The organism is Pseudonocardia tropica (assembly GCF_040105315.1).
Taxonomy (GTDB): domain Bacteria; phylum Actinomycetota; class Actinomycetes; order Mycobacteriales; family Pseudonocardiaceae; genus Pseudonocardia; species Pseudonocardia alni.
The window spans coordinates 172422-260810 of sequence record NZ_JBEDNP010000010.1; the positions used below are offsets into that span (position 1 = coordinate 172422).

The 88389-nt window shown below is 73.1% G+C and carries 70 protein-coding genes, 2 tRNA genes and 4 pseudogenes (1 of these 76 cut by a window edge); 34 read left to right on the forward strand and 42 right to left on the reverse strand.

The features are described 5' to 3' along the window. Nucleotides 1–295 carry the 5' portion of a DUF1707 SHOCT-like domain-containing protein gene (locus WHI96_RS18085; protein ID WP_345644169.1) on the reverse strand. The gene continues 266 nt to the left of window position 1, outside the view, so the window shows 295 of its 561 coding nt (coding positions 1–295); the start codon lies at nt 293–295; its stop codon lies off the left edge, out of view. Between the two features lie 118 nt (nt 296–413). After that, nucleotides 414–490 (reverse strand) — tRNA-Pro (locus WHI96_RS18090). 144 nt (nt 491–634) lie between these two features. On the opposite strand from WHI96_RS18090, the gene WHI96_RS18095 reads away from it, so the two are divergent. From WHI96_RS18095 to WHI96_RS18120, 7 genes and pseudogenes are all read left to right on the forward strand, one after another. Further along, a complete protein-coding gene (locus WHI96_RS18095) occupies nt 635–5911 on the forward strand; it encodes a glutamate synthase-related protein (RefSeq protein WP_345644167.1) in 5277 nt (1758 codons plus the stop codon). Next, nucleotides 5908–7641, forward strand: coding sequence for a diflavin oxidoreductase (locus WHI96_RS18100; protein WP_345644164.1), 1734 nt, complete (start codon nt 5908–5910; stop codon nt 7639–7641). The genes WHI96_RS18095 and WHI96_RS18100 overlap by 4 nt, the downstream gene beginning before the upstream one ends. 15 nt (nt 7642–7656) lie before the next feature. After that, a complete protein-coding gene (locus WHI96_RS18105; protein ID WP_345644161.1) occupies nt 7657–8535 on the forward strand; it encodes a ChuX/HutX family heme-like substrate-binding protein in 879 nt (292 codons plus the stop codon). A gap of 196 nt (nt 8536–8731) precedes the next feature. Next, nucleotides 8732–9103 (forward strand): annotated as a pseudogene (locus WHI96_RS27895) (CHRD domain-containing protein); the annotation flags it as partial. 123 nt (nt 9104–9226) lie between these two features. Continuing rightward, nucleotides 9227–9310, forward strand: a pseudogene (locus WHI96_RS28030) (CHRD domain-containing protein); the annotation flags it as partial. Beyond that, a complete protein-coding gene (locus tag WHI96_RS18115; RefSeq protein ID WP_345644155.1) occupies nt 9297–9899 on the forward strand; it encodes a sortase domain-containing protein in 603 nt (200 codons plus the stop codon). The pseudogene WHI96_RS28030 and the gene WHI96_RS18115, both read left to right, overlap by 14 nt. Nucleotides 9900–9966: 67 nt before the next feature. Then, the gene (locus WHI96_RS18120; protein WP_345644152.1) at nt 9967–11133 is read left to right on the forward strand and encodes an FtsW/RodA/SpoVE family cell cycle protein; all 1167 of its coding nucleotides are present in this window, start codon (nt 9967–9969) and stop codon (nt 11131–11133) included. Here the strand turns inward: WHI96_RS18120 and WHI96_RS18125 are convergent. After that, nucleotides 11126–11794 carry an anti-sigma factor family protein gene (locus WHI96_RS18125; protein ID WP_345644149.1) on the reverse strand — a complete coding sequence of 223 codons (669 nt, stop codon included), beginning with the start codon at nt 11792–11794 and terminating at the stop codon, nt 11126–11128. The two genes, WHI96_RS18120 and WHI96_RS18125, sit on opposite strands and share 8 nt — an antisense overlap. Then, the gene (locus WHI96_RS18130) at nt 11791–12360 is read right to left on the reverse strand and encodes a sigma-70 family RNA polymerase sigma factor (RefSeq protein WP_345644146.1); all 570 of its coding nucleotides are present in this window, start codon (nt 12358–12360) and stop codon (nt 11791–11793) included. The genes WHI96_RS18125 and WHI96_RS18130 overlap by 4 nt, the downstream gene beginning before the upstream one ends. A gap of 119 nt (nt 12361–12479) precedes the next feature. Here WHI96_RS18130 and WHI96_RS18135 point away from each other — a divergent pair. After that, a tRNA-Gly gene (locus WHI96_RS18135) sits at nt 12480–12550 on the forward strand. 84 nt (nt 12551–12634) lie between these two features. On the opposite strand, the gene WHI96_RS18140 is transcribed toward WHI96_RS18135, so the two are convergent. Beyond that, entirely contained in the window at nt 12635–13186 is a 552-nt protein-coding gene (locus WHI96_RS18140; protein ID WP_345644143.1) for a TetR/AcrR family transcriptional regulator, read from the reverse strand. Between the two features lie 132 nt (nt 13187–13318). Here WHI96_RS18140 and WHI96_RS18145 point away from each other — a divergent pair, with 132 nt between their 5' ends. Continuing rightward, nucleotides 13319–14899, forward strand: a complete 1581-nt coding sequence (locus tag WHI96_RS18145; protein WP_345644140.1) for a carboxylesterase/lipase family protein — start codon at nt 13319–13321, stop codon at nt 14897–14899. Between the two features lie 120 nt (nt 14900–15019). Here WHI96_RS18145 and WHI96_RS18150 read toward each other — a convergent pair whose 3' ends face one another. Continuing rightward, nucleotides 15020–15970, reverse strand: a complete 951-nt coding sequence (locus tag WHI96_RS18150) for a tyrosine-type recombinase/integrase (protein WP_345644137.1) — start codon at nt 15968–15970, stop codon at nt 15020–15022. 594 nt (nt 15971–16564) lie between these two features. Between WHI96_RS18150 and urtA the strand changes: the two genes are divergently transcribed. The 8 genes from urtA to atzF all read left to right on the forward strand — a co-directional run bounded on the left by urtA (nt 16565) and on the right by atzF (nt 27448). Beyond that, nucleotides 16565–17776, forward strand: coding sequence for an urea ABC transporter substrate-binding protein (gene urtA / locus WHI96_RS18155; RefSeq protein ID WP_345644134.1), 1212 nt, complete (start codon nt 16565–16567; stop codon nt 17774–17776). Between the two features lie 80 nt (nt 17777–17856). Then, on the forward strand, nt 17857–18741 hold the full coding sequence (urtB, locus tag WHI96_RS18160; RefSeq protein ID WP_345644131.1) for an urea ABC transporter permease subunit UrtB: 885 nt from the start codon (nt 17857–17859) through the stop codon (nt 18739–18741). Beyond that, a complete protein-coding gene (gene urtC, locus WHI96_RS18165; RefSeq protein ID WP_345644126.1) occupies nt 18738–19865 on the forward strand; it encodes an urea ABC transporter permease subunit UrtC in 1128 nt (375 codons plus the stop codon). The genes urtB and urtC overlap by 4 nt, the downstream gene beginning before the upstream one ends. Then, nucleotides 19862–20653, forward strand: a complete 792-nt coding sequence (urtD, locus tag WHI96_RS18170; protein ID WP_345644121.1) for an urea ABC transporter ATP-binding protein UrtD — start codon at nt 19862–19864, stop codon at nt 20651–20653. Before urtC ends, urtD begins: the two co-directional genes overlap by 4 nt. After that, nucleotides 20650–21354 carry an urea ABC transporter ATP-binding subunit UrtE gene (gene urtE, locus WHI96_RS18175; protein ID WP_345644118.1) on the forward strand — a complete coding sequence of 235 codons (705 nt, stop codon included), beginning with the start codon at nt 20650–20652 and terminating at the stop codon, nt 21352–21354. Before urtD ends, urtE begins: the two co-directional genes overlap by 4 nt. Nucleotides 21355–21372: 18 nt before the next feature. Beyond that, on the forward strand, nt 21373–22119 hold the full coding sequence (locus tag WHI96_RS18180) for a GntR family transcriptional regulator (protein WP_345644115.1): 747 nt from the start codon (nt 21373–21375) through the stop codon (nt 22117–22119). Nucleotides 22120–22127: 8 nt separating this feature from the next. Continuing rightward, nucleotides 22128–25721, forward strand: coding sequence for an urea carboxylase (uca, locus tag WHI96_RS18185; protein ID WP_345644112.1), 3594 nt, complete (start codon nt 22128–22130; stop codon nt 25719–25721). After that, nucleotides 25718–27448, forward strand: a complete 1731-nt coding sequence (gene atzF / locus WHI96_RS18190; protein ID WP_345644109.1) for an allophanate hydrolase — start codon at nt 25718–25720, stop codon at nt 27446–27448. The genes uca and atzF overlap by 4 nt, the downstream gene beginning before the upstream one ends. A gap of 53 nt (nt 27449–27501) precedes the next feature. Here atzF and WHI96_RS18195 read toward each other — a convergent pair whose 3' ends face one another. Beyond that, the gene (locus WHI96_RS18195; RefSeq protein WP_349302414.1) at nt 27502–27798 is read right to left on the reverse strand and encodes a peptide deformylase; all 297 of its coding nucleotides are present in this window, start codon (nt 27796–27798) and stop codon (nt 27502–27504) included. On the opposite strand from WHI96_RS18195, the gene WHI96_RS18200 reads away from it, so the two are divergent. Continuing rightward, on the forward strand, nt 27784–28275 hold the full coding sequence (locus tag WHI96_RS18200; protein ID WP_349302415.1) for an alpha/beta hydrolase: 492 nt from the start codon (nt 27784–27786) through the stop codon (nt 28273–28275). The two genes, WHI96_RS18195 and WHI96_RS18200, sit on opposite strands and share 15 nt — an antisense overlap. A gap of 361 nt (nt 28276–28636) precedes the next feature. Here the strand turns inward: WHI96_RS18200 and WHI96_RS18205 are convergent, their stop codons facing one another. From WHI96_RS18205 to WHI96_RS18245, 9 genes are all read right to left on the reverse strand, one after another. Then, nucleotides 28637–30172, reverse strand: a complete 1536-nt coding sequence (locus tag WHI96_RS18205; protein WP_345644100.1) for a CoA-acylating methylmalonate-semialdehyde dehydrogenase — start codon at nt 30170–30172, stop codon at nt 28637–28639. 47 nt (nt 30173–30219) lie between these two features. After that, a complete protein-coding gene (gene iolD / locus WHI96_RS18210) occupies nt 30220–32124 on the reverse strand; it encodes a 3D-(3,5/4)-trihydroxycyclohexane-1,2-dione acylhydrolase (decyclizing) (RefSeq protein ID WP_345644097.1) in 1905 nt (634 codons plus the stop codon). 2 nt (nt 32125–32126) lie between these two features. Continuing rightward, complete coding sequence (gene iolB, locus WHI96_RS18215; protein ID WP_345644094.1) at nt 32127–32984, reverse strand: 5-deoxy-glucuronate isomerase; 858 nt, start codon at nt 32982–32984, stop codon at nt 32127–32129. Nucleotides 32985–33022: 38 nt separating this feature from the next. Beyond that, nucleotides 33023–33937 (reverse strand): class I fructose-bisphosphate aldolase, encoded by a 915-nt coding sequence (locus tag WHI96_RS18220; protein WP_345644584.1) that lies wholly within the window; start codon nt 33935–33937, stop codon nt 33023–33025. A gap of 5 nt (nt 33938–33942) precedes the next feature. Next, nucleotides 33943–34902 (reverse strand): 5-dehydro-2-deoxygluconokinase, encoded by a 960-nt coding sequence (iolC, locus tag WHI96_RS18225; RefSeq protein ID WP_345644090.1) that lies wholly within the window; start codon nt 34900–34902, stop codon nt 33943–33945. Nucleotides 34903–34994: 92 nt separating this feature from the next. Beyond that, nucleotides 34995–35870, reverse strand: coding sequence for a sugar phosphate isomerase/epimerase family protein (locus WHI96_RS18230; RefSeq protein WP_345644087.1), 876 nt, complete (start codon nt 35868–35870; stop codon nt 34995–34997). Further along, entirely contained in the window at nt 35867–36868 is a 1002-nt protein-coding gene (locus WHI96_RS18235) for a Gfo/Idh/MocA family protein (RefSeq protein ID WP_345644084.1), read from the reverse strand. Before WHI96_RS18235 ends, WHI96_RS18230 begins: the two co-directional genes overlap by 4 nt. A gap of 118 nt (nt 36869–36986) precedes the next feature. Continuing rightward, complete coding sequence (locus tag WHI96_RS18240) at nt 36987–38393, reverse strand: MFS transporter (RefSeq protein WP_345644081.1); 1407 nt, start codon at nt 38391–38393, stop codon at nt 36987–36989. Next, a complete protein-coding gene (locus WHI96_RS18245; protein WP_345644079.1) occupies nt 38390–40759 on the reverse strand; it encodes an FAD-dependent oxidoreductase in 2370 nt (789 codons plus the stop codon). Before WHI96_RS18245 ends, WHI96_RS18240 begins: the two co-directional genes overlap by 4 nt. Before the next feature lie 150 nt (nt 40760–40909). On the opposite strand from WHI96_RS18245, the gene WHI96_RS18250 reads away from it, so the two are divergent. Further along, a complete protein-coding gene (locus WHI96_RS18250) occupies nt 40910–41947 on the forward strand; it encodes a LacI family DNA-binding transcriptional regulator (RefSeq protein ID WP_345644077.1) in 1038 nt (345 codons plus the stop codon). Between the two features lie 303 nt (nt 41948–42250). Here WHI96_RS18250 and WHI96_RS27900 read toward each other — a convergent pair. Together WHI96_RS27900 and WHI96_RS18255 are read right to left on the reverse strand one after the other, a co-directional pair. Beyond that, nucleotides 42251–42457: pseudogene (locus WHI96_RS27900) on the reverse strand (transposase); the annotation flags it as partial. A gap of 29 nt (nt 42458–42486) precedes the next feature. Then, nucleotides 42487–43494, reverse strand: a complete 1008-nt coding sequence (locus WHI96_RS18255) for a GlxA family transcriptional regulator (protein ID WP_345644074.1) — start codon at nt 43492–43494, stop codon at nt 42487–42489. Nucleotides 43495–43540: 46 nt separating this feature from the next. Here WHI96_RS18255 and WHI96_RS18260 point away from each other — a divergent pair, with 46 nt between their 5' ends. Further along, entirely contained in the window at nt 43541–43936 is a 396-nt protein-coding gene (locus WHI96_RS18260) for a cupin domain-containing protein (RefSeq protein ID WP_345644071.1), read from the forward strand. On the opposite strand, the gene WHI96_RS18265 is transcribed toward WHI96_RS18260, so the two are convergent. Then, nucleotides 43920–44102: an IclR family transcriptional regulator domain-containing protein gene (locus WHI96_RS18265; protein WP_345644068.1), complete on the reverse strand. Its 183-nt coding sequence runs from the start codon at nt 44100–44102 to the stop codon at nt 43920–43922. The two genes, WHI96_RS18260 and WHI96_RS18265, sit on opposite strands and share 17 nt — an antisense overlap. Nucleotides 44103–44234: 132 nt before the next feature. On the opposite strand from WHI96_RS18265, the gene WHI96_RS18270 reads away from it, so the two are divergent. Then, on the forward strand, nt 44235–44714 hold the full coding sequence (locus WHI96_RS18270) for a hypothetical protein (protein ID WP_345644065.1): 480 nt from the start codon (nt 44235–44237) through the stop codon (nt 44712–44714). A gap of 1044 nt (nt 44715–45758) precedes the next feature. Here the strand turns inward: WHI96_RS18270 and WHI96_RS18275 are convergent. Further along, nucleotides 45759–46115: an STAS domain-containing protein gene (locus WHI96_RS18275; RefSeq protein ID WP_345644063.1), complete on the reverse strand. Its 357-nt coding sequence runs from the start codon at nt 46113–46115 to the stop codon at nt 45759–45761. Nucleotides 46116–46612: 497 nt separating this feature from the next. Between WHI96_RS18275 and WHI96_RS18280 the strand changes: the two are divergent. After that, nucleotides 46613–46909: pseudogene (locus WHI96_RS18280) on the forward strand (IS3 family transposase); the annotation flags it as partial. Nucleotides 46910–47010: 101 nt separating this feature from the next. Here WHI96_RS18280 and WHI96_RS18285 read toward each other — a convergent pair. The 5 genes from WHI96_RS18285 to WHI96_RS18305 all read right to left on the reverse strand — a co-directional run bounded on the left by WHI96_RS18285 (nt 47011) and on the right by WHI96_RS18305 (nt 52670). Further along, nucleotides 47011–48846, reverse strand: a complete 1836-nt coding sequence (locus WHI96_RS18285) for a choline/carnitine O-acyltransferase (protein ID WP_345644060.1) — start codon at nt 48844–48846, stop codon at nt 47011–47013. A 48-nt stretch (nt 48847–48894) separates the two neighbouring features. Next, nucleotides 48895–49731 carry a HalD/BesD family halogenase gene (locus WHI96_RS18290; RefSeq protein ID WP_345644057.1) on the reverse strand — a complete coding sequence of 279 codons (837 nt, stop codon included), beginning with the start codon at nt 49729–49731 and terminating at the stop codon, nt 48895–48897. Nucleotides 49732–49948: 217 nt separating this feature from the next. Then, nucleotides 49949–50080, reverse strand: coding sequence for a hypothetical protein (locus WHI96_RS18295; protein ID WP_345644609.1), 132 nt, complete (start codon nt 50078–50080; stop codon nt 49949–49951). Then, entirely contained in the window at nt 50077–51273 is a 1197-nt protein-coding gene (locus WHI96_RS18300) for a PucR family transcriptional regulator (protein WP_345644054.1), read from the reverse strand. Before WHI96_RS18300 ends, WHI96_RS18295 begins: the two co-directional genes overlap by 4 nt. A 110-nt stretch (nt 51274–51383) precedes the next feature. Next, nucleotides 51384–52670, reverse strand: coding sequence for an acyl-CoA dehydrogenase family protein (locus tag WHI96_RS18305; RefSeq protein ID WP_345644051.1), 1287 nt, complete (start codon nt 52668–52670; stop codon nt 51384–51386). Between the two features lie 204 nt (nt 52671–52874). Here WHI96_RS18305 and WHI96_RS18310 point away from each other — a divergent pair, with 204 nt between their 5' ends. Further along, nucleotides 52875–54506, forward strand: coding sequence for a long-chain-fatty-acid--CoA ligase (locus tag WHI96_RS18310; RefSeq protein WP_345644048.1), 1632 nt, complete (start codon nt 52875–52877; stop codon nt 54504–54506). 15 nt (nt 54507–54521) lie between these two features. Next, entirely contained in the window at nt 54522–55346 is an 825-nt protein-coding gene (locus WHI96_RS18315) for a helix-turn-helix transcriptional regulator (protein WP_345644046.1), read from the forward strand. A gap of 67 nt (nt 55347–55413) precedes the next feature. On the opposite strand, the gene WHI96_RS18320 is transcribed toward WHI96_RS18315, so the two are convergent. Then, entirely contained in the window at nt 55414–56790 is a 1377-nt protein-coding gene (locus WHI96_RS18320) for an MFS transporter (protein WP_345644043.1), read from the reverse strand. 277 nt (nt 56791–57067) lie between these two features. Beyond that, entirely contained in the window at nt 57068–58384 is a 1317-nt protein-coding gene (locus WHI96_RS18325; protein WP_345644040.1) for a lipase family protein, read from the reverse strand. A gap of 376 nt (nt 58385–58760) precedes the next feature. Here WHI96_RS18325 and WHI96_RS18330 point away from each other — a divergent pair, with 376 nt between their 5' ends. Continuing rightward, the gene (locus WHI96_RS18330; RefSeq protein ID WP_345644037.1) at nt 58761–59588 is read left to right on the forward strand and encodes a helix-turn-helix transcriptional regulator; all 828 of its coding nucleotides are present in this window, start codon (nt 58761–58763) and stop codon (nt 59586–59588) included. 262 nt (nt 59589–59850) lie between these two features. On the opposite strand, the gene WHI96_RS18335 is transcribed toward WHI96_RS18330, so the two are convergent. Continuing rightward, nucleotides 59851–60603, reverse strand: a complete 753-nt coding sequence (locus WHI96_RS18335) for an ABC transporter permease (RefSeq protein ID WP_425571582.1) — start codon at nt 60601–60603, stop codon at nt 59851–59853. Nucleotides 60604–61116: 513 nt separating this feature from the next. Between WHI96_RS18335 and WHI96_RS18340 the strand changes: the two genes are divergently transcribed. Continuing rightward, nucleotides 61117–61626: a hypothetical protein gene (locus WHI96_RS18340; protein WP_345644034.1), complete on the forward strand. Its 510-nt coding sequence runs from the start codon at nt 61117–61119 to the stop codon at nt 61624–61626. 65 nt (nt 61627–61691) lie between these two features. Here WHI96_RS18340 and WHI96_RS18345 read toward each other — a convergent pair whose 3' ends face one another. Both WHI96_RS18345 and WHI96_RS18350 read right to left on the reverse strand, forming a co-directional pair. Next, entirely contained in the window at nt 61692–64055 is a 2364-nt protein-coding gene (locus tag WHI96_RS18345) for an FdhF/YdeP family oxidoreductase (protein ID WP_345644031.1), read from the reverse strand. A 774-nt stretch (nt 64056–64829) separates the two neighbouring features. Then, nucleotides 64830–66257, reverse strand: coding sequence for a short-chain fatty acyl-CoA regulator family protein (locus WHI96_RS18350; protein ID WP_345644029.1), 1428 nt, complete (start codon nt 66255–66257; stop codon nt 64830–64832). Between the two features lie 210 nt (nt 66258–66467). Between WHI96_RS18350 and aceA the strand changes: the two genes are divergently transcribed. The 3 genes from aceA to WHI96_RS18365 are packed head-to-tail and all read left to right on the forward strand — an operon-like array spanning nt 66468 to nt 69736. Continuing rightward, nucleotides 66468–67772 carry an isocitrate lyase gene (aceA, locus tag WHI96_RS18355; protein WP_345644578.1) on the forward strand — a complete coding sequence of 435 codons (1305 nt, stop codon included), beginning with the start codon at nt 66468–66470 and terminating at the stop codon, nt 67770–67772. Nucleotides 67773–67784: 12 nt separating this feature from the next. Continuing rightward, a complete protein-coding gene (locus WHI96_RS18360; protein ID WP_345644026.1) occupies nt 67785–68606 on the forward strand; it encodes an isocitrate lyase/phosphoenolpyruvate mutase family protein in 822 nt (273 codons plus the stop codon). Beyond that, nucleotides 68603–69736: a bifunctional 2-methylcitrate synthase/citrate synthase gene (locus WHI96_RS18365; RefSeq protein ID WP_345644024.1), complete on the forward strand. Its 1134-nt coding sequence runs from the start codon at nt 68603–68605 to the stop codon at nt 69734–69736. The genes WHI96_RS18360 and WHI96_RS18365 overlap by 4 nt, the downstream gene beginning before the upstream one ends. Nucleotides 69737–69906: 170 nt before the next feature. Here the strand turns inward: WHI96_RS18365 and eutC are convergent, their stop codons facing one another. The 8 genes from eutC to WHI96_RS18405 form a co-directional block, all read right to left on the reverse strand. After that, nucleotides 69907–70644 carry an ethanolamine ammonia-lyase subunit EutC gene (gene eutC, locus WHI96_RS18370; protein WP_345644022.1) on the reverse strand — a complete coding sequence of 246 codons (738 nt, stop codon included), beginning with the start codon at nt 70642–70644 and terminating at the stop codon, nt 69907–69909. After that, nucleotides 70641–72017 (reverse strand): ethanolamine ammonia-lyase subunit EutB, encoded by a 1377-nt coding sequence (locus WHI96_RS18375; protein ID WP_345644019.1) that lies wholly within the window; start codon nt 72015–72017, stop codon nt 70641–70643. The genes eutC and WHI96_RS18375 overlap by 4 nt, the downstream gene beginning before the upstream one ends. Further along, on the reverse strand, nt 72014–73429 hold the full coding sequence (gene eat, locus WHI96_RS18380) for an ethanolamine permease (RefSeq protein WP_345644575.1): 1416 nt from the start codon (nt 73427–73429) through the stop codon (nt 72014–72016). Before eat ends, WHI96_RS18375 begins: the two co-directional genes overlap by 4 nt. 164 nt (nt 73430–73593) lie before the next feature. After that, on the reverse strand, nt 73594–73800 hold the full coding sequence (locus WHI96_RS18385) for a hypothetical protein (RefSeq protein WP_345644016.1): 207 nt from the start codon (nt 73798–73800) through the stop codon (nt 73594–73596). A 405-nt stretch (nt 73801–74205) separates the two neighbouring features. Next, entirely contained in the window at nt 74206–74406 is a 201-nt protein-coding gene (locus WHI96_RS18390) for a hypothetical protein (RefSeq protein WP_345644013.1), read from the reverse strand. 56 nt (nt 74407–74462) lie between these two features. Continuing rightward, nucleotides 74463–76118 carry an HlyD family efflux transporter periplasmic adaptor subunit gene (locus tag WHI96_RS18395; RefSeq protein ID WP_345644010.1) on the reverse strand — a complete coding sequence of 552 codons (1656 nt, stop codon included), beginning with the start codon at nt 76116–76118 and terminating at the stop codon, nt 74463–74465. A gap of 20 nt (nt 76119–76138) precedes the next feature. Continuing rightward, nucleotides 76139–77359: an ABC transporter permease gene (locus WHI96_RS18400; RefSeq protein ID WP_345644007.1), complete on the reverse strand. Its 1221-nt coding sequence runs from the start codon at nt 77357–77359 to the stop codon at nt 76139–76141. Next, entirely contained in the window at nt 77356–78024 is a 669-nt protein-coding gene (locus tag WHI96_RS18405; protein WP_345644005.1) for an ABC transporter ATP-binding protein, read from the reverse strand. Before WHI96_RS18405 ends, WHI96_RS18400 begins: the two co-directional genes overlap by 4 nt. A gap of 284 nt (nt 78025–78308) precedes the next feature. Here WHI96_RS18405 and WHI96_RS18410 point away from each other — a divergent pair, with 284 nt between their 5' ends. Next, entirely contained in the window at nt 78309–78764 is a 456-nt protein-coding gene (locus tag WHI96_RS18410) for a MarR family winged helix-turn-helix transcriptional regulator (RefSeq protein ID WP_345644002.1), read from the forward strand. Here the strand turns inward: WHI96_RS18410 and WHI96_RS18415 are convergent. Continuing rightward, the gene (locus WHI96_RS18415) at nt 78716–79969 is read right to left on the reverse strand and encodes an FAD-dependent monooxygenase (RefSeq protein WP_345643999.1); all 1254 of its coding nucleotides are present in this window, start codon (nt 79967–79969) and stop codon (nt 78716–78718) included. The two genes, WHI96_RS18410 and WHI96_RS18415, sit on opposite strands and share 49 nt — an antisense overlap. A gap of 30 nt (nt 79970–79999) precedes the next feature. After that, on the reverse strand, nt 80000–80824 hold the full coding sequence (locus tag WHI96_RS18420) for an LLM class flavin-dependent oxidoreductase (protein ID WP_345644572.1): 825 nt from the start codon (nt 80822–80824) through the stop codon (nt 80000–80002). 114 nt (nt 80825–80938) lie between these two features. Here WHI96_RS18420 and WHI96_RS18425 point away from each other — a divergent pair, with 114 nt between their 5' ends. From WHI96_RS18425 to WHI96_RS18440, 4 genes are all read left to right on the forward strand, one after another. Continuing rightward, a complete protein-coding gene (locus WHI96_RS18425) occupies nt 80939–81505 on the forward strand; it encodes a TetR/AcrR family transcriptional regulator (protein WP_345643996.1) in 567 nt (188 codons plus the stop codon). A gap of 78 nt (nt 81506–81583) precedes the next feature. Continuing rightward, nucleotides 81584–82132, forward strand: coding sequence for a 2Fe-2S iron-sulfur cluster-binding protein (locus WHI96_RS18430; protein ID WP_345643993.1), 549 nt, complete (start codon nt 81584–81586; stop codon nt 82130–82132). Next, nucleotides 82129–83145, forward strand: coding sequence for an FAD binding domain-containing protein (locus WHI96_RS18435; protein WP_345643990.1), 1017 nt, complete (start codon nt 82129–82131; stop codon nt 83143–83145). Before WHI96_RS18430 ends, WHI96_RS18435 begins: the two co-directional genes overlap by 4 nt. Then, entirely contained in the window at nt 83142–85256 is a 2115-nt protein-coding gene (locus tag WHI96_RS18440) for a xanthine dehydrogenase family protein molybdopterin-binding subunit (RefSeq protein WP_345643987.1), read from the forward strand. The genes WHI96_RS18435 and WHI96_RS18440 overlap by 4 nt, the downstream gene beginning before the upstream one ends. On the opposite strand, the gene WHI96_RS18445 is transcribed toward WHI96_RS18440, so the two are convergent. Then, nucleotides 85228–85914 (reverse strand): type 1 glutamine amidotransferase, encoded by a 687-nt coding sequence (locus tag WHI96_RS18445; RefSeq protein ID WP_345643984.1) that lies wholly within the window; start codon nt 85912–85914, stop codon nt 85228–85230. The two genes, WHI96_RS18440 and WHI96_RS18445, sit on opposite strands and share 29 nt — an antisense overlap. Nucleotides 85915–86074: 160 nt before the next feature. Beyond that, nucleotides 86075–88267, reverse strand: a complete 2193-nt coding sequence (locus tag WHI96_RS18450) for a heavy metal translocating P-type ATPase (protein ID WP_345644569.1) — start codon at nt 88265–88267, stop codon at nt 86075–86077. Nucleotides 88268–88389 lie beyond the last annotated feature (122 nt).

Genomic DNA, 88389 nt, shown 5'->3' on the forward strand with positions numbered 1-88389 from the left:
GCGGGACGAGCCATTCGCCCGAGCGTCGGAGGTCTCCTGCGGTGTTCGTCAGCTCGAGCACGTCGCGCGCGAGCACCGTGTCGAGCGCACCCGGGAGGTCCACGACCACGCTGTTCAGCTCAGCCCGGGTGATCGCGGTCGACACGGTCGCCAGCCGCTCGGCGAGCTCGGGGCCGTCGAGCCGCCCTTCGAGATGGTGCCGGTCGAGCACGGCGGACACATGATCCCGTTCAGCGTGTGAGACGCGGAGGTCCCGAGCGGAGACCTGGGCATCGGAGCTCTCGTGGGGCGCCATGCGGACGACCGTAGGGATCGGAAGTCACGGACGAATCGGGGTCGTCCCTGAGGTTCACCCCGGTGGGCACCGGAGAACGGCCTCGTCGAGCCGACGGACGGCGCGACGTGCGTTCCGCTGGTCGGGGTGGCGGGATTTGAACCCACGGCCCCTCGCTCCCAAAGCGAGTGCGCTACCAAGCTGCGCCACACCCCGTCGCCCGCAGTCTAGCCCCGTCCCGACCGCACCCCGGCGCCGCCGTCGGCCCCCGGTGTGTCCCGCGCGACAGCGACCGGGCGTTGCTCCCCTCGCTTCCGTCTTCCTAAGGTAAGCCTTCCCTTAGTGAAGGAGGAGCGCCACGTGGCACCGGCCGGACTGCACGACCCCGCCGCCGAGCACGCGAGCTGCGGCGTCGGGCTGATCGTCCGCAAGGACGGAATGCAGACCCACGACGTGCTCACCCTCGCCCATCGTGCCCTCTGCTCGGTGCCGCACCGCGGCGGGATGTCCGCCGAGGGCGTCGGTGACGGCGGCGGTGTCTCGGTGGACCTGTCGGTGCCGTTCTTCTCCCGGCTCGCCGGCCGCGAGCTGACCCCGGGGCGGTTCGCCGTCGCCAACGTCTTCCTCCCCGCCGACCCCGATCGGGCCGCGGCGGCCGCGTCGCTGGTCACGCTCACCCTCACCGCGCACGGCTGCACCGTCCTGGCCGTCCGCGACGTGCCGGTCGACCCGTCGGTGCTGCGCCCCGCGGCCGTCGCACAGCAGCTCCCGGTGCGGCAGTGGATCGTCGAGGTGCCCGACGTCGCGGACCCGGAGCGCCTGGCGCACGGCGCGCTGCTCGACATCGAGTCCGTCGCCTACAGCGACGACGCCGTCGCCGGTCTCCACCCGCTCAGCCTCTCGACCCGCACCCAGGTCCTCAAGGGACGGCTGAACTCGTGGGAGGTCGTGCCGTACTTCGCCGACCTGACCGACCCGGAGCACCGGGTGCGCAGCCTCTACTTCCACACCCGCTTCTCGACCAACACCGACCCGCACCCGTCGATGGCGCAGCCCTTCCGGCTGCTCGCGCACAACGGCGAGCTCAACACCGACCGCAAGAACCGGATCGCCGACGAGGCCCTCGCCCGCGCCCGGGGCCGCCGGATCGTGCGCCCGCCCGGGCAGTCCGACAGCGCGCGGTTCGACCAGACCCTGCACGCGCGCGTGGCGGGCGACGGGCTCGACCTCGTCGCGGCCGTCGTCGCCGCGATGCCCCCGGCCTGGGAGAACGACCGCACGCTGCCCGCGCCGGTGCGCGCGATGCTGGAGTACCGGTCGCTGGTCGAGGAGATCAACGACGGCCCGGCCGCGCTCGTCTTCTCCGACGGCGAGGTCGTCGGCGCCCGCCTCGACCGGCTCGGCCTGCGTCCACTGCGGACCTGCGAGACCGCCGACTACCTGACCGTCTCCTCGGAGGCGGGCCAGTTCCCGTTCCCCGACGACGACGTGCTGCGCCGCGGCCGTGTCGAGGCCGGCGGGATGCTGTGGTGGAGCACCCGCGAGCGTCGCAGCTACGACACCGCGCAGACCCTGGAGCTGCTCGCCGCCCGCGCCGACCACGAGGCCCTCCTGGCCGGGGCCCGCACACCGGCGGCCGAGCTGCCGCCCGCTCCCGCGGGATCCGGGCCCGCCGCGACCGGTGACCTCACCGTCCACCAGCGCTACGTCGCCTACGGCCTGGACGCCGAGGCGTTCCGCGTCCTGCTCGACCCGATGCTCGACACGGGGGCCGAACGCGTGTCCGCCATGGGCTACGGCAACGCCATCAACGCGCTCAGCGACCGCGAGGGCGGGGTCGCGCACTACTTCTCCCAGCGCTTCGCCCAGGTCACCAACCCGCCGCTGGACCCGATCCGCGAGGCCGACGGCATGACCCTGCGCGTCGCGCTCGGCGCCCGACCGGTGCACGACGGCCCGTTCCACCGCATCGTCCTCGACTCGCCCGTCCTCGACGCCGACGGCCTCGCCCGCATCGGCGCCCAGCACGTCGTCCCGGTCGGCGCCTTCGCGCTGCTGCACGAGCCCGGCACGCTGGAGGCCGCGGTCGAGGGACTGTGCGCCGAGGTCGTCGCCTTCGCCCGCGAGGGCGGTGGCATCGCCGTCCTCGACGACCGCGCCGTCGCCCGCGACCGGGCCGCGGTCCCCGCGGTGCTCGCCGTCGCCGCGGTGAACCGTGCGCTGGTCGCGGCCGGTCTGCGCCCCGCGGTGTCGCTGGTCGTCGCCACCGGGCAGGTGTGCTCGGCGCACCACCTCGCCGTCGTCCTCGGGTTCGGGGCCTCGGCCGTGCACCCGCACACCGCCCACCTGCGCGCCGCGCAGCAGCATCCCGGCGACCCCGGCGCGGCGTTCGCCCGCTTCCGCGCCGCCGCGGAGAAGTCCCTGCTCAAGACCATGGCCCGGATCGGGCTGTGCACCATGGAGAGCTACGTCGGCGGCGAGTTCTTCGAGGCCGCCTACCTCGACACCCGCGACCCGGTGCTCGCCCGCTGGCTCCCGGAGGTCGACGCCCCGGTCGGCGGCGCCGGGTTCGCCGACATCGAGCGGTCGGTGCGCGACTGGCACGCCCGCGCGCTGACCGTCACCGGCCCCGAGGACGTGCCGCAGCTCGGGCTGTTCAAGGAACGCTCCGACGGTGCCGGGCACTCCTACGGCGCCGCCGCCGTCACCGCGTTCACCGGCCTGGTCGACGAACGGACCGGCCTCACCGCCGGCCCGGCCGACCGTGAGCTGCGGCTGCTCCCGCTCGCCGCGCTCACCGACTCCCTCGGCCTGCACGACGACGCCTACGTCCACACCGGGCTGGGCGCGCTGACCGCCGCCGAGATCGACGCGTCCGCGCCCACGCCCGGCTACCGCGAGCTCGTCCGGTCCCTCACCGCCGAGCGTGCGCGACGCCCGTCCGCGCTGCGCGACGTGCTGGTGTTCCCGCCGGACCTGCGCGACGGCCGCCCCGCGGGCGTCCTCGACCGGATCGACCCGGCGGGCAACGCGTGCATCGCCGTACGCGGCCTGCGGCGCGACGGCGACCTGCTGCACGTCGACGGCGACGCCGCCCCGCTGGCGTCCTGGCTGGTCGAGCGGTTCGGCGCGTCCGTCGCACGCCTCGACCACGGCACCCTGCGGGTGGTCGCGGCCGGGACGGCGGGGGCCTGGCTGGACCTGCTGGTCACCGCCCCCGACCCGGTCGCTCTCGACGACGTGCAGCCCGCCTCGGAGATCACCCGCACCCTCGCCTCGGGCGCGATGAGCCACGGCGCGCTCGTCGCCGGGGCGCACGAGGCCGTCGCGCACGGCACCAACATGGTCGGCGGGCTGTCCAACTGCGGTGAGGGCGGCGAGTCCCGCAGCCGGTTCGGCACCATCCGCGGCTCCCGGATCAAGCAGTTCGCCTCCGGCCGCTTCGGGGTGTGGGCGGGCTACCTCGCCGACCCGGTGCTCGAACAGGTCGAGATCAAGATCGCGCAGGGCGCCAAGCCCGGCGAGGGCGGTCAGCTGCCCGGCGCCAAGGTGACCGTCGACATCGCCGCCGCCCGCGGCGCGACGCCCGGCGTCGAGCTGGTGTCCCCGCCGCCGCACCACGACACCTACTCCATCGAGGACCTCGCCCAGCTCATCCACGACGCCACCGCCGCGCGGGTGAAGGTGGTGGTCAAGCTGGTGTCCTCGGAGGGGATCGGGACGATCGCCGTCGGCGTCGCGAAGGCCGGGGCGCACGTCATCAACGTCGCGGGCAACACCGGCGGCACCGGCGCCGCGAACGTCACCAGCCTGAAGTTCGCCGGGCGTTCCGCCGAGCTGGGCGTCGCCGAGGTGCACCAGGCGCTGTCCGCGCACGGCCTGCGCGACGCCGTGGAGCTGCGGTGCTCCGGGGCGCACCAGACCGGCGGCGACGTCGTCGTCTCCGCACTGCTCGGCGCCGACGGCTTCGAGTTCGGGACGACCGCGCTGATGATGCTGCGCTGCGTCATGGCGAAGAACTGCAACGTGAAGTGCCCGGCCGGGATCACCACCGACGCCGACGCGTTCGACGGCGACCCCCGTGCGCTGGCCCAGTACCTGCTCGGTGTCGCCCACGAGGTCCGCGAGACCCTCGCCTCGCTCGGGCTGCGCAGCCTGCGCGAGGCCCGCGGCCGCGCCGACCTGCTGCACCTGGCGCGGCACCCGTCGCTGGTCGGGCGTCTGGACCTGCGCCGCCTGCTGCACCGGGTGACGACCCCGCAGGTCGCCGACCCGGTGCGGGTCGGCGCCGACCACGACCACGACGAGCGCTGGTCGGCGACCGTCCGCGCCGCCCTGGCCCGCGGGGAGTCCGGAGTGGACATCGACGGGGGAGCGCTCGGCAACCGGCACCGCTCGGTGGGCGGGCGCCTCGCCGTCGACGTCGAGCGGATGCTGAACCACGAGGACGTCCCGGGACCGGCACTCGTCGACGACCGCGGCCGCCGCTTCCTGCCGCAGCGGTGGCTGCGGATCCGCACCCGCGGCGCGGCGGGGCAGTCGTTCGGTCTGCTCTGCAACGACGGGATGTGGCTCGTCCACACCGGCACCGCCAACGACGGCGTCGGCAAGTCCGCCTGCGGCGGCACCATCGCGATCCGCTCACCGGGCACCGTGCACGACGGCCGGCCCGGCAGCAACGTGCTCGTCGGCAACTTCGCGTTGTTCGGGGCCACCGGCGGCCGGCTGTTCGTCCACGGCGAGGCGGGGGACCGGTTCGCGGTGCGGAACTCCGGGGCGAGCGCCGTCGTCGAGGGGCTCGGCGACTTCGGCTGCGAGTACATGACCGGCGGGGCCGTGCTGAACCTCGGCGCCGCCGGGTCCGGCCTGGGCAACGGCATGTCCGGCGGGTTCCTCTACCAGTACGACCCGGCCGGGACGGTCGGGTTCTCGACCGACTCGGTCGACGTCGCACCGGTCTCGGGGTTCCACGCGACCGCCGTCCGGCTGCTGCTGGAGTGGCACGCCGACGCCACCGGCTCGCCGCTCGCCGTCCGGCTGCTCGAGCACTGGGACCGCGAACGCGCGCACCTGCTCGTCGCGACCCCGCGGGCGCTGCGGCTCTACCAGGACGCCGGGGAGATCCTCGCCGCCCGCACCCGCCGCGAGCTCGTCGACGAGCTCGCCGCCGCCCTCGCCGCGCACCAGCTGCGCCGGCACAAGCTCGCCCAGCGCGACGGCGTCCCCGTCGCGGCCGGGGCGGTACCCGACGGCGACGCCGGGGAGGGGATGTTCGTCCTGCTCAACGGCCTGACCGTGCAGACCGTCGCCGAGGAGGTCGCCGCCCGCCGCGGCGTCGACGCCCGCACGCTGCTGCTCACCGAGGACCACGCCGTCCGCGCCCGGCTGGTCCGCTACGCCCGCGACGCCCTGGCCGGCTACACCGACGACGAGCTCGCCGTGCTGGTCTCGGACAAGCGCGTCGGGGACCTCAAGCGCTCCCTCGCGCAGCGCGACGTGTACGGCACCGACAGCCCCGGCACCTACGGCTGGATCCTCGCCCGGGACGCCGCCAACACCGCGCGCCTGGGCCGCATCCCGGGCGTCGAGGAGCTGTTCGCGGCCCGCGCCGCACCGGACCTGGTGGGCGCCCGGTGACCGCGCCGCCGCCCCCGGCGCAGCTGAGCAGCCTGGCGATCTCGCCGGACGCCCCGTTCACCGCCGAGCAGCGGATCTGGCTGTCCGGCTACCTGGCGGGCGCCCGCAGCGCCGCCGCCGCGGGACCCGTCCGGAAGGAGACCGGGATGACCCCGGTGCACGTGCTCTACGGCACCGAGACCGGCAACGCCGAGTACGTCGCCGACCTGCTCACCGAGCGCCTCACCGAGGCCGGGGTGCCGTGGGAGCTGCACGAGCTCGACGCCGTCGACGCCGACGCCCTCGCCGCCATGAGCAGGGTGGTCGTCGTCTGCTCCACCTACGGCGACGGCGAGATGCCCGACAACGCCGACCTGTTCCGCAAGATGGTCACCGCCGACGACGCGCCGCGCCTGGACGCGACGTCGTTCGCGGTGTGCGCGCTGGGCGACGAGTCCTACGAGGACTTCTGCGCGGCCGGGCGGCTGCTCGACACCCGCCTCGCCGAGCTGGGGGCGACCCGGATCCTGGAGCGCCGCGACTGCGACGTGATGTGGGAGGACGCCTCCGCGCAGTGGTTCCCCGAGATCGTCGCCGTGCTGGCCGCCGCTCCCGCCGCGACCACCGCGCCGGAACCCGCACCCGAGCCGGAGCCGGTCCGCCGCCGCGACCGCCCCGCCCCGGTGCCCGCGGTGCTCGCGCACCGGGTGCGGCTGTCCGGCCCCGCCTCGGACAAGGAGATCCACCACCACGAGTTCGACCTCACCGGCACCGGCCTGACCTACGCCGCGGGCGACTCGCTCACCGTCGTGCCCGCCAACGACCCCGCGCTCGTCGAGGCGTTCCTGCACCACCTCGGCCACGACGGTGACGCCCCCGTCGGCGACCGTCCGCTGCGCGAGCTGCTGACCAGCGTGCACGAGATCGTCACCCCGTCGCGGGACCTGCTCGACGTGCTCGCCGAGCGCGCCGCCGACGCCGGGCTGCGCGCCGCCCTGCGCGAGGACCGGGCGGCCTGCCTGTGGGACCGCGACCTGCTCGGGCTGCTGCACGCCGCGCGGCTGCGGCTCGACCCGGAGGAGCTCGTCGGGCTGCTGCGCCCGCTCCGGCACCGGGCGTACTCGATCTCGTCGAGCCCGCTGCTGTTCCCGGACCGGGTGCACCTGACCGTCGCCGCGGTGCGCTACCGGTGCGCCGACCGCGCGGTCGGCGGGGTCTGCTCCACCCACCTCGCGGACCGGCTCGCGGTGGGGGACTCCGCCGTCGTCTCGCTGCAGCCGAACACCGGGTTCCGGCCGCCCGCCGACGACGTCGACATGATCATGGTCGGGCCGGGGACGGGTGTCGCCCCGTTCCGCGCGTTCCTCCAGGAGCGCGCCGCCCGCGGGGCGCGGGGCCGGAACTGGCTGCTGTTCGGCGACCGCCGCTCCGACCACGACTTCCTCTACCGGTCCGAGCTGCTCGGCTGGGCCGAGGACGGCCTGCTCACCCACCTCGACCTGGCGTTCTCCCGCGACCAGGCGGAGAAGGTCTACGTGCAGGACCGGATGCGCACCCACGGCGCCCGGCTGCACGCGTGGCTGGCCGGGGGCGCCCACCTCTACGTGTGCGGCGATGCGAGCCGGATGGCCCGCGATGTCGACGCCGCGCTGCACGAGATCCTCGCCGCCCACACCGGGGGCGAGGACGGTGCGGCCGGGTTCGTCGCCGATCTCAAGCGCGGGAAGCGGTACCTGCGTGACGTCTACTGACCCGGAGCGTGCCTCGTGACCCTGCCCCACACCGACCTCGACGTCCTGCTCTCCCACCTCGGCGGCGACCGGCTCGACCTCGACGCCGGCACGCTGGCGCGGCACCTCCCGCTGCTCGACGAGGTCGTCGCGACCACCGCGAACGGCAACGCCCTGATCAGCGAGCTCGGCACCTACGCCGAGCCGACCTTCACCGGCGAGGCGTTCGGAGTCCGGCCCGGCGCGGTGACCCTGCGCCTGTCCCGCCCGGCGGTGGCCTCGGTCGTCGCGACCCGGGCCGACGACGGGCACCGCGAGCCCGCCGCCCTGTGGCTGTTCGACGGCGACGGCGCGGCCGTGCACCGCGCGCACCTGCTGTCACCCGACGCCCCGCTGGTCACCGAGGTGCTGCGGCTGGCCCCGCGCGCCGACGACCCGCCCGCCGCGCCGCCGCCCACGGCCCCCGACGAGCTCGACCACCTCGGCCTGCTCGACGCGCTCACCGACGGCGGCGGCCGGGTCCCCGACGGGCTCGTCCCGGCCACCCCGCCGTGCGGCGTCGCCCGGGTCGTCGACCTGCTGTGCGTGCTCTGCGAGCACGGCGTCCCGGCCGGGCTGGCCGTGCCCAACGGTGGCTGCCTGCAGGTCGGGACGGGCCCGGTCGACCACGTCGATACCGGCGACGTCGTCGGCGTGGTGTCCGGCGCGGTGCAGTTCGCGTTCGCGCCCGGCGAGGTCGACACGGTGCGCCCGGTCCGCACGCACGGCCCGCACGGTCCGACGACGACGGTGCTCCTGACCGGTGCGGACGGTCGCTGCCTGGCTCTGGTCGGCCAGTTCGGACTGCCGCCGGTCGAGGTCGTGACGGCCTGGGAGCGCATGGTCCGGGACGTGCTCCTGCACCCGATCGGGTGACCGGTGAACGCGGCGGGCGCGGCCGCCGTAGAGACGGGCAATCAAGGATGAACCCGTCAGAAAGGACACCGGCATGCGCCGCACCCTGCCCCGTCTCGCCGCCGTCACCGCCGCCACCGCACTCGGCTTCGCCGCGACCGCGGGCATCGCGTTCGCCCAGGAGACCGAGGTCCCCGAGCCGTCCACGTTCACCAGCATGTACACCGTGAGCGCGACGCCGGACGCCGTCATCAACAACGACGGGCAGGCCGTCCCCGGCGAGCCCGGCGCGACCGGCGAGTTCAACTTCCGGATCAACTCCGACGACGAGATCATCTGCTACGACATCACCCTGCGCGGCGTGACCGGCGAATACCAGAGCCCGGCCAAGACCGCGACGCACATCCACGAGGCCGCCGTCGGGCAGCCCGGCCCGCCGCGCCTGGCGTTCCCGAACCCCGAGGGTGACGGCGACGTCCGCACCTCGTCGGGCTGCATGCAGGGCCCGTTCACCACCGGGCTCGAGGGCGACAACGGCCAGGACACCGCGACCGGCTTCTCGCTGAAGCAGATCGAGGCGAACCCGACCGGCTTCACCGGTGACACCCACACCGCCGACTTCGCGGCCGGCACGGTGCGCGGCCAGCTCGCCGCCGTCCCGATGGGCGGCGTCGAGACCGGCGCCGGTGGCTCCTCCTCCGACTCGACCGCGCTCTACGCGGTCGGCGCCGCCGGCCTGGCCGCCGCGGCCGGAGCGGGCGTGCTGATGGCCCGCCGGGGCCGTGCGCAGAGCTGACCACACGCGTGACCGGCGCCCGGGAGCCCTGCTGCTCCCGGGCGTCGTCGCGCTGGTGTTCCTGCTCGTGGGGTGTGGGGCACCGCCCGCCCCCGCTCCCGCCGTTCCCGCGCCTGCGGCACCGTCCGCCGGCGCGCCGCCCGCCGCGGTCCCGGCCGGTGCGCCCGTCTCGCTGCGCATCCCGGCGATCGGGGTGGACGAGCCGGAGCTGCTGCGGCTCGGCATCGCCGACGACGGCACCGCCGAGGTCCCGCAGGACTACCACCGTGTCGGCTGGTTCGACCGCGGCACCGCGCCCGCCCCGACCGTCCTGCTCGGGCACGTCGACTCGCGCGACGGGCCCGCGGTGTTCATCGACCTGCGCGACCTCGCCCCCGGCGACGTGATCGAGGTCGGCCGCGACGACGGCTCCGTCGACCGGTACGCCGTCGAGCGGACCGAGCAGACGCCCAAGGACGCGTTCCCGACCTTCGCCGTGTTCGGCGGTGCGTCACCGGACCAGCTGCGCCTGGTCACCTGTGCGGGCGACTTCGACCGGGGGGCGCTCAGCTACCTCGACAACATGGTCGTGCACGCCCGGGCGCTGTGACCGTTGCCCGACGCGCCGAGACGTCCGGTTCCGCCCCGGACGCCCGGTCCGGGACCACACTGATCGGGTGACGGTGCCGCGACAGCGCGACCCGCGCCCGACGGGCGCCGCAGCCGGACGCCCCCGGGCGTCGCGGCTCGCCCGGCTGCGCCGCGTCCCGCCGCTGCACCTGCTGCTCGGCGCGACCGGCGCGCTGCTGGCCGTCGGCGTCGTGATGGTGCTGTCGGCGTCGGCGGGCGGGAAGACCGTCGCCGACGGCATGGTGCTCACCGTCTTCGTCCGGCACCTGATCTTCCTGCTGCTCGGGGTCGGCGCGTTCGCGCTCGGGATGTGGGTGTCACCGGTCCGGCTGCGCCGGTGGACGCCGTGGCTGCTGTTCGCCTGCCTCGCCGCGCTGGTGCTCGTGCTGGTCCCGGGGATCGGCGAGGTCCGCGGCGGCGCCCGCCGGTGGATCTCGGTCGCCGGGTTCACCGTGCAGCCGGGCGAGGCGGCCAAGGTCGTGTTGCTGCTGTGGGGCGCGCACGTGCTCGCGCTGCGGGGCCGCACCGTGCGCCACGGCCGCTACGCCGTCCTCCCGCTGGTCCCGGTCGCGCTGCTGGCCGGGGCGCTGCTCATGCTGCAGCCCGCACTCAGCACGACGGTCGCGCTCGGCGTCATCGTGCTGTCGCTGCTGTTCTTCGCCGGGGCGCCGCTGCTGTTGCTCGGGGGCCTGTCCGGCGGGGCGCTGCTCGGCGTCGCCGTCCTGGGGCTCACCGCCGACTACCGCCGCGACCGGATCAGCACCTTCCTCGGCGCCGGCGACGAGCTCGGCGCCGGCTACCAGTCCCGCCAGGCGCTGCTGTCCCTCGCCGACGGCGGCCTGTTCGGCACCGGCCTCGGCCAGGGCCGCGCCAAGTGGGACTACCTGCCCAACGCCGCGAACGACTTCATCTTCGCCGTCATCGGGGAGGAGCTCGGGCTGGTCGGCGGGCTCGCCGTGCTGGCGCTGTACCTGCTGCTCGCCTGGGTCGGGCTGCGCGTGGCCGCCCGCACCCGGGACCCGTTCCTGCGGCTGGTGACGGCGGCGACCGCGACCTGGGTGGTCGTGCAGGCCGTGATGAACGTCGGCTACGTCGTCGGCCTGCTCCCGGTGACCGGCCAGCAGCTGCCGCTGGTGTCGGCCGGCGGGACGGCGCTGGTCAGCACCCTGTTCCTGCTCGGGCTGGTCGCCAACGCCGCCCGCCGCGTCAGGTAGCCAGGCTGCCGCGCAGCACCGTGGACCCGGCGCCGTCGAGGACCCGGAACTCCTCCGCGTCGGCCCGCAGCACCGAGGAGTTGAGGTTGCAGACCATCGGCGACGCGCCGGTCCCGACGAACTCGCCCGCGCTCACCTCACGCCCGTCCTCGGCCTCGACGACGACGCGGTAGGTCGCACCGGAGCGGAACCCGTCGCCGTCGAGCACGATCTCCACGCCCCAGGTGTGCGGGATCGCGACCGCCGTGGCCTGCACCGCGGGGTCCATCGCCTGGACCGCGACCGGCTCGCGGGGGATCCCGTCGTGGTCGCCGACCAGGTACCCGACGACGCCGCCGACGAGCAGCGCGGCCGCAGCCGCCGCCGCGACCGGAGCCCACCGGTTCCGTGCCCGGGCCGCGGCCGATGCCGGACGCTCGGCCCGCGCCGCCGCCATGATCCGGTCGCCCAGGTCCGGCGGGGGAGCGGGAGTGTGGTCGAGCCGGTCGGGGTCGACCCGGCCCAGCGCGGGCAGCACGCTCGCGACCTCGGCCAGCTCCTCGCGGCACGCCGGGCAGCCCTGCAGATGGGCCTCGAGGGTCGCCCGCTCGTCACCCTCCAGCCGGCCCATCGCGTGGTCACCCAACGACTCCCGCATCGCCCGGTGCTCGTCCGGAGTCACGGTTCCACCCCCATCTCGTCCATCGCCAGTCGCAACGCCTTCAGCCCGTAGAAGACCCGGCTGCGGATCGTCCCCACGGGCACCCCCGCCTCCGCCGCGATCTCGGCGTGCGGACGCCCCCGCAGGTACGCCTCGACGATCGCCTGCCGATGCTCCGGACGGAGCCGCCGCAACGCCTCCTCGACCAGCCAACCGTCGACGAGGGCGTCGTCGGCAGGGCCGATGGAGTCCAGCCCGGTCTCGGGCTCGTCGGTGAGCCTGCGGCGCCAGGGCCGCGCCGCGACCCTACGGATCTCGTCGACGACCACGTTGCGGGCGATGGCGAACAGCCACACCCGCAGACTGGCGACCGACGGGTCGTAGGAGTCGGCACGACGCCAGGCGCGCAGGAAGACCTCCTGCACGGACTCCTGGGCCCCACCCTCGTCGCCCAGCTGACGCAGGGCATAGCGGTAGAGCTCGGCTCCGTGCGCGGTGTACGCGGCGCGCAGCCCCGGCTCGGAGTCGAGCCCGGGTTCGGCGGCGCGCGCGTCGACGGAGCGCAACCTGCGGTGAGGCGCCTTCATCGGTGTCCGGATCCTCCTGAACGTCCCTGTCCCCGATGTGTACGCACCCGGGGGCGGGGATGTTCACGGGGTCGGAGTGGGATACGCTGCGGGGGTCCTGATCGGCGAGATCGGGGCATGCGGGCGTAGCTCAATGGTAGAGCCCCAGTCTTCCAAACTGGCTACGCGGGTTCGATTCCCGTCGCCCGCTCAGGTGGTTCCACCAGCGGAAACGGCGTTTGCTCCCGATCTCGGGAGGGGCGCCGTTTCTGCTTCGGGCGATGAGCGGGATCGGTCACCGGAGCCCGGCGATCCGCTGCAGCCCCGCGATCACCTCGTCGGCTGACGGCGCGTGCTCCGGGTCTGTGAGGTGCTGCAGCAGCACGCCCGAGATCAGGGCCAGCTGGGCGGATCCGACGGACCGGACGTCGGCGCGATCCAGCCCGTCCTCCGGTGCGGCGAGCAGGGCCGCGGCCAGCCCGGACCGGCCCTGCTCCAGGCTCGCGCCCAGCAGCTCCCGGATCGGGTCCGAGCGCTGGGCCAGCACTGCGGCCTCGATGCTCGCCGCGAACAACGCCCGGTGCGCGGTGAAGGACTCGATCATCCGCACCCAGGCGTCGCGGTAGTCGCCGGCGGTGCTCATCGACGCCGCGACCGCCTGCCCCCAGTCCCCCATCAGGTCGTCCATCGCGCGGGTCAGCAGAACCTCGCGGGAGCCGAAGTGGTAGCCGATCGCGGCCATGCTCACGTTCGCCTCGGTGGCGATGTCGCGCACGGTCGACGCCGCGTACCCGCGCTCGAGCAGACAGCGCTTCGCGCCGGCCAGCAGGTCGTCCCGGTTCCCCACGGGAGCGAAGTCTACGGGATCGCCTAGTTTGGGCGATCGCATGATGCGAACGAATTGCGCGTTTGCCCAAATCTCTGGCACCGTCGGACCGGCCGCCCCGCCGTTCCCGGCGCGGGGCCACCGGGAGGACCCATGCGTCACCGTCCGAGCGCGGTACTGGCCGCCGTCGGAACCGCATTCGCCATGCTGGCGGGATGCGCGGCCACCGATCCGGCGGGCACCGGGGCGGGCCCGGTGGCCGGCACCGACGCGGGACCGGTCCGGGGGGCGATCGCCGGTGCCGTGCACACGTTCCGCGCTGTCCCCTACGCAGCCCCGCCGGTCGGTGGGCTCCGCTGGGCACCGGCCCGGCCACCGCAGCCCTGGACCGAACCGCGGGACGCGACCGCACCCGGCCGGTTGTGCGCGCAGGACGGCCTGGAACTCGGCCGCCCCAGCACCGACGAGGACTGCCTCACCCTCGACGTCACCAGCCCGGCGGAGCCCGGCGGCCCGCTGCGGCCGGTCCTGGTGTGGGTGCACGGCGGGAGCAACGTCGACGGCGGTGGCGGTCTCTACGGTGCGGCGCGGCTCGCGGCCGAGGGCGGGCTCGTCGTCGTCACGATCAACTACCGGCTCGGTGCGCTCGGCTTCCTCACTCATCCGGCCCTGCCCGGCGCCGACAACCTCGGCCTGACCGACCAGCAGGCCGCGCTGGGCTGGGTGCGGCGCAACGCGACGGCGTTCGGCGGCGACCCGGGCAACGTCACCCTGACCGGGGAGTCCGGCGGCGGGGCGGCGGTCTGCACCCAACTCGCCTCCCCCGCGGCCGACGGCCTCTTCGACAAGGCGATCGTGAGCAGCGCCGACTGCACCGCCACCTGGTCACCGGAGCGGTCCACCGCGCCCCGGCCGCGGGAGGTCGCGCAGCGGCGCGGGCAGGTCATCGCACAGCGGCTCGGGTGTTCCGACCCGGCCACCGCGGCGGAGTGCCTGCGGAACAGGTCGGTACCCGAGGTGCGCGCCGCCTCCGAACGCGATGGCGCGGGCGTCGGCCCGGTCGTCGAAACTCCCGAACTGCCGCGCGACCCGGCGACTCTCCTCGGCGAGGGTGCGCTCCGCGACGTCCCGGTCATGATCGGCTTCAACCGGGATGAGGAGCGCTTCCGGATCTACGGCGAGGAGCTGGGCCGCGGCCCGACCACGCTCGGCCACCTGCGAGACGAGGTGACCCGCCTCGACGGCCCGGACGCGCCGGCCGTGCTCGCCCAGTACCCCTGCGCCGACGACGGCTGCGCGGCCACCACCCTTGCCGAGCTGCTCACGGCGCGGAACTACGCGCGCGGCGTCACCGACGCCGCGGACCTGCTCTCGTCCGGCGCCCCGGTGTTCGCCTTCGAGTTCGCCGACCAGCGGGCGCCCTGGTTCCGTGAACTTCCACCGGCCCGCTTCCCGCAGGGCGCTTTCCACACCGCGGAGCTGCCCTACCTGTTCGACGTGGACTGGGCCGGACCGCTCGACCCGCAGCAACGGGCCCTGGCCGCGGAGATGGTCGGATACTGGTCGCGGTTCGCCCGCACCGGCGATCCGAACGGCGGCGACGCACCGCTCTGGCAGTCGCACACCGGGCCGGACTCGTTCCAGGTGCTCGCCCCGGGCCCCGGTGGGATCCACCCGGCGGCCGGTCTCGCCGACCGGCACCACCTGGGGTTCTGGGCGGAGCGGTCCCGGTGACAGGTGGCGACTCAGCAATGCGTCGCCCGGGACCGGAGCTCGGCGGCTCCCGCACCGGCAAGTTCGTCCACCCTACCGGGCGTTTGTAGATCGCGAGCAGTAGCACGAGGGGCGTCCCGGTCACCTCGGGACCGCCACCGATTGCGAAATCGACGTCGGTCGCCGTTGGTCGAAGCCCCGCGACGGGCTCCCTGGCCCCGCCGAACGACATCGACGTGCGGGCCTACAGGCGCCGAAGCACAACGCCGACCGGAGGTTCCTGTCAATCCCCATCGGACGGTGTACGTCCTCGCCGTGCACGATCATCTCGACCAGGCGGGTCCTCAGCGGGGACGGTCGAGTCAAGCCGGGGCTACTGGATATCGGCCAGAACGGCAGTATGGTGACATTGATCAAGCATCGCGCAGCCCGCTCGACAGATTCGGGACAGACCCAGCCGTCCTCGGAGGCGCGGTTGTCGCGTTGATCCGCAGCCGGGCGAGGCTGTCTCTCGCGCTGGACCATCGCCCCCATTTCATCGGCGATGCGGCGGTCCCGCTCGGTGCTCGCGTGCTGGTAGATGATCGCGGCCCGCATCGACCCGTGGCCCATGCGGTGCATGAGTTCGCGGGTGGTCGCGCCGGAGTTGGCGGCGAGCTGGTTCCCGGTGTGTCGCAGATCGTGGAAGTGGAACCCGACCGGCAGGCCGGCCTTCACCACGGTCTCCGGCCACCGGGCGGCGCGACCGACGTTGCCGCGCCGCAGCATCGCCCCGCGCTCGCCCCGGAACACCAGCCCTTCTGCGCCGGCCCCGGCGAACTTCTCGATGTGGGTCCGGAGTTCCTCGCCGAGGAAGTCGGCGACGGCGACGTTCCGGACCCCTGCGGCGGACTTCGTCGGTCCTGCTTGTAGCCCTCCCCGGCTCAACTGCGCGAGCTTGCGCCGGACGTACACGGTGCCGGTGTCCAGATCGATGTCGCAGCGACGCAGCCCGACCAGCTCGCCCCAGCGCAGGCCGGTGAACGCGGCCGCCAGAACGAGCGCCCGGAACCGCTCGGGCATCCGCCCCGCGACGTCGAAGACCTGCGCCACGGTTGCGGTCGTGCGTTCGGGGGGACCGGTGCTCGCCCGCCCCCTTGATCCGGCGGTAGGACGGCCGGGTGCGCAGACAGCCGACACAGGGCAACCGTGGTAGCTCCGCGCAGAGGAAGTGCGCGGTCGGGGGAGGGGCCCAGTCCCCTACCGCCAGCATGGCCATGGTCGTGTCGACCGCGAGCTGCTCCGGCTCGTCGACCCGCATCGGCTCGGTCATCGTCCGCATGAGCGCAGAGTGCGTCAGCCACTGACAAGAATTGCCCGATGCCGCGCATCTTCGCAGGCCCACATCTGCGCATCCGGGTTCCGCCGGACGGTGCAAACGCCGGTGATGTTTCGAGCAGATGACGCTTGGCGCTGCACTGCTCCGCGTTTTGAAACGGCCGGGAAACCTGCGAGTCCTCTTCTCGCCACAACGTCTTCCTAGCGTCTCGCACATCGGATTCAAGGTTGTATCCAGCAGCTCAACGGGCCCTATCGGGTCCCGTTCTCGGTGAGACGGCGCCCGGAAATCCGGCCGGCGCGCATGACGGAGGCTCTGTTGTGGGAAGTATGAAGCGGATTCAACGCGCCCTCGCGGGGCTTGCGCTGGTGTCTCTGGGGCTCGGTGTCGCCGGCTGCGGCGCCCGAGTCGACGACGCCGGCGGCGGCGGTCAGGCCGCGGCGTCCTGTGTGGACACCTCCGGTGACTCGGTGAAGATCGGGTTCTTGAACTCGCGGTCGGGCACGATGGCGATCAGTGAGAACACCGTCTACAACAGCCTCGCGATGGCGGCCGACGAGATCAACGCCGCCGGCGGCGTCATGGGCAAGAAGTTGGAGATCGTCGCCGAGGACGGGGCGTCCGAGCCCACGATCTTCGCCGAGAAGGCGACGAAGCTGATCCAGTCCGACTGCGTGGCGGCGGTGTTCGGCGGGTGGACCTCGTCCTCGCGCAAGGCGATGCTGCCGGTCTTCGAGTCCAACGACGCGCTGCTGTTCTACCCGGTCCAGTACGAGGGCCTGGAGTCGTCGAAGAACATCTTCTACACCGGCGCCACCACCAACCAGCAGATCATCCCGGCCCTGGACTACCTGAAGGAGAAGGGCGCCAAGAGCCTGTTCCTGGTCGGTAGCGACTACGTCTTCCCCCAGACCGCCAACAAGATCATCAAGGCGTACGCGGCGGCGAACGGGATCGAGATCAAGGGCGAGGAGTACGCCCCGCTCGGGCACACCGACTTCTCCACCATCACCGCGAAGGTCCGCGACGCCGACGCCGACGCGGTGTTCAACACCCTCAACGGCGACTCCAACGTCGCGTTCTTCAAGGAGTACAAGAACCTCGGTCTGACCGCCGCGACGATGCCGGTGCTCAGCGTGTCGATCGCCGAGGAGGAGGTCGGCGGCATCGGTGTCGACAACATCGTCGGCCAGCCGGTGGCCTGGAACTACTACCAGACCATCGACACCCCGGTGAACAAGAAGTTCGTCGCCGACTTCACGGCGAAGTACGGCCCGGACAAGGTCACCTCCGACCCGATGGAGGCCGCCTACACCTCGCTGTACCTGTGGAAGGCGATGGTCGAGAAGGCGAAGTCCTTCGCGGTGCCCGACGTCCAGGCCGCCGCGGGCGGGGTGTCCTTCGACGCCCCGGAGGGCACGGTCACGGTCAACGGCGAGAACCACCACATCGCCAAGACCGCGCTGATCGGCAAGATCGGTCCCGACGGGCTGATCTACACCGACTGGACCTCCGGCAAGCCGATCGAGCCGGACCCCTACCTCAAGTCCTACCCCTGGGCCTCGGGCCTCGCGGGCTGACCCGTCCCGACCGCTACGCGGGTGGACCGGTGCGCCGTCGTCCGGCGGCGCACCGGACCTTCCCGCGGTTCGGAGAACCCATGGAAATCCTGGTCACCCAGATCTTCAACGGACTGTCCGTCGGCTCGATCCTGCTGCTCGCCGCGCTCGGCCTCGCCCTGACCTTCGGGCAGATGGGCGTGATCAACATGGCGCACGGCGAGTTCATCATGGCCGGCGCCTACACCGCGTTCGTCGTGCAGCAGGCCCTCGGCGCGGCCGGGCTGTCGCTGCTGCTGTCCCTGCCGCTCGCCTTCCTCATCGGCGGACTGCTCGGCGTCGTGCTGGAGGCGACCCTGCTGCGCCGCATGTACCACCGCCCGCTCGACACCCTGCTGGTCACCTGGGGTGTCTCGCTGGTGCTGCAGCAGGCGGCCCGCGACGTGTTCGGCACCGCGGGCGTCGACGTCCCGGCGCCGGGGTGGCTGTCCGGGCCGATCGAGATCCTGGGGTTCGACTTCCCGCGGTCGCGGGTGTTCATCCTGGTGCTGTCGCTGCTCGCCGTCGGCGTCGTGCTCGCGCTGCTCAAGTACACCTCGCTGGGCAGGCGGATCCGGGCGACCGTGCAGAACCGCCAGCTCGCCGAGACCTCCGGGATCTCCACCCGGCGCACCGACATGCTGACGTTCTTCATCGGGTCCGGGCTGGCCGGCGTCGCCGGGGTCGCGCTCACTCTGATGGGTTCGATCTCGCCGAACCTCGGGACGAGCTACATCGTCGACGCGTTCCTCGTCGTCATCGTCGGCGGTCTGGGTCAGCTGCGCGGCGCGATCATCGCCGCGTTCGTCCTCGGCGTCGCCCAGTCCTGGATCGAGTACTCCACCTCGGCGTCGATCGCCAAGGTCCTGGTCCTCGCCCTGGTCGTCGCGTTCCTGCAGTTCCGGCCGCAGGGGATCTTCGCCCTCCGCACGAGGAGCCTGGTATGAGCACCTCGACCGTCACGACACTGCTGCGCGGCCGCTACGCCGTCGGCCTCGGGTTCCTCGCCGCCGCGGTGGTCCTGTTCGCCGTCGCACCCGCAGTCCTGACCGACTTCCGGCTCGGGCTGCTCGCCAAGTACCTCTGCTACGCGATGGTCGCCGTCGGCATCGGCCTGGCCTGGGGACGCGGCGGGATGCTCACCCTCGGCCAGGGCGTGTTCTTCGGCATCGGCGCCTACCTCATGGCGATGCACCTCAAGCTCGCCGACGCCGGCCCCGGCGAGACCCCGGACTTCATGACCCTGATCACCTCCGACGGGCCGCCCTGGTGGTGGGAGCCGTTCCGGTCCCCGGTCGTCACCCTCGTCGCCATCCTGGTATTGCCCGCGCTCGTCGCGACCGTGCTCGGGCTCGCGACGTTCCGCCGCCGGGTCCGGGGCGCCTATTTCGCGATCCTCTCGCAGGCGCTCGCCGCGGCCTTCGCGATCCTGCTCATCGGCAACCCGACGACAACCGGCGGCTCGACCGGGCTCAACAACTTCGTCGGCTTCTTCGGCTTCTCGCTGCGCGACCCCGCCAACCGGCTGATGCTGTACTTCATCGCCGCGGGGGTCCTGCTGGCGATGGTCGCCGGGGTCCGCCAGCTGATGGTCAGCCGCTACGGCGAGCTGCTCGTCGCCTGCCGCGACTCCGAGGAGCGGGTCCGCTTCCTCGGCTACGACCCTGCCACCGTCAAGACCGTCGCCTTCGCCCTCGCGGCGATGACGGCCGGGATCGGCGGCGCGCTGTTCGTGCCGATCGTCGGCATCGTCTCGCCCAACGACGTCGGCGTCGTCCCCTCGATCGGGTTCCTGATCGGGGTCGCGATCGGCGGCCGCACCACGCTGGCCGGGCCGGTGCTCGGCGCCATCGCCGTCGCCTGGGCCGGAACGACGCTGTCCGAGCAGTTCCCGTCGGGCTGGACCTACGCCCAGGGCCTGATGTTCATGCTGGTCATCGCGTTCCTGCCGGGCGGCATCGCCTCACTGGTCGCGGTGCGCCGCCGCCGGGGCGCCCACGCAGGCGATACCGACGGCCCGGCGACCGAGCCGGATCCCCAGCCCGCTGCGACCGGAAGGACGACCCCGTGACCGACCCGAATCCGCGCGACCTGACCATCCGCGAGCTGACCGTCACCTTCGGCGGTTTCGTCGCGGTCGACCACGTCGACCTCACCGTCGACGCCGGCGACCTGCGGTTCCTCATCGGCCCCAACGGTGCGGGCAAGACCACGCTGATCGACGCCGTGTCCGGCCTGGTCGCGGGGACCGGGGCCGTCCGGTTCGGCGGCCAGGAGCTGCTCGGGCGCAAGGTGCACCGGATCGCCCGTGAGGGGGTGGGCCGCACCTTCCAGACCGCGACGGTGTTCGAGGAACTCACCGTGCTGCAGAACCTCGACATCGCCACCGGTGCCGGCCGGTCGGTGTGGACGCTGCTGCGCCGCCGTCGCGAGGTCCCCGCCGCCGTCGCCGAGGCCCTGGAGATCGTTGGCTTGACCGCGCACGCCGACACCCCGGCCGGGGTGCTCGCGCACGGCCAGAAGCAGTGGCTGGAGATCGGGATGCTGCTGGTGCAGGACGCCCGGCTGCTCATGCTCGACGAGCCGGTCGCCGGGATGAGCGCCGAGGAGAAGGACGAGACCGGACGGCTGCTGCAGCGCATCAGCGGGGAGCGGACCGTCGTCGTCGTCGAGCACGACATGGACTTCATGCGGTCCTTCGCCCGGTCGGTCACCGTCCTGCACGGCGGACGGGTGCTGTCCGAGGGCAGCGTCGCTCAGGTCCAGGCCGACCCGAAGGTCCAGGACGTCTACCTGGGTCCCGGGCACCACTCCGCCGAGACCGCGGCCATCGTCCTCGGGAAGGAGGTGGCCCGATGAGCGACTCCGTGCTGACCGTCGAGGCTCTCGACGTGGCCTACGGCCGCACCACCGTGGTCCACGGGGTGGACCTGACCGTGCGCACCGACGGCGTCACCGCCGTCCTGGGACACAACGGCGCGGGCAAGACGACGCTGCTGCGCGCCGCCGCCGGCCTGCTGCCCGCGACCGCCGGGCGGATCCGGCTCGACGGCGAGGACGTCACCGGGTGGGCCCCGAACCGGCGCGTCACCCGCGGGCTGGCCTACGTCCCGCAGGGCCAGCAGTCCTTCGGGCAGATGACCGCGGGGGAGAACCTGCAGGTCGTCGCGGACGGCCGGCGGGACGGCCGGGCTGCGATCGGGGAGGCGCTCGACCTGTTCCCCGCGCTGAAGGGCCTGATCGGGCGGCAGGCGGGGCTGTTGTCGGGCGGCCAGCGCCAGCAACTCGCCATCGCGCGCGCCCTGATCACCCGGCCTCGGCTGCTCGTGCTCGACGAGCCGACCGAGGGGATCCAGCCCTCGGTGGTCACCGAGATCGAGCGGACCATCGTCGAGCTGACCGGCCGCGGCGGGCTCGCGGTCCTGCTGGTCGAGCAGCACGTCGGGTTCGCCCTCGACGTCGCCGACCAGTACTACGTGCTCGCCTCGGGGCGCATCGCGTCGCAGGGGGCGGGAGGTGCCGGGTCGGCCCGCGACGTGCGTACCGCGATGGCCATCTGAGCGGCGGATCATGGGCCTGTGGATGAGAACGAGACCGTCATGACGTCCGTCGCGACACCGGGTGACCAGCCGGCCCCGCTGCGGGAACGGGCCTACACCGAGCTGCGTGACGCCGTCCTGAACGGGGAGATCTCCGCCCGCGAGCGGCTCACCGAACCCAGGCTCGCCAAGCGGTTCGGGATGTCGCGCACCCCGATCCGCGACGCGATGACCCGGCTGGTCGCCGACGGCCTGCTGCAGCGCGAGGACTACGGCTACTCGGTCGTCGTACCCGGGCTCGCGAGGATCCGGGACCTCTACGAGGTCCGGATCGCGGTCGAGCTGCGCGGGATCGCCCGCTGCATCGAGAACCCGGAGGTCGATCACGACGTCGCGACGCTGGAGTCCGAGCTGCGGTACTGGTATGAGCTGCGAGCCGACCCGCCGGAGCCGTCGCCGGAGTTCGTACTCCTCGACGAGCGCTACCACGCCGCGCTACTCACTGCATCGGGCAATCCGGAGCTGGTCACCGTCCTGGTCGACGTCAACCGCAGGATCCGGCGGATCCGCATGTACGACTTCATCGTCCCCGGCCGGATCGAGACCTCCATCGACGAACACGTCGAGATCGTCGAACGCGTCCTCGACGGTCGGTTGGAGACCGCGCAGCGCCTGCTGCACGAGCACATCGGTGCCTCGTTGGAGATCGTGCTCGAGCGGGCCACCCGTGCCCTCGTCGCGATGAACTCCCATCTGCCGGACGCCGCACCACCTGTCATCACCTGAGGAGCATCGTGTTCGACACCCTCCTCGTCGCGAACCGCGGCGAGATCGCCCGGCGCATCATCCGCTCGGCGCGGGCCCTCGGTCTGCGCACCGTGGCCGTGCACTCCGACGCCGACGCGGACGCCTTGCACGTCCTCGATGCCGACGACGCGGTCCGTATCGGTCGCGCGCCGTCGGCGGAGTCCTACCTGCGCGCGGACGTGGTCCTCGAGGCCGCCGTGGCCACCGGCGCGGGCGCGATCCATCCCGGATACGGTTTTCTGTCGGAGAACGCAGACTTCGCCGAGTCCTGCTCCCGGGCCGGCATCGTGTTCGTCGGACCGACCCCGGCGCAGCTGCGCACCTTCGGCGACAAGCGTGCGGCCCGGGAGGCCGCGGCAGCCGCCGGGGTGCCGTTGATGTCGGGATCCGGGCTGCTCTACTCAGCACAGGACGCGGTCGCCGCCGCTGACGGGATCGGCTATCCGGTCATCCTCAAGGCGGTCGGTGGCGGCGGCGGCATCGGCATGCGGATCTGCCACACGGCGGCCGACGTCCCGAACGCCTTCGACACCGTCGCTCGGACGGCGGCCGCCCACTTCGGCTCCACGGGCGTGTTCTGCGAGCGCTACGTCGTCCGGGCCCGCCATGTCGAGGTCCAGCTGTTCGGTGACGGTGCCGGTCGGGTCGTCAGTCTGGGAACCCGCGACTGCAGCCTGCAGCGACGGCACCAGAAGGTGGTCGAAGAGGCCCCGGCCCCGGCGCTGCCCACCGAGGTCGAGGCGCGCATCACCGAGGCCGCCCGCGGCCTGGCGGCCTCGGTGCACTACCGCTCGGCGGGCACGGTCGAGTACGTCTACGACACCGACCGGGGTGAGGCGTCGTTCCTGGAGGTCAACACCCGGCTGCAGGTGGAGCACCCGGTCACCGAGGCCGTCACGGGGGTCGACCTCGTCGCCTGGATGATCCGGCTTGCCCGCGGCGAGACCGACGTCCTGTCCGATGTCCCCGACACCGGACCGCCGATCCGTGGGGTGGCGGTCGAGGCCCGGGTCTACGCCGAGGACCCCGCTCGGGACCACCGGCCCTCGGCCGGTCTGCTCACCCGGGTCGAGTTCCCCGCCGACGTCCGGGTGGACGGCTGGGTCGAGACCGGCACCGTCGTGAGCCACCACTACGACCCCATGCTGGCCAAGCTTGTCGTTCACCGCCCTGACCGCGCCGCCGCCTTCGACGCGCTGGGCGACGCGCTGGCCGCGTCGTCGGTGGACGGCGTCGCGACCAACCTCGACCAGCTGCGCGGCGCGGTCGGCACCGACACCGTCCGCACCGCCCGGCACACCACCTCCACTCTGGCCGGTCTCGCCGTGCCCGGGGCCCGGATCGAGGTCCTGCGCGGTGGGACCATGACCACGGTGCAGGACCTGCCCGGGCGCCTCGGCCGGTGGGAGGTGGGGATTCCGCCGTCGGGGCCGATGGACGACCTGTCCTTCCGGATCGCGAACCGGCTGCTCGGCAACATCGAGGGCGCCGCCGGCCTGGAGGCGACGCTGACCGGACCGTCGCTGCGGTTCACCGCGCCCGCGCGGGTCTGCGTGACCGGGGCGGCGGCGCCGGTGACCCTCGACGGCGAACCGGTGGACATGTGGACGCCGATCGCGGTGGCGGCCGGTGGATTGCTGGACATCGGAGCACCGGCGGACAGCGGCCTGCGCACCTACGTGGCCGTCGCTGGCGGGCTCGACGTGCCGCTGTTCCAGGGCAGCGCCTCGACCTTCGCCCTGGGCGGTTTCGGCGGCTACACCGGCCGAGCCCTGGCCTCCGGGGACGTGCTGACTCCCGGCACGGTGCCCATCGGGCACGCCTCCGCCGCGATCACCCGGCCGGAGCTCACCCACGACTGGGAACTCGCCGTTGTCGAGGGGCCGCAACCGGCGCCGGAGTACTTCACCCGCGACGACATGACGCAGTTCTACGCGACGGCGTGGACGGTGCAGAGCCACGCGAACCGCACCGGGATCCGGCTGTCCGGCCCGAGCCCGCAGTGGGCGCGACCCGACGGCGGAGACGCGGGACTGCACCCGTCGAACCTGCACGACAACGCCTACAGCGTCGGAGCGGTCAACGTCTCCGGGGACACCCCCATCCTGCTCGGCCCGGACGGCCCCAGCCTCGGCGGGTTCGCCTGCCCACTCACCGTGGCGCGCGGCCACCGCTGGAAGCTCGGTCAGATCCGCCCGGGCGACACCGTCCGCTTCGTCCCCGTCCCGGCACCGACCGCCGACCGGCTCCGCGACGACGACGCCCGGGCCCGCCTTACCCTCCCCGCGGGCCTACCTACCGGCACCGACGGCGACGACGGCGTGCCGGTCCGCCGCGCGGCGGCAGGGTCGAACCCGGCGGTGGTCTACCGCCGCGGCGGGGACGACAACGTCCTCGTCGAGTACGGCGGCATGGTGCTCGACCTCGGGCTGCGCATGCGGGTCCACGCGCTCGCGGAGTCGTTGCGGGAGCGCGCCCCAGGCGGCTTGATCGACTTGACCCCCGGGGTGCGCTCCCTGCACGTGCACGTCGACCCGGACGTCCTGCCGGTCAGGACGCTCGTCGGGCTGCTCACCGAGATCGAGGAGTCGCTCCCCGCGACCGACGATCTCGTCGTGCCGAGCCGCACGATCCGGCTACCGATGTCGTTCGACGATCCAGTCGTGACGACGGCGATCGAGCGGTACACCGCCGGCGTCCGTGCGGACGCGCCCTGGTTGCCGTCGAACATCGAGTTCATCCGGCGCATCAACGGTCTCGACAGCGCGGCCGACGTCGAAAAGGTCATGTTCGACGCCGAGTACCTCGTTCTCGGCCTCGGCGACGTCTACCTCGGCGCCCCGCTCGCCGTGCCGGTCGACCCGCGGCACCGCCTGGTCACCACCAAGTACAACCCCGCCCGCACCTGGACCGCCGCCGACACCGTCGGGATCGGCGGCACCTACCTCTGCGTGTACGGGATGGACTCACCCGGCGGCTACCAGCTGGTCGGCCGCACCATCCCCATCTGGTCCGGCTACCGCCAGCGCCCACCGTTCGAGCCGGGCACTCCGTGGCTCCTCCGCTTCTTCGACCGCATCCGCTGGTACTCCGTCAGCCCGGACGAGCTCGCCGAGCAGCGCGCCGCCTTCGCCGCGGGCCGGGCGCGGCCCGAGATCACCGAGGGGGAGTTCTCCCTCGCCGAGCACCGGTCCTTCCTCGCCCGTCACGCCGACTCCATCGCGGAGTTCGAGCGACGCCAGAGCGCCGCGTTCGCGGTCGAGCGCGACGCGTGGCGGGCGTCGGGTGAGCTGGGGCGCACGAACGCACCCGAACCGACCATGACGGCCGCCGCCGAAGTGGACGTTCCGCCCGGGGCGGTGGCGGTCGAGGCACCGATGCCGGCGGGCGTCTGGCGGTGTCATGTCGCCGCCGGCGACATCGTCGCTCAGGGGGACCCGCTGGTCACCCTGGAAGCCATGAAGCTTGAGATGGCCGTCCCGGCACCGGTCGACGGTGTCGTCCACTCGGTGCACGTCGCACCGGGTGCGCAGGTCGGGCCCGGCCGTTGCCTGGTCGTCATCGAGGATAGGACAGAATGAGCATCGACACGCATGTCGTCGAGGGGATCGACCGGGAGCTTGCACCGGCTCAGCGTGTGCGGGAAGCCTACCGGCGCATCGCCGCCGCGGACCGTCCGGAGGTCTGGATCACTCTGCGACCGCAGGCCGACGTCCTCGACGAGGTGAAGGCGCTCGACCGGCGCATCGCTGCCGACGAGCAGCTGCCGCTGGCGGGGCTGCTGGTCGCGGTGAAGGACAACATCGACGTCGCAGGCGTGCCCACCACCGCGGCCTGTCCCGAGTTCGCCTACCGACCCGATGCGGATGCGACGGCCGTGGCTCGGCTGAAGGCCGCCGGCGCCCTGGTGCTCGGCAAGACCAACCTGGATCAGTTCGCCACCGGGCTGGTGGGCACCCGCAGCCCCTACGGCGCGGTCCGGTGCTCCTGGGACCCCGAACGCATCTCCGGCGGGTCGTCCTCCGGGTCGGCCGTCGCCGTCGGACTCGGCCTCGTCGACATCGCCCTCGGCACCGACACCGCCGGGTCGGGCCGGGTCCCCGCCGCATTCCAAGGGATCGTCGGGATGAAGGCGACGCCTGGGCTGGTCTCCTGTCGTGGTGTCGTCCCGGCCTGCGCCGACTACGACTGCGTGACCGTCTTCGCCGCCGACCTCGCTACGGCCCGGCGGACGATGGCCGCGCTGACCGCGGTCGACCCGGCCGATCCGCGGAGTCGGCCGTGGCCGACAGACGTCCGGCTCGCCGCGCCCCGACGACCGGTCGTCGGCGTCCCGCGGGCGGCGGACCTCGTCGCGGTCGGCGACGGGTATCGGCACGCGTTCGACACCGCTGTCCGCGATCTGCGCGCGAATGGCGTCGACACCGTCGAGGTCGACGTCTCCGCGCTGCTCGACGTGGCAACCCTGCTCTACGACGGCGCCCTGGTCGCCGAGCGGTACACCGCCGTCGGCGCCTTCCTCGACACCGGTCCGGCCGGGGCCGACCCGGTCGTGTCCGGCATCATCCGCCGAGCCGCCGACCTCCGGGCCCATGCCTTCGCCGCGGACCTGGAGCGTGTCGGCGACGCCGCACGCGTGGCCGAGTCGATCTTCACCCGGTGCTCGGCGTTGATGCTCCCCACCACGACCGAGCACCCGACGATCGCGGAGGTCGCCGCCGAACCGCTGACGATCAACCAGCGCCTGGGCGCCTTCACCAACTTCGCCAACCTGCTCGGCCTCCCGGCGGTCGCCATACCGGCCGCGTCGGCCGGAGACGGCCCCTTCGGCGTCATGCTCCTCGGACCGAGCATGCACGACCACGTCGTCCTCGATGTGGCCGAACGCATCCTCAGCGTGCCGCCCGGGCCGCTGCTCACCGACGACACCACCACGATCCTCGTCGTCGGCGCCCATCTACGGGGGCAGCCGCTGAACCGGCAGCTCGCCGACCTCGGTGCTCGGTTCCGTGGTGAGACCGTGACCTCGGCCGCCTATCGACTCGTCGCCCTCGACACGGAGCCCCCCAAACCGGGCCTGGTACGGACGGGCGACGGCGCCCCGATCGCCGGGGAGCTGTGGGACCTGTCCTGCGCCGGCCTGGGTGCCTTCCTGTCCGGTCTGCCGGCGCCCATGAGCCTCGGTCGGGTCGAACTGGCCGACGGCAGCTGGGTCGTCGGTTTCGGCTGCGCGGCCGACGCGGGGGACAAGGGCGCCGACATCACCGAGTTCGGTGGGTGGCGCGCCTATCTCGCCGCGAGCCGGTGAGTCGGCGTCCCGGCCCGCCGGCTCCGTCCGGTCCGGGACCGCGGCTCCGCGGTTCAGGTCGGCCAGGTCGCCGGGACATCCGCCGCCACGGTGGCGTGCTGACGTCGTGGCTCACTGCGCTCGCCGGGAGACAGGTGATCCTCCACGACGATGCCGTTCAGGTGGTCGGTCGCGTGCTGCAGACACCGGGCGAGGGTTCCTGTTCCCCGCACGACGACGGTGTGGCCGTTGTGGTCGAGCCCCCGGCAGACGGCGAAGTCGGGTCGTGCGAGCGGTCGATGTGCGCCCGGCAGGAACAGGCAGCCTTCCTCGGCCACGGCCATGGTGGCTTCGGGATGAAGCTCGACCATCGGGTTTGCACACGATCCCGCGATGTCGGCGGTGAGCCGCACTTCCTGGAGGACCCCTCGGCACGTGTGGAGGACGTCCGCGCGGCGGTCGACCACCTGCAGTCGCTGGACTACGTCGACGCCGACCGGGTCGGCGCACTGGGCATCTGCGCCGGTGGAGCGTACGCGGTCACCGCGACGATGACCGACCACCGGATCAAGGCCGTCACGACGGCGTCGGCGCTCAGCATCGGCGACGGCTACCGTCAGGGCTGGTTCGGCGCCGACCCGGTCACCGCCGCGGTGCCGACCCCGGAGACCGCGGCGCAGCAGCGCACCGCCGAGACGCAGGGCGCCGCCGCGGATTTCTCGACAGTGGGTGCTGCAGTGGTCGTCGCAGGCAGAGGCGCCGGAGGAGGTCCGAGAACGTCCGTCGATGGTGCTCTTCAGGGTCGGTTTCGACAACGCCGGACTGCGGGTCGGTGCGCCGGTCGTTGACCCGCGGCGCGGCCACCTCCACCGCCCCCGCGCTGGTGAGCACCTGTCGGGGCTGGTGGCTGCCGTTGCGCACCATCAGCCGGCGGCCGTGCTCGTCGCGTTCGTCGCCGAACGCGGCGATGTAGTCGTCGACCCTCGGCCTGCACGGGCTTCTGTCGGCATCCGCCGCGCGCCCTCGCGGACCCGCTCGTCAATCAACGCCGCACCAGCAGGGCGCGGGCCATCCGTGCCGTCGTCGACGCCGGAAAGTGCGGTGAGCACGGGCGTGCTCGAACCTCGCCACCCGCACGCGTGTCCCGGGCGGCGAGCCACGGGAGCAGCCCGGCGGCACCCGTCGTCGAGGGGTGCCCGTCGGGTCGGGTCAGGTGCTGGTCGGGAATCCGAGGTTGAGTCCGGCGTGGCTGGGGTCGAGCCAGCGGGTGGTGACGACCTTGCCGCGGGTGAAGAAGTGCACGCCCTCGGTGCCGTGGGCGTGGGTGTCGCCGAACAGGGAGTTCTTCCAGCCGCCGAAGCTGTAGTAGGCCATCGGCACGGGCACCGGCACGTTGATGCCGATCATGCCGACCTCGACCTCGTTCTGGAACCGGCGCGCGGCGCCGCCGTCGTTGGTGAACAGCGCCGTGCCGTTGCCGTAGGGGTTGGCGTTGATCAGGTCGACGGCCTGGGAGTAGGTGTCGACACGCAGCACCGACAGAACCGGGCCGAAGATCTCGTCCGTGTAGATGCCGGCCTCGGCCTCGACGTGGTCGAACAGCGTCGGGCCCACGAAGAAGCCCGTGCCGTCGGCGTCGAACTCACCGGTGCGCCCGTCGACGACCAGGGTGGCCCCGGAGGCGACGCCGGCGTCGATGTAGCCGGTCACCCGCTCCTGGGCGGCCCGCGTGACCAGCGGGCCCATGTCGCAGCCACGCCGGCCGTCCCCGGTCCGCAGGCCTTCGGCCCGGTCGGCGATCTTCTGCACGAGGGTGTCGGCGATCTCGCCGACCGCCACCAGCGCCGAGATGGCCATGCACCGCTCGCCGGCGGAGCCGAACCCGGCGTTGACCGCCTGGTCGGCGGCCAGGTCGAGATCGGCGTCGGGCAGCACGACCATGTGGTTCTTCGCCCCGCCCAGGGCCTGCACCCGCTTGCCGTGCGCGGTGCCGGTCTCGTAGACGTGGCGGGCGATCGGGGTGGAGCCGACGAAGCTGATCGACTTGACGTCCGGGCTGGTCAGCAGCGCGTCGACGGCGGTCTTGTCGCCGTTGAGGACGTTGAAGACGCCGTCGGGCAGGCCGGCCTCGCGCCACAGCTCGGCGATCCACAGCGCCGACGAGGGGACCTTCTCCGATGGCTTGAGCACGACGGTGTTGCCGGTGGCGATCGCGATCGGGAAGAACCACATCGGGACCATGGCCGGGAAGTTGAACGGGCTGATGATCCCGACCACCCCGAGCGGCTGGCGGATCGAGTGGACGTCGACCCTGGTCGACGCGTTCTCGGTGGCCGAGCCCTTGACCAGGTGCGCGATCCCGCAGGCGAACTCGACGACCTCCTGGCCGCGGGCGACCTCGCCGGCGGCGTCGGATGCGACCTTGCCGTGCTCGGCGGTGATCAGCTCGGCCAGCTCGGGCGCGCGGGCGTTGAGCAGCTCGCGGAACCGGAACAGGATCTGGGTGCGCCTGGCCAGGCTGGTGTCGCGCCAGCCGGGGAAGGCGGCCTTCGCGGCGGCGATCACCGTGGCGGCCTCGGCCTCGGAGGCCAGCGGCAGCCGGGCGGTCACCGCGCCGGTGGCCGGGTCGGTGACGTCGGAGAACCGGCCGGAGGTTCCCTCCACCTTCGCGCCGGCCGACCAGTGGTGCAGCGTCGGCAGGGTGTCGGCCGGGGCCCCGGCCTGGTCGGTGAGCGTGCTCGTCATGCTTCCTCTTCTCGGGCGGTGGCGGTGTCTCGCTCGGCGGGCCTCGCTCAGCCGGGCCGCAGGAACGGCCGCTGGGTGGCCTTGTGCTCGTCGTAGACCTTGCGGGCGGCGCGGGTGGAGTCGAGCTCGCTGATCTCGCTGACCGGGACGTCCCACCAGGAGCGGGAGTCCGGCGCGGGGACCAGCGGGTCGGTCTCGACGTAGATCACCGTGCTGTCGGTCGCGGCCTTGGCCGTGGCGATCGCGTCGGCGAACTCGGCCGGGTTGGTGGTGCGGAGCACCCGCAGGCCGAAGCTCTCCGCGTTCGCGGCCAGGTCGAGCGGCAGCACGTCGCCGTCGAGCCGGCCGGAGGTGGCCGAGCGGTAGCGGTAGCGGGTGCCGAACCGCTGGGAGCCCAGCTCCTGCGACAGCGCGCCGATGGAGGCGAAGCCGTGGTTCTGCACCAGCACCGTGATGACCTTGATGCCCTCCTGGACTGCCGTGGCGAGCTCGGTGGCCATCATCAGGTAGGAGCCGTCGCCGACCATGACGAACACGTCCCGGTCGGGTGCGGCGAGCCGGACGCCGAGACCGCCGGCGACCTCGTAGCCCATGCAGGAGTAGCCGTACTCGACGTGGTAGCCCTTGGCGTCGCGGGTCTGCCACAGCTTGTGCAGGTCGCCGGGCATCGAGCCGGCCGCGCACACCACGACGTCGCGTGGGTCGGACAGGTCGTTGACCATCCCGATGACCTCGTTCTGGGTCAGCAGGCCGCCGGCCCCGTTCGCCGGGGCGGCGGGGTGGAAGGCGGCGTCGACCGTCGCGACCCACGCGGCGTCGAGCTCGGTGTACTCGGCGCGGTAGCCGTCGGACACCCGGTGGTCCTCGAGCAGCGCGGTCAGCTCGGTCAGGGTCTCGCGGGCGTCGGCGACGACCGAGACCCCCGAGTGCTTGACGGCGTCGATCGGCGCGACGTTGATGGTGACGAACCGGACGTCCGGGTTCTGGAACGCGGTCCGGCTGGCGGTGGTGAAGTCGGAGTACCGGGTGCCGACGCCGATCACGAGGTCGGCGTCGTGCGCGATCGCGTTGGCCGCGGTGGTGCCGGTCGAGCCGATGGCGCCGAGGCACTGCGGGTGGTCGTGGACCAGGGTGCCCTTGCCGGCCTGGCTCTGGCCGACGGGGATGCCGGTGGCCTCGGTGAAGGCGGCCAGTGCGTCGGTGGCGTGGCTGTAGTGCACGCCGCCGCCGGCGACCACCAGTGGGCGCCGCGCCGAGCGGATCAGCTCGGCGGCCCGTGCCACCGCCCAGGACTCGGGCCGCGGCCGCGCCACGTGCCAGGTGCGCTCGGCGAACAGCTCGAGCGGCCAGTCGTGCGCCTGGGCCTGGACGTCCTGCGGGAAGCAGACGGTGACGGCACCGGTGGCGGCCGGGTCGGTGAGCACCCGCATCGCGGACAGCAGGGCCGCGGGCAGCTGCTCGGGCCGCCACACCCGGTCGAAGTACGCCGAGACGGGCCGGAAGGCGTCGTTCACCGTCAGGTCGCCGGCGTAGGGTTGCTCCAGCTCCTGCAGCAGTGGCGACGCCGAGCGGTCGGCGAAGGTGTCGGCCGGCAGCAGCAGCACGGGTAGCCGGTTGATCGTCGCCAGGGCGGCGCCGGTGACCATGTTGGTGGCACCGGGGCCGACGCTGGAGCTGACCGCCCAGGTCTGCAGCCGGTCCTTCGCCCGGGCGTAGGCGACGGCGGTGTGCACCATCGCCTGCTCGTTGCGGCCGAGCACGTAGGGCAGCAGGCCCGGATCGTGCAGCTCGGCCTGCAGCAGTGCCTGTCCGAGGCCGGCCACGTTGCCGTGACCGAAGATGCCGAAGCAGCCCTCGAAGAGCTTCCGGCGCACGCCGTCGCGCTCGCTGTACTGCGCACCGAGGAACTTCACGGTCGCCTGGGCGACGGTGAGGCGGATCGTCCCGCTCATGGTCACTGGCCTCCGTTCCCGGTGAGCCGGGAGTCGATCTCCTGGTCGGTCCACGTGGCCCGGACCCAGGCCTGCTCGGGGTGGTCGGTGATCCTCCAGGCGCGTTCCTCGCCGGGGCCGGCCATCACGTTGAGGTAGTACATGTCGTGGCCGGGGGCGGCGGCGCACGGGCCGTGCCACCCCCACGGGATCAGGACGGTGTCCCGGTCGTGCACCTCGACCATGATGTCGATCTCGTGCCCGGGTGACGACGACGTCCGGTGGAACCCGAGACCGGGCTGCCCGGCCGGGCCGGGGGCGATCTCGAAGTAGTAGATCTCCTCCAGCTCGCACTCGTGCGCGGAGGTCTCGTCGTGCTTGTGGGCGGGGTAGCTCGACCAGTTCCCGCCGGGCGTGACCACCTCGACGCAGATGGCCGACGCGGCCTCGAACACCCCGGCCGCGCCGAAGTTGCGGACCTGGCGGGACGACGGCCCGGCTCCCCGCAGCTCGACCGGGACCTCGGCCCGTGGGCCGTAGCGGAACGGCAGCGCCGACTCGGTACGGGCGCCGCAGAGCGCGAACCGGCCGCCGGACGCCGAGGTGACCGTGACGCTCGAGCGGACGGGCAGGTAGGAGAAGTCGGTCGGGCCCTCGAACACGTGCTCCCGTCCGGTCAGGGTGTGCGTCTCCGAACCCAGGGTGACCTGCGCCGAGCCGGACAGCGGGACGAGGAACATCTCCTCGCCGCCGGTGTCGACGGTCCGCGAGCCGCCGGCGGGCAGGCTCAGGATCCGCAGGCCGGAGTGCTCCCAACCGGCCGTCTTCGGGGTGATCTCCAGCTCGTAGCCGGCGCCCGGGGAGGTCCCCGCGGGGATCACGTACTCACTCTGTGCCGACGGTCCGTTCGCATGCTCACTCACGCTGCGCGCACCTCCTGCGGCCTGACCAGCGAGACGGCGGTGTCGACGGCCGCGGCGACGTCACCGTCCTCCGGGTAGAGCAGTGCCCGGCCCACGATGAGGCCGCGTACCGACGGCAGCTCCAGGGCTGCCTCCCAGGACGCGTAGGTCTCCTCGGGCCGGGTCGTCGGGTCCCCGCCGAGGAGCAGGGTGGGCAGGGTGGTGGCCGCCATCACCCGCTCCATCTCCTCGACGACGGGCAGCTTCATCCAGGTGTAGGCGCTGGAGCCACCGAGCCCCTGGGCGATGTGCACCGACCTGATGACGGCGTCGGGGGAGAGGTCGTTGACCACCCGTCCGTCGACGCGGCGGGACAGGAACGGCTCCACCATCGCGACCAGCCCGGCCCGGTTCGCCTCGCTGACGACCCGAGCGCAGGTCTCGAGGGTGGCCACCGTCGCGGGGTCGGCCGGGTCGATCCGGGTCAGCATCTTGATGGCCTCGAACCCGGCGTCCACGGTGCCGCGGACGTCGTAGCCGGTGAGCCGGTCGTCCATCTCGAACACCGAGCCCTGCAGGCCGCCGCGGTTCATCGACGAGACGACGACCTTGCCCTCCAGCGCGCCGAGCAGCAGCAGGTCCTCCAGCACGTCGGCGGTGCCCAGCACGCCGTCGACCCCGGGCCGCGCGAGCGCGGTGGTCAGCCGGTCGAGGAGCTCGGGGCGGCTGGCCATGGCGTCGGCGCGGCCACGGGCGGACAGGGCACCGCGGGCCGGGTGGTCCGCGGCGACGATCATCAGCCGGCCGTCGGCGGGCACGAAGGGCCGCCGACGCCGCGACGCGAGCAGTGCCGGGATGCGCTCGGGAGCGCGGGCCCGGATGTCGCGGACCTCGTCGTAGGAGGCCGCGAATCCCTGGGTGATCGGTTTCATGGTGGTCACCGGTTCTCGTTCGGGTCGCCACCGGCGAGGAGCGTGTCGATCTCGGCGGCGGTGGGCATGGCGGTGGAGCACTCCAGCCGGGAGGCGACGATCGCGCCCGCGGCGTTCGCCCGGCCGAGCACGGTCTCCAGCGGCCAGCCGGCGAGCAGGCCGTGCGCGAGCGACCCGCCGAAGCCGTCTCCGGCCCCGAGGCCGTTGTAGGGGGTGACGGGGATGGGCGGGGAGACGACACGCTCGGTGCGCGACCTCGCGAGCACGCCCTTCGGGCCCTGCTTCACGATCGCGAGCTCCACCCCGGCGTCGAGCAGCGCGTCGGCGGCGCGCCCCGGGTCGGTCTCGCCGACCGCGACCTCGCACTCCTCGCGGTTGCCGACGGCGACCGTCACCTGGCCGAGCACCTTCTGCACCTGCTCGGTCGCGGCGGCGGGGGAGTCCCAGAACATCGGCCGGTAGTCGAGGTCGAGCACCGTGAGCCCGGAGGGGCGGGCGGCGAGCGCCTCGTGGTGCGCCGAGCGCGACGGCTCCTCGGACAGCCCGGAGACCGACAGCCAGAACAGCCCGGCCCCGGCGATCCCGTCCCGGTCCAGATCGGACGGTGCGACCCGCAGGTCCGGGGCGGAGGGCCTGCGGTAGAAGTACAGCGGGAAGTCGTCCGGCGGGAAGATCTCGCAGAACGTCACCGGCGTGGGGTACTCGGTGTTCGTGACGACGTGCCGGTCGTCCACCCCGAGCCGGTTCAGCTCCCGGCGCACGTACCGGCCGAACGGGTCGTCACCGACGCCCGTGATGATCGCGGCGTGCCGGCCCAGCCGGGCGGCGGCCACCGCGACGTTGGCCGTGGTGCCGCCGAGGAACTTGCCGAACGAGGTGACGTCCTCGAGCCCGACGCCGACCTGCAGCGGATAGAGGTCCACCCCGGCACGGCCGAAGGTCAGGATCTCAGCGGGGGCGTTCATGTCCTTGACAGCCTCTCGTAGGAACCGACAAAGGCGGCGGGGCTGCGCTTCGGCCCCGCTCTCCGGTTGGTGCGACGGCGAACCCCGGGCCGCTACGGGACACGGAGCGCTCGGCGCAGGTTCTCGACGCTGGTGTGCACGTCGGCGGCCGGTCCTGCGCCGGTCGGCGGGCCGTGCAGGATCGTGTCCTGCTCCAGGACGTGCCAGCCGTCGTACCTGCGGGCGGTCAGGTGCGACAGGACGCCGTCGAGGTCGACGTCGCCCTCGCCGAGCGGGCGGTACATGCCCTTCCCGACGGCCTCGGTGTAGGTGAGCCGGCCGTCCTGGACCCGGCGGGCGAGCCCGAGGTCGACGTCCTTGAGGTGGGTGTGCGCCACCCGCTCGGGCGCCTGCCGGGCGAGCGCGGCCGGGTCGGTGCCGCCGATCAGCAGGTGCCCGGTGTCGAGGCACAGCTGGATCCGGGAGCCCTCCAGGACCCGCTGGACCTCCGGGCCGGTCTCCACCATCGTCCCGACGTGGGGGTGCAGCACCGCGGCCACGCCGCGGGCAGCCGCGTGGTCGGTGATCCGGTCCAGGTTGGACAGAAGCAGCGCCCAGCCATCGGTGTCCAGCTCGGGACGCGAGTCGTAACCGGTGCCACCGGAGTCCGCGGACAGCACCAGGGTGCCGGCGCGGGCGGCGTCGTAACCGGCGAGGAGCTCCTCGATGCCGGTCAGCGGGTCGTGCCCGGGGACGTGCAGCAGGGTGGGGGTGAATCCGCCGACCGCCCGGAGGCCGTGCTGCTCCAGCGTCGCGGCCTTGGCCTCCGGCGCGTCGGGCAGGAAGCCGTCCGGGCCGAACTCGGTGGCCGACAGCCCGACCTCGCGCATCTCGGCGAGTACCCGGGCCGGTTCCAGCTGGTGGCCCCAGCCGGGAACCTCGCACACGCCCCAGGAGATGGGTGCTCCGGCGATCTTCTCGTGCGTCATCGGGTGACCTCGTCGATCCGCACCGGACGGTGCTCGTGCAGGGACAGCGTCGCGGCCTCCGCGATCCACCCGGCCGCCATTGCGTCGGCAACCGTGCAGGGCGAGGGCCGCCCGCCGGCGACCACCTCGGTGAAGGCGGACAGCTCGGCCCGGAACGCCGGGGCGAGCCGGTCCATGAAGAACGCGTGCGGGACACCGCCGGGGAAGGACACGCCCGGCTCGACCGAGCGCAGAGGCAGGCCGGCGTCCAGGCCGACCGCGACCGAGTCCCGGTCGCCGTGCAACTCCATCCGGACGTCGTAGCCGCGCGGGTTGTAGCGGGTGTTCGAGACGACGGCGGCGGAGCCGTCGTCGAGGGTCAGGATCGCCTGCGCGGTGGAGGCGTCGCCGGTCTCGGCGAACACCGGATCGCCGTTCGCGCTGCCGGTCGCGTAGACCTCGACGACCTTCCGGCCGGTCACCCAGCGGATCGCGTCGAAGTCGTGCACCGAGCAGTCGCGGAAGATCCCGCCGGAGATCCGCAGGTAGTCCGCGGGTGGCGGCGCCGGGTCCAGGGTGGTGGCCCGGACGGTGTGCACCCGGCCCAGCTCCCCGGCGACGACGGCGTCGCGGGCGGCCGCGTACCCGGCGTCGAAGCGGCGCGGGTAGCCGATCTGCACCCGCTCGTCCCGCCCGGCCACCTTGGCGGCGACGTCGACGGCGTCGTCGATCCGGCCCGCGACCGGCTTCTCGCAGAACACCGGCAGGCCGGCGTCGACGGCGGCCAGCATCAGCTCGGGGTGCGCCGGGGTGGCAGCGGCGATCACGACGCCGTCCACGCCGGAGGCCAGCAGCTCGTCCGGCGACCCGGCGGCGGTGGCACCGACCTCGGCCGCGACGGCGGCGGTGACCTCGGGGCGGGTGTCGGTGACCACCAGCCGGTCCACCGCGTCCAGGCCGGCCAGGGTCCGCGCGTGGAACGCGCCGATCCGGCCCAGCCCGATCAGTCCGATCCTCATGGGTGTCTTCCTCTCGTGGTCGGTCGAACGCCCGGCGCTCCCCGGACCGGCGCCCGGCGACGAGGCCGGAGGGACCGGGGAGCGCGGAGGCGCCGGCCGCGGTCGGCGCGTTGTTCCCCTATGCCGTCGACCTGGTCGGGTGCTCCCTGTCCAGCGCGTCGTCCTCGACGTCCTGACCGGCGGGTTCCCAGCGGATCAGCAGCAGTGTGACCACCGCCGCTGCGGGGGCGAGGGCGAGCAGCAGCATGGTGGGTCCCTCACCGAGGTTGTCGAGCATCACGGGGAAGAGGAACAGCCCGATGATCCCTCCGACCCGGCCTGCGGTCTCGGCCCAGCCGGTACCGAGCCCCCGGTACTCGGTCGGGTAGGACAGCGCGGCGAGGGTCTTGCTCTGCGGCCCGGGACCGAAAGCGTGTCCGAACATCAAGATCCCGACCACGCCGACCGTGACGAGCGGCACCGCCTGCCAGACGGTGCCACCGACCGAACCCAGCACGACGAGTGCGACGGCGACGATCACGAACCCGATGAACGTCAGTTTCCAGAGGCCGAACCGCTCGACGAGCTGGGTCTGGAGGAGGCCGGCGACCAGGGCGAACGTGTGCACGGTGACGGTCGCGAGGACGATCGCGACCAGATCGGTCCCGAAGATGAGCCCGGCGATGACCGGCAGGTAGAAGCCGATGGCGTAGTACTGCATCGCCTGCATCCCGGCCACCATCGAGGCCAGGACGGTTCTGGCCCGGAACTTCCGGTTGAAGATCGTCGAGAGTCGGTAGCCGTCGTCCCGTGCCGGTTTCGCCTCGTCGGCCTCGACGACGGTGGTGACCCGGTAGCTCTTCTCCAGGATCTTCGCCGCAGCGTGCAGCCCCTGGTGCTTGACCGCCCAGAGCGGGCTCTCCTCGGCGTAGACGAGCCGGAGCACGACGACGACCAGGGCCGGGACGGCACCGAGTCCGACGGTCCAGCGCCAGAGGTCGTCGGAGGCGCCGGCGAAGTAGACGGGCAGTGCGACCAGGGCGGCGCCCATGACCGCCACGGTGGAGGCGGGCTGCCAGAAGTTCATCCAGCGCGCCTTGCCACGTGTGTTGACCAGCTCCGCCATGAAGCTGAACGCGACCGGCATGTCGAGACCGATCGCGATGCCGATGACCAGGCGCCAGAGGACGAGCACCTCGTAGCTGGGTGCGAACGCCGCCCCGATCGGGGCCAGGACGAGGAGGACACCGCTGATGATGAAGAGCTTGAACCGTCCGGTGCGGTCGGCGATGTAGCCGCCCAGCAGCGAGCTGACGAGTGCTCCCACCGCGGTGATCGAGGTGACCATGCCGACCTGGACGGCGGTGAGCTGCATCTCGGCCCGCAGCGAGGCGATCCCGATCCCGATGCTGCTGAGGTCGTAGGCGTCGCCGAAGACACTGCCCAGCGCGATCAGCATCAGGATCCGGGTCCGCGCACTCCCGGTCGGGTGCGCCTGCACGAAGTCGATGACGTCGCGCTCGGAACGGATGACGACCGCGCTCATGACGCGCCACCGGGCGTGGCCGCGGGCGGGAAGCTCACCGGTGTGCACGGGGCCGCGGAGTAGCAGCGGATCTCGTAGACCCCGGCCGCGGGATCTCCGTTGGTCGCGCGGACCACCAGGCGCAGCCGGTCGGTGACGACGGCCTCGTCGAGGTCGTGCACCACGCGGGTCGTCAGGTTGTCCGTGACCTCGACGAGTGGACGCCAGGCCCCGTTGGTCCTGGCCTCGATCGTGTAGTCGCGCACGCACTGCGGGTCCCGGAAGAAGGGCGGCTGCGCGTGGTACTCGCGCAGGAGGTGCCCGGCGAAGGTGAGCTGCACCTGCCGGATCTCCTGCGGCCGGTCCCAGCGGAGCTCCAGCGACTGGGGCATCTCCCGGCCGGGGGCCGAGCGCCACAGGTTGGTGTGGCGGTGCGGGCGGGTCACACCGGTGACGAGGTTCTCCGGCCCGTAGACCTGCTGCGGCGGCTCGACCCGGAAGCTGAGTGTCGTCCCCCCGCCGAACCGGCGGTACAGCCCCGGGGCCGCTTCGTAGGTGGCGATGTGACCGGGCTGCACCGACCCGGCGGGATGCCACTCGACATGCGGGTTCGGGGCCGCGGTGACCCGGACGTAGGAGCGGGGTTCGAGCTCGTCGCCGCCGAGCCGCAGGTCCCAGACGACCCAGCCGCCGGCGACGCCCGGGGGGACCTCGATGCTGGTCTTCGCGAGCGGGGTACCCGGGTGGACCCGGTAGTCCCAGATGTCGTCGACGGCGTGCAGCTCGAGTTCGACGGTCTGGGGGTCGTCCGAGTCGTTGCTCAGGTAGAGGGCGACGGAGTCCAGCCGCGGCTCGGCGCCGAGCGCGATCCACTGTGCGCAGCGGCGTTCGAGTCGCCCTGCCACCGGGAACACGGGGTGGTCGGTCCAGTGCCCGAGGCCTCCGAGGCCGTCCGGGTCGCCGGGAGCGGCCGCGTGCAGGGTGTCCGAGCTGCTGGCGCTGATCGTCGCGCGGCGGGCCAGGTCGAGCGGGTCGTCGTTCGCGACGTTCGGCAGGAAGCAGCCGTCCCGGAGCAGGGCCTGCTGGACGTCGCCGACCAGCGTGATCGGGATGTCGGCCGCCGGAGCGTCCTCGGCGACGGCCAGGGCGGCGGCGGTGCCGGCCGCCTGCCCCATGACCGCGCAGGTGCTCATCACCCGGATCGAGCCCATGCCCGCGTGGGTCGCGCTGACGTTGCGTCCGGCGAGCAGCAGGTTCTGGACGGTCCCGTCGAGCATGATCCGTAGAGGGATACCGAACGGCCCCACGTTGGTCTTCGCGCCGTAGTCGGAGGTCGGGTCGAGCTCCTGGGCGTTGAGGGGCTCGCTGGTGTCGGCGAGCAGGCCACCGAGGGTGTGCAGATCGACGTACCAGCCGCCGAAGGCGACCTCGTCGTCGAACACGGTCCGGTCGATGAGGTCGTTCTCGGTGAGCAGGTGCTGCCCGACGATGCGGCGGCTCTCCCGCTTACCCGGAACCTGGCCGACCCAGTCGAGAGCGAGGTTCGCCGCCTGGGACGAGAGCTGCGGGTCCCGGTTCTTGATGTAGTCCCAGATCCCGAGCACGTGCCTCGTCAGCTCGTGCCGGATCGCCTCGTTGTCGTGCAGGGTGTCCCACGGTGGACCGATCTCGATCCACCAGTAACCGCTGCGCAGGGTCTTGGGGACCCGCCCTCCCCGGTGGAAGAAGGAGGGGTCGTCGTAGCGCACCGCCCAGTCGGGTGCGGCGAACGGGACCGGGTGGCCGACGTCGACGGTCTTGAAGTGCAGCGAGCTGCCCATGACCCCGGCGCTCGCCGTGGCCGGGGCGTGCGGCTCGTCGAACTCCGACCTCGCTTCGGTCCCGGTGCGCCAGTCGCTGCCCGCCAGTGCGGCGACCGTCCCGTCACCGGTGCAGTCGATGAACGTCCGGCCGGTGACCTGGATGTCGACCTCGGCGTTCTCCACCCGGACGCGCACACCGCCGATCCTGTCCGGTGCCGCCATGTCGACGCCGTGCACCGACGAGTTCAGGTGCAGCGTCAGGTTCGGGGTCCGCACCGCGATGTCGTACAGCACGAGGTCCCAGACGCTGTTGGTCCAGCCGTTCTCGGTGATCGGTTCATGGTTGCGGGCGCGCTCTTCGCACAGCGCCTCACCGATGATCCCGGTCTCCCGGGCGTACCCGTGGAAGGCCGCGGCGCCGTGCGGTGTCACTCGGATCTCCGAGGACGAGTTGCCGCCCAGGACCGGACGGTTCTGGACCAGGCAGGTCCGGGCGCCGTGTCGGGCGGAAGCGACCGCCGCCGAGAATCCCGCCAACCCTCCGCCGCAGACGACGACGTCGTAGCTCTGCTGCTCTTTCCGCATACTGCTCCTCACTGAGCCGAAGTCTGAAACCGGTTCAACTCGGTGTACCTAAACCGGTTTAAGGCTGCCGCAGCATGCACGCCGACCCAGTCGTCGGTCAAGGGGTGATCGGGTATGGTGCGAGCCCGAACCACTGCAGAACGGAAGACCATGCCGTCAGACGCAGGGCCTCGTGCGCGGCCGACACTCGCCGACGTCGCCGCCCGCGCGGGCGTGTCCAAGGGGCTCGCCTCGCTGGCGGTGCGCGACGCCGCCGGTCCCAGTGCGAAAAGTCGTGAACGCGTGCTCGCCGCCGCTCGGGAGCTCGGATGGCAACCCGACTCGGCAGCGCGTGTGCTTGCTCGTCACCGGTCCCGGCTGATCGGAGTGACCTACGCGATCCGGCGGCCGTTCGACTCCGAAGTCGTCGAGCACATCTACGCCTCGGCCGAGGCAGCACGGTACGACGTCGCCCTCAGCGCGATCACTCCTGGTCGCAGCGCGGACCGTGCTGTCGAGCCGCTACTTGCAGGTCGATGCGAGGCCTTGGTGCTTCTCGGGGTGGGGTCGCTGTCGGAGGAGGACCTGAGAGGGCTCTCCGAGCAGGTCCCCACAGTGGTGATCGGTCAGAGTTCGGGGGGTGCGGTCGTCGACACCGTTCGCACGGCCGGCGCGGCCGGCGCGCAGCTCGCAGTGGAGCACCTGCGTGAGCTGGGACACTCCGCGATCGTTCACGTCGACGGGGGACCCGACGCCAGTGCGGTCGAGCACCGCCGCGGCTACGAGGAGGCGATGGCCGCGCAGGGGCTTCGGAAGCGGATCAGGGTCGTAGCCGGCGGCGCAACCGAGGACGACGGTGTGACAGCAGCGAGCAGGATGCTCGAAGGTGATCTGCCGACCGCTGTCGTCGCGTACAACGACAGCTGCGCCACAGGCATCATCAGCACATTTCAGCGCTTCGGCGTCCACGTTCCCGGGGACGTTTCGGTGATCGGATACGACGACAGTCGAGTGGCCCGGCTTCCGTATTTCGAACTGACGACCGTCGCGCAGGACTCGAGGCAGCTCGCCTCACTGGCCGTCCAGCGGTCCGTAGGCCGACTGGAGGGAGATCTGGGTGCTCCCGAAGAGGTCGTGCTCGCGCCGAAGCTCATTCGTCGGGCGACCACCGCTCGGCTGATCGTCAATGCACCACAGGTGCCGAAATGATGCATCTGTTCAGTGTTCTCAGTAGGGTGGGGTCCTGATGCGACACACCGACGTGGCGGGAATGTCGAGATAGCAGGCAGACCCCGGTCAGCTGCAATACCGTACAGTTGGATGCTGTGTAGTTTCCTCGGTACGCCTCGTGCTGGATGGACGAAGCCGCCGTCGGAGCGCCGGTTGTCGGACCTGGTGCCGGTGGATGTGCCGACTCGGGTGTTCCTGCCGGAGGTGATCGCGGTGGCGGGTCGGACAGAGCAGCGTCATCTGAGAGTGGACCGTTCCTGATCTTCTCGACATCTGGTCGTAGACTGGCGTGGGCCCGACCTCGGTGCGCACCGTCTTCGGCGAGCTCCCGTTGCGGTGGTTGTTGTCGCGCGACGCGGAGCGGTCGCCGGGTTCATAGCCCAGGTGCTCAGTCATCTCGGTGTCCAGTGCGGTCTGCAAGACCGTGCGGGTCACCCCGGCCAACAGGCCGTCCGGGACGACCAGTGAGACCCCCGACCGCCGGCTTCGCACGGGGCGTGGCGGGGCTGCGACAGCGATCACGTCCGGGCAACCGGACCGGCCGGGGCACCTCCGCGTCGGGCCGCCCGGTACGCACTGGGCGTGAGGCCGGTCGCCGTCCGCAGATGGGTGCGCAGGCTCGTCCCGGAACCGAGTCCGGCGAGCGCGGCGACCCGTTCCACCGGAAGGTCGGTGACCTCGAGCAGCCGTCGGGCCCGCGCCACCCGCTGGGCGTGCAGCCAGTCCAACGGCGTCACACCGAGCCCCCGGCGGAAGTGGCGGTGCAGGGTGGCCCGGCTGACGCCGGCACGGCGGGCCAGCTCGTCGACCGTGACCGGTTCGTCGAGATGCCCCAGCGCCCACCGGACGACCGCCGCGAGCGGGCCCTGCGCGCCGGCGACCGGCATCGGAGTCTCGACGAACTGGCGCTGCCCACCGGGGCGGTGCCCGGTGAACACCAGTCGCCGGGCGACCGCCGCCGCCACGTCGGCCCCGTGGTCCCGGCCGACCAGGTGTAGCCCTAGATCCAGCGCGGCGGCGCTGCCCGCCGCGGTGAGGACGTCGCCGTCGTCGACGAACAGCACGTCCGGGTGCAGGTCCACACCGGGGAACTCGGCGCGGAACCGATCGGCCCACTGCCAGTGCAGGGTCGCGCGCCTGCCGTCGAGCACCCCCGCGCGGGCGAGGGTGAACGCGCCGGTACACATTCCGACGAGTCGGGCCCCGCGCTCGTGCGCACGCCGGATCGCCCGCAGGACCTGCGGGTCGCCCGGGGTATCGACGTCGGGCCGGTTCGGGACGACGAGGGTGTCGGCGCGGTCGAGCTCCGCTGGCCCGGCGAGGCCGGTCATCGTGAAGAAGCCCTGCCGGACCGTCACCTCCGGCGCGAAGGTGCAGAAGGATAGTCGGTAGAGCAGCCCGGCCACTTCGGGCCGGTCGATCCCGAGCACCTCGGTCAGGCAGGCGAACTCGAACGGATTGCCGCCCTCGTCGACGAGCACCACCACGCGGTGCAGAGGCTGCGACAAATCTTTCGACACATGCATTCTATCGCACTGTCGGAGGCGCGGCCGCGAGGCGGAGAATTGCCGGGTGAACACCTCCGCGACGAACATTGACGAGGTCCTGGCCACGTTCGACGAGTCCTGGGCGCCCCGGCTGCTCGCCACCGTCGAGGGCCGCTCGGTCAAGCTCGCCCGTCTCGACGGCACCTTCGTGTGGCACACCCACGAGGACACCGACGAGCTGTTCCTGGTCCTCTCCGGGACGATCGAGATCGGCATCCGGGACGACGGGAACACCCACTTCGTGCGGCTCGGCCCGAAGGACGTCTACGTCGTGCCGCGCGGCGTCGAGCACCGGCCGTCCGCGGACGCCGAGGCAGTCGTACTGCTCATCGAGCGGGCGGGCACCCTGTCTACCGGGGACTTCGCCGGCGAGACGCCCGACCACATCACCTCCACCCGGGGCATCAGCGCCGGCCTGTGACCGTCTGCGCGGCGGGCTGGTGGCCGAGCCGGTCCGGCAGTCGGTCCGCACAGCCGCGCAGCACCCCCAGGACGTCCCGCCGCTTGTCGTCGTTCATCCGGGAGCTCGGGACCGACACACTCATCGCGGCGACGACCTCGCCCGTGGCGTCGCGGACCGGCACCACGCGCAGGAGACCTCGGGCAGCCTCGGCCGGGGCGCCGAGCGGGCACCCTGCTCGGTCGTCCTGGCCCGGTCGACCGCACCGGAGCTGGTCGCGGGAACGGTTCCTGCTCGCCACAACGGGGAAGACCCACACATGCCCGAGTCTCCCGTCAGCCAACGCCACGACCCCCGCGACGACGACCGACCGACCCCGGAGCACCTCCGACCGGAGGGTGTGTCGGACGAGGCCGTGGCCGCGGTGGGGAAGCTGGCCGAGGCCGTCGAGACGATCGAGCGGGCCCGCGGCCATCTCTACGCCTTCCACCAGATGACCGGCTACGCCGACGAGATGCTCGACGAGGTCGTCGACGGCCTGCGGGGGATCGGACGGGACGATCTCGCCGACCGGATCACCATCGAGCTGATCGGGCTGAACGTCGTCGCGGGCCGGTGGAGCTTCCAGGTCGTCGAGGAGTACGACGACGGCTACTACCGGACCGTGCTCGACCTGGACCGCGCGGTGCGTGACGAGCTGGTCGCGGGGCGGCGGCACGTGATGGAGGCGGAGATGAAGGAGCGGCGCCGCACGCGCGGACGCGCTGGCCACGCCGCCCGGCCGCACGAGAAGGATTGACCGCCACGTCGAGTAGCCACGTCGAGGCTGAGTGCTGTGGTCGGCTCGTGGGCCGTGATCGGGCGGAGATGAGCCGATGTCGTGGCCAACCGTCGACCAGACCATTCGGGACACGTCTACGGCGTGGGGAACGGGACCATCGTTCGGGGCGGCCAGCGACTCCGGTCGCTGCCATGCCAGGGCTGCGCCGGGTCCGCGTTGTCCGTCGGTGAGGGCGTTCAGGACACGGTCGTGCGGTCGCGCGTCGGTGTCGTCGCGCGAGGTCGGTCGAGGATGATCTGCAACCGCCCGGGCCCCGACGGAACCATCCCTGCCGGGCCCGGTCGGGATCGGGCCGTTCTCGGGTCGGTGTCGGCCCGGCTGCGGCGGCCATGCCGCGACGCCTGGCGGCTGTGGGCGGCGGGGCGGAGCCTCGTCGACGGTGGCAGGTCCGTGATTCGCGGCGTCCCGGTCGACCGGCAGGGTGCACGCCAGGACCCGTCGGTGGTCGGGCCGGTGTCGTCGTCGCGCCATCGCAGGAACCGCTCCACCGCAGCACGGTGCTGTCGTCGTGCCTGCTCGCCGAGGTTCTGGTGGCCAGCCATGCCACGGACGGTGCCACAGCTCCCGCAGCCGACGCGCGATGAGCGAGGACGCGGCTGCGGAGACTCACGGACCCTCAGGACATGTCTCCCGTGGGCCGAGGTCCGCATGACGCGGGAGGGTGTCGACTGGGGCGGTGTTCGGGTTCCGGTCGGTGCGGTGGGACGTCGTCGCGCTCGGTTCTCGGTCCGGTCGGTGGGGTGTTCCCTCATTCCGACAGCACGTCGCCGGTGACGAGCACGACGCGAGGTCGGGGTGGGACGAGCGAGAGGTGATCGACGCATCGGTCGGTGGCGGGTGGGAGGCGTAGCCGCCGATCCGGGATCCTGACCCCGCAGGTCTCACACCGGGCGGCGGTGCCGTCGGCGAGTTGGTCGAGGGCAGCGGTTACCGAGTCACTCGGTGCGCTCGTCGAGCTGCGCCGGTGGGGGGTGGACCCTGGGGGGTCGTCGGGTGCGGTGCTCACGCGGCTGCGGCGGCGAGAGCGGCGGTGAGCGTCGGATGGATGTCCGGGCCCGCACCGACGAGGAGACTGACTGCACGTGCGGCCGGGGCGTCGCCGTCGAGGACGAGTATCACCGCGCCACCCAGTCCTGACGCGGTTGCGTGGGCGGCGAGGACGAGACCGAGCCCGCACGCCCCCATGAAGCTCACGCGGTCGAGATCCAGAACGACACGACCGCCTACACCTGCAGCCACCGCGGCGCCGTCCAGCGCGACGGCCAGCACGTGCCTGCTCGCCAGATCCACATCGCCGATGAGACTGACGACCGAGACGGCCGCGCCGGCATGCGCGAGTTCGGCGCGCAGACCGACCACCCTCTCGACTCCGTCGGTGGGAGGCGCCAGGTCGGCCTGGTCCGGGCGGGGGCGTCCGGTCGGTGACGTCCGTTGCTGCAGGTCCCCGTCGACGGGCTGGGACGGTGATCCGGTCATGACATCGAGTCCTCGGGAACAGGCTGTACCGCGCCGGTGTCGGACCGGAACGCGCTCAGCAGGTGTCGAGGGCCAGCCCGGGTCACGAGGGTGAACCTGTGGGGAAACCGATCGGCTGTCATCCTCACCCTGGGTGAGGATGAGAGCGGGAACAGTATCCGTGACCTTATCGCGTATGCGTCTCCGCGTCGAGGTCTCCCTCGGCGACAGGGCATCCGACCGGTCGACGACCGTGCGGTCGGGGCGGGTCGGGGAACGGCCCGTCGCTGTCCCGGGGCAGCCCCACCCCGGACCGACCGGAAGCGCACCCGTGAGCTCCCTGCCCGCCGCATGACCTCCGCGCTTGCGGTCAACGCGCTGCGGTCAACACCCACCCAGTTCGATCACGCGTCTACCAGCGCGAACCCCGCAGTACTCAGCTCCGAGGTTCGATGGGACGGGTCGGGACCTGCGCCGACAACGCAGCCATGGAGTCCTTCCTCGGCCCGCTGCGGAAGTACCTCCTCAACCGCTGCCGCCGGCAGACACGAGCCGAGCTCCGGCTCGCGATCGTGCCCCGGATCGAGACCACCAACCGCCGACGCCGACGCCGACGCCGACGCCGACGCCGACAGAGCCTCGGTCGCCTGACCCCGATCGAGTACGAGACACTGCTCGACACCGCCCCAGCGGCCTGACCCACCTACCGGAACCGGGTCGAGAAGAGCCTGGGCAGTCCCAGATCCTCCCTGGAGGACCGGGACCACCGCAGGCGACGTGGCCGGCGTCAGGGCCGAGCTCACGACCTGTGAGCGGGGTCGGACGTGTGGGTGGCCTGCTCACCCGGGCCGAGGAGCTGTCGGAGCTCGGCCAGCACCACCTCCAGCTCGCGCGCGAATGCCTCCATCGGGCGGGCGGCGGAGGCCGGCGTGCTGAGGTGGAGGCGGAGCTGGTCGGCGAGCAGCGTGTAGGCCAGGCCGATGCACTGGGTGCTGGTGGAGCCGAAACCGAAGTGGCGGACCCTGGTCGAGGGCATCGAGCTGGTCGAGAGGTAGTCGTTGCGCATGATCTCCCATCCCGGTGTCGAGTACAGCTCGATCGGTTCGGTCGCGTGCAGCTCGACGCCGCTGGTCTCCTGGAGCATCTGCAGGGCCCACAGATGTTGTTCGGGTGCGCGGCCTGACTGGCACTGGCGAGCGCGCCGGCTGTGGGCCTCCGCGGCTGCGAAGAAGGCGGTCCGGCGGGTGTCGTCGGGCATCTCGGGGTCGTCCATCGCCGCGACGAATGCGACGACCTCCGGCGTGACCACGCGCATCGCCTCGGTGCGGCCGTGGTGGAACATGCGGGTGGCGATCGACTCGTAGGTGGCGCCGACGTGGCCCTTGGCTCGTGCATGGGCGAGCTGGAACGCCAGCTGTACGAAGGCGTCGGGGGAGCAGCCCACCGCCTTGGCGTGGTCGGCGCCGAAGCTCTCGATGACCACCGGCAGGGTGGCGGTCTCGGCGAGGTACAGGTCGAACGCGGTACCGGCGGAGGCGACGGCGTCCCGGAGGTCGGAGTCGAGCGTGAACCTCAACGCCGACACCACTGGTGTCCCCTGGCTCCGCGCCTGCGGCTCGGCCGGCGGCTCGCAGAGCGCGTCGATGAAGGTCAGGATGGTCGTTCCGTCGAGCTCGCAGTGCTCGATGTTGAGCCCGGCGGTGCCATCGGCGAGCACGATGAACGAGAGGGCCTTGTCGAACCAGCGGTTGCCGCTGTCGCCACCGAGCAGCGCCCTGCAGATGCCGGTGTCGTCGGTGGGGGTGTCCTGGTCGAGGCACACCACGAACAGGGCGCGTTCGATCTCGTCGAGGGCGGTCTTGTTCGACGGGTCCAGGCTGGTCAGGGCCGTGCGGGTTCTCGCCCAGTCCGGCCGGGCCATGGTCGTGAGCGATCCGATGCCGTTCTGCACGGGCGTCGCGGCATCGGCCGCGGCGAGCACGAAGCGCATTCCCTCGGCGACCTCGTCGACCGTGTGCGGGACGCCGCCCGGGCCGACGACATCCATCCGATACATCCGGCGCCGGCAGAGCACGATCACGTGCCGTGCGTCGCTGGGGCCCGGCCAGTCCGGAGTGAACGGGCCGCGGACCGAGTCGAGCGGGACGCCGGGGATGCGGGTGGTCGAGAACAGCCTCTTGGATTGGATCATGGACTGCGGAATCCGGCGGGTCACGACCGGTGGGAACGTCTCGGCGTCGAGCTGGGCCTTGTGCTCGAGGGCGGCGACGGTGAGTTCGGCGGCGCGGGTGGCCTGGTCGGCGGTGGACGGGTGGAACTGGAAGAAGAAGTTCGCGTTGACCGCGATTCGGTCGCGTCGGCCCAGGTAGCGGTGGGCCCAGAAGAAGTCCAGCCAGCTGTGGACTCCCTCGGCGGACTCGTAGCGCTCGAGGGCGGCCTGCAGTGTGCGGGCGGCGCTGTTCGGCGCGAGCAGCTCGCCTGTGGCGGCCTCGGTGGCGCGCTGCTGGCCGCGATCGAGCAACGGCGCGCACCACTCGAGAAACCGCTGCGCCGACTGCTCGAGTGTCGGAAGCGGTACCCGGGGCAGGGAGTCCTCGTTGCCGTAGGTCCGTTCGGGTAGCCCGGTTTGGGTCATGGGAGTTTCCTGTCGTGGTGGACGGTCGCGGCCGGCATGTCTCGGGGGTCAGATGAGGAGGTCGTCGACCTGCGGCTGGGCGGCGCGATGCTCGGAGAGGACCCGGCCGAAGAGCTGGCGTGTCCGTTCCTCGGTGCCGACGACGCCGGGCCGCGTGGAGAAGGAGAAGATCGCGGTGTGGCGGGCGCGCGTCCCGCCGACCGGAGTGACGCGGTGCAGCGAGTAGCGGCCCCGGAACAGCTGCAGGTCGCCGGGCGTGAGCGCGAGGCCGTGGACCAGCTCGGTGCGGCGCCCAGCCAGGACGTCAGCGACGTCGCCGGTGTTCTCCCGGTCGGTCGCGCGGATGTCGGGGCAGTACTCGAACCGTCCGCCCGTCGAGGGAGCGCGGGTGAGCAGACTGATCGCGATCTCGTTGGTGTCGAAGTGCCAGGGATGCGACCGGCCCGGGGGGATGACATTGAGGCACAACCCGGCCAGCGGGTCGGCGAGCTCGTAGAGGGCGGGCAGACCTGCGCAGGCGGCGAGGAAGGCGTGCACCCGCGGGTCGCGGTAGAGCCGGTGGATCGTCAGGTCTTCGGGTATGCGGTCGCGGGCGACGAAGGCGTTGCCGCGGTCCATGACGACACGGGCCGGGTGCTCGCGGGCGAGGTCGGGGTCGAGGTCGTCGACGTCGGTGTTGTAGACGTTGACGCGGGCGGTCTCGTAGTGCGCGTCGGGCGCGATCCGGTCGCCTTCGGCGCGCAGCCGGTCGAGGTGTTCCGGTCTGATGAAGCCGGCGAGGACCGCGCAGCCGGTCCGGTCGAGGGCGGAGCGGACCGCGGCCGCGGAGGTGCGCCAGTCGGGGGTGTCGGTGCGGTGGATCGGGTAGCGGTCGGTGTCGACCACGGTGGTGACGTCGCATGGATCCTGTGCGTGGGCAGGGTGTGGCCGGTGGTCGCCGGGTTCGGTGATCCGGGGTGACGCCATGTCGGTGGCCTTTCCTGGGCAGGACGCGCCGTGTTCCGGGCGCAGGGGGTCGCCCCCGGGGACAGCTCGGTGCGACGAGGTGCCGGGGTGAGTGGGGTGTGGCGTTGTCCGTCGTGGCGACGCGCCTGCCCCGCGGTCAGGTGTAGCTGTGGAACCCGCGGCCGGACTTGTTGCCGGGCAAGCCGGCTTCGACCATGCGCGCCAGCAGCGGGGGCGGGGCGGTGCCCGCGCCCATCAGGCCGCAACCGACGACGCCGATCTTGTTCATTGCTCTCCTCGTTCGGGGGGTGTCGGCCGGTCCCGGCGATCGCGCTGCATCGCCGCGGCCTGCAGGGCGGCCGCGAACTCCGCGACCTCCCACGGTTTGGCCAGGCCGCGTCCGGACAGTTCCTGGATGCGCCGCATCCGGTAGCGGACGGTGTTGGCGTGACAGAACAGCGCCGCCCCGGCTCGCTCGGCCGACCCGTCGGCGTCGAACCAGGCGCGGGCGGTCGCGAGCAGAAGGTCCCGTTCCTCTGTGGGCTGGTCCATGACGGCGCCGAGGACCTCGCGGACCAGGCGCAGGCTCTCGCCGTGGTGCTGGGCGATCAGGCCGGCCAGCGGGCTGCCGCTGAACGTGGTCACCAGTGCGCCGTCGATGGGGTGCGCGGCCGCGGCGACTCCTGCCAGGTGCAGGGCCCGCGGGGTCTCGCGCAGCGAGCGGAACCGAGGGCTGACACCGGTGCGGGTGCGGGCGACCTGACGGAGCTCGTCGAGGACGTCGTCGGTGTCCACCGAGCCGAGTGCGATGACGCCCATCTGCCGGGCCGGGGCCAGGCGCCAGACCGAGACGATGCCGCGGCGCGCGAGGCGGGTCTCGATGCCCGGGAGACCTTCCTCGCCCGGGACCTTGCACTCCGAGGAGACGACCACCAGATCGCTGTCGGAGGGGAATCCCAGCAGGGTCGAGATCTCCCAGGGCAGGGACTGGGGCGCCGTTTCCCCGGTGAACAGGGCCTCGGCGAGCGCTGATCGGCGGCGGTGCTGCGCGGCGAGCAGGTCGGCGGTCGTCTCCCGGTGGGCCTCGGTGAGGGCGACTGCGAAGTCGTCGGTGAGCCGCCAGATCGTGGTGGCAGCGGTCAGGACGGTGTCGATGGTGTCCGGGTCCGGCGATGCGCGGATCTCGTCGGCGAGCCGGTCCCACAGTCCGGCGAAGCACAGCCGGAAGGCGCGGATGACCTCGGGCAGCGGCGCGCCCTGTTGGGCGCGGCGGCGGGCGGTCTCGCGTGGGGCGCCCAGCTCGTGCGACGTTCGCGGGGACCGCAGCGCGGCGATCATCTGGACGAGGTTGTCGCGCACCGATCGCCGCAGGTCCTCGACGGGCACCAGGCCGTCGCGCTGGTAGATGTTGATCTGGTCGAGGATCTGCCGCACGACCGACTCGACCATCTGCTCCAGGTCGCGTTCGGTGTTGTCCAGCACCTCGGAGAGAACCTGTCGGCGCGTCGGTTCCGGAGTCCTCGCGGGCAGGTCCCCGTTTCCCCCGCTGTCGTTGCGGCCGGCCGCGGCGCCGTCAGGATCGGGTGTACTCATCACACGAAAGCGCTGATGCCGGTGATGGCCCGCCCGACGATCAGTGACTGGACGGAGTCGGTACCTTCGTAGGTGTAGACGGCTTCGATGTCGGCGTGGTGGCGGGCGACGTGGTGGTCGAGCAGGATCCCGTTGCCGCCGAGGATGTCGCGGGCGACCCCGCACACCCGCCGGGCCCCGGACGCGGTGGCCAGCTTGGTGATCGCCGCGTGCTCGACCGCCGCCCTGCCCTGTTGCTGGAGCTGTGACATCCGCACACACATCGCCTGCATGCCGGTGATGTCGGCCAGCATGTGCGCGAGCTTGTCCTGGATCAGCTGGAACCCGGCGATGCGCCGGCCGAACTGCTCGCGATGCAGGGCGTAGGTCGTGGCCGCCTCGTAGGCCGCGACCGCGTGTCCGAGGGCCTCCCAGGCCACGGTCTGGCGGGACTTGGCGAGCACGCGGCTGGTGTCGGCCCAGTTCCGTGACCCGGCCAGCCGGTGATCCGCAGGTATGCGCACCTCGTCGAGCTCGATCTGGGCCTGCCAGACCGCCCGGTTCGCGGCCTTGCCGGTGATCCGGCGGGCGGCGTATCCGGGTTCCGGGTCCCCGGCCCCGTTGGCGTGCTCGATGACGAACGCGCCGACGTCGCCGTCGTCGTCACGGGCCCACACGACCACGATGTCGGCGACGGTGCCGTTGCCGATCCATCGCTTGCGCCCGGTCAGCGTCCAGGAACCGTCGAACTCGCGGTGCGCCCGGGTCTCGAGTTTGACGATGTCCGAGCCGTGGTTGGGCTCTGTGAGCGCGAACGCGCCGATGGACTCCACGGCGGCCATCGACGGCAGCCACCGTTCGCGTTGCTCGTCTGAGCCGAGCAACGCGACGGTGGTCATCGCCAGGCCCGAGTGCACCGCGTTGAAGGTCGCGATGCTGCCGTCGCCACGGGCCAGCTCGGCGGAGATCATGCCCTCGGCGAGCGGGGACAGGCCCGGGCAACCGGGTCCGATCAGCGCGCCGCCGGCGACCCCGAGCTTGCTGTAGCCCTCGATCAGCGGAACCGGGAGTTCAGCGCGTTCCCAGTAGTCGTTGGCGACCGGAGCGACGGTGTGATCGCAGAACTCACGTACCCGATGGAGCAGGTCCCGTTCCCGGGTGTCCAGCAGGTCCTCGACCCAGAAGAAGTCGGTGCCGCGCGATCGCGCGAGTGCGGCGGGCGGAACTGCTGATGCGGAGCCGTCGACCCGGTCGGGAAACGGGTTCTCGGGCAGGCGCTGTGCGGAGTGGTTGCTCGTCTCGGTCACCAGTCGGTACTCCTTCGTATGACTGTGGCGGTCCGGTCCATGGCCGGGTGAACTCCAGCGCCGTCGGTGACGACACCAGGGTGGACAGCCGGTGACCAGACCCCGCACGCGGTTTTGGCGGCTGCGACAACGATGTTTGTGGAGTGCGCCGAATCCTCGTCTCCGGCCTTCTGGCGAGTCGCCTGTGACCCGACACTCCCCGCCATGGAAACGTGGATCACGGAATTGACACCGCTGTCGTTCCTGCACCGGTCGGCCACCGTCCTTCCGGACAAGCCGGCGGTCGTGCACGGCACGAGCAGCTGGACCTTCCACGAGCTCTTCGATGCGGTGGAGCGCCGGGCGCGCGCGCTGCGCGCCGCCGGGGTCCGGCCCGGTGACCGGGTCGCCTACCTGATGCCCAACGTCCCGGAGATGCTCGCGGCGCACTTCGCCGTGCCGCTCGTCGAGGCGGTTCTGGTCGCGGTGAACACCCGGCTGGCCACCGACGAGGTGCGCTGGATCCTCGAGCACTGCAGCGCGACGGTGCTCGTCGTCGACGCCGAGTACGCCCCGACCGTCGCACCGCTGGCCGGTCTGCTCCCCCACCTGCGGACCGTGGTCGTCGCGACCGACCCCCACGGCCCGGAACCGACGGTGGACGTTCCCGATTCGGTCTGGCTGGACGACTTCCTGGCCGGCGCCGACGGCGACACCGCGCCGCTGCAGTGGGCGATCGCCGACGAGCGAGCGACGATCGCGATCAACTACACGTCCGGGACCACGGGCCGCCCGAAGGGCGTCATGTACACTCACCGCGGGGCCTACCTCAACTCGTTGGGACAGATCCAGACCTCCGCGCACGACGCCGACAGCGTCTACCTCTGGACCCTGCCGATGTTCCACTGCAACGGCTGGTGCACGGCCTGGGCCCTGGTCGCGGCCGGCGGCACCCAGGTCTGCCTGCGCGAGGTCCGCGGCGGCCCGATCTGGCAGCTGATCGACCGACATGGGGTCACCCACCTCAACGGGGCACCCACGGTCGTCACCACGATCATGAACGCTGAGCAGGCCCATCAGCTGGACCGCTCGCTGGTGGTCACCACCGCGGGCGCGCCGCCCAGCCCGACGACGATCCTGCAGATGGAGACGATGGGCTTCACGATCGTCCACGTCTACGGCCTCACCGAGACCTACGGGCCCTACTCGGTGTGCCAGTGGAAGGACGAGTGGCAGGACCTCACGCCCGAGGAGCGGGCCCGGATGCAGTCCCGCCAGGGCGTCGCGATGGTGGTCGCCGACCGCGTCCGGATCGTGGAGACCAACCGGTCCGATGACGAGCTCGTCGACGTCCCCGCCGACGGGACGACCATGGGCGAGATCGTCATGCGAGGCAACACCGTGATGAAGGGCTACTACGACGACCCGGACTCCACCGCCGCCGCGTTCACCGGCGGCTGGTTCCACTCCGGGGACCTGGGCGTGCAGCACCCGGACGGCTACGTCGAGCTCCGTGACCGGGCCAAGGACGTGATCGTCTCCGGTGGGGAGAACATCTCCACCGTCGAGGTCGAGCAGGCCGTGCTCTCCCACCCCGCGGTCCTCGAGGCCGCGGTGATCGGAGTGCCCGACGAGAAGTGGGGCGAACGACCCAAGGCGTTCGTCGTCCTGCGCCCCGAGCAGCAGGCCGGGGCGGACGACATCCTCGCGCACGTCCGGGGCCGCATCGCCCGATACAAGTCCCCCCGCGAGGTCGAGCTGCTCGCCGAGCTGCCCAAGACGTCCACGGGGAAGATCCAGAAGTTCGAGCTCCGCGAGAAGGAGTGGGCCTCGGAGGGCAGCCGCATCCGCGGCTAGACCGGGACGGTCATCGTGGACTTCCACCCCGACGGCGACGACGCCGTCAGTCGATCGGTCGGTCGCCGGCTGCCCGAGCTGCAGTCGGCGACCGGGCTGGCGTGCGTGTTCGGTGGTGCGACGCGGCCCAGTACCGACGACCTCGACCAGGTGGTCATCGACCAGCTGGTCGGGATGTCGACGCCGGCGATGAACGGGCTGACCGTGGTCGCGGGGCGCGGGCTGGGCGGGCAGGCGATGCTGCGCCGCAAGCCGTGCGTCGTACGCGACTACACCGGTAGCCGGTCGATCACCCACGACTACGACGATGCGGTCGTCGTCCAGGAGAAGCTGCGGTCGGTCCTGGCCGTCCCGGTCCTGGTGCGCGGCCGGGTCCGCGCGGTCCTGTACGGCGCGATCCGCGACGGCATCGCCATCGGCGACACCGCGGTGCGTGCCGCAGGGACGGTTGCCGAGCGACTCGCCGGCGATCTGGGCGTGCTGCTGCGCACCCCCTCCGGCCCCGCCGCCGGGGGCGACTACACCGATCTCGCCGCGCTGGACGACCTGTCCCGGATCGCGCGCCTGGTCCCCGACCAGGTGCTGCGCCGGCGGCTCGAACGCATCCACCGCAAGCTCAGCGGCGCCCGGCACACACCCGGCGGGGCCCGGTTGCTCACCCAGCGCGAGATGGACGTACTGCGGGTGATCGCCACCGGGACCAGCAACGTGACCGCCGGTGACCAGCTCGGGCTCAGCGCGGAGTCGGTCAAGACCTACCTGCGCAACGCGATGCGCAAGCTGGGCGTGAACAACCGGACCGCGGCCGTCTACGAGGCCCGCAGCCGCGGTCTGCTCTAGGTACCGGGTGCCCCGGTCCGTCCGGCGGGCCGGGGAGGCCGAGCGCGGCCCGCCTCCCCGGCCTCGCTCAGGCCGGCGTGACGTCGTGCTCACCCACCAGCCGGTCACTGTCGTGCTCGAGTGCCTTGTTCCTGGTCTCGCTGAGCGCCCACGCGCAGGCCAGCGACAACGCCGCGCAGGCGGCCATCATGACGCCGATCGCGATGCCGCCGAACGACGCGGCCAGCCCCGGGGCCAGCAACGGGGTGACCCCACCGCCGAGCACCCCGGCCAGGTTGTAGCCCAGACCGGCGCCGGTGTAGCGGTGCCGGGCCGCGAACAGCTCCGGCAGGTACGAGCCCGCCGGGCCGTAGGCCACCGCGAAGATCACCATCGTGACGGTCAGCCCGACCGCGAACGCCGCAGCGGTTCCGATGTCGAGCACCGGGAACAGCACCAGCGCCCACGGGATCCCGAGTCCACACGACCACATGATCACTCGACGGCGCCCGAATCGTTCCGAGAGCACACCGGCGATGACGATCGCGGTGCCGAACACCACCGCAGCGCCGATCCCGATCAACAGCACCGTCGTGCGCGGAAGTCCCGCGCCGGCCTTGCTCGTGCCGTACGTGGTCAGGTAGGCGGTGCCCATGTAGAAGAACGCGAACAGCATGGTCAGAGCTCCACCGGAGAGCAGCACCTCGCGGGGCTGCTCGCGCAGCACGTCCAGGAACGGCAGCTTCTGCTTGGTGGGCGCCTCCTGCCGGGCGCGGGCCGCCTGCGCCTGCGCCGCCCGGAACGCCGGCGTCTCCTGAATGTTCAGACGCACGTAGAGCCCGACCGCGATCAGCACGATCGAGAGCAGGAACGGGATCCGCCACCCGTACTCGAGGAACGCCTGGTCGGTGTCCCCCATGATCAAGCCGGTGGCCAGGAAGGTCGCGCTGGACAGCGCGAACGCGATCGCCGTGCCGAGCTGCGGGAACACGCCGTAGAGCCCGCGCTTGCCCTTCGGGGCGTACTCGGCGGTCAGCAACGTGGCACCGGCCCACTCCCCGCCGACCGCGAAGCCCTGCACGAACCGCAGCACGACCAGCAGGATCGGGGCTGCCGCGCCGATCGTCGCCGCCCCCGGCAGCAGCCCGATGAGCACCGTCGCGATGCCCATCATCAGCAGCGTCGAGATCAGCGTCTGCTTGCGGCCGATGCGGTCGCCGTAGTGGCCGAAGATGACTGCGCCGGCCGGTCGGGCGATGAACGCCACGGCGAATGTCGCGAACGATGCGACCGTTCCCGCGGTCGGACCCAATGCCGGGAAGAACACTGTCGGAAAGACCAGGGCTGCGGCGGTGCCGTAGATGAAGAAGTCGTAGAACTCGATCGTCGTCCCGGCGCAGCTGGCGATCGCGACCCGCCGCAGCGGAACGGGCGGTGAGGCCCCCCGATCAACCTGATCAACCATGTCGTACTCCCTGTTCAGAGGGCTTGCGGCCCAGGTGAAACGGAGCAGAAGTATCCCGGTGGTCACGACTTGTCCGGCACACCCGAAATGGGATGTTCTGCGTAGCGGGATCGGCGCCGGAAACGACAGCGGCGCGCACGACCGAATGGATCGTGCGCGCCGCTGGTCGTGCCGGGCGGAAAGGAGACGGCGGTCCGTCCGGCACTGCTCCCCATGACTCCTCCGTGGTGCGGAGGAGCCCCGGCGGGCAGGACGCTGTCGCGCCCGCCCGCTCGGATCAGGTCACCGGGATCTGAGACCCCCGGACGCAGCCGGACCGCGGCGGCTCGCCCGCGAGACGCTTGGCCATCCAGTCGATGGCCGCCGGGGTGCCGGTGATGTTGCCGGACAGGTGTTCCTGGGCCGGGAGCTGGGTGAACTCCACGTCGGCGCCCTGCTGGCACCAGCCGCTGAACAGCGCCGGCCCGAAGTTCGCCGGGACGATCGTGTCCGCGCTGCCGTGGTAGATGTAAGCCGGGGCGCCCGGCTTCTTCGTACCCAGCAGCGACTCCTTGAGCGCGTCGCGGAACTGCGGCTGCTGGAGCACGTCCGGGTCGGTGACGTCGGCGGTGGTGATGGTGCCGAACCCGGCGATGTCCTCGACCGTGCAGGAGGCGTTGAGCCGCTCGTAGACCTTCTTGCCGGTGTCGGTCAGGTAGTCGCGGATGTCCAGGCCGAACGCGTCCGAGGTGCCCTGCATGCCGGCCAGGCCGAAGCCGGCCCCGGCGGTCGGGTTCCCGTTCAGGTGCTCGATCTGGGCGACCATGTCCTGCACCGGCGCGTCGATGATCGCGCCCTTCAGGTTGATCTCGGGCGCGTAGTCGGGCTGGAGCTCCTGGACCCAGCCGGCCGCCTGGCCGCCCTGGGAGTAGCCGGACACCCCGACCGGCGAGGCGTCGGTGATCGCGTCGTCCGGGTTGAGCCGCTGTGCCGCCCTCACGGCGTCGAGGCCGTTCTGGCCCTCGGAGCGACCGACCAGGTACTCCTGCGGCAGCGGAGTTCCGCCGCCGACGTAGTCGGTCACCACCACGTTGATCCCGCGAAGCAGGTACTGGGTGTAGGTGGCGCTCTCGTAGTCGGCCGCCCGCGGGTCCAGGGTGGCCAGGTTGAACTGCTTGGACGGGGCGCACTGCTTGCCGAGTCCGCGGGTTCCCGGCGTGACGACGACCAGCGGGGCGTCCTTCTTCGGCGCGGTGGACGAGGTCAGCAGGGTGCCGGTGACCGGGACCGCGTCGCCCTTCTGGTTCTTCGACACGTACATGAACTGCTGCGTGGTGGCCTCGGGGAACGCCGGCGCCACGATGGAACGCGACCTGATGATGTCGCCCACGTCGCCCTCGGTCCGGGCCGGCGGCTGATAGAAGTCGTCGTCGCTCAGCGGGGGGAGTCCAGGAACCTGAGCCAGTGCCTGGTCCAGGGGCCCGGTCGGCGGCGGGGTCGGCTCGGTGGCCATCGCGACCGACGCGCCGCCGATGATCGCGATCGTGGTCAGGCCGGCGATCACCGCGGCGAGCCGCTTGGAACGTCGGGGCGTTCCGCCCAGTCTTCTACTCAAGATCTCACCCTCCGTGGGCTCCCGCTTCGGCACACGAGGCGGGGCACGATGTCACCTGGGCCGAAGGAGCGATCGAGGTCCGCCGTGATGGGGAGCGCGGACCGGCTCCGACACCGAGCCCGGGGATAGGCAGGCCCATCGACCGGGCTCCGAGTCGTGACGTTCGCTCTTCGCCAGGGAACACGCTCCGTCGCGCGTTCACTGGGCAGAACGGGGCAGGCGCGGAGTGGTTATGGCGACCATCCCCTTACGGGGGAGGCAACTTCCGGCCGAGACGGCCGTGAACCGCATCTCCCTCCTGTCGCAACTCGTTGACGAACCATCCCGGCCCCCGGACCAGCATCTCAAGGGCTGATCGACATGGCGAGGAGCAGACATGGTCATCGACGACCAGCAGCGACCCACCGTTGACTCGTTGGTCGGGCGTCGGCTCGACACGATCCATGACCGCACGGGAATCCCGATCGTGTTCGGGGGCGCCACCCACGTCACCCCGGCCGGAACCCAGCAGGTCGTCATCGACCAGCTCGTGGGCACGGTGACCGACGCGATGCACGGCCTGACGGTCGTCCGTGGACGGGGCCTCGGTGGTACCGCGATCGCCCGTTCCAAGCCGTGCATGGTGCGCGACTACGCATCGAGCACCTCGATCTCCCACGACTACGACCGCAGCGTGGTCGGTCAGGAGCGACTCACCTCGATCGTGGCCGTACCGCTCCGACTCGGGAAGATCGTCCGCGGAGTGATCTACGGGGCGGTGCGCACCGAGGAGCCCATCGGTGACCGCGCCGTCCGCGGCCTGGTCTCCTTCGTCGCCGACCTCGAACGCGAGCTCCCGGCGCTGCTGGTGCCGGGACAGCGGCCGGGGGATGCGGAACTCGTCGACGAACGGACCGCCCTCGACGAGCTGGCGGCCATCGTCCGAGCGACCCGAGACCCGTACCTGCGCAGTCGGCTCGACCGCATCCACCGCTACCTGGACAGGTCAGGAAGGCCGACAGGTTCGAGCGCGATCTCCCTGACCCCGCGCGAGATCGACGTCCTGCGACTCGTCGCGACCGGAGCCACGAACGCCGAGGCGGGTCGGCGGCTCGGATTGAGCCCCGAGTCGGTGAAGACCTACGTTCGCAACGCGATGCGCAAGCTCGAGGTGCGGACGCGAACTGCCGCCGTCCATGTCGCCCGGGAGTCCGGACTCCTCTAGCGCCTCGTCCGAGAAGGTCGACGTCGTGATCGGGCCTGCGCGATCGGCTCGCCGAGGAGATCCCGACGGCCGTGTCCGACACGGCCACCGGTCGCGAGCGCCGCCTGCGCTCGGGGTTCCGCAGGAGCAGCGCCTCGGTCCCGGCCCGATCGCCGTGATCGGTGACGACCTGATCGTCACCGATCGACGACCGCGCCGCCGCCCGCACCGCGCCGTACAGCGATCCGCCTCTACCGCCTCCGACCCGGACGGCGGGCACCGTTCACGCGGGCGCTCGGTCGTGGGGCGGGTCGCGCACGATCCGCTGCCGGGCGACGAGCTCGACGGTGACCAGCGCGGCCACGGTCTCGGCGGCGAGCAGCCCGACGAGGACGAGGATCTGGGCGACGGCGGCCCGGACGGGGTCGCCGCTGCCGAGCAGGACGCCGACGAAGGCCCCGGGCAGGGTGACCAGGCCGACGGTGCGGGTCTGGTCCAGGGCGGGGACCAGGGCGTCGTGGGCGGCGGAGCGGATGACCAGGACGGCGGCGTCGCGGGGGAGGAGCCCGAGTGCGAGGGCGGCCTCGTACTCGCCGTGGCGGTCGGTGAGCTGGGCCAGTGCCCGGCGGCCCGCGAGCGAGGTGGCGGTCATGGCGCCGCCGATGACGATGCCGGCGACGGGGACGACGGCGACGCCGGTGAGGGGTACGGCGCCGGTGGCGAGGACGACGGCGAGCACGGGGGCGGTGCCGGCCAGGAGGGCGAGTCCGGCGAGCAGCCCCCGCCGGTGGCGGGTCATCCGTCGCGCCGAGGTCACGGTGGCGGCGGCGAGCATGAGGACGACGAACGCCGCGGTCGCCCACCAGTGCCGGACGACGAACACGATGACCCCTGCGACCGCGGCGAGCTGGACCACGGCGCGGACCGCCGCCCACACCGACATCCGTGCGGTGCCGGTGCCCCCGGCACGGGCGGCCAGGGCGGCGATCGCGGTCAGCGTGACGACGGCGAGGACGGTCGGCCAGCCGGCTCCGATCTGCACCCGCCCACCGTCCCATCCCCGGCCCCGCGGGCGGGATCCCGCTCGGGCGACGACACGACCCCGCGCGACGGACCGCGGCGAGACCGTCAGCGCGTCGATCCCGATGAACCGCCCGATCCCGGGCGGAGCCCGGAGACCCTCCGGACGGTCTCCACCGCGGTCACCTCGCCGTCGAGGACCGAGATGCCGCAGGCGGCCGACCCGGCCCGTGCTGACCGACCCCGCCTTCCCGCGCAGCGTCCACACCCGAGCCCGTCCGCCCCGCGACGTGAGGAGGACCCGTGGGTCTCGACGGGGTCCCGGCCGGCGACGACGTCACCGCGGAGCGGATGTTCCCGGACCCGGTCTGAACCGGGGTCGCGTCGGGGCCGGCGGCGATGCCCCCGGGGATCCGCAGTTGTGACGATGCCGTGGCCACCGCGTTGGTGACACGGTCTCCGGTGCCGGGCGCCGTCGCCCCGTCGCCACGACCCCGGTGTCCGTCGTGACGAGCAGGAGGGGCCCACCGTGGACGACGCCCAGATCCGTCAGATGCTGGTGCCGCGCATCGCGCAGCAGCGGACCGCGCTGCAGGAGTGGACCCGGCGCAGCCGCAGCCAGACCAACCGGTTGTCGGTGACCGGCCTCGTCGCCGGGGCGCTCGGCACGGTGACCACCGCGGGGCCCGCGGTCGGCAGCTCGTCGTTCACCGAGTCCGCCGCCTCGGCGCTGGGGATCGGGGAGCTGGAGGTCTGGCAGGGGGCCTGCCTGATCGCGATGGTCGTCTCGATCGTCTCGGCGGTCACCGCGGGTCTGCTGCGCCACTACGACGTCGCCTCCCGGGTCGGCGCCGCGGAGGCAGCGACGATCGAGCTGGACAACATCCGGGTCCTGCTCGAGTTCGAGCGGATCCCGGTGTCCGACGCACTGACCCGCTACCAGCAGTCGGTCGCGACGGTCCCGTTCGTCGACGGCGCGGCCGCCGCGGCGCTGCTGCCGGCGACGCTCCCGACCTCCAGGCCGACGGCGACCGGCTGAGCCGACACGGCCCCTCCCCGGCGGCGTGGTCGTCCCGTGGTGCGCCCCGTGCGCCCCGGCGGCGGTCAGGACACGTGCGACACCTCCGGCGAGGTCTTGTGGCTGTCGTCGTCGCCGACCGCACCCTGGGCGCCCTGCGGGTCGCACTCCTCGCTCCCGGCGACGCCGAGCCGGACCACCACCGACTTCGACGCCGGCTGGTTGCTCTTGAGCGCGGTGGCGTCCAGCGGCACCAGCGGGTTCGTCTCCGGGTAGTACGCCGCCGCGGTACCCCGCGGGACGTCGTAGGCGACCAGGCGGAAGCCGGGGGCGCAGCGGGTGTGCTCGTCGCCCTCCCAGCGTGTGATCAGGTCGACGTGGTCGCCCTCGGACCAGCCGAGCGCGGCGATGTCCTCGCGGTGGCAGAACACGACCCGGCGCCCGCCCTCGATGCCCCGGTAGCGGTCCGACAGGCCGTAGATGGTGGTGTTGAACTGGTCGTGGCTGCGCAGGGTCTGGAGCAGCAGGTGCCCGTCGGGCACCTCGAGCACCTCGATCGGGGACACCTCGAACTCGCCGCGGCCGGACGGGGTCTTGAAGGTCCGCGAGTCCCGCGGCGGGTGCGGCAGGACGAAACCGCCGGGGCGGCGGACGTTCACCTCGTAGCTCTCGCACCCGGTCACGACGCGGGAGATGTGGTCGCGGATGCGGCGGTAGTCCCCGCGCATCGCCGCCCAGTCGATGCCGTACCGGTCGCCGAGGGTGGCCTCGGCGATCCCGGTGACGATCGCGACCTCGGACCGCAGGTGCGGGCTCGCCGGCGGCAGCGGGCCGCGGGAGGAGTGCACCGAGCACGTGGAGTCCTCGACCGAGACGAACTGCGGCCCGGACTCCTGGACGTCGCGCTCGGTCCGGCCCAGGGTGGGCAGGATCAGCGCGGTCCGGCCGCCGTGCAGGTGCGACCGGTTGATCTTCGTCGACACCTGGACGGTCAGCCGGGTGCCGGTCAGCGCCGCGGTCGTGACGTCGGTGTCCGGTGCGGCCTGCAGGAAGTTGCCGCCGAGGCCGACGAAGACCTTGACCGTCCGGTCGCGCATGGCCCGGATGCTGTCGACGGTGTCGAAGCCGTGCTCGCGGGGCGGGTCGAACGCGAATTCGGCCTGCAGGGCGTCGAGGAACGAGTCCGGGACCCGCTCCCAGATGCCCATGGTGCGGTCGCCCTGGACGTTGGAGTGGCCACGGACCGGGAACAGCCCGCCGCCCGCGCGGCCCATGTTGCCCTGGGCGAGGGCGAGGTTGACGACCTCCTTGATCGTGGCCACGCCGTTGCGGTGCTGGGTCAGCCCCATCGCCCAGCAGTAGACCGTCTTGCGCGAGTTCCGGAGCAGGGTCGCGGCCCGGGTGATCTCGTCCCAGGACAGCCCGGTGGCGCGGGCGACGACGTCGTGGTCGACCCGGGAGACGTGGTCGCGCCACGCCTCGAACCCGGAGGTGTGCCGGTCGATGAACTCGTGGTCGAGCGCGTCCCACTCGACCAGCAGCGAGCCGATGGCCTGGAACAGCGCCAGGTCGCCGTTGACCCGGACCGGCAGGTGCAGGTCGGAGATGTCGGTGCCGCGTCCGAGGACCCCCTTCGGGGTCTGCGGGTTCTTGAACCGCATCAGCCCGGCCTCGCGCAGCGGGTTGATCGTCAGGATCGTGGCGCCGTTCTTCTTGGCGTGCTCGAGCTGGGTCAGCATCCGCGGGTGGTTGGTGCCCGGGTTCTGCCCGGCGATGACGATCACGTCCGCCTCGAGCAGGTCGGGCAGTGTCACGCTGGCCTTGCCGATCCCGATCGACTCCTGCAGGGCGATCGAGGTCGACTCGTGGCACATGTTCGAGCAGTCCGGCAGGTTGTTGGTCCCGAACGCCCTGGCGAAGAGCTGGTAGACGAACGCGGCCTCGTTGGACGCCCGGCCGGAGGTGTAGAAGGTGGCCGCACCGGGGTCGTCCAGGGCGTTGAGCTCGTCGCCGATCAGCCGGAACGCCGCGTCCCAGCCGATCGGCTCGTAGTGGGTCCCGCCCGGTCGCCGGACCATCGGGTGGGTGATCCGGCCCTGCTGGCCGAGCCAGTACTCCGACCGCTCGTCGAGCTCGGCGACGCTGTGGCGGGCGAAGAACTCCGGGGTCGCGCGCCGCGTCGTCGCCTCCTCGGCGATGGCCTTCGCGCCGTTCTCGCAGAACTCGGCGACCGAGCGGTGCCCGGGGTCGGGGTCCGGCCAGGCGCAGCTGGTGCAGTCGAAGCCTTCGGCCTGGTTCAGCTTCAGCAGCGTGCGTGCGGTGCGCGACGGTCCCATCCGTTCCAGCGACCGCTTCAGCGACACCGCGACGGCCGTCGCGCCGACGGCGTGGTCCTCGGGTGTGCCGACCTCCAGGTCGGCCTCCGAGTAGTCGTCGCTGTGTCCGTCCATGGGTCTACCTCCGCGCTCGACGACCGCCGGGCGGCGCGCCGTCGGCGCCACGCCCGCTGGGGACGCGCTACCCGGCCGGAGTGGTCCCAACCGTCCCGGACCCGATCGGTGCCGAACCGGTGACGTGCGCCCGGGCCGGCCACGGGGAGGAGGGTCACGCAGCGTCACCGGTCGGCGGTCGGCCGACCACCGGTCGCCGCGGGTGCCGCGCCGGACGTCCCCGGTCGCCCGGTCGTCCCGGCGGGCAGGCGGACCCGCCTCGTCCTCCGGTGGCCGGTCGTTGTCCGGGGTGTGGCGTACGCCGACCGGGAGCCCGGCGTGCACCACCGGTCGGTCCGAGGCGCGTCGCCCCCGCCAGGGCGCTCCGTCCCGGACCGGCCGTCCCCTCGTCCGGCCGTCGTCCGACGCGCGGGGGCGACGACGCGGTCCTGGCGGGGGAGCGCGCCTCCCGGGCCGCGGCGATGACGACCCTGCGTGTCCAGCGCTGCTCGAGCACGCCGAGCGCGAGCGCCTCACCCGCTGAGCGCGCCGCCGCCCGCGCCCGGTCCGACGTGGACCCGGCGCCGCGCGCGTGGTGACCCCGACACCGTCGGACCTCGGCGGCGCCGTCGTCGCCGGATCGGTGCGTTCGACGGGCCGTCGCACGGCGGCGCGAACGAGGCCGTGATGCACGTGCCCACCGGGATCGACGGCCCGGACGCCGCGCAGGAGTGGCGGGCCGACACGCTCGCGCACCGGAAGGAGGTCACGGGCGGGCCGGGGTGCTCCGGCCGCTCAGCCGCCGGCGGACACCGGATAGGGCACGAAGGTGCTGCGGTCCTCCAGGATCTGGGTCGCGTGGTCGAGGCGGGGGAAGGCCCGCTGCGGGCAGCGGATCCGGCTGCAGACCCGGCACCCCGCGCCGATCGGGGTGGCCGCCGCGGGGTTGTCGAGGTCGAGTCCGTCGGAGTAGACGAGCCGGTGGGCATGGCGCAGCTCGCAGCCCAGCGCGATCGCGAACGTCTTGCCCGGCCGCCCCCAGCGGCGCTGCGAGCCGGTGACGGTGCGCGCGACCCAGAGGTAGCGGGCGTCGTCGGGCATGGCCGCGACCTGCACGTCGATCTCGCCGGGGGAGGCGAAGGCGCGGTAGACGTTCCACAGCGGACACGTCCCGCCGCCGCGGGAGAAGTGGAAGCCGGTCGCGGACTGGCGCTTGGACATGTTCCCCGCCCGGTCCACCCGCACGAACGAGAACGGGACCCCGGGCTCCGACGGGCGCTGCAGCGTCGACAGCCGGTGCGCGATCGTCTCGAAGCCCTGTCCGAAGTGGTCGGACAGGCGCTCGATGTCGTAGCGGAAGGTCTCCGCCGTCGTGCGGAACTCGCCGTAGGGCAGGGTCAGGGCGGCGGCGAAGTACCGGGCCAGACCGATCCGGGTCAGCGTGTGGGTGTCGGCGTCGACGGGCTCCTGCGCGGCGAGGGCCTCGATCGTGTCGTCGTGCTCCAGCAGGGCGAGCTGGGTCGCCATGCGGAACGCCTGCTGCCCGGCGCGCAGCGTGGGCGAGAGCCGCAGCACCCGGTCGACGGGGTCGTAGCGGTGCAGCTCGCCGGCGCCGCCGCGGTCGTCCTCCAGCCCGGCGATGCCGACGCCGTGCACGCTGCGCAGCCGCTCCGCCAGCGCGCGCCGCACCTCGCCGCGCCGGACCCCGATCCCGGTGGCCAGGGACTCGGCGGCGTCGTCGAGCTCGGCGACGTGGTTGCGGCGCCGGTAGAAGTAGTCGCGCACCTGTTCGTGTGGGGACGCCGACCGGACCCGGTCGCTGCCGTCGCGCGGGCCGTCGGCCGCCGCGGCCAGGTGTTCGTCGGCGCGCCGCCAGCGCCGGTACAGCTCCAGCACCGCGTCGGCGGCCGCGGGCAGCTCCGCGGCCAGCCGTTCGATCTGACCCACCGGGACCGACCCGGCGGCCGAGGTGGTCTCGGCGAACACCTCGTGCAGCTCGGCGACGAGGCGCTCGGGCCGCCGGGCCGCGAAGAACGCCGCGTCGACGCCGAACACCTCGGTGATCCGTAGCAGGACCGGCACCGTCAGCGGTCGCGAGCCGTGCTCGATCTGGTTGAGGTAGCTGGGCGAGATCTCCAGGGTGCGGGCCAGCTGGGCCTGGCTCATCGACCGGGTCTCGCGCAGCGCGCGCAACCGGGTCCCCGGGATGCCTGACGTCGCCATGCCGCGGACTGTAGCCGAGGACACCCTTCGCAACCTTCGCAGAATCCGGCCGGAAGATGCGCAGGAGTTGGCAGGTCGCCACCGTCGCCGGACCCCGGTCCCGGCTCCGATGCTGGTCGCACCCCGTTCGAGAGATCGCCACACCCTCCGGTCACCACCGGCCGGGCCGTGAGCGCGGACACGGACGAGACCTTCGCAGAGGAGCACGACATGACCGGGACCCATCGTCAGGAGCGGATCGACGAGCTGGAGCGGCAGTGGGCGCAGGACCCGCGCTGGGCCGGGACCACCCGCGGTCACACCGCACAGGACGTGGTGGCGCTGGCCGGCAGCGTCCGCGAGGAGCACACCCTGGCCCGTCTGGGCTCCGAGCGGCTGTGGCGGCTGCTGCACGAGCGCGACTACGTGCACGCACTCGGCGCGCTGACCGGTAACCAGGCGGTGCAGAGCGTGCGCGCCGGGCTGGAGGCGATCTACCTGTCCGGCTGGCAGGTGGCCGCCGACGCCAACCTGGCCGGGCAGACCTACCCCGACCAGAGCCTCTACCCGGCGAACTCGGTGCCGTCGGTGGTGCGCCGGATCAACAACGCGCTGCTGCGGGCCGACCAGATCAGCACCCTGGAGGGCCGTGCGGCCGCCGACGGCGGGGACGACCCGCACTGGCTGGTGCCGATCGTCGCCGACGCCGAGGCGGGCTTCGGCGGTCCGCTCAACGCCTTCGAGCTGATGCGGGCCATGATCGCCGCCGGGGCCGCGGGCGTGCACTGGGAGGACCAGCTCGCCTCGGAGAAGAAGTGCGGGCACCTGGGCGGGAAGGTGCTGGTCCCGACCTCGCAGCACGTCCGCACGCTGAACGCGGCACGGCTCGCGGCCGACATCGCCGACGTGCCGTCGGTGATCGTCGCCCGGACCGACGCCCAGGCCGCCAACCTGATCACCTCCGACGTCGACGAGCGGGACCGGCCCTACCTCACCGGCGAGCGCACCGCGGAGGGCTTCCACCGGGTCACCGGCGGTGTCGAGCCGTGCATCACCCGCGGTCTGGCCTACGCGCCGTACGCCGACCTGCTGTGGATGGAGACCTCGGTGCCGGACCTGGAGCTGGCGCGCAAGTACGCCGAGGCGATCAAGGGCGAGTTCCCGGACCAGCTGCTCGCCTACAACTGCTCGCCGTCGTTCAACTGGCGCCGCCACCTCGACGACGACACGATCGCCCGCTTCCAGCGCGAGCTGGGCGCGATGGGCTACGCGTTCCAGTTCATCACCCTCGCCGGCTTCCACGCGCTCAACCACTCGATGTTCGACCTGGCCAAGGGCTACGCCGCGAACGGCATGAGCGCCTACGTGGCGCTGCAGGAGCGCGAGTTCGCCGCCGAGGCCGACGGCTACACCGCGATCAAGCACCAGCGCGAGGTCGGCACCGGCTGGTTCGACGCGGTCTCCACCGCGGTCAACCCGGAGTCGTCGACGACGGCGTTGGCCGGGTCCACCGAGTCCGAGCAGTTCCACGGCTGAACGGGTGCGCTGATGCTGCAGACCGACGTCCCCCCGGTCCGCAGGCGGACCGGGCTGCGCGCGGCACTCGGCCGTACCCGGCCGGGGGCGCGGCCGCTGCGCTTCCAGACCGTCACCACCACCGCGGCCGCCCGCCAGGTCGCCGCGCTCGGCCTCGACGGCGTCCACGTGACGGCGGCGACGGCGGGCGCGGAGGAGCCGGTCGCGCTGACCGCGCGGATCGTGCGGGCCACCCCGCTGCCGGTACTCGTGGACCTCGGCGGTGCCGGCGACGCCGACGACGTCGCCCGGTTCGAGGCGGCCGGCGCGTCCGGTGTCCACCTCGACGACACCGGTCCCACCGACCACGCGGCCGTCGACGTCGCGGTCCGGGTCCGCGCCGCCGTGCGGGCCCGCCGCGACCCGGACCTCCTGATCGGGGTCCGCACCGCCGGCGCCGCCTGCGGCCTGAGCGAGACCATCGACCGTGCCCGCGCCTGTGTCGGCGCCGGTGCGGACGTGATCGTCGTCGAGGCGCCCGTGTCGCGGGCCGCGTACACGGTCCTGCGCGAGGCCCTCGCCGTCCCGCTGCTCGTGACCGCGACCACGGTCACCGGCGGCGACCCGACCCCCGTCCTGCTGCCCACCGTCACGCAGCTCGCCGCCCTCGGCATGGACGTCGTGATCCACCCCGTCACCGGCCCGCGGGCCCCGACCGCCACCGACCGTGGCCGCCGGGACCCGGCCGACGCAGGAACACCACGAGGTCCCGCCGGCGCGCTGCAGCCCGGAGCCCACGGCGGCGACCGCACCCGGGACCGCCCCGCGGCTCCCGCCGGAGGAGGACACCGATGACCGACAACCCGAGGGACACCCACGTCCGGCGCGGCCTGGTGGGGGTCGTCGCCGACACGACGTCGATCTCCGACGTCGACCCCTGCCGCAACGTGCTGCTCTACCGCGGCTACCCGGCATCCGGGCTGACCGCGCGCCACACGTTCCTCGACGTGGCGCACCTGCTGTGGACCGGCGAGCTGCCGGACGCGGCCGAGCTCGCCACGCTGGAGCGTCGTGAACGGTCGCTGCGGACGCTGGACCCCGCGTGCGAGGCGATGCTGCTGTCGCTGCCGACCGACTGCCACCCGATGGACGTGCTGCGCACCGCCGTGAGCCGGATCGGCGCCGCCGACCCCGCGACGGCGGACCGCTCCACCGACGCGAGTGCGGACAAGGCCGTGGAGCTGCTCGCGGTGCTGCCGACGGTCGTCGCGCTGGACCAGCGGCGTCGCCGCGGCCTGGACCCCATCCCACCGGACCCCGGCCTCGGCCACGCCGAGAACGTGTTCCACATGACCTTCGGGGAGGTCCCCGAACCGGAGGTCGTGCGGGCGTTCGAGATCGCGATGATCCTCTACGCAGACCACGGCTTCAGCGCCTCCACCTTCGCCGCCCGGACCGTCACCTCCACCCGGTCGGACCTCTACAGCGCGGTCGTCGCCGCGCTCGGTGCGCTCAAGGGCGAGCTGCACGGCGGGGCGAACGAGGCCGTGCTGAACCAGTTCGCCGAGATCGGCGACCCCGACCACGTCGACGACTGGCTGGCCGCCCGGCTCGAGGCCGGCGAGCGGGTGATGGGCTTCGGGCACCGGGTCTACAAGCGCGGTGACTCGCGGGTGCCCGCACTGCACACGCAGATGCGACGGGTCGCGGAGCTGCGCGGCGGCCGGGACCTGATGGCGCACTACGAGGTCCTCGCCGGCGCGATGCTCCGCGAGAAGGGGCTGCGCCCCAACCTCGACTACGCCGCGGGTCCGCTGTTCCACCTCATGGGGTTCGACACCCCGCTGTTCACCGCGCTGTTCGCGATGTCGCGGATCAGCGGCTGGACCGCGCACGTGATCGAACAGGCCGCCCACGACGTCCTGATCCGTCCCGTCTCGCGGTACGACGGGAAGTCCCGGCGGGAGGTGGACGCCGTTCGATGACACCCTGAACGCGCGTCAGGGAACCGGACGGGTCCGATGCCCGTCCGGTTCCCGCATGCCCGGAACTCGACGGAGAACGGTGCTGCGGACCACGTCAGTGCAGGTGGTGGAGGTAGACCGACGTCCGACGTCGCCGGAGCACGCCCCGGGAGGGAGCGGGCCCGCGGTGTTCAGCCCTCCGGACCGCCCGGCGGCAGCGCCGGATCGGCCTTGAGGGCGACCCCGGACAGCTTCAGCCGACGCGCCTCGCTCATCAGCAGGGCGAGCGTGGTCGCGGCGGCGGCGTAGCCGGTGCCGTGCGGCGGGCGGACGTTGGAGATGCAGTTGCGCTCGGAGTCGCGCCGGCCGCGGCGGGCGTCGTAGGTGAAGTACAGCCCGAGCGAGTCGACCGAGCTCATCCCCGGCCGCTCCCCGACGAGCACGACGACGTGCCGGGCGCCGACCGCGGTCGCGATCTCGTCGCCGAGCGCGACCCGGGCCTGGGTGGCGACGACGACCGGCGCCACCCGCCACCCGTCGAGCCGGTCGAGGATCTCGGCCAGCATCCCGGGGGCGTGCTCGGCCACCGCGCGGGGCGACAGCCCGTCGGCGACGACGAGCACCACGTCGTGTTCCCCGCGCGGCAGGTCGGTGCCGTCGGCGAGGCGGCGGCCCAGGTCGGGCCGGGTCAGGTACTCGGTGCGGTCGGCGGGGGCCCCGGCGGCGCGCAGCGTGTCCACCCCGAGCGCGGCGATCCGGTCGGTGAGCGCGTCGACGTCGAGGGGGGTGTGCACGGCGTCGCGGGCCGCGGCGTGCGCGGCGCGCAGCTCCAGCAGCCGCGCGGTCGGCAGCGCGTCCCCGGCCCGGCCGAGCGCGACGCGCGCCCGGGTGGAGGCCCGCAGCAGCTCCAGCGGGTCGGACCCGCTCACCGCACACCCGCCGTGAGTGCCCGGACCGCGGACGGTGCGAGATCCTTGAGCCGCCCGTCCGGCGCCAGCATGTCCATCGTGGACAGCCACGCCCCGAACTCGGGCGCCGGGCGCAGGCCCAGCACCTGCCGGGCGTAGAGCGCGTCGTGGAAGGACAGCGACTGGTAGTGCAGCATCACGTCGTCGCCGCCGGGCACGCAGATCACGAACGAGCAGCCGGCCGCGCCGAGCAGGGTGAGCAGGGCGTCGGTGTCGTCGGCGTCGGCCTCGGCGTGGTTGGTGTAGCAGACGTCGACGCCCATCGGGACGCCCAGCAGCTTCCCGCACAGGTGGTCCTCCAGCCCGGCGCGGGTGATCTGCTTGCCGTCGTAGAGGTACTCCGGCCCGATGAACCCGACGACGGTGTTGACCAGCAGCGGGTCGAACGCGCGGGCGACGGCGTAGGCCCGCGCCTCCAACGTCTGCTGGTCGACGCCGTGGTGGGCGTCGGCCGACAGCGCGGAGCCCTGCCCGGTCTCGAAGTACATGCAGTTCGTGCCGACGGTGCCCCTGCCCAGTGACAGCGCGGCGTCGTGCGCCTCGCGCAGCATCGCCAGCGTCACCCCGAAGCCGGTGTTCGCCGCCTCGGTGCCGGCGACGGACTGGAACACCAGGTCCACCGGGGCGCCGCGCTCCATGATCTCGATGGAGGTCGTGACGTGGGCGAGCACGCAGGACTGGGTGGGGATGTCGTAGCGGGTGCGCACCTCGTCGATCAGGTGCAGCAGGTCGGTGGTGCGCTGCGGCGAGTCCGTCGCCGGGTTGATGCCGATGACGGCGTCACCGCAGCCGAGCAGCAGGCCGTCGACGATCGAGGCGGTCACCCCGGCGGGGTCGTCGGTGGGGTGGTTGGGCTGCAGCCGGGTGGCCATCGTGCCGGGCATACCGACCGTCGACCGGAACGCGGTGACCACCGGGGTGCGCCGCCCGACCGCGATCAGGTCCTGCAGCCGCATCAGCTTCGACGTCGCCGCCACCATCTCCGGGGTCAGCCCGGGGGCGAGGGCGGTCGTGTCGGTGGCGGGGGAGAGCAGGTGCTCGCGGAACTCCCCGACCGTCATCGACGCCACCGGGGCGAACGCCGCCGGGTCGTGCGAGTCGACGATCAGGCGGGTCACCTCGTCGTCGTCGTAGGGGATCACCTGCTCGTCGAGGAACGTCGCGAGCGGCAGGTCGGCGAGGACGGTCTGGGCGGCCACCCGTTCCTGCTCCGAGCCCGCGGCGATCCCGGCGAGCACGTCCCCGGACCGCTCCGGGGTCGCGGCGGCCAGCAGCGCCCGCAGGTCGGCGAACTCGTGGGTGTGCCCGCCGACCGTGACCCTCCGGACCGTCACGTGAGCTCCGCCTCCGCCCGTGCCAGCGCGGCGAACTCCTCGTCGGGTGCCGCCGCGACCAGATGGTGCCGCGAGTACAGCGCGAAGTACAGCATGAACAGCGCGAACGCCCCGAGGGTCGCGCCCGCCGCGACCGGGTCGACGAGGAACGTCGCGATCACCGCGAGCACCGCGACGACCAGCGCGAACCCGGTCGTGGCGACGCCGCCGGGGGTCCGGTAGGGGCGCGGCATCTCCGGGGCGGTGCGGCGCAGCACGATGTGGCTGACCATCATCAGGACGTAGGACAGGGCCGCGCCGAACACCGCCATGTTGAGCAGCACCGCGCCCTGCCCGGTGAGCGAGAGCCCGAAGCCGACGGCACCCGGGACGATCAGCGCCAGGGTCGGGGCCTTGCGGCCGTTGGTCACCGACAGCACCCGCGGCAGGTACCCGGCGCGCGACAGCGCGAAGGTCTGGCGGGAGTAGGCGTAGATGATCGAGAAGAAGCTCGCGACCAGGCCGGCCAGCCCGACGTAGTTGACCACGACCCCCGCGGTCGACCCGCCGAGCGCCTCGACCAGCGGGTTGCCCGACTCCGACAGCGCCTGCGCACCGAGCGCGCCGGTCGCCAGCACCAGCACCAGCGCCCCGGTGACGAGCAGGACCAGCATCGCGGCGACGATCCCGCGGGGCACGTTCCGCTCGGGGTCCCGCGCCTCCTCCGCGGCGAGCGGGACGCCCTCCAGTGCGAGGAAGAACCAGATCGCGAACGGCACCGCCGACCAGATGCCCAGGTAGCCGAACGGCAGGAACGGCGAGGCGCCCGCGGCGTCGGTCGCCGGGATGTCGACGAGGTTGGCGGTGTCGAACAGCGGCACCGCGGCGACGGCGAAGATCAGCAGCCCGAGGACGGCGATCGCGGTGATCACGAACATGACCTTGAGCGCCTCGCCGACGCCGGCGATGTGGATGCCGATGAACAGCAGGTAGGCGGCGAGGTAGACCCACCAGCCGTCGGTGATCCCGAACAGGCCCAGCGACTCGACGTAGGCGCCGATGAAGGTGGCGATCGCCGCCGGGGCGATGGCGTACTCGATGAGGATCGCGGTGCCGGTGGCGAACCCGCCCCACGGGCCCAGCGCGCGGCGGGCGAAGGTGTAGCCGCCGCCCGCGGCGGGCAGCGCCGAGGACAGCTCGGCCATGCCGAGGACCATCGCGAAGTACATGCCCGCGATGACGACCCCGGCGAGCAGCAGGCCGCCGAACCCGCCCTCGGCGAGGCCGAAGTTCCAGCCGGAGTAGTCCCCGGAGATGACGTAGCTGACGCCGAGCCCGGCGAGCAGGACCCAGCCCGCGGCCCCGGTCCGCAGCCGCCGGCGCTCGAGGTAGTCCTGCTCGGCCGGTCCGGTACCCGACGGGTCGTGGGCCATGGCGTCCTCCTGGGGCACGTCCTCGCCGACGGCGACCGCCGGACGTGGGGACAAGTTAGGGAGTTCCGGCCCGGCCCGGGTAGGCCCGCGCGGCGTAACGTCACACGGACTTCACACGGCGACGGGCGCGGGGCGGGGTCCGGCCCGCCCCGCGCCCGGGATGCTCAGTCGGCGAGCTTGCTGACCGCCTGCGCCCAGAGGAAGAACTTGTTGGTGCCCAGGTCACGGACGGACGTGATGTTGAACGCCTCCTTCAGCAGCTGCGCGTCCCCCTCGGAGACGCCCTTCAGCGCGTCGACGGGCGCGGCGGCCAGATCCTCGACGCTCTTGCCCTCGTACGCCTTGTCGAACTTGCCGGCGATGTCGCCCACGGTGGTCCCTTCTCCCTGCGGCCCCACGGCCGCGTCGGACGGTTGGCGGGGCCCACCCTGGCAGCGATCGGTGCACGGCTGAACGATCGACACCCGCCTCTCGGTGAACGGGTGCCGCGGGCCGTCGAACGCGCCCGGCGCGGGGTCCGGTCAGCCGGGCAGGGCTCGGGGAGCTGCCCACCACGCTGTCGGCGGTCGCCGTCGTCGCGGTCGTGGGGGCGGTGTCGCGGCGGCTCGGCCTGGGCCGGGCGATCGCGGTCGGGCCGGCCCGGACCCTCACCACCGACGCGGTCGTCTCGTCGGTGCCGCCCCACAAGGCCGGCGCCGCCTCGGCCGTCTCCGAGACGGCGCTGGAGCTGGGGTGGCGATGGGCGTCGCCGTGCTGGGCTCGGTCGTGTCGCTGGTCTACCGCGCGCAGCCGGCCCCGCCCGCCGGGCTCGACCCGGCGGCCCGCGCCGCGGTGACCGACTCGCTCGCCGCGGGCGCGACCGCACTGGACCCGGCCTCGCCGGTGCTCGACGGCGCCCGCGCGGCGTTCACGACGGCGATGCAGACGACGTCGACCCGGATCCGGCGCCGCGCCGGATCCGGGTCGACACCCTGCACCCCGGCCGCACCTCGACCCCGTTCCGGGCGACAGCGAGATGCGCGACCGGGAAGGATCAGTTCCCGCCCGGGTCGCCGCCGGGGCGGCCCGGCGTCGCCTCGACGGTGGCCTGCGGCAGCAGGACCTGCTGGCCGTCGTCGAGGCCGGACCGGACCTCGGTGAACTGGTCGCCCACCAGGCCGGGGACGAACTGCCGGGTCACCGCGGCGCCGTCGTCGCCGGGGACGTCGACGACCGAGCGCCCGCCCTCCTGCCGGACGGCGGTGTTCGGCACCCGCAGCACCCCGTTGCGGGACTCGGTGCGCACGTCGGCCTGCGCGGTCTGGCCGTCGCGCAGCTGCGGGTCGGTGCGGTTCAGCACGACGGTCGCGTAGTAGCTCACGACGCCCGACAGCTGCGTCGCGGTGGGCGCGACGGCCACCACGGTCGCCGGCAGGCTCACCCCGGGCAGCGCGTCGACGGTCACGTCGACGGTCTGGTTCGGCGCGACCCGGGCGGCGTCGCTCTCCTCGAACGGGACGACCAGCTGGTAGGTCTGCAGGTCGTTGAGGGTGAGGAACGGCGCCCCGCCGGCCGCGGACGCGCCGCCCCCGGTGGCGCCCGCCGAGCCCGACGCCGCCGACGCGGCCCCGACGGCGTCGGGGATCCGGGCGTCGGTCCCCGGGGCGAGCGCGGTGGCGGCGCTCGCCGCCGGAACGACGTCGCCGACCGCGCCGTTGATCGCGGACACGGTGCCGGCCACCGGGGCGCGCAGCAGGGTGTCGTCGAGCGCGCGCTGGGCGTCGGCGAGGGTGTTGCGGGCGTCGGCGACCACGGCGTCCTGCACCGCGACGTCGGCCGGTGCGTCGTTGTTCGCCCCGGTGAGCTGGGAGCGGGCGTCGGACACGGCGCTCTCGGCGTTCGCGATCGACACCCGGCCGGAGGCGGCACCGGTGTCGCGGCTGCCCTCGGCCTGCGACAGCGCCGTCTGCGAGGTGATGACCTGGCCCTTCGCCGTCGCCACGGCCTGCTCGTCGGCGGCGACGGCGGTGCAGGCCGGGTCGGTCGGGGCCGCGCCGACGCCGGACCCGCCCGACGCGCCCGACGCGCCCGACCCGCCGGACAGGCCGCCGAGCAGTCCGCCTCCGGAGGGGGCGGTGGTGGGCTCCGGGGTGGCGGTCGCGGTGCCGCCGCCGGAGCGCTTGCAGGCCCGCCGGTCGGTCTCCAGCTGCTGCTGGGCCGCGGCGAGCTGCTTGCGGTCGAAGGCGAGCTGAACCTTCGCCCGCTCGACGGCGGTGTCGTTCGCCGCGTTCTGCGCGCCGACCTGGTCCCGGGTCGCGGCCAGGACCGACTCGGCCGAGGCCAGCGACGCCTGCGCGGCCTCGACGGTGTTCGCCCCGGTCAGCTTGCCCAGCGACGCCTGCTGCTGGTCCAGCCCGGCCTGCGCGGAGGCGACCTTCGACCGGGCCTCGGCGTCGTCGAGCCGGGCCAGCGGCTGCCCCGCCGCGACGGTCTCGCCGACCTCGACCAGCAGTTCGGTGATCCGGCCGCCGTCGGTGAACCCGAGGTTCTGCTGGGTGATCGACACCAGCGACCCCGACGCCGACACCCCGGTGGAGACCACACCCCGGTCGACGACGGCCGTCGGCGGCGGTTGCTCCCCTCCGGTGCAGGCCGTGAGGCCGACGAGTCCGGCGAGCAGCAGGCTGCCCGCGAGCCGCAGTCGGGTCATGAAGTGCTCCTCAGCTGCTGTCACTGGTGCCGCAGGGCGTCGATGGGCCGCATCCGTGCGGCCCGGTTGGCGGGGAAACCGCCCGCGAGCAGCCCGATCAGCAGGCTCACCCCGAAGGCGAGCACCACCGATCCGGCCGACACCGTCGGGGCGGGGAAGTCGGGTACGAGGCGGGGCAGGACGATCCCGGCCAGCACGGACACGCCGACGCCGACCAGGATCCCGATGACCCCGCCGACGCCGGTCAGGACCATCGCCTCGATGAGGAACTGCTGCAGGATCGCGCGGCGGCGCGCGCCGATGGCCTTGCGGATGCCGATCTCGCGGGTCCGCTCGGTGACCGTGACCAGCATGATGTTGGCGACGCCGATGCTCCCGACCAGCAGCGAGATGCCCGCGACCGCCGCGACGAAGATCGTCACGAAGCTCAGGACCTGCGAGGACTGGTCGAGCAGGCTCTGCAGCGCGGTGACGGTGTAGTCGCGGTCCTGCGGGTCGTCGATGCGGTGCCGGTCGTCGAGGACCGTCGTGACCTGCTCGACCGCCTGCGGCACCGCGTCGGTGGACACCGCGCGCACGGTGACCTGGTCGACGACGTCGCCGCCACCGGTCAGGTAGGCCCGCGCGGCGCCCAGCGGCATGACGGCGATGTCGTCCTGCTGGCCGTTGGCGGCGAGCACGCCGATCACCCGGAACGAGGTGCGCCCGATCCGCACCTCCGAGCCCAGCGCGTCGCCGGCGCGGCCGCCGAACAGCGTGGCCACCGGGTTGGGGCCGAGCACGACGACCTTCGCCCGGGTCGTGGCCTGCCGGTCGTCGAAGAACGACCCGACGACGAGCTCCCGGTTGGTGATGTCGAGGTAGTCGGCGTCGGCGCCGGTCACGCCGCTGCGGACGCTCCCGCCACCGGCCAGCTGCAGCTGCGCCGAGCCGGTGACCGTCGGGCTGACCGAGGCGACCGCGGGCGCGGAGGCCCGGTCGCGCAGGGCGCGGACGTCGGCGTCGGTGAGGTCGCGCGGGGTGCCGGTGCCACTGATGCCACCGCGATCCGGGGTGATCTGGATCTGGTTGGCGAGCGGGCCGAACGCGTCGGCGACGAAGCGCTGCAGACCGTTGCCGAACGCGACCAGCACGATCACCGCGGCGACCCCGATGATGATCCCGAGCATCGTCAGCAGCGACCGCAGCGGCCCGGCCCGCAGGCCCCGTACCGCGATCCGCGCGGACTCCCAGATCGTCATCGGCGCTCGTCACCCACGATCCGGCCGTCGCGCAGGGTCACGACCCGCTTGGCGAACTCGGCGACCTCGGGCTCGTGGGTGATGAGCACGACGGTGCGGCCGCTCTCGTTCAGCTCCACGAAGAGGTTCATGACGTCGGTGGTCGAGGCGGTGTCGAGGTTCCCCGTCGGCTCGTCGGCCAGGATCATCGACGGGTCGGTGACCAGCGCGCGGGCCACCGCGACGCGCTGCTGCTGGCCGCCGGAGAGCTCGTTGGGCCGGTGGTCGCCGCGGTCGCCGAGCCCGACCCGCTCCAGCGCGCGCCGCGCCCGGCCCCGGCGGTCGCGCCCGCCGGCGTAGACCAGCGGCAGCTCCACGTTGGCCAGCGCCGTGGTGCGCGGCAGCAGGTTGAACGACTGGAAGACGAAACCGATCTTCTGCAGGCGGACGTCGGCGAGCCGGTTGTCCGACATCCGGCCGACGTCGATGCCGTCGAGCCGGTAGGCGCCGGAACTCGGCACGTCGAGGCAGCCGAGGATGTTCATCATCGTGGACTTGCCCGAGCCGGAGGGGCCCATGATCGCGACGAGGTCGCCGTCGTCGACGTGCAGGTCCACGGCGTCGAGTGCGCGCAGCTCGAGGGCTCCGGTCCGGTAGACCTTGGAGACCCCCTCCAGCTCGATCACGATTCCGGAGATTACGCACGGCGCGGTTACGGGAAATCGTCGGGTCGGCCTCGGGAGTGGTGCGCGGAAATGTGTCGTCACCCGATCGGGTGGATCCCCGGGCAGGGCCGTCACCTGCGGGTCGTCGATCAGTTATCGCGGAATCATCCCCCTTTCCGCGGGGAGGGCGGGGAGTCGTCCCCGGGTCGGCGTCGCGAATTCGTGACCACGTCGTGACCGATCCCGACGCGGATGCGGCCGGGCCCGTCCGGCTACGGTTCCGTGGACCGACGCCGGGAGGCCGCATGGGCGAGCGACGACACCTGCTGGAGGGGCTCGCCGGCCCGACCGTCGCGCTGGAGGCGGTGAACCGGGCGACCCACGAGTTCACCGGCAGGCAGGCCCGGCGCGCGGGGCTGCACCCGACCGACCTGTGGGCGCTGCGGCTGCTCGACGTGCACGGCTCGCTCGGGCCGACCCAGCTGGCCCGGCGGCTGGACCTGCGGCCGGCCTCGACCACCGCGCTGATCGACCGGCTCGAGGCGGCCGGCCACCTCGAGCGGGTGCCCGACCCGCACGACCGCCGCCGGGTCACCGTGCGCTCGCGGGAGGAGTCCTTCCGCGCGCGGCTCGCGCAGTGGGAGCCGGCCGTGCGGGCCCTCGACGACGTCGCCCGCCACCTCTCCGACGACGAGGGCGCGGTCGTCGAGCGCTACCTGCGCGCGGTCGTGGCCACGCTCGACGAGCTCGGCGCCGGGTAGTCCGGGAGCCGGAACGTGTCGACCGCGCCGGTCGGCGTGGCCCCGAGCAGGCCGGTGACCCGCTTCCCGGCCGGGCTCGCGACGGCCCGGAACGCGGTGCGCAGCGTCCGGATCCCGGCCCGCGACCGCGGGTTGGCCAGCCTCAGCGGCGGCAGCTTCTGCGCCCGCCCGGTCGCGGGCCGCAGCAGCTCCTCGTAGCGGCGGAGCGCACCCGCGGTGTCGCCGGGGCGGGAGGCCAGCTCCCCGGCCAGCACGTAGGCGCCGATCAGGGCCAGGCTCGTGCCCCCACCGCCCAGCGGCGACGGGCTGTACGCGGCGTCGCCGAGCAGCACCACCCGTCCCGAGCTCCAGTGCGGGGCCATGACCTGCCCGACGGCGTCGAAGTACATCGGGGCCCCGTCCGGCCCGTCGCCGAGCGCGCGCAGGATCCGCGGGGCGACCCAGCCCGCGTCGGCGAAGGTCCGCCGCAGGACGGTGCGGACGTCGGCGTCGCCGAGGGTCTCCAGGCCGCGCACCCCGGACAGGAAGGTCAGCATGGCGCGGGTGGTGCCCAGGTTGTCCGGGCGCAGGTGCACCCCCCGCGAGCCGGTCTCGTGGAACCAGTTCCACCAGGCGTCGTCGTCGGCGGTGCGGGGGATCGTCAGGTAGGCGCCGTACATGCCCGTCTCGCGGACGGTGACGTCGTCGAACACCAGGTCACGGGTGCGCGACCGCAGCCCCTCGGCGACCACCACGAGGTCGGCGGTGACGGTCGTGCCGTCGTCGAGGGCGACCCGGGCCGGGCCGTCGCCGGTGCCCCGGTCCTCGACGCCGGTGATCCGGGTGCCGAACCGGAACGTGGTGGACCCCGCCGCGGCCTCGATCAGCACCCGGGCCAGCTCGCCGCGCAGGATCTCCAGCTCGGCGGTCGGGCCGTCGGTCGTCCCGGTCGGGTCCATCGGGATCTCGGCGACGGGGCGCCCGTCGTCGCCGATCACGCGGAAGCCGACCTCGTGGGTGCCGGCGGCCCGTACGGCGTCCGCGAGGCCCATCCGGCGCAGGACCTCGCGGGCGGTGCCGCGGACGTCGATGTTGTGCCCCTCGTCGCGCTGCCGCGGCGCGCGCTCCAGGACGGTCGTCCGCCAGCCGTACCCGGACAGGCGCAGGGCGAGCGCGGAGCCGGCGATGCCGGCGCCGGAGATCAGGGCGTGCCGGGAGGAGGTCATGGTAGTTAGATGACCGAACTACCCGGTCGGCTAAACCTGCTCGACGATCTCGTCGGCCACCCAGCGGGCCGCGCCCTCCGGGAGCGGGGCGGGCAGCCCGAGGACCACGTGCCCGAACCCCGCGCCGACGGCGGCGGAGACCCGCTCTCGGGCGTCCTGCGGGTCGTCGTAGGAGACGCCCAGGTGGATCGACCGCGTGATCTCGGCCGGGTCCCGGCCGATGTCGCCGCACAGCCCGTCGAGCATCGCGCTGCGGGCGACGGCGTCGTCGAGGTCGCCGCCGGGGATGTTCCAGACGTCGGCGTGCCGGGCCGCGATCCGCAGCGTCGCCCCGGCCCGGCCGCCGATCACGATCGGCGGGTGCGCCTGCACCGGTTTCGGGCTGCCGAACGCGCCGGTGAGCCGCACCTGCTCGCCGTCGACGTCGAACGGCTCGGTCTCGGTCCACAGGCGCCGGATCACCGTGCAGGCCTCGTCGAGGGCGGTCAGGGCGTCGGCGGTGGCGGCGAAGGGCAGGCCGTGCGCCTCGTACTCGCGGCGGGCGAGCGGGTGGTCCGGACGGGACCCGACGCCGATGCCCAGGTCGAGCCGCCCGCCGGAGACGACGTCGACCGTCGTCGCGATCTTGGCCAGCACCGCGGGCGGGCGGAACCGGTTGCTGGTGACCAGCAGGCCCAGGCGCAGCCGTCGGGTCCGCGCGGCGAGCGCGGCCAGGGTGGTCCAGCCGTCGAGGGCCGGGCCCCGCGGGTCGCCGCCGATCGGCATGAGGTGGTCGAACAGCCAGGCGTGCTCGATGCCGGGCAGCTCGTCGGCCTCGAGCCAGACGCGCAGCAGGTCGTCGTAGGTGGTGTGCATCTGGGCGGTCATGATGCCGATGGACGCTCGGGACACGGGAGCTCCTGCGGGATGAAACGGAACACTGTTCCAGGTACGATACGGAACAGTGTTCCGGGCGGCAAGGAGTGTGTGGTGGGTGTGCAGCGGGAACCGGTCCGGTCCGACGCCCGGCGCAGTCGCGCCGCCCTGCTCGAGGCTGCGGCGGCCGAGTTCGTGACCGCGGGCGTCGACGCGCCGGTCCGGGCGATCGCCGCCCGTGCGGGGGTCGGTGTGGGGACGGTCTACCGGCACTTCCCGACCCGGCCCGACCTGGTCGTCGCCGTCTACCGGCACCAGGTCGAGGGGTGTGCGGCGGCCGCACGGACCCGCCTGGAGGCCGGTCCGACGCCGTTCGACGCGCTCACGGCGTGGGTCGGGGAGTTCGTCGACCTGCTCGTCACCAAGCACGGGCTGGTCGCGATGCTCGTCCACGACGACGGCCGCTCCGCCGCGCTGCACGAGCTGTTCCTGGAGCGGCTGCTGCCGGCGGGGGAGGAGATCGTCCGGGCGGCGCAGGGCGCCGGACAGCTGCCGTCCGACGTCACCGCCTACGAGGTGCTGCGGGGGATCGGCAACCTGTGCTTCGGCGCCGAGGCCGACCCCGCCTACGACGCCCGCCGTGCCGTCGGCTTCTTCCTCGCGGGCCTCCGGGTTGCGTAACCGGAACGACGTTCCTATATTTCCGGAGGAGGCTCCGTTTCAAGGTCTCCACTCCGTCTCCCGAAGGAGCGCACCATCGTGGACTCCACGATCTCCCTCACCGTCGACGGCCGTCGCCACGAGCTGACGGTCGACACCCGCACCACCGTCCTCGACGCACTGCGCGACCGGCTCGGCGTCACCAGCGCCAAGAAGGGCTGCGACCACGGCCAGTGCGGCGCCTGCACCGTCCTGCTCACCGCACCCGGGGAACCCGGCCCCGGCCGGCGGGTGCTGTCCTGCCTCTCGCTCGCCGTCGCCCACGACGGCGCCGCGGTCACCACCGCCGACGGCCTCGGGTCCGGCACCGACCTGCACCCGGTCGCCGAGGCCTTCATCGCCCACGACGCGTTCCAGTGCGGCTACTGCACCCCCGGCCAGATCTGCTCGGCCGTGGGGATGCTGGAGGAGGCCCGCGCCGGGCACCCCAGCGCCGTGACCGCCGACCTGGCCGGCGACGGCCCGGCCCGGCTCGACCGCGCCGAGATCGCCGAACGCCTGAGCGGGAACCTGTGCCGCTGCGCCGCCTACGCGGGCATCGTCGACGCGGTCGACGCCGTGCACACCGGATCGGGGGCGTCGCGGTGAAGCCGTTCGCCTACGCCCGGCCCACCGACGCCGTGGCCGCCGTCGCCACCGTCTCCGCCGACCCGTCCGCCGCCTACCTGGCCGGCGGGACCAACCTCGTCGACCACCTGAAGCTGGGCCTGGTCACCCCGGGCACGCTCGTCGACGTCACCGGCCTGTTGCCCACCGGGATCACCCCGACCGCCGACGGCGGCCTGTCGATCGGCGCCGGCGCCCGCAACACCGACGTCGCCGCCGACCCCCGGGTCCGGCGCGACTACCCGGCGCTGTCGGCCGCGCTGCTGGCCGGCGCCTCGGGCCAGCTGCGCAACATGGCCACCACCGGCGGCAACCTGCTGCAGCGCACCCGCTGCTCCTACTTCGCCGACCTGACCGCGCCGTGCACCAAGCGCGACCCGGGCCAGGACTGCTCGGCGCAGCACGGCTGGGCCCGCCACCACGCGATCCTCGGCGCGCCCGAGGGCGGCTGCATCGCGACCCACCCGTCGGACATGGCGGTTGCGCTGGCCGCGTTCGACGCCCGCGTGCACGTCCTCGGCCCGGACGGCGAACGCACCGTCGCCGCGACCGAGCTGCACCGGCTGCCCGGCGACGACCCGGGCCGCGACACCGTGCTGGAGCACGGGGAGCTGATCACCTCGGTCGAGCTGCCCGCGCTGCCGGTCGCCGCGCACTCCGCCTACCGCAAGGTCCGCGACCGCGCCTCGTACGCGTTCGCGCTGGTGTCGGTGGCCGCGGCCCTCGACGTCGCCGACGACGGCACCGTCCGCGACGTGCGGATCGCCCTCGGCGGGGTCGCGCACCGGCCGTGGCGGGCGCACCGCACCGAGCAGGCGCTGCTCGGTGGGCCCGCCACCGACGAGGCGTTCCGCGCCGCCGCGGCGGCCGAGACCGCCGACGCCCGCGCCGTCGACACCGCCGTCGGCGGCAACGCCTTCAAGATCCCGCTGGTGGCCGGCACGGTCACCGCCACCCTGCGCGGCCTCGCCGCGCACCGGACGGAGGCCGCATGACCAGCACCGTCACCCCCGGCACCGCGACCGACGGGGCGGCAGGCACGTCGCACACGCGGATCGAGGGGCCCGCCAAGGTCACCGGCAACGCCGTCTACGCCTACGAGCAGGATGCCGTCGCGCCGCTGCACCTGTGCGGCGTCGGGGCGACGATCGCCCGCGGCCGGGTCCGCGCGGTCGACACCACCGCCGCGGCCGCGGTCCCCGGGGTGGTCGCGGTGCTCACCGTCGACACCGCGCCCCGGATCCCCGGCAGCCCCACCCCCGAGCAGCAGGTCCTGCAGTCCGCCGAGGTGCACCACCGCGGCCAGTACGTGGCCGCGGTCCTCGCCGAGACCGCCGAGGCGGCCCGGGAGGCGGCCGACGCCGTCGTCGTCACCTACGACGCCGAGCCCGCCACCACCGCGTTCGACCCGGCCTCGACCGAGGCCTACACCCCCGAGGTCGTCGTCGCGTTCCCGCCGGACAGCACCACCGGCGACCCGGACGCCGCGTTCGCCGCGGCCCCGGTGCAGGTCGACGCCACCTACCGCACGCCGATCGAGTACCACCACCCGATGGAGCCGCACAGCACCGTGGCCCGCTGGGACGGCGACCACCTCACGCTGTTCGAGGCCTCGCAGGCGGTGTGGGCGGCCCGGCGCGAGCTCGCGCAGATGTTCGGCATCGGCGACGACGACGTCACCGTCGTGTCGCCGCACGTCGGCGGCGGGTTCGGCACCAAGGGCACGCTGCACGGCGGGTCGGTGCTGGCCGTCGTCGCGGCCCGGGCGGTCCCGGGGCGGTCGGTGAAGCTGGCGCTGAGCCGCCGCGAGATGACCGACCTGACCGGCTACCGCCCGGCCACCGCGCAGCGGGTCCGGCTCGGCGCCGGGACCGACGGGCGGCTGCACTCCCTGGCCCACGACGTCGTCGAGTCCGGGGCGCGGATGGCCGAGTTCGGCGAGCCGACCGCGGTGATCAGCCGCCACCTGTACGCCGCGCCGCACCGGAGGACCTCGCACCGGGTGGTGCCGCTGGACCTGTCGACGCCGACCTACATGCGCGCGCCCGGCGAGGCGCCCGGCAGCTTCGGCGCCGAGTCCGCGGTCGACGAGCTGGCCGTCGCGCTCGGGATCGACCCGGTCGAGCTGCGGATCCGCAACGAGCCCGAGGTCGACCCGGACACCGGCCGGCCGTTCTCCAGCCGCAACCTCGTGGCCTGCCTGCGCCGCGGGGCGGAGCGCTTCGGCTGGGCCGACCGCGACCCGCGCCCGCGCGCCCGGCCGGTCGACGGCTGGTGGCACGGCACCGGGGTGGCCGCCGCGTTCTTCCCGTCCTTCGCGATGCCCGGCTCCGCCGCCGCGATCCGGTACGCCGACGGCGGCGCCGGTGCCCCCGGCCGCTACCGGGTGGACATCGCCGCGGCCGACATCGGCCAGGGGGCCCGCACCGTGCTCACCCAGATCGCGGCCGAGGCGCTCGGGGTGCCGCCCGCGCAGGTCGACCTGAACCTGGGCGACACCGGCCTGCCGCACGCGACCATGGCCGGCGGCTCCGCGGGCACCGCGTCCTGGGCGACGGCGATCGTCGAGGCGGCCGACCGGTTCCGCGACAAGTGGGGCACCGACCCGGAGGACGCGGCGGAGGCCGACGGCGTCGCCGGGCACAACCCGGCGATGGCCGAGTACGCGATGGGCGCGCACGGGGCGCACTTCGTCGAGGTCGCGGTGCACGCCGACACCGGCGAGATCCGGGTGCCGCGGATGCTGGGGGTGTTCGCCGCGGGCCGCATCCTCAACCCGCTGACCGCGCGCTCGCAGTTCCTCGGCGGGATGGTGTGGGGGCTGTCGATGGCGCTGCACGAGGAGGGCGTCGTCGACCCGGCCCGCGGCCACGTCGTCAACCACGACCTCGCCGGCTACCACGTGGCGGCGAACGCCGACGTCGGCGACATCGACGCCGAGTGGGTCGACGAGGACGACCCGCACGTCAACCCCGTGGGTGCCAAGGGGATCGGGGAGATCGGGATCGTCGGGGTGGCCGCGGCCGTCGCGAACGCCGCCCACCACGCCACCGGCGTGCGGGTACGGTCGCTGCCGATCACCCTGGAGCACTTCCTGGGGGCCTGAGCGCGAGCGCCAGGACCCGCTCGGCCCGCTCGGCGAGCCGCTGCGGGTCCTGCGCCGCCGTCGCCGCCCGGAGCGCGCCGGCGTCGACCCTCGCGGGCACGCCGGGGGAGAACCAGCGCTCCAGCAGGTCCGCGGTCATCTCGGGGTGGAACTGCACACCCACGCTGCGGCCGGCCACGAACGCCTCGTGTCCGGCCCCCCTGGTGGCGAGCAGCTCCGCCCCGGGCGGTGCGACGAGCTGCTCGGCGTTCCAGCAGAACCACGGTCCGGCCGGGAGGCGGCCGTCGACCGGGTCGACCGGGTGCCATCCGATCCGGGCGGCCGGCGGCGTCGTCCGGGAGCCGCCGAGCGCCTCGGCGAGGAGCTGGGCGCCGAAGCAGACGGCCAGCACCGGCACACCGGCGTCGTGCGTCCGGCGCAGGAAGGCGACCTCGCGGGCCGCCCACCCCGCGATCCGCTCCCTCGGCCACGGCGCGCCGAGGGTGACCACCAGGCCGGCCCCGGCGGGGTCGGGGAACCCGGCGTCGACGTCCGGGGTGTCGTACCGGTCCGCGGGCACCACCGTCGTCCACTCCGGACGGATCCCGCGTCGTTCCAGGGCCGGGCCGAGCAGCCCGAGCCCGGCGACGTGGTCGTGGCCGATCACCAGTGCGCGCACGGTCACTCCCCGTTCGATCCGCACCCGCCCGGCGCCGGGACGTGTGGGCCGCCGCCGACGGGGTACCTCACCCCCATGTCGGTACGCGTACCCGGGGCGTCGGCCGGCCCAGGCCCTGTCGGTTGAGATCCTGCAGCCGGCGGGGCCGCCCCGTCGCGGGTCAGTCCGCCAGCGGGCGGAACCGGCGCAGCCGCAGGCTGTTGAGCACCACGCACACCGAGCTGAACGCCATCGCCGCTCCCGCGATCATCGGGTTGAGCAGCCCGAACGCGGCCAGCGGGATCGCGGCCGTGTTGTAGGCGAACGCCCAGAACAGGTTGCCCCGGATCGTGCCCAGGGTGCGCCGGGACAGCCGGACGGCGTCGGCCGCGGCGCGCAGGTCACCCCGGACCAGGGTGATGTCCGACGCCTCGATCGCCACGTCGGTGCCGGTGCCCATCGCCAGGCCCAGGTCGGCCCGGGCGAGCGCGGCGGCGTCGTTCACGCCGTCGCCGACCATCGCGACGACCCGGCCCTGCTCCTGCAGCCGCGCCACCACGGCGAGCTTGTCCGCGGGCAGCACGTCGGCGATGACGGTGTCCGGGCCGGGCTCGATGCCGACCTCACGGGCGACGGTCTCGGCGACGGCCCGGTTGTCCCCGGTGAGCAGCACCGGGCGCAGCCCCAGCCGACGGAACTCCGCGATCGCCTCGGCGGAGGTCGGCTTCACGGTGTCGGCGACGACGAGCACGGCGCGGGCGGCCCCGTCCCACGCGACGGCGACCGTCGTGCGGCCCCGTGCGGCCTCGTCCGCGGCGACCGCGGCGAGGTCGTCGGACAGCGGGACCGACCACTGCTCGAGCAGCCGCGGACGGCCGACGAGCACGGCGTGGCCGTCGACGACGCCCTGCACGCCGAGGCCCTCGTGGTTGGTGAAGTCCGTGACGGCGGGCAGGTCACCGACCCGCTCGGCCGCCGCCCCGGCGATCGCGGCGGCGACCGGGTGCTCCGAGGCACGCTCCAGCGCCCCGGCGAGGCGCAGCACGGTCGCCTCGTCGGCCCCGTCGCCGGTGTGCACGCCGGTCAGCGACATGGTGCCGGTGGTGACGGTGCCGGTCTTGTCGAGCACGACGGTGTCGACCCGGCGCGTGGACTCCAGGATCTCCGGCCCCTTGATCAGGATGCCGGTCTGGGCGCCGCGCCCGGTGCCGACGAGCAGCGCGGTCGGCGTGGCCAGCCCGAGCGCGCACGGGCAGGCGATGATCAGCACGGCGACGGCCGCGGTGAACGCGGTCGAGGCGAGGGCGCCGGTGAGGATCCAGACCAGCAGCGTCGCGGCCGCGATCACGGCGACGACGGGCACGAACACCGCGGAGATCCGGTCGGCGAGGCGCTGCACCTCGGCCTTGCCGTTCTGCGCCTCCTCGACCAGCCGCGCCATCTGCGCGAGCGCGGTGTCCGAGCCGACCCGGGTGGCCCGCACGACGAGCCGCCCGCCGGAGTTCACGCACCCGCCGACGACGGTGTCGCCGGCCCGGACCTCGACCGGGACCGACTCACCGGTCAGCATCGAGACGTCGACCGCCGAGCGGCCGTCGACGACCTCGCCGTCGGTGGCGACCTTCTCCCCGGGACGGACGACGAACTCCTCGCCCACGGCGAGCTCGTCGACGGCGACGCGCACCTCGGCGCCGTCGCGGAGCACCGTCACGTCCTTCGCGCCCATCTGCAGCAGCGCGCGCAGCGCGGCACCGGCCCGGCGCCGGGAGCGGAGTTCGACGTAGCGCCCGGCCAGCACGAACGTGACGACCGCGGCGACGACCTCCAGGTAGATGTTCCCGCTGCCGTCGGTGCGCGAGATCGTCAGCTCGAAGGGGTGCACCATGCCGGGCATCCCGGCGGTGCCGAGGAACAGTGCGTAGAGCGACCAGGCGAGCGCGGCCGTCGTCCCCATCGAGACGAGGGTGTCCATCGTGGCGGCGCCGTGGCGGAGGTTCGTCCAGGCGGCGCGGTGGAACGGCGCGCCCGCCCAGCCCCAGACCGGCAGTGTCAGCAGCAGCGAGACCCACTGCCAGCCGACGAACTGCCACGCGGGCGTCATCGCGACGACGACGACCGGCACCGACAGCACGGCGGCACCGATGAGCCGGTTCCGCAGGTCGCGCAGGTCGCGCTCGGGGTCCTCGTCGGCCCCGGCGCTCGGCGGGGTGGCGGTGTAGCCGGCGGCCTCGACGGTCCCGAGCAGGGTGTCGAGCCCGACGCCGCCCGGGGCGCTGATCCGCGCCTTCTCGGTGGCGTAGTTGACGGTGGCGGTGACGCCGTCGAGCTTGTTGAGCTTGCGCTCGATGCGGTTGGCGCAGGACGCACAGGTCATGCCGCCGACGGCGAGCTCGATCTCGGTGACGGTGCCGTCCGCGCTGCCCGCGCCGTTCTCGGCGACGGTCCCGGTCGCGGCTGCGCGGGGCAGGGCGGTGACGGGTCCGTGGGCCGGGGACG

What these genes read in the sequence shown, in the direction of transcription:
- WHI96_RS18235 (WP_345644084.1), bottom strand. Translation starts at nt 36,868, where the DNA reads ATGAGGATCGGACTGATCGGGCTGGGCCGGATCGGCGCGTTCCACGCG.
- WHI96_RS18395 (WP_345644010.1), bottom strand. Translation starts at nt 76,118, where the DNA reads ATGACCCGACTGCGGCTCGCGGGCAGCCTGCTGCTCGCCGGACTCGTC.
- iolD (WP_345644097.1), bottom strand. Translation starts at nt 32,124, where the DNA reads ATGAGCGGGACGATCCGCCTCACCGTCGCCCAGGCGACCGTGAAGTTC.
- WHI96_RS18415 (WP_345643999.1), bottom strand. Translation starts at nt 79,969, where the DNA reads ATGACCTCCTCCCGGCACGCCCTGATCTCCGGCGCCGGCATCGCCGGC.
- urtB (WP_345644131.1), top strand. Translation starts at nt 17,857, where the DNA reads ATGGAAATCCTGGTCACCCAGATCTTCAACGGACTGTCCGTCGGCTCG.
- WHI96_RS18440 (WP_345643987.1), top strand. Translation starts at nt 83,142, where the DNA reads ATGACCAGCACCGTCACCCCCGGCACCGCGACCGACGGGGCGGCAGGC.
- WHI96_RS18350 (WP_345644029.1), bottom strand. Translation starts at nt 66,257, where the DNA reads ATGGCGACGTCAGGCATCCCGGGGACCCGGTTGCGCGCGCTGCGCGAG.
- WHI96_RS18345 (WP_345644031.1), bottom strand. Translation starts at nt 64,055, where the DNA reads ATGGACGGACACAGCGACGACTACTCGGAGGCCGACCTGGAGGTCGGC.
- WHI96_RS18205 (WP_345644100.1), bottom strand. Translation starts at nt 30,172, where the DNA reads ATGACGAGCACGCTCACCGACCAGGCCGGGGCCCCGGCCGACACCCTG.
- WHI96_RS18130 (WP_345644146.1), bottom strand. Translation starts at nt 12,360, where the DNA reads ATGAAGGCGCCTCACCGCAGGTTGCGCTCCGTCGACGCGCGCGCCGCC.
- WHI96_RS18420 (WP_345644572.1), bottom strand. Translation starts at nt 80,824, where the DNA reads ATGCACACCACCTACGACGACCTGCTGCGCGTCTGGCTCGAGGCCGAC.
- WHI96_RS18450 (WP_345644569.1), bottom strand. Translation starts at nt 88,267, where the DNA reads ATGACCTGTGCGTCCTGCGCCAACCGCATCGAGCGCAAGCTCAACAAG.
- WHI96_RS18310 (WP_345644048.1), top strand. Translation starts at nt 52,875, where the DNA reads ATGGAAACGTGGATCACGGAATTGACACCGCTGTCGTTCCTGCACCGG.
- WHI96_RS18195 (WP_349302414.1), bottom strand. Translation starts at nt 27,798, where the DNA reads ATGGTCGAGCTTCATCCCGAAGCCACCATGGCCGTGGCCGAGGAAGGC.
- WHI96_RS18410 (WP_345644002.1), top strand. Translation starts at nt 78,309, where the DNA reads ATGGGCGAGCGACGACACCTGCTGGAGGGGCTCGCCGGCCCGACCGTC.
- atzF (WP_345644109.1), top strand. Translation starts at nt 25,718, where the DNA reads ATGAGCATCGACACGCATGTCGTCGAGGGGATCGACCGGGAGCTTGCA.
- eat (WP_345644575.1), bottom strand. Translation starts at nt 73,429, where the DNA reads ATGGCCCACGACCCGTCGGGTACCGGACCGGCCGAGCAGGACTACCTC.
- WHI96_RS18360 (WP_345644026.1), top strand. Translation starts at nt 67,785, where the DNA reads ATGCTGCAGACCGACGTCCCCCCGGTCCGCAGGCGGACCGGGCTGCGC.
- WHI96_RS18245 (WP_345644079.1), bottom strand. Translation starts at nt 40,759, where the DNA reads ATGCGGAAAGAGCAGCAGAGCTACGACGTCGTCGTCTGCGGCGGAGGG.
- aceA (WP_345644578.1), top strand. Translation starts at nt 66,468, where the DNA reads ATGACCGGGACCCATCGTCAGGAGCGGATCGACGAGCTGGAGCGGCAG.
- iolC (WP_345644090.1), bottom strand. Translation starts at nt 34,902, where the DNA reads ATGAACGCCCCCGCTGAGATCCTGACCTTCGGCCGTGCCGGGGTGGAC.
- WHI96_RS18200 (WP_349302415.1), top strand. Translation starts at nt 27,784, where the DNA reads ATGAAGCTCGACCATCGGGTTTGCACACGATCCCGCGATGTCGGCGGT.
- urtE (WP_345644118.1), top strand. Translation starts at nt 20,650, where the DNA reads ATGAGCGACTCCGTGCTGACCGTCGAGGCTCTCGACGTGGCCTACGGC.
- WHI96_RS18220 (WP_345644584.1), bottom strand. Translation starts at nt 33,937, where the DNA reads ATGAAACCGATCACCCAGGGATTCGCGGCCTCCTACGACGAGGTCCGC.
- WHI96_RS18365 (WP_345644024.1), top strand. Translation starts at nt 68,603, where the DNA reads ATGACCGACAACCCGAGGGACACCCACGTCCGGCGCGGCCTGGTGGGG.
- WHI96_RS18240 (WP_345644081.1), bottom strand. Translation starts at nt 38,393, where the DNA reads ATGAGCGCGGTCGTCATCCGTTCCGAGCGCGACGTCATCGACTTCGTG.
- WHI96_RS18320 (WP_345644043.1), bottom strand. Translation starts at nt 56,790, where the DNA reads ATGGTTGATCAGGTTGATCGGGGGGCCTCACCGCCCGTTCCGCTGCGG.
- WHI96_RS18250 (WP_345644077.1), top strand. Translation starts at nt 40,910, where the DNA reads ATGCCGTCAGACGCAGGGCCTCGTGCGCGGCCGACACTCGCCGACGTC.
- WHI96_RS18285 (WP_345644060.1), bottom strand. Translation starts at nt 48,846, where the DNA reads ATGACCCAAACCGGGCTACCCGAACGGACCTACGGCAACGAGGACTCC.
- urtC (WP_345644126.1), top strand. Translation starts at nt 18,738, where the DNA reads ATGAGCACCTCGACCGTCACGACACTGCTGCGCGGCCGCTACGCCGTC.
- WHI96_RS18400 (WP_345644007.1), bottom strand. Translation starts at nt 77,359, where the DNA reads ATGACGATCTGGGAGTCCGCGCGGATCGCGGTACGGGGCCTGCGGGCC.
- WHI96_RS18255 (WP_345644074.1), bottom strand. Translation starts at nt 43,494, where the DNA reads ATGCATGTGTCGAAAGATTTGTCGCAGCCTCTGCACCGCGTGGTGGTG.
- WHI96_RS18270 (WP_345644065.1), top strand. Translation starts at nt 44,235, where the DNA reads ATGCCCGAGTCTCCCGTCAGCCAACGCCACGACCCCCGCGACGACGAC.
- WHI96_RS18230 (WP_345644087.1), bottom strand. Translation starts at nt 35,870, where the DNA reads ATGACGCACGAGAAGATCGCCGGAGCACCCATCTCCTGGGGCGTGTGC.
- WHI96_RS18295 (WP_345644609.1), bottom strand. Translation starts at nt 50,080, where the DNA reads ATGAACAAGATCGGCGTCGTCGGTTGCGGCCTGATGGGCGCGGGCACC.
- WHI96_RS18145 (WP_345644140.1), top strand. Translation starts at nt 13,319, where the DNA reads ATGCGTCACCGTCCGAGCGCGGTACTGGCCGCCGTCGGAACCGCATTC.
- WHI96_RS18330 (WP_345644037.1), top strand. Translation starts at nt 58,761, where the DNA reads ATGGTCATCGACGACCAGCAGCGACCCACCGTTGACTCGTTGGTCGGG.